This is a genomic window from Streptomyces sp. NPDC045846, from assembly GCF_056431605.1.
In genome coordinates, this window is the sequence record NZ_JBWKKJ010000002.1 from 284079 (window position 1) to 399421 (window position 115343).

Sequence of the window (115343 nt, forward strand, 5' to 3'; positions counted from 1 at the left end):
GCCGGCGCGGCTCGCACAAGGACGTCCCGGCCTGGCGGATGCCGCTGTGGCCCGCGGTGCCGGTCCTCCTCATCGCCGTCCTCGCCTACATCCTGACCCAGCAGGAGACCGAGTACCTCCTGTGGACCGGCGGCATCACCGCGGTCGCCACCCTGTACTGGGCGCTGTACCTGCGGCCGCGCCGCGAGACCCGCTGGCTCGTGAGCATCCCCGAGGACGCCCAGGCCTGAGGCGTTGCCTAGGGTGGGCGCATGACTCTTGATCATGCGCAGTACTGCGACGAACTCGTCCGCCAGACCACCGAGTTGAGGTCCCACCTGAGCGGTGCGGACCTCTCGGCGAAGGTGCCGACCTGTCCCGACTGGACCCTGCGCGACCTCGTGGTGCACGTGGGCGGAGCACACCGCTGGGTCCACCACATCGTGAGCACCCGGTCCCTCGAACCCGTCTCGTCGGAGCAGGTGCCAGGGAAGGGCGGACCCGCGGGCGAGGACGCGGCCGCCCTGGACGCCTGGCTGGCCGAGGGCGCCGAACTCTGCGCCGCGGCGCTGCGGGACGCCGGGGCCGACACGCGGGTCTGGTCCTGGGTGGGGGAGACGACCACCGCGTTCTGGTCGCGCCGGATGACCCACGAGACCCTGGTGCACCGCGCGGACGCGGCCGGGACGGTGGGCGCCGCGTACACGCTGCCCGCCGACGTGGCGGCCGACTCACTCGACGAATGGCTCGACATAGTCACCCTCTTCATCCAGCGGGTCCGGCCCGACGACGAGGGCTCCCTCGGCGAGCCCGGCCAGTCCCTGCACCTGCACGCGACGGACGCGCCCGGCGCCGAGTGGCTGATCGAGATCGGCGAGCAGGGCTTCGCCTGGCGCCGCGCCCACGACAAGGCGACGGTCGCCGTGCGCGGCCCCCTCGCGGACGTCCTGCGCGTCTTCTACCGCCGCCTGCCCACCGACACCCCGGGCATCGAAGTCCTCGGCGACGCGGCCGTGCTTGACCGCTGGCTGAGCGCCGCGTCCTTCGGCTGACCCGACGCCCCGCGCGCCTCGCCCGCGACGGCGCGTACTCCCGCCGCGGTAGGGGACGGTGCCGCCGTACTCCCCGGGTACAGCAGGCACTTCCACCCAGGGGCAGCTTCGGTTGTCGGTGCGGGCGCATACCGTGGGGGGATGGAGATCAGCATGCGCAGACGCCGATGGCGGGTGGCCGCGGGGGCGGCCGCCCTCGTCGCCCTGGCCGGGGCCGGCGTCTGGAGCGCCGCAGGCGCCTCGGGCGCCCCCGCCGTGCACCGGCAGGACCAGGTGCTCGACGTGCCCGGAGCGAAGATCGACACCTCGTTCTTCACGGCGGGCGGCGCCCAGGACAAGCGGCCCGCCGTGCTGATCGGGCACGGCTTCGGCGGCAGCAAGGACGAGGTGAAGGGCCAGGCCGAACAGCTCGCGCGCGACGGGTACGCCGTCATGACCTGGTCCGCGCGCGGCTTCGGCGCCTCCACCGGCCAGATCGGGCTCAACGACCCGCAGTTCGAGGTCAAGGACGTCTCGCGGCTCATCGACTGGCTCGCCAAGCGCCCCGAGGTGCGGCTCGACGGGCCGGGCGACCCGCGCGTCGGCGTGACCGGGGTGTCCTACGGCGGCGCGATCTCGCTGCTCGCCGCCGGGTACGACAAGAGGGTCGACGCCATCGCCCCGGAGATGACGTACTGGAACCTGGCGGACGTCTTCTTCCCGCAGGGGGTCTACAAGAAGCTCTGGGCCGGGATCTTCGTCTCCACGGCGGGCGGCTGCCAGAAGTTCGAGCCGCGGCTGTGCGCGATGTACAACCGGGTCGCGACCGCCGGGAAGCCGGACGAGGAGGCACGGAAGCTCCTGGAGTCCAAGAGCCCCTCCGCGGTGGGCGACCGGATCAAGGTGCCCGCGCTGATCATGCAGGGCCAGACCGACTCGCTGTTCCCGCTCGACCAGGCCGACGCCATGGCGAAGCGGATCTCCGCCAACGGGGCCCCGGTCTCCGTCGACTGGGTCGCGGGCGGCCACGACGGCGGCGACCGCGAGACGAGCCGCACCCAGGCCCGCGTCACCCAGTGGTTCGACCGGTACCTGAAGGGCGACAAGGGCGCCGACACCGGACCCGCCTTCCGCGTCACCCGCACCGGAGGCCTCAACACCACCGACGGCGCCGCCCAGTTGAGGGGAGCGAGCAGCGGCAGCTACCCCGGCCTGGAGAGCGGGCGGCAGACGATCGGGCTCACCGGCCGCGAGCAGAGCTTCGACAACCCGCCGGGCGGCGCCCCGCCCGCGATCTCGGCGGTGCCCGGCCTCGGCGGCGCGGGCCTGTCGGGCCTGTCCTCGCTCGGCGTCGGCCTCTCCCTCGACTTCCCCGGCCAGTACGCGCGGTTCGACTCGGCCCCGCTGGGCACCGGCGTCCACGTCACCGGCTCACCCACCGTCAAGCTCAAGGTCAGGTCGAGCGGCGACGACGCGGTGCTCTTCGGGAAGGTCTACGACGTCGGCCCCGACGGCAAGCAGCAGGTGCTGCCCGCCCAGCTCGTCGCCCCGGTCCGGGTCGACGGCGCGAAGGACGGCAGGACCGTCGAGCTGACGCTGCCCGCCGTCGACCACAACGTCGAGGCGGGGCACCGGCTGCGCCTGGTGGTGGCCGCCACCGACCTCGGCTTCGCCTCCCCGGCCGCGCCCGCCACGTACACCGTCTCGCTGGCGGGCGGCGGGCTGAGCGTGCCCACCGTGCCCGCCGCGCGCACCGCGTCGGCGGGGCTGGCCTGGTGGGTGTGGGGCCTTCCGCTGGCCGGCGCGCTCATCGGCGGCGCGCTGCTCGTCACCCGCCGCACCCACACCCCGGACCCGGACCCGGAGCTGGCCGAAGTGCCGCTCCAGATCACCGACTTGACGAAGAGATACGCCAGGTCCAGCGAGCGATACGCGGTCCGCGAGCTCTCCTTCCGGGTGGAGAAGGGCCAGGTGCTCGGCCTGCTCGGGCCCAACGGCGCGGGCAAGACCACCACCCTGCGCATGCTCATGGGCCTCATCCGGCCCGACGGCGGCGAGATCCGCGTGTTCGGCCACGCCATCAGGCCGGGCTCGCCCGTCCTGTCACGGGTCGGCGCGTTCGTCGAGGGCGCGGGGTTCCTGCCGCACCTGTCGGGCCGCGAGAACCTGGAGCTGTACTGGGCGGCGACCGGCCGCCCCGCCGGGGACTCCCGCATCGAGGAGGCCCTGGAGATCGCGGGCCTGGGCGACGCGCTGCACCGCGCGGTGCGCACCTACTCGCAGGGCATGCGCCAGCGGCTCGCCATCGCCCAGGCCATGCTCGGCATGCCGGACCTGCTGATCCTCGACGAGCCGACCAACGGGCTCGACCCGCCCCAGATCCGCGAGATGCGGGACGTGATGATCCGGTACGCGGAGGGCGGCCGCACCGTGATCGTCTCCAGCCACCTCCTGTCGGAGGTCGAGCAGTCCTGCACGCACCTGGTGGTGATGGACCGGGGCCGGCTCGTCCAGGCGGGCCCCGTCGCCGAGATCACCGGGGCGAGCGACACCCTGCTCGTCACGACCGCCGAACCGGTCGCCGACGCCGTCGTCGACAAGGTGTCCGCGCTGCCCGGCATCGGCTCGGCGCTGCGCACCGACGAAGGTCTCCTGATCCGTCTCGAAGGGGCGGGCACCACCGCGCTCCTGACCGAACTGCTGCGCCTGGACGTGCAGGTGACGGGCGTCGGCCCGCACCGCCGCCTGGAGGACGCGTTCCTCACCCTCATCGGAGGTTCCGCATGACCACGCTGATGGAGCCGTCGGCGGGCGGGACGGCGCCGGGCTACCGGGCCCGGCGCACGCTGCCGCTGCGCGTCGAGGCCGTACGGCAGCTGAAGCGCCGGCGCACCCTGGTCATGGGGGCGGTGCTCGGCGCGCTGCCGTTCGTGCTGATCGTCGCCTTCGCCATCGGCGGTAGCCCGAGCAGTCGCAACGGCCGCATCACCCTGATGGACACGGCGACGGCCTCCGGCGCCAACTTCGCCGCGACCTGCCTGTTCGTGTCGGCGGGCTTCCTGCTCGTGGTGCCCGTCGCGCTGTTCTGCGGGGACACCGTGGCCTCCGAGGCGAGCTGGTCCTCGCTGCGCTATCTGCTCGCGGCGCCGGTGCCCCGGGCGCGGCTGCTGTGGTCCAAGCTGGCCGTGGCGCTGGCCTTCAGCGCGGCGGCGATCGTGCTGCTGCCCGTGGTGGCCCTCGCGGCGGGCACGGCGGTGTACGGCTGGGGGCCGCTCCAGATCCCGACCGGCGGCTCGCTCGGCGCGGGCGAGGCCATACCCCGGCTGGCCGTCGCGGTGGCCTTCGTCTTCGTGTCCCAACTGGTCACCGCGGCGCTCGCGTTCTGGCTCTCCACACGGACGGACGCGCCGCTCGGCGCGGTCGGCGGCGCCGTGGGCCTGACCATCGTGGGCAACGTCCTGGACGCGGTGACGGCGCTCGGCGGCTGGCGGGACTTCCTGCCCGCGCACTGGCAGTTCGCCTGGGCCGACGCGCTCCAGCCGCACCTGGAGTGGAGCGGCATGGTGAAGGGCGCGGCGGTCTCGGTCGCCTACGCGCTGGTGCTGTTCGCGCTGGCCTTCCGCGGGTTCGCCCGCAAGGACATCGTGTCGTAGCGCCCCGATCAGGGGCATACGGGAAGTGGCCGCCTTCGGCCCCCGGACACGGGAGGTTCGAAGGCGGCCACCGCCATGCGGGGCGAGGCCCTGATCAGGCCGCGAGGAGCTTCTCGTACCCGACCAGGCGCACACAGGCCGTCAGGCCGAGGATCGCCTGCTCCAGCTCGGCAGGGCTCGGGTAGCTGGGCGCGATCCGGATGGTGGCGTCCTTGGGGTCGTTGCCGTACGGGTGCGTCGCACCGGCAGGGGTCAGCACGACGCCCGCCTGGCCGGCCCGCGCCACGACCTCCTTCGCGCAGCCCTCCGGCACTTCGAGGGTGATGAAGTAGCCGCCCTTGGGGGCCGTCCAGCTCGCGAGGCCGGTGCCGCCGAGCTCGCTCTCCAGGATCCGCTGGACGGTCTCGAACTTCGGCTGGAGCAGGGCGCGCTGGCGCTCCATGTGGGCCGCGACGCCCTCCGCGTCCCGCAGGAACAGCACGTGGCGCAGCTGGTTGACCTTGTCGGGGCCGATCGAGCGCTTGGAGTTGTTGGCGAGCAGCCACTGCACGTTGGCGGGCGACGAGCCGAAGAAGGCGACGCCCGCACCCGCGGCCGTGATCTTGGAGGTGGAGCCGAAGACGAAGGCGCGGTCCGCGTGACCGGCCGCCGCGCAGGCGCCGAGCAGGTCGGCGATCTCGACGGGCTCGTCGGTCAGGTGGTGGGCCGCGTACGCGTTGTCCCAGAAGATCCGGAAGTCGGGGGCCGCGGTCTCCATCCGGGCGAGGCGCGCCACCGTCTCGTCGCTGTAGCTGACGCCGCTCGGGTTGCTGTACTTCGGCACGCACCAGATGCCCTTGATGCCCGCGTCCTCGGCGACCAGGCGCTCCACCACGTCCATGTCCGGACCGGCGTCGGTCATCGGCACCGGGATCATCTCGATGCCGAACCGCTCGCACAGCGAGAAGTGCCGGTCGTAGCCGGGCACCGGGCACAGGAACGCGAGGCGCTCCTGGTCGACCCAGTGGGACTCGGCGCCCGGGACGACGCTCAGCATCGCGTGCACCAGGCAGTCGTGCATGAGCTCCAGGCTGGAGTTGCCCGCGGCGAGCAGCTGCCCGGCGGGGACCTGGAGCACCTCGGCGAAGATCTCACGGAGTTCGAGCAGGCCCTGGAGGCCGCCGTAGTTGCGGACGTCCGTGCCGTCGGCGGAGGTGTAGCGGCCGCCGGGCAGGCTGAGCAGGTCCTCGGAGAGGTCGAGCTGCTCGGGTGCGGGCTTGCCCCGGGTGAGGTCGAGCTTGAGGCCGCGAGCCGCCAGCGCCGCGTAGTCCTGCCGGGCCTGGTCGAGCAGCCCGGCCAGGGCGTCGGAGCTCAACTCGGTGGTCATGGTGTTTCCTCTCGCGGGGCCGCGCGTGTCTGGAACGGCATGGGTGGGTGCGCCCTGTCGAGCTTACAAAGACGCCCCTGAGGACCGGACGACCGGCTTCCCCGCCCGGGAGGAGGGCGCGTGGTCCGGCGGTACCGGAGGGGGCGCGCCTAACTGGGGAGTACTCCCCAGTTAGTATGCGGAGGTCGGCAGGGGAGCGGTTCCTCCGCTGCCGTTCCGACGCGCGCGCCGCCCCGACGGCGCGCTCAAGCGAGGGGGTCTGCGGTGGCAGGGCGTGGAGAGCGGGTCGCCGACTGGGCGGACGGGCGGGTGGGCCTCTACCGGCTCGCCAAGAGCAACATGCGGAAGATCTTTCCGGACCACTGGTCGTTCATGCTGGGCGAGATCTGCCTGTACAGCTTCGTGATCATCATCCTGACCGGCGTCTATCTGACGCTGTTCTTCAAACCGAGCATGGCCGAGATCGTCTACGACGGCTCGTACGTCCCGCTCAACGGCCAGAAGGTCTCCGAGGCCTTCGACTCCACGATGCACATCAGCTTCGAGGTGCGCGGCGGACTGCTGATCCGGCAGATCCACCACTGGGCCGCGCTGATCTTCCTCGCGGCGATGTTCGTGCACATGATGCGGGTGTTCTTCACCGGCGCCTTCCGCAAGCCCCGCGAGGTCAATTGGCTGTTCGGCTTCTGCCTGCTGTTCCTCGGCATGCTGGACGGCTTCTTCGGCTACTCGCTCCCCGACGACCTGCTCTCGGGCACCGGCATCCGCTTCCTGGAAGGCGTCCTCCTGTCCGTGCCCGTGGTCGGGGCGTACCTCCAGATGTTCCTGTTCGGCGGCGAGTTCCCGGGCACGGACATCATCCCGCGCTTCTACAGCCTCCATGTGCTGCTCATCCCGGGCGTCATGCTGGGCCTGCTCGTGGCCCATCTGATCCTGGTGTTCTTCCACAAGCACACCCAGTTCGCGGGCCCGGGGCGTACGAACGAGAACGTCGTCGGCATGCCGCTCCTGCCGGTCTACCTGGCGAAGGCGGGCGGGTTCTTCTTCCTGGTCTTCGGGGTCACGGCGGTCCTCGCCGCGGTCGCCTCGATCAACCCGATCTGGGCCTTCGGCCCGTACCGGCCCGACCACGTCTCCACCGGCGCCCAGCCCGACTGGTACATGGGCTTCGCCGAGGGCCTGGTCCGGGTGATGCCCGGCTGGGAGATCAACGTCTGGGGCCACACCCTGGTCCTCGGCGTGCTCATCCCGATCCTGCTCTTCCCCACCATCCTCGGGCTGATCGCGCTCTACCCGTTCGTCGAGGGGTGGATCACCAGGGACCGGCGCGAACACCACCTCCTGGACCGGCCGCGCAACGCCCCCATACGCACCGCCCTCGGCACCGCCTGGATCAGCCTGTACCTGACCAGCCTGGCGGGCGGCGGCAACGACCTGATCGCCACCCACTTCCACCTCTCGCTCAACGCGATCACCTGGGCGGTGCGGATCGGCCTCTTCGTGGTGCCGGTGCTCGTCTTCGAGATCACCCGGCGCTGGTGCCTGGGCCTCCAGCGGCGCGACCGCGACCTGGTGCTGCACGGCAGGGAGACCGGCCGCATCAAGAAGCTGCCGCACGGGGAGTACGTCGAGGTGCACGAGCCGCTGCCCGCGGAGCGGCTGCACACCCTCACCGCGCACGAGCAGCCCCTGCCGACCGCCGAGGGCACCTCGCTGCGGGCCCGGCTCTCTCGCGCTTACTTCGGCGAGGGCGGGCAGGTCCGCAAGGCGACGGCCGAGGAGCGCGAGAGCCTCGCCGCCGGGCACGGAAGCGCCGGGCATTGAACGGGGTACGCAGGCAGCCGCGCACCCGCGCGGGCCAACTCGCGGCCGCCAGGCGCCTGTTGATCACCACGTACGCGGTCGACGGCGCCGCGCTCACCGACCGGACCTGGGTGATCCAGGACGGCCCCGCGCTCGGCCTCCTGCTGCCGACCGCCTCGCCGCTCGCGGCCCGGTTGCGCGCGGGGTCCCGGATCGAGATCGCGGACGGTTCGGGGGCCGCCCCGCTGACGGCGAGGGCGGCGTTCCTCGACGCGGAGGGCAGCGTGCGCTACCGGACCGCCCTCATCGACAAGTACGGCATGGCCGCGGTGCTCCGGCTGGCCCGCAGCCGCCTGCGGCACGGTCTCGCGGGCACGGTGGGCGTACGCCTGGTGACCGGCGCCGGCGACCGGGGCCTGTTCGGCCCGGCCTGGCAGCCGAGTTGGACGTACTGCGTGAACTAGGGGGGCGGGCCGAGCCGGGCGCGGAGGCGTTCTGGCTGGTCGCACCGCCTTTTCCGGGCAGGGAGGGGGTCTTGTCCGCTGTTGTAGGGTCTGGGCCCATGGTCCCGCCGGAGAGCAAGAAGAACCCCCCGCAGCTGCGGCGCGACGCCCTGCGCAACCGGGACCTGCTCGTCGCCGCGGCGCGGGAGCTCTTCGCCGAGCAGGGACTCAACGTCCCGCTCGACGAGATCGCCAAGCGTGCCGGGGTGGGCAACGCCACGCTCTACCGGCGCTTCCCCGCCCGGGGTGACCTGGTCGAGGCGGTCTTCCACGACGACCTGACCGCGGTGATGGCGTCCGGCGAGCGGGCGCGCCCGGCCGAGGACGCGTGGGGCGCGCTCACCACGTACCTGGAGGGCGTCTGCGCGCTGCTCGCCCGGGACCGGGGCGTCGGCGACCTGATGACCACGGCCATCGAGGGCGTCCCCACCCTGGACGCGATCCACGTCCACAACCACACGACGCTGAGCCACCTGATGCGGCGGGCCGCCGCCGACGGGGAACTGCGCACCGACGTCGTCCCGGAGGACCTCCTCTTCGCCCTCAGCGCGCTCGGCACCTCACTGCCCGCGGTCGAACGGGTCCGCCCCGGCTCCTGGCGCCGCCACCTGGCCCTCCTCCTTGACGGCTTCCGCGCCCCCGCCCAACGCCCGCTGCCCGAGCGGCCCCTGACGGCCGAGGAGACGGACCGGGTCTACCGCGAAATGGGCGGCGAAGCCCCCTGCCCCTGACCAGCCGCTCGCTAGCTCCGACCAGCAAAAAGGCCCTCCCGAAGGAGGGCCGGACCAGCATGGCGCGGATGCGCCCCCGGCAGGACTCGAACCTGCGGCCAAGCGCTTAGAAGGCGCCTGCTCTATCCACTGAGCTACGGGGGCCGGATGGGGCCTCGGTGGCCTGGAGCCCCGGGCTGGCAAGGGTGTCGTCCGGGACGGGTCCCGGGCCGATGACCTTGCCGGGGACAAGGATAGGGCTCCTGTCACCTCGTCCCGGTTGCTTCACCTGCGTGGCACGATGTGGAGGTTCGGTGAAGCGAACCGATAATCGCAGGCAGGTGCGAATCATGCAGCGCTTTTGACGCTCGCGGCGCAGGGTGTTGTGCACTCGTTATGCCTGCGTCCCACTCGTCCCATCTGTCCCTTGTGTCCGTTCGGCCCGTCTCGGCTGCGTACGGACGCGCGCGGAAGTGGCCATACGCTTCAAAAAGCCGCCAAAGTTGGGCATTCTTCGCATGTGGTGACCTTGGACGTACGGCCTCAGCTCATCGACGCACTCTCCGCCCTGCGCGACAGTGTCGCCGCCGTGCGTCTCCCGCTGCCCCTGCCGGGGGCGCCCCGCGCCCGGCAGACGCGCAGCGAGCTGCTCGCACAGCTCGACGACTATCTGCTGCCCCGGCTGCGAGATCCCGAAGCGCCGCTGCTCGCCGTCATCGGCGGCTCCACCGGCGCGGGGAAGTCCACGCTCGTCAACTCCCTTGTGGGGCGCAGGGTCAGCGAGGCGGGGGTGCTGCGCCCCACCACCCGTACGCCCGTGCTCGTGTGCCACCCCGACGACAAGGAGTGGTTCGCCGGGGTGCGGGTGCTGCCCGAACTCACCCGCGTCTGGCTGCCGCAGCAGCACGAGGACGCCGAGGGCGACGAGCTGCCCGGCGGGGGCGACGAGGGATCGGTACGCGTCGAGACCGCCACCACGCTGCCGCGCGGGCTCGCGCTCCTGGACGCGCCGGACATCGACTCACTGGTCGTCAGCAACCGCATCCTGGCGGCCGAACTCATCTGCGCCGCCGACGTGTGGGTCATGGTCACCACCGCCTCCCGGTACGCCGACGCGGTGCCGTGGCACCTGCTGCGTACGGCGAAGGAGTACGACGCCACCCTCGTCACGGTGCTCGACCGGGTGCCGCACCAGGTGCTCGCCGAAGTGTCGCGGCAGTACGGGGCGTTGCTCACCAAGGCCGGGCTCGGGGACGTGCCGCGGTTCACCGTGCCCGAACTGCCCGAGTCCGCCGGGGCCTCGCACGGACTGCTGCCCTCCACCGCGGTGGCCGCGCTGCGGGCCTGGCTCACCCACCGCAGCCAGGACCCGGCCGCCCGGCAGCAGGCCGTGGCCCGTACCGCGTCGGGCGCCATCGAATCGCTCAACGCCCGGATGCCGGAGCTCGCTTCGGCCGTCGCCGCCCAGTACGCCGCCGCCGTCCGCCTCACCGGCGCCGTCGAGGACGCGTACGCCAAGGAGGGCGCCCGGGTGCGGCGGCGGCTGCGGGCCGGTGAGGTGCTCGCCGGGGACGCGCTCACCCGCTGGCGCGCCCACCCCGGCGGGGCCACCTCCGCCGAACTCCTCGACGCGCTCGTGGACAGCCTCGCCGAACTGCTGCGGTGCGCGGCCGCCGCCGCCGACGAGCGGGTCAGGGAGGCGTGGGCGCGCGAGCCGGCGGCGGGGCGGTTCGCCGGCGAGGTGCGCCACGAGGACCCGGAGGACCGGATCGGCCTCGCGGTGCGGCGCTGGCGCCGGGTGCTCGAAGAGCTGGCCGAGGAGGAGGTGCGGGAGATGGAACGCTCCCTCGCGCCCGACCCCGAGACCGTGGCGGCGCTGCTCGCCGCCGCGCTGCTCGGGGGGCGGCGGGCCCGCCGGGCGGGCGAGCGGCTCGCCGAGCGCATCGGAGCCCACGGCGCGCTGCGGCTGCGGGACAAGGGCGGCGAGCTCGTCGCCACCTACATCGACCAGGTGCTCGGCGCCGAACGCGAGCGCCGGCTCGCTCCGTTGGACGCGCTGGAGGTGACGCCCGAGCCGCAGGCCGGGCTGATCGCCGCGCTGTCCGTAGTGCAGAAGGAGAGGAAAGCGGCATGACGCAGGAGGCCGACGACCGCTGGGACGACGGGCTGATCGCGCGGCGCGCCGCCGAGCCCGGCGAGATGACCGCCGTCCTTGAGGAGGGCGAGGAGAGCGAGGAGGACGTCGCGTTCGAGCCCATCGGCGGGCCGTACGTCGGCGCGGTGCGCGGGCGCCTGGACGCGCTGCGCGAACTGGTCGGGCTCTCCCGCACCCGGCTCGAGACCCAGGCGCTCGCCGAGGCCGGGCGGGTGCTCGACGAGGCGTCCGCGCGCCAGCGCCTGTCCGCGCGGCACACCGTCGTCGCCGTCGCGGGCGCCACCGGAAGCGGCAAGTCCACCCTGTTCAACTCCCTTGCCGGGAGCCAGATCTCGGACACCGGGCTGCGCCGCCCGACCACCGGGGCGCCCATCGCGTGCAGCTGGACCGACGGCGCCGCCGGGCTGCTCGACCGGCTCTGCATCCCGGGGAGGCTGCGCCGTCGGCCGCTCGACGGCGGGGGCGGCGACCTGGAGGGCCTCGTCCTCGTCGACCTGCCCGACCTGGACTCGGCGGTCGTCTCGCACCGCCACGCGGCCGACCGGGTGCTCGCCCTGGTGGACGCGATCGTGTGGGTCGTGGACCCCGAGAAGTACGCCGACGCCGTGCTCCACGAGCGCTATCTGCGGCCCCTGGCCGGGCACGCCGAGGTCAGCTTCGTGGTGCTCAACCAGGTGGACCGGCTGCCCGGCGAGGCCGCCGACCAGGTGCTCGACGACCTGCGCCGACTGCTCGACGAGGACGGCATGGCGCTCGGCGAACACGGCGAGCCCGGCGCCTCGGTGCTCGCCGTGTCCGCGCTGACCGGCCAGGGCGTGGCAGAACTGCGCGAGCAGCTCGGAAAGTTCGTGCGGGAACGCGGGGCGGCCGCGCGCCGGCTCGGCGCCGACGTGGACGCGGCCGCCGCCGAACTGCGCCCGCTGTATGTGGCGGACGGTCGGCCCGGGCTCGGCGAGCGGGCCCGTCAGGACTTCGCGGACCGGCTCGCCGCGGCGGTCGGGGCCGCGGCCGCGGGCGAGGCCGCCGAACGCGAGTGGCAGCGCAACGCCCAGCGCGCGTGCGGCACTCCGTGGCTGCGGCTGTGGCGCTGGTACGACCGGATCCGCGTCCCGGCCCTGCAACGGCCGCGCTCCGACACGCCGGTCGAGGAGCAGGTCACCGCCCGCCAGCGAGTGGAGCAGGCGGTCCGCACGGTCGCCGACGAGGCCGCGGCGGGGCTGCCCGCACCCTGGGCGCAGGCGGTGCGCGAGGCCGCGGTGCGCGGCGCCGAGGGGCTGCCCGAGGCGCTGGACGAACTCGCGGTACGGGAGGAGCTGGAGCGCGGTGCCTCGCCGCGGCCCCCGTGGTGGCCGGCGGCCGTGCTGGCCCAGATGGTGATGACGGGCATTCAGATCGTGGGCGGGCTCTGGCTGCTCGGCCAGATCGTCGGAGTGCTGCGGCCGGGGCTCATCGTCCCGGCGCTCGTGATGCTGGGCGGCGTGGTCGGCGGGCCCCTCATCGAGTGGGCCTGCGCGGTCGCGGCCCGCGGCCCCGGCCGACGCTACGGCCAGGAGGCCGAACGCAGGCTCCGGGAGGCCGCGGCTGCCTGCGGCCGGGCCAAGGTCCTGGATCCGGTGGCCGCGGAGCTGCTGCGCTACCGCGAGGTGCGCGAGCAGTACGCGGCGGTGGTGGGGGCCGGGGCGGGGCGGTAGGCACGGGGGCTCGCCGCGCGGCCCCGGGGCGGGGTGCCTCGTCCGGGTGAGCGGGTTTTCCACAGGGGGGCGGTGGTCCACAGGCCCCGGCACGGGCTCCCCGTCCGGTCCAGCATGGAGATCGACAGCGCAAGGGTTCGATCGAGTGCCGGGCCGGGCGGGGCTTTTCCTCGTCCGCCCCGCGTTCCGCGCCGATCGGGTCCCACGGGTTCTACGCGGTACGGGGGTTGAGGGCAGTGAACGAGACGATGGTGACGCTGGTCGGGAATGTGGCCACGCAGGTGGAGTGGCGGGAATCGGCGACGGGCGGGGCGGCCAGGTTCCGGCTCGCGGTGACCGCCCGCCGATTCGACCGGGAGAAGCAGTCCTGGGTCGACGGGGCCACCAGTTTCTACACGGTGTGGGCGGCGCGGGCGCTCGGGATGAATCTGACAGGCTCGGTCGCCATCGGCGAACCGTTGGTGGTGCACGGCCGGTTGAAGGTGCGCGACGAGGAGCGGGGCGACGGGCCGCGCTGGTTCTCGGCGGACGTGGACGCGGTGGCGATCGGGCACGACATGTCGCGCGGGACCACGGCGTTCCGGCGGGTGTTCAAGGGCGAGGCCGGGCCGGTCGAACGGGCGGCCGTCCAGGGGGCGGAGGGCGGTCCGGCGCCGGGGCGCGAGGCGGCCTCGCCGGGCGCGGGTCGGCCGGTTTCGGCCAAGGAAGTGCCAGCAGTGGTATGGGAATCGGCCAAGGTCACGACGTAGGCGGCCGCGCCGACAGGCCTGCGAGCGCCCGCACTTGAGGAATGCCTTGAGGAATGGAGGAGGGGGAGCCGAGAGATGGTTGAGCACGCAAGGTGTCCCGAAACTCCCCTTCTGTTCCGGGGATTTGTCGATAAGGCCAGGTGGCACACGTGTTTTGGGATAACGATTTCGAATCGGAATGGTTATCTGATGTCATCGCTGCGGATCGTCGACTTCCGTATCCCTAGGATTCCCGCGTACTCACGGGGCACTTGAGTCTGCCGGCGAGGCACTTCCCCCACGCGCACCTCTCGTGCACGCGCACCACATGCGAAAGAGCCTCGCCCGAAGGGGAATTCTGTGTTTTCAGCCGTTCACGGGCGTAGCGCCCGCAAGCGGGGTGCTCTGCGCCTCGCCACCGCCACAGCCGTCACGGGACTCGTCGCGGCCGGTGCGATAGCCGGCGCGGGTGCGGCCGTCGCGGACACGCCTGACCAGCAGGGCCAGGGCGGCGCGACCGCCACCATCCAGGGCCTGGAGCCCGGTTCGTTCGCCGGCGCCGTCATCACCGGCGACAACGGCCGCACGGAGAAGGTCGAAGCCGGCCTGTTCCGGATGAACGTCGACGGCGGCGGCACGCTGCGCACGTACTGCATCGACATCCACAACCCGACGCAGCGCGAGGCGCAGTACCGCGAGACGCCGTGGAGCGGCACCTCGCTGGCCAACAACAAGGACGCCGGGAAGATCCGCTGGATCCTCGAGCACTCCTACCCGCAGAAGAACGACCTCGGCCAGCTGGCCACGGACGCGGGTGTCTCCGGCAAGCTCACCAACGGTGAGGCCGCCGCGGCGACCCAGGTCGCGATCTGGCGCTACTCGGACCACGTCAAGGTCGACGCGGTCGACAAGGACGCCCAGACCCTGGCGGACTGGCTGTTCAAGAACGCCGAGGCCAAGGCGGAGCCCGCGGCCTCGCTGACGCTGGACAACGCCTCGGTGGCGGGCAAGGCCGGCCAGAAGCTCGGCCCGGTCACGGTGCACACCAACGCCGGCAAGGTGACGGTCACCCCGTCCGCGGAGCTCACCTCCGCCGGGGTCAAGATCGTCGACAAGGCGGGGAAGGCCGTAACCTCCGCCGCCAACAACAGCCAGCTCTTCTTCGACGTGCCCGCGGGCGCGCAGCCGGGCGCCGGCTCGGTGCGCCTGTCGGCCACCACCCAGGTGCCGGTCGGCCGCGCGTTCGCCAGCGACTCCAAGAGCCAGACGCAGATCCTGGCCGGCTCCAGCGACTCGACGGTCAACGCCGAGGCCAAGGCGGTCTGGGCCAAGCAGGGCGCCATCCCGGCCGTGACGGTCAAGAAGGACTGCGCCAAGGGCGGCGTGGACATCACCGTCACCAACAAGGGCGACGAGGCCTTCCCGGTGGCCGTGGGCGGCAAGACCCTCGCGTCGGTCAAGCCGGGTGAGTCGAAGACCGTGCTGTTCCCGGTCGCCGAGGACCAGAAGTACGACTTCACCATCGCGGGCCAGCACTTCTCCGGCGTCCTGGACTGCAAGACCGCCGGCAGCGGTACGCCTGCTCCGTCCTCGGCGCCCAGCCCGGCCTCGGCCGGTGGCAGCTCCACCGGGACCACCGGTGGCACCAACCTGGCCGAGACCGGCAGCTCCAGCGCCACCCCGATGATCGCCGGTGCGGCGGTCGTCCTGGTGCTGCTCGGCGGCGGCGCGGTGTTCTTCCTCCGCAAGAAGAAGACCGCCGGTCAGTAAGCGAACAAGCGGTGAGCTCAGAGTGAGCGCCCGGTGACGGGCAGCGGCCCCGGTACGCATCGCGTACCGGGGCCGTTTCCGTCCGGGGGTGGACCACTGGCAAGATGGGGTGTATCTGCCCACCCATCGATCTGCCGGACGGTTTCTCTTGGCTGAGTTCATCTACACCATGCGCAAGACGCGCAAGGCGCACGGCGACAAGGTGATCCTTGATGACGTCACCCTGAACTTCCTTCCCGGCGCGAAGATCGGTGTGGTCGGCCCGAACGGTGCCGGTAAGTCCACCGTTCTCAAGATCATGGCTGGGCTCGAGCAGCCCTCCAACGGTGACGCCTTCCTGTCGCCCGGGTACAGCGTCGGCATCCTCATGCAGGAGCCCCAGCTCGACGAGTCCAAGACCGTCCTGGAGAACGTGCAGGACGGCGCGGCCGAGCTCATGGGCAAGCTGAAGCGCTTCAACGAGGTCGCCGAGCTCATGGCGACCGACTACTCGGACGCGCTCATGGAGGAGATGGGCAAGCTCCAGGAGGACCTGGACCACGCCAACGCCTGGGACCTCGACGCCCAGCTGGAGCAGGCCATGGACGCCCTGGGCTGCCCGCCCGGCGACTGGCCGGTCACCAACCTCTCCGGTGGCGAGAAGCGCCGCGTGGCGCTCTGCAAGCTCCTCATCGAGGCCCCGGACCTGCTCCTCCTCGACGAGCCCACCAACCACCTCGACGCCGAGTCGGTGAACTGGCTGGAGCAGCACCTCTCGAAGTACGCGGGCGCCGTGGTGGCCGTCACCCACGACCGGTACTTCCTGAACAACGTCGCCGAGTGGATCCTGGAGCTCGACCGCGGCCGCGCCCTGCCGTACGAGGGCAACTACTCCACGTACCTGGACAAGAAGGCCGCGCGCCTGAAGGTCGAGGGCCGCAAGGACGAGAAGCGCGCCAAGCGCCTCAAGGAAGAGCTGGAGTGGGTGCGGTCGAACGCCAAGGGGCGCCAGACCAAGTCCAAGGCCCGTCTCGCCCGTTACGAGGAGATGGCGGCCGAGGCCGACAAGATGCGGAAGCTGGACTTCGAGGAGATCCAGATCCCGCCGGGCCCGCGTCTGGGCTCCATCGTCGTCGAGGTCAACAACCTCTCGAAGGCCTTCGGCGACAAGGTCCTCATCGACGACCTCAGCTTCACCCTGCCGCGCAACGGCATCGTGGGCGTCATCGGCCCCAACGGCGCCGGCAAGACCACGCTCTTCAAGATGATCCAGGGCCTGGAGACGCCGGACAACGGCTCGATCAAGGTCGGCGAGACCGTCAAGATCTCGTACGTCGACCAGAGCCGCGCCAACATCGACCCCAAGAAGACGCTGTGGGCCGTCGTCTCCGACGAGCTCGACTACATCAACGTCGGCCAGGTCGAGATGCCGTCCCGCGCCTACGTCAGCGCCTTCGGCTTCAAGGGCCCGGACCAGCAGAAGCCCGCGGGCGTGCTGTCCGGTGGTGAGCGCAACCGCCTCAACCTGGCGCTCACGCTCAAGGAGGGCGGCAACCTGCTGCTCCTCGACGAGCCCACCAACGACCTCGACGTCGAGACGCTCTCCTCGCTGGAGAACGCGCTCCTGGAGTTCCCCGGTGCCGCCGTCGTGATCTCCCACGACCGCTGGTTCCTGGACCGGGTGGCCACGCACATCCTCGCCTACGAGGGCGAGTCCAAGTGGTACTGGTTCGAGGGCAACTTCGAGTCGTACGAGAAGAACAAGGTCGAGCGCCTGGGTGCGGACGCGGCCCGCCCGCACCGCGCCACGTACAAGAAGCTCACCCGGGGCTGATCGTCGGTGAGCCGTCACATCTACCGCTGCCCGCTGCGCTGGTCGGACATGGATGCCTTCGGGCACGTCAACAACGCGGTCTTCGTCCGGTACCTGGAGGAAGCCCGCATCGACTTCATGTTCCGGCTGGCGCCGGGCGACGGGTCGCCGTCGTTCCAGGGCGGGTCCGTCGTGGCCCGGCACGAGATCGACTACAAGCGGCCCCTGGTGCACCGGCACGAGCCGGTCATCATCGAGTCGTGGGTGACGAAGATCGGCGCGGCGTCCCTGACCATCGGCTACGAGATCAAGGAGCCGGGCGAGGGCGGCCAGGTGTACGTCGCGGCGTCCACCGTCGTCGTGCCCTACGACCTGGCGGCGGGCCGGCCGCGGCGGATCACTCCTGAGGAGAAGGCCTTCCTGCGGGAGTACCTCGACGACGGCTCGCTGGCCGACGGGCAGGAGCGGGCCGCGGCATGAGCGCCGTGCTGCGGTTCGACGACGCCCGGGAGGCGGCGGATCTCGCCGCCTTCCTCGGCCGCCTGATCCACTACGACCGGGCCGCCGCGGTCCGCCTCCAGGCGGGCGGCGGCGCGCTGGCCGTCTTCGGGCGGCCGCCCTCCTTCGAGGTGCTCGCGATCCGCACGGCCCGGCTCGCGGACGACACCGTCACGCTCGACGTGACCGTCTCGGCGGGTGAACTCCTCGAATCCCTCGACGAGTTGGCCGCCACGACGAACGTTCCCCAGGCCGTCACCGGGCCGCCGTGGGCCGGGGTGCTGCCGCCGCGCGGCGGCTGGCAGCCGGTCGAGGGCCTGCCCGCGGCCGAGCGGATGCGGGGCGCGGTCGCGGCCGCCGTCGCCGAGTTCCGCTCGCGGGACGAGGCGCTGCCCGAGGAGCTGCGTACGCGCGCCGAGCGGGAGCGGATCGGGCGCGAGATCTGGTCCCGCACGCTCGGCTCGACGGAGCTTCCGCTGCGTGCCGTGCACGCGGCCCAGTCGCTCGGCTTCCTGCGGCCCGTGCGCGCGCTCGCCTCGGCGGGCGCGCCGTCCGTGCCCGAGCCGGTGTCGCTGTTCGCCTCCGGCCCGTGGCTGCGGCTGCGCACGCCGTACGGGTCCGTCGCGGTCCGCAGGGCCGGGACGGGTGGGCTGAGCGTCACGCCGGCCTGAGCGGTTTGCCCGGGCGGGCGGGTTCGTTCCGGCGTCACGGGTGCCCCCGCATTGGGCTGCGGGCCGTTCGGGGCTGGTTGCGCAGTTCCCCGCGCCCCTTTGGCGGGGTTGCTTGGCTCCGGGGCCTCTTGGCGCCCCCCTGCTCGCTTTCGGCTGCGGGCCGTTCGGGGCTGGTCGCGCAGTTCCTCGCGCCCCTTGGCGGGGTTGTTCGGGCCGGGGTCAACTGGTGCCCTCCTTGACCGACTTCGGCTGCGGGCCGTGGGGGCTGGTTGCGCAGTTCCCCGCGCCCCTTCGCGGGTTGCTCTGCCCGGGGCCAACTTGCGTTCTCCGAAGCCGACTTCGGCTGGGGGCGGCCGGGTTGCTTGGGTGGGCTTCGGGGTTACTGTTCGTCGGGCCAGATCTGGATGTGGTCCGGTTCCAGTTCCAGGGCCACCCTGTGCTCCATGTTCAGGGCTCGGGTGTACTCGGCGGGGAGTTGCAGGCGCCCGGCCCGGTCGAGCATCGCGTACTCCCGGGCCACCAGGGACTCCTCGCCGGTCGCCGCGTCCACGTGCGTGCGGCGCAGGACCTCCGTCGAGGTGCGGCCGTCGCGGATGGCCACCGTGCGGCGGACCTCGCTCGCCACGGCCTGGTCGTGGGTGACGATCACGATGGTCGTGCCCAGCTCCTCGTTGGCGGTGCGGAACGCCTGGAAGATCTGCTCGCCCGTCGCCGAGTCCAGCTCGCCGGTCGGTTCGTCGGCGAGCAGCACGGACGGGCTGTTGGCCAGCGCCACCGCGATCGCCACGCGCTGCTGCTCGCCGCCCGACATCTGGTGCGGGCGCCGGTCGCGGCAGTGCGCGACCTCCAGCATCGTCAGGAGCGCGTCGGCCCGCTCGGCCTTGCGGCGCTTGGACTGCCCGCCCTTGAGCTGCATCGGCAGGGCCACGTTCTGGACCGCCGTCAGATACGGCAGCAGATTGCGGGCGGTCTGCTGCCAGACGAAGCCCACCACGTCGCGGCGGTAGCCGAGCCGGGCCCGGGAATCCATCGCGAGCAGGTCGCGGCCCGCCACCCGGGCGGCTCCGGCCGTCGGCACGTCCAGGCCCGCCAGGATGTTCATCAGCGTCGACTTGCCGCTGCCCGACGCCCCGACCAGGGCCATCAACTCGCCCTCGGTGACCAGGAGATCGAGCCCCTGGAGGGCCTGCACCTCCACGCCGTCCGTCGTGAAGACCCTGACGAGCCGGTCGCAGGCGATCAGCGCGTCGTGGCCGTAGGCGGGGCGGTCGCGGTGGGCGGTCGCCCGGCGCTCCAGGTCTTCGAGCGATGTGGTCATCGAGCGTCTCCTGCCCTGAGTTCGGTAATGGATCCGCGGCGCCCGCTCCACCAGGCCTGCGCCGTCGCCACGCCGGTCGCGAGCAGCACCACGCACCCGGCGGGCAGCAGCAGCGACACCGGGTCGGCGCGCAGTTCGGAGCTGACCGGGGCCAGGCCGCTGGTGGTGGCGAGCGCCAGGCCCGCGAGGTCGATGCCCGGGGCGAGCAGCACGATCGACGCCCAGCCGGTGAGCGCGCCGCCCACCGCCGCGAGCAGCGCCGACGGCAGCGCCTCCAGGATCAGCAGGGTGCGGCCCTGGCGGCGGGTGAGGCCCATGGTGCGCAGCCGGGCGAGCAGCGCGGAGCGTTCGGGGGCGCCGCGCAGGAGCGAGAGGAACAGCGCGAGCGCGGCCAGGCCCGCACCCGCCGCCACGGCCGCGCCGTAGATGCGTCCGGCGCCGGTCTGCAAGGGGGAGTCGGCGAACTCCTGCCGCGCCTCGGAGCGCAGCCGCACGGTCGCGTGGCCGCTCTCGGCGCTCCGGCGCAGCGCCTTCGCGTCGACGGAGGCACCGCCGACGAGCAGCGCGGTCGGGTCCTTGGCGCCGAGGCCCGCGGTGTCCACCAGGATGAAGTCGCTCTGCGGCACGGCCGCCGAGCGCTCTCGGGCGGCGACCACCCTGATCGTCAGGTCGTAGCCCGCCACGCGCAGCTTCACCGGCTGCTTGCCGAGGCGTTCGGCCACCGAGGGGGAGGCCACGGCGGGCAGGACCGCCCGGCCCGGCGCTCCGGCCGGTGCCTTGAGGCGGCCTGCCGGGAGGCTGAGCGTCGTTCCGGCGGTCAGGTCGGCGTACGAGGCGGGGTCCACGCCCGCGACCACGGTCGTGTCGGCGTCCGGCAGCCGGACCGCGTACTCGATGCGGACCGGTGAGACCCCCCGCACCCCGGGGAGCCCGGCCACCCGGCCCGGCAGGTCCTTGGGCAGGGGCAGGTCGCTGTCGACGCGGGCGTCGGTGCCGGTCGCGTACAGCGCGGCCCGGTCGCGCGCGTCGTCGGAGCCCGCGAGGACGGAGCCGCCGAACGCGGCCGTGGTCAGCGCGGTGAGCAGGGCGAGCAGCGGCAGCGCGCCGCCGCCCGAGGCGCGTCCGGCGCGGGCCAGCGACAGGAAACCCACCGTGCTGCGCAGCCGGGCGGCCGGGCGGGCGGCCCAGCGCAGCGGCAGCGGGTACAGCCGGACCAGGACCAGCGCCGCGATCACCCCGACGAGCACCGGGGCCGCGCTGATCAGCGAGTCGGCGGAGCCGCCCGTGGTGCCGCGGCGGCGCAGCGCGAACACCGCGCCCACCGCGAGCACGAGCAGCGTCAGCTCGGCCACCGTGCGCCGCGCGGAGGGCTTCTCCCGTACCAGGTCGGTGCGTTCGGCGGCGGAGCGGACCGTGCGGTGGGTCAGCGCCGCGCGCACCGGCAGGGCGAGGCAGCCGAGCGCCGCGACCGCGCCCGCCGCCGCGAGCGCGGGGCCGAGCCGGCCGTGCGGGACCGCGAGCACGGCGAGCAGCAGGCCGAGGGCCGCGGCCGGGACCACGACGACCGCGCTCTCCGCGCACAGCCGGCCCGCGATCTGGAGCAGCGAGCCGCCGCGGGCGCGCAGCAGGGCGAGTTCGGCGGTGCGGCGGGCCGCCGCGAGGCCGCCCGCCATGAGGAGCACCACGGCCGCCACGGTCGCGGTGCCGAAGCCCGCGACCGCGACCACCGGGGAGATCGAGTCGCGCACCGTCGCGTAGGACAGGAACACCTTGTCCAGCTCGGTGTAGGCGCTGGTCGTGACGGAGAAGGAGGTACGGATCTTCGTGAGCGCGGGGCCGTTCTGCACGGCCGCGACGGCCGACTTCAGGCCGTCGAACTGACGGGCATTCAGGGTGCTTGATTCGGGGGAGAGTTGGGCGTACATCTGCGGTTTGCCGGGCGTCGCGAGCAGGGCCGGGGCGGCGTCGGGGGCGAGCAGCAGACCGCCGTGCCAGTACTTCGGGCGCTCGGGGTCGGTTCCCGGCACCTGGAGCAGCTGCGGGGTGCGCAGGACCGGCAGGACCGACCAGTAGCCCGCCCGCGGGAGCAGCGGCTCGACGATGCCGGTCACCGTGAGGGCCAGTCGCGGGCGGCCGAGGCCGTCCACGTGCAGCACCGAGCCGGTGGTGATGTTCAGGGTCCTGGCGGTGGCCGCGGTGACGGCGGCCTCGGCCCCGGCCGACTTCTGGTCGGCGCGCTGGGCGGGCAGCCGGCCGGACACCAGGCGGACGTGGGAGGCCAGGCCGGAGGGGGTGGCCAGGGTGAACCGCGGCGGCACCTTCTCGGGCCGCGGCAGGAACGGCTCGTCGGACTCCAGCTGCTGGGTGGTGCGCAGCCCGTACGCCGACTGGGACAGGTCCGCCCTCAGCGGGGCGGGCACGTCCTTGACGACCGAGTCGAAGCGGACCTTCATCGCCGCGGGCGAGACCAGCGCGGCCCGCTGCTCGTCGCCCAGGTCGAGCCCCGGCGCGCCCGCGCTGAACTGGAGCGCGGTGCGCCCGGGCGTGGCCGCGGCCACGGCGCGGCGCAGTCCGTCGTCCTCGTACGTGTCGATCCCGCGCGGGTAGGCCGCGGCCAGCCACGCGGTCAGCAGGATCAGGAGGGCGAGCGCGCCCGCGGCGCCCGGCGCGGTCCGCAGCCGGGTGCGCACCCAGGGCGCAACAGCCTTGCCGGACATGTCAGTTGCCCCCTTGGTGCCGCAGCGTGACGGCCGGATCGGTGCGGCGCAGCGCGATCGCCGCGACGATGAGCAGCGGCACCGCGGCGACCCCGGCGAGCAGCAGCGCCACCCGCCCGGCCGGCAGCTCCACCAGGACGGCCGGGACCGGCTGCGCGGCCTGGTCGGTCAGCACGATCAGCGGCACCACCGCCCGGGTGAGCACCTCGCCGAGGCCGAGTCCGGCGAGCAGCGCGATCCCGATCAGGACGCCCTGTTCGGCCGCGATCAGGCGGGCGAGCTGGCGGCGCGGGGTGCCGAGCGCGCGCAGCACCCCGAACTCCTGGCCGCGTTCGCGCAGCGACCCGGCCGCGCTCACCGAGAAGCCCACCGCCGCGAGCGCCGCCGCCACGATCGACACGGCCGCGAGCGCGGACTGCGGTCCCGCGCCCAGCGGATCGTCGCCGAGCTGCTGGGCGATCTCGGCGCGGGACACGATCTGCGCGGGGTCGGTGTCGGGGCGGGCCTTCAGCGCCGCCATGGCGTCGGCGGAGCGGCCCGGCGCGGTGGTCAGCCACCACTCGGTGGCGGCCAGACCGCCCGCGGGGGTCTCCTGGAGCACCCGGTTGACGGCGCGCAGATCGAGCAGCAGGGCGCCGCCGTCGATGTCCTTCGCGGTCGCGGCGGTCCCGCCCGGGCCGACCGCCGAGCTGCCCGTGGTGGGCAGTTGCTTCAGCCGGTCGATGATCTTCACCTTGACGCTCTGGCCCCCGAGCGGCACCTCGATGACCTGGCCGACCTTGCTGCCGCTGGACGCGAGGAAGCGGTCGTCGGCGATGGCGGCGGGCATCGGGGGAGCGGTGTGCGCCCCGGTGAGCCGCACGGTGCGGGTGGGGGCGTCGTCCAGCCACTCGGCGGGCGCCGCCACTCCCGTCTCGTACGCCACGGACAGCGCCCTGCCCCGGGCCGCCGGGGTCAGGCTCTGCCCGGTCTCGGAGCGGCCGTTGCGGGCCGAGGCGGTCCACCGGTCGGCGGCGGGTACGGCGACGGCGCTCTCCTTGCCGTCCTGACCGGCCGCGTGCACCCCCTCCAGGGCGAGCCGCTGCTGTTCGCCGGTCGTGGTGGGCGTCGGGAACCGCAGGTCGAGCCCGGTCAGGAGCAGCGGCCCGGCCGAGTGGCCGGTGGGCGCGCCCGCGGCGGCGGCCAGATCGACGGCGAGCGGGTGGCTCCGCCCGTCCGCGGGCAGCCTGCCGAGCCCGATCCGGAACTGCATGCCGAAGCGGTCCTCCAGGGTCGCCGTCACCTCGCCGGTCAGCCCGCTGGGCGAGGCGCCGCCGGGGGAGGCGTCACTGCCGAGCCGCAGATCGAGGCGGATCCGCTCGGTGCCCTTGGGCAGTACGGCACCGGCCGGGGCGTCCTGCTTCGGGGTGAGCGCGGCGAGCACCTGCCCGCCCGAGCGGCCCGCGAGGTCCTCGCGCAGCAGGAAGCCGTCCGCGTGCGCGGTGTCCAGGGCGAGCAGGGTGCCCGAGCGCCCGGCGCTCATCGACATCGAGCCGCGGGCGGCGGGGGCGACCGTGCGGACCCCGGGGACGGCGTCGTACGAACCGGCCTGGCCGAAGGGGCTGACGGTGGAGCCGAGCACCCGGATGTCGGTGCCCGCGCGGAAGTCGGCCTGGTCGCTCTGCGAACGGTTCCAGGTCGCCGACTGGCCGAGGGTGAGCAGGCCCATCGCGACCGCGAGGACCAGGAGCAGCACCGGTCCCGCGCCGCGCAGCGGGCGGCGGCTGAACTGCCAGCCCGCCAGCGCGGCCGGCAGCCCCCGCCCGCCGGCCGCCCGTCGCTCGGCGAGCCGGGCGGCGGGCGGCATCAGCCGCAGCACCAGGACGGTCCCGGCGAGCAGGGCGAGCGCGGGGGCCGCCACGAGCAGCGGGTCGATGCCGAGCCCGCCCGAGGCGTCGGCACTGATCGCGCCGGACCCCGAGGTCTGCCGGTCCAGCTGCCAGTAGGCCACCCCGGCGATCACCAGGAGCCCGATGTCGGCGCCCGCCCGGACCGGCGCGGGCAGCGCTCCGGCGCGGCCGCCGCGGCGCGGCGAGCCCGCCGGGAGCGCGGGCGCCACCACCGCGAGCGCGCAGCCGAGCGCCACCAGCGCGGCGACCAGCCACACGGTGGCGGTGGTGGAGGTGTCCAGGTGCAGCCCGGCCCGGGAGAGCGCGCCCTGCCCGGCGATCAGACGGGTCAGCGGGCCCGCGAGCAGCGGGGCGACCAGCGCGGCCGGCCCCGCGAGCAGCAGCGCCTCGGCGGCCGCGAGCCAGGTGATCTGGCGCCGCGATCCGCCCCGGGCGCGCAGGAGTTCGGTCTCGCCGGACCGCTCGCTGCTCAGCAGCCGGGCGACCAGGAGCAGCGCGTACCCGGCGAGCAGCACCAGCTGGAGCGCCACGATCAGCAGGGTCGAACGGGACACGAGCAGGGAGCGGTCGGCCCGGTCGAGGATCTCGGGCAGCGAGGTGACCGCGGTCGCGTTGCCGCCGAACACGGGCTGTTTCACCAGGGACTTGGGGCCGTCGGTGGCGGCCGAGCGGAGGCCGCCGATCCGGTCGACGTCGACGGTGGAGAAGTCGGCGGAGGCCAGCCAGGCGCTCCGGCCCGCGCTGACCCGGCCGCCCGCGAGCACCGACGGGTCGGCGAGCAGCGGGCCGTAGGTGGTGAAGTCGAGCTTGCGCACGCCCCGGCCGCCGAGGTCGTCGAGGCGCCAGTACGCGTCGGAGACGTCAACGGCCCGGTAGACACCGGTGATCCGGACGGAGACGGCCGGGCCGTCGAGCCGGTCGGCGAGCGCGAGCGTGGCTCCCGGGCGCAGGCCAAGCCGTCCGGCTGCGGACTCGGGCAGGGCGACCTGGATCTCGGAGCCGGAGGCCGCCGCGGGCCAGCCGCCCGCGGTGAGGCGGACGCGCGAGCGGTCCATCGCGGCGAACAGGGTGAGGTCGGGGTCGCCGCCCCGGGCGTCCGCCGGTTGCAGGGAGCGCGGCAGGGCGTACGACCCGGACTGCGTCAACTCCCTTGTGGTGACCGGGAGTCCGTCGAACACCCCACCGGCTCCGGCGCGTACGGCGGCCGCCGCGGCCTGCCGGTGGTCCGGCTTGACGTCGGCCTTGACGACGAGGGCCGCGGGCGCGGCGGAGCGGGTGGCCAGCAGGTGGCGCAGGGCCGCGTCCGAGACCGATCCGGAGAACGCGGCGAGCGAGGCGAGGACCGAGGTCGTGAGCAGGACGGCGAGCAGGGCCGCGGCGAGCAGCAGTCGGTGTGCGCGAACGCGCAGAAAGACGAACCCCGGCACACGGCCCCCCTCGGCTTTTTCTGGCCATCCCCCTGAAATGTGTCCAGATGTTTTCAGAGGGCCGGGACCATGGAAACCGCTTGCCAACCGTTCTTGCCCGATCGTGATCGGAATGCGACCACGGACGACCGGATTCCGGTCGGGAGGGCAGACTTCGGGGTTCCTTCGGGCAGCCGGGGGTGTCCCGGGAGGCTCAGCCCTCGGAGTTGACCATCGAGGCGGCCGCGTACGTCAGGTAGTTCCAGAGCGTCTGCTCGTGCTCGGGGGACAGGCCGAGTCCGTCGACGGCGGTGCGCATGTGGCGCAGCCAGGCGTCGTGCGCGGCGCGGTCGACCGTGAACGGCGCGTGCCGCATCCGTAGCCGCGGGTGCCCCCGGCCGTCGCTGTAGGTGCGCGGGCCGCCCCAGTACTGCATCAGGAACAGGGCGAGCCGCTCTTCGGCCGGGCCCAGGTCCTCCTCCGGGTACATCGGCCGCAGCAGCGGGTCCTCGGCCACGCCCTCGTAGAAGAGGTGGACGAGCCGCCGGAAGGTCTGCTCGCCGCCGACCTGCTCGTAGAAGGTCTGCTCCTGCAGCGTGCCGCGCGGAATCTCGGTCACGTTGAACACCCTCGCAATGTCATTCGGGCCTGCCCCAGGGCGCCGCCGGGGGTCCAGGGGCCGTCCCCCGGGAAAGCGGCACGCTTCCATGGTCTCAGACCCGGTGGCCGAGGACCGGGGGCGTAGGACCACTCGCCTCCCGGCCCCCGGCGCAGCACAGTGGACGTATGAGCGCGGAGGTGGCACTGAGGCGGGCCCTGGTGCGCGGGATCGCGGCCGGCGGGGCGCTCGCCGACCCGGCCTGGCGGGCCGCGTTCGAGGACGTGCCGCGCCACCTCTTCGTGCCGTACTACTACGAGGCCGGGCCCGGCGGGCCGGTCCGGCTCTGGGGCGAGGACCCCGACCCGGACCGCCGCGAGCGCTGGCTGACCGGGGTCTACGCGGACGCCCCGCTGGCCACCCGGATGCACGACGGCGACCTCGTCTCCTCCAGCAGCCAGCCCTCGCTGATGGCGGGCATGCTGGAGGCCCTGGAGATCCGGGACGGCGACCGGGTCCTGGAGATCGGGGCGGGCACGGGATACAACGCGGCGCTGCTGTGCCACCGGCTCGGCGAAACCAACGTGACCACCGTCGACCTCGACCCCGAGATCACCGACTCCGCCCGGGCGCACCTGGCCGCGGCCGGGTACCACCCCGCGGTGATCACCGGGGACGGCGCGCGCGGCGCTCCCGCCCGGGCCCCCTTCGACAAGATCGTGGCGACCTGCACGGTCGCCTCGGTGCCGCTCGACTGGCCCGCCCAGTGCCGCACCGGCGCGCTGATCCTGGCCCCGCTGGCCACCGGCCTCATCCTGCTGCGGGTGACCGGCCCGGACCACGCCGAGGGACGCTTCCTGCACACCCCGGCCTACTTCGTGCCGCTGCGCGGAACGGGCTCGGGCGACCGGCCCGCCCCGTACGCGGGCGGGCTGCCGCGCGAGGCCGTGTCGAACGAGTTGTTCCGCTTCCTGCTCGAACTGACCGCGGGGAGCCTCGACCCGTACGAGGCGTACGCGCTGTGGCGGCGCGAGCGGCGGCCGAGGCGGGAGCGGTTCGGGGTGACGGTGGACGCCGGTGCCCAGTGGGCGTGGCTGGACGATCCGCAGGGGCCCCACGCCTGGCCCCTGCGGACGTGGCCGGTCAGCCCCGGCGCACCGTGATCGTCGTCCAGGCACCCACGTGCACCCGGTCGCCGTCCTGGAGCGGCACCGGCACGTACGGCTGGATCGGCTCGCTGGCGCCGTTGACCGTGGTGCCGTTCGTCGAGTTCTGGTCGACGACCGCCCAGGTGCCGTCCGGCTGCTGCACGAGGACCGCGTGCTGGTGCGAGACGCCCGGGTCCTCCGGCGGCACCGACAGGTCGATGTCGGGCGCCTCGCCGGTGGAGTGGCGGCGGCGGCCGATGGTGATCTGGTTGCCGGACAGCGGGCGCTGCTGCTCGGGCGAGTAGGCGGGCAGATTGAGCCCGGCTGCCTCGGGGCCGCTGCGCTGCATCATCGCCAGGAAGTAGTCCCGGTCCGGCCCGATCGTGATGGACCAGGCGGCGGGCGCGGGCGGCGGCACCGCCTGTGGCCAGTCGTCGCCCCGGTCCGGAGCGGGCTGCGGCCAGTCGTCACCGCGGTCGGGCGTGGGCTGCGGCCAGTCGTCGTCGCCGCGGGCGGGGCCGGACTGGCGGCCCGTGCCCTGGGGCTGGGAGGGCGGCGGCAGCATCCAGTCGTCGTCGGCCTGCGGCTGCTGGACCTGCGGCGGCGCCGGCGGTGCCGCCTGCTGCGGGAACGCGGGCGGCGGCGGGGGCGGCCCGCCCTGCGCGCCGTTGAAGGCCGGCGGAGGCGGCTGCTGCTGGAACGGGTTCGGCGGCAGTTGCCGCGCGGAGCGCTCCGAGGGCTCGGCGGCCAGCGGCTCGGCGGGCCGGTTCACCTGCGAGGGCCGCGAGCTCTGGTACTCGTACGGGTCGCGCGGCGCGGGCGGCGGGCCCTGCTGGAAGGCGGGCGGCAGATTCAGGCCGGGACCGGGACCGGCACCGGGACCCGGACCGGGGCCCTGCTTCGGGCCGGGGCCCTGCGGGGGCATCGGCTGCTGCGGGGCCAGCGGGGTGTACGAGGTGGCCGTGTTCGTGAGGAAGTTCCAGCGGCACTCCTCGCAGAAGGGCGCACCGGGCTCGCGCGGGGTGCGGCACTGCGGGCAGAGCTCGGCCTGGGCGGTGGCGTTCGGATCCCCGGGGCCCGGGAAGCCGTACGCGGGCGGAGGCGGGGGAGGCGGCGGCACGGCACCCATGCGATGGCCGCAGATCTCGCACCAGTCGTCGGAACCCGACTGGTGTCCGTTCGGGCAGGTCGGCATGGAGTCGCTTCCCCCTCTCGTCGTCCGGCCCGATGGGCCGCGGCATTTCGGTGGTTCTGTACGTGTTGCTGCTTGCTGGTACTCGGTGATGCGCGGTGGTACTCGGCGCGTGTCGGGCGTGGCCGCGTGGTGCTCGAATGCGGCCGGTCCTTGTGCGCTTCCTGCTACTTCTTGACGCGAACGGTCTTGGTCGAGCGCGTTTCGAGGGTCATCTCGTCCGCTTCCGCGACCTTCGCCTTCAGTCGCACAGTACCCGTCGCCTCGTCGACGACGTCCACCACCTTCGCGAGCAGTTTCGCAGTATCGGCGTTCCCCGAGGCCGCGGCCAACTGCACCGCCCGGCCCAGCTTCGCGGTCGCGCCGTCGACATCGCCCGACTTGCGCGCATCGAGGCCCTGTTGGATGACTTGTGCCAGTTCGGCCTGGCCCGTGTAGTGCGCGACCTGGGGGTTGATGGAGGTGGAGGCTGCCATGTCGTCGGTCCACACCGCGCGCACCAGACCCTGCGACAGCACCTGGGGCGCGCCGCCCTCGCGGTCGGGCACGATCAGCGAGACGCGGGCGGCGAGCATCTCCTGGCCCACGCCGGCCTCGGGCACCTGCACGCACACGTGGTAGTCGCGGGACTCGTCGCCCCAGGAGCCGGTCGGATAGTCCCCGGCGCGCGGCCCCGCCTCGGTGCGCCGTCCCGTCAACTCCTCGACGGTGGGCGCGACTTGCTTGACGAACTTGATCTCCACGCCCACCGGGGTCCACAGGCGCAGGGCCACGTCCGCGACCTCCTTGCCCATCGCGTTCTCCATCATCTGCGTGAAGTCCGCGGCCAGGTTGGCCGGATCGGCGACGATGTCGGCGGTGCCGAGCAGGGCGGAGGCGATCGAGGTGACCTCCTTGACCTCCCAGTCGGTCCCCACGCCCCGGGCGTCGCAGGTGAACCGCCCCGCGCAGGCCGTCAGGGCGGAGCGCAGGTCCTCCGGGCTCTCGTGCTCGTTGCGCCCGTCGGTCAGCAGGATGCCGTGCCGGATAGGCGCGTCGGCGGCGGCGAGCAGCCGGTCGGCGAGCCGCAGCCAGGTGCCGATCGCGGTGCCGCCGCCCGCGCTCAGCTTGCGCAGCGCCTCCTTCGCCTGGGCGCGGGTCCCGCTGTCGGCGGTGGCCAGGCGGCCCTTGCCCGGGTAGACCTCACGGGCGATGTGCGTGCCGGCGACGACCGCGAAGGCGACCCCGTCGCGCAGGGTGTCGATGGCGGCGGCCGTGGCGTCGCGGGCGTTGCGCATCTTGGTCGGCGGGTAGTCCATCGAACCCGAGCAGTCCACCATGATCACCACGGCGGCGGCCGGCGGCTGCCCGGGTATGCGGCCCGGCGAGGCCGTGGCCGCCGAGAAGGGGGCGCCGCCCAGGGTGCCGCCGCCGGTGGAGGCCACGGTGACGATCGCGTTGACCTCGCGCCCGCCCTCCGGAAGGAACTCGTTCTGGTACACCTCGACGGAGAACTGCGGCACGTTCGACTTGGAGAAGTTGGCCATCGGACAAGGCTCCTTGAGGCTCCATGGACCTGAAGTGAAAGAAGTGAACCAAGTGGCGCAATAGGGGCGGAGGCCTAGTGGTAGGCGGATCCTGCCCCTTGCTGCTCCACCGCGAACGGGAGCACCGCCACTGTTACGTTGTCGTGGCCGCCGCCGTCGAGGGCGTGGCCGACGAGCACCTGGGCGCTGTGCAGAGGCCGCTCGGCGGCGTCCGCCGGGATGACGCGGGCCATCTCCTCGGCGGCCTCTGCGTAGTTCCACAGTCCGTCCGTGCAGACCACCACCACGCCGGAGCGGTCCGGCTTGAACGAGGCGGTGTGCGGGTCCAGTTCGTACGCGTCGGCCCCCAGCCACCCCGTGATGGCGTGCGCCCGCTCGTCGGCGTAGGCGTCGGCCTCGCTCATCAGCCGGGCCGCCACCATCTGCGCGGCCCAGGAGTCGTCCTCGGTCAGCCGCGCCGGAGCGGTCCCGCGGTCGTCGGGCACCCAGTACGCACGGCTGTCGCCGACCCAGCCCACCACCAGGAGGCCGCCCGCCGAGACGGCCCCCACCAGGGTGCAGGCCGGGGCGTTCTGGTGCCGGTGCGGATCGTGCGGCGGGGCCTGGCCGGGCTCGGTGGCCAGGGAGTTGACGGCCTCGGCGGCCGCGAGGATCGCGTCGTGCATGGCCTGCTGGGGGTGCGTGCCCTGGGGCAGCGCCGCGAGCAGCGACTCGTTGGCGGCGGTGGCCGCGGCCGCGGAGGCCTCGTCGGGGCGGGTCGCCGACGACACCCCGTCGCAGACGATCGCCACCACGGCGGGCGAGCCGTCGGGCAGCGCGGTCGAGGACACCGCGAAGGAGTCCTCGTTGCGGTGGTGGCGAAGCCCGCGGTCGCTCACCGCGGAGACCGCTTCGAGCTCCTCCTCCATGTGGTCGCGCTCGCGCGGCTGGGCGTGCCCGCAGTTCTCGCAGTAGCCGTCGTCGTCGACCCGCCCGGCCCGGCACGCCACGCACACCTTGGCGCCGGGGAGCGGGGGCCGTGCGACATGGGTGGCGGGGTCGGGCTCGGCGGCACGGGGGTCGGGCGCCGGGATCAGGTACTCCTCCGCGTCGGCCCCCTCGTCCGCTTGCCCGTCCGCCCCCGCGGGGCCGGGGAGTTGGGGCCCGCGGTCGGCGGCGGGGGAGGCCAGCTCGACCGTCGGATGGTCGAGCGGCGGCTCGGGCACGGCCGACAGGTCGTACCCGCAGGCACCGCAGAAACGGTCCCCCGTCTCCAGCGGCTCTTCGCAGCCGGGGCAGGCGGCGAGCTGATGCGTCTGCGACATCGTCACACCCAGGTCCGGGGGCGGAATCGGTTGGCCCGTTCCACCAGGTCGATCCTTTCCTCGCCACGCTGTGCGAGCCGGGCGAGCACCCGGTACGAACGTTCCAGACCGAAGCGCAGGCCCCGCTCGTCGACTTCGCTGCCGAGCAGTGCGGTCTTCGCCTGCCCGCCGGTGCCCCTCGACAGTACCCAGTCCAGGGCGGTGCCCAGGACCTCGGTCGCCAGCTGTTCACGGCGTACCGCGTCGAGACCGAACGCGTCGAGCGCCTCGACCTGGGCCGCGGCCGCCGTCAGGTCCGCGATCGACAGGTCCTGCGGGGCCCGGCTGCGCAACCGCGCCCGGACCGCCGCGACCCGGGCCGCCGTGTAGTGGATGGAGGCCTCGGGCACCGACTCCAGGGTCCGTACGGCGCTGGTGCGGTCCCCGGCGGCGAGCTGCACCCGGGCCAGCCCGAACGCGGCGCTCACGTAGCTCGGATCGGTCGTCCACACCAGGCGGTAGTACTCCGCGGCGTTGTCGAGCTGGCCGAGCACCTCCGCGCACACGCCGAGCGCCAGCTTGGGGGCGGGCTCGCCGGGGAAGGCGTCGTAGATCGCGTCGAAGGACAGCGCCGCGTTCTCGTTGTCGCCCGCCGCGAGCGAGGCCAGGCCCCGGTACCAGACCACCCGCCAGTCGTCCGGATGGTCGGCCTCCAGCGCGTCCAGCGCCTTGGCCGCGGACACCTGCTCGTTCATGTCGAGCCGGGCCCGCAGCTCGCGCAGTCTGCGCTCGATGGAGTCGGCCGGGGCCGAGTGCAGCGCGGTGATCAGCTCGGCGGGCGCCGCCGCCATCAGGCCCGCCAGGAAGCCCGCGTTGGGGTCGCCCGGGTCCACGTGCGGCACGGGCAGCGCGAGGGCGGTGCCCCGCGGGTCGAGCGGTGCGAGCGGTGGCGCGCCGTAGGGGGCGCCGCCGGTGGTGCCCTCGGCGCGCGGCACCGGGATGGCGCCCTGCGTCGCCGGGTGCGGCGGGTTCCCGGTGCTCGGCGCGAGCGCGGGCACGGGCGGCGCGCCCACCGGAAGGGCGGCCGGGGCCGGGGCGGCCGCGAGCGCCTTGCGGGCCCGTCTGCCGACCGGCGCCACCCGCGCCCCGAGCCGCGAGACGTCCCCGCTCAGCTCGGCGAACAACTTCGTGTCCGTGACGCGCAGTTCGGTGCCGAACAGCGTCGAAAGGGCGGGCCGTGGCCGGCCCGTCTGGAGCGCCACGACCTCGCGCAGCACCCCCGTCAGCTGCTCCGCCATCTCCTGCGCGGAGGCGAACCGGCGCGCCGGATCCGGGTCGGTGGCCCGCACCAGGAACCGGTAGAACGACTCGTACTTGCGGAACACCTCGATTTTGTCGGGGTCCGGCAGGCTGTCCACGTAGACGTTCGTGTAGCCCTGGAAGTCGAAGGTGAGGACGGCCAGGGTGCGCGCCACCGTGTACAGGTCGGAGGCGACCGAGGGGCCGAGCTCGGCGACCTCGGGCGCCTGGTAGCCGACCGTGCCGTAGATCGCCGACTCGTCGTCGTCCATGCGGCGCACCGCGCCCATGTCGATCAGCTTCAGCTGGTCCTCGGTCTGGATCGCGTTGTCCACCTTGAAGTCGCAGTACAGCAGGTTGCGGCTGTGCAGATGACCGAGCGCCTCCAGCGCCTCGATGCCGTACGCGCAGGCCTGCTCGACGGGCAGCGGGTCGCGCTTGCCCGCCGTCGTGCGGCGCTCGTTGGCTATCTCCTTCAGCGACTTGCCGCCGACGTACTCCATGACGATGTAGCCGTCGAGCGAACCGGTCCGCTGGTCCAGGTGCTCCACGAAGTTGTAGATCCGCACGATGTTGGAGTGCTCGATCTCGGCGAGGAAGCGCCGCTCCGAGATCGCCGCCGCCATCGCGTCCTGGTCGCCGGTGTCCAGCAGGCCCTTGAGGACCACCCAGCGGTCGGAGACCGCGCGGTCGACGGCGAGGTAGACCCAGCCCAGGCCGCCGTGGGCCAGGCAGCCCACCACCTCGTACTGGCCGTGCACGATGTCGCCCGCGTGCAGCTTGGGCACGAAGGAGTACGGGTGGCCGCACTTGGTGCAGAAGCCCTCGGTACGCCCGGGCCGGTCGCCGCGCGAACGGCCCACCTGCGCCCCGCAGTCCGAACGCGAGCAGAACCGCTTCCGCTCGGGGACCTCGGGTCGCTCCATCACCGCCGAGCGCGGATCGGGGCGCGGCACCCCGGGCACCAACACCAGACCCGCGCCCAGCCGGCTGCGCGCCGACGAACCGGCCGACGAGCCCGAGCTGCGCACCGAGACCGAACGCGAGGTGGAGGCGCCGCTCAGCGACGACAGCCGCCCGGAGACCGAGCGCCGCGAGGTCGAGGACCGCGAGGAGCGCGACGAACCGCGCGAGGACGAGCGCGAGGACTGCGACGCGGAGCGGTGGCCGCCGCCGGTGATCCCGGTCGGCGGCGAGGACACCATCCCCGTCGGCGAGACGACGGGCGCGAGCCCGCACGTGTCGCAGTACAGCTCGCCGCCGCCCATGTCCTCGTACGAACCCGCGCAACCGGGGCGCTGGCACTGGGTGTTCTCGCTCACGATTCCCCCCTCTGGTCGACGGGCCCGGGATGTCTCGGGACCAGGACGTCCGCCGCCGCCCGCTGGTAGCGGAGCACGGCCTCCTCGGCGACGCGCAGGTCGCAGGGCGCCGACCACAGCATCCGGCGGGCCGCGTCGTACCGCTCGATCAGGAGCGGGTCCTCGGCCATGCCGTGCCGGGCGACCTTCGCCTTGTACGCGTCGAGCCGGCCGCGCAGCTCCGCGCGGACCGCGAGCGGCGCGGTGACCGCCGTCAACGACTCGCGGGCGCGCAGCAGTTCGTCCTCCGCCTCCCGCTCAAGGGATTCGAGCAGCGGCGAGAGCCGGTGCCACTGCGCGTGCCTGCGGTACTCGGCGGCGGTGGCCAGCTGCTCCTGGAGCGCGATCGAGGGGCCGCTCACGGCGGGCACCTCGCTCGCGGCGATCTTCGCGAGGACCTCGCCGCGCGCGGAGCGGGCCTCGGCCAGCGTGCGGTCGGCGCGCGACAGCACGTCACGCAGCCGCACGAGCCGCTGCTCGGCATCCTGACGGACCGTCAGCACCGCGTCGATCTCGCGGCGCACGTCCTCCAGGGCGCGGGCCGCCCGGTCGTAGCGCGCGGTGTCGGGGCGGCCGCCGCCCGGCGCCGAGCTGCCCGGCGCGGGCACCCAGAACGCGAGCGGGTCGGACACCACCTGGGCGCGCAGCTCGGTCAGCTCGGCCGTGATCGACTCCAGGTCGTCGCCCGAGGGATGCTCGCCGGGGCGCACGCCCACCGAGTGCGCGAGCTGCCGGGTGCGGTGCAGCTCGGCGGCCAGGAGGTCTATCCGGGCGGGCAGCGCCGACCACACCGCGTCGGCCGCCACCACCACGTCGAGCGCGTGCGCGTACAGCTCGTTCATCCGGTTCACCAGCTCGCCCAGGGTGAACCGCTCGGTCAGCCTGGCCGGGCCGCCCAGCGTCGGGGCGGCGTGCAGCGCGGCGCCCGAGAGCGTCACGGACTCGCCGCGCAGCCGGTCGGTCAGCTCCACCAGGTCGTCCCGCCCGGGCCAGCGCCGCCTGGCGCGCAGCTCGCGCGCGGACTCCAGGGCCGCCGCGTACGCGTCGAAGTACGCCCAGAGCAGCGAGATCGACTGCTCGGTGGCCGCCCAGCGCTCCTTGGTGACGCCGGTCAGGCCCGCGCCTTCGAGGAGCCGGCGCCCGGCATGGTCCTGGAGGGCGAGCAGCGAGGTCTCGACGGCCTCGTGCTCGGCGCCGAGGCGTGCCAGGGCACGGTCCACCTCGTCCCGGTCCATGACCGGCCCGACCGGCTCAGGGGGCCTTCCGGTGGAGCTGGGGGAGGGTCCCGCGCCCATCGATCACCTCTCCGCTCTGTGGTACGACTCCGCCGTCAACGCGCTCATCCTGTCCGGTACTTGGGTGCGGGGGGCCCGGATATGCCGGGCAGGTCGGCGGCGAGCCACTTGCGGTACGCCGTCATCCACGGGCTGCCGCTGCCGCCGTTGCGGTAGTCCACCAGGACCTGGTTGATGCGCTGCACCAGGTCGGTGTTGCCGAGCTTCACCGCGACGCCGTAGTACTCGGTGGTGAACGGGCTGCCCTTCAGCTGGACCGCCGGGTCCTGGGCGGCCTGTCCGGCGGCGAGCGCGTTGTCGGTGACGACCGCGTCCACCACGTTCTGCTGGAGGCGGACCAGGCAGTCCAGCTGGTTGGGGACCGTGAAGTCCTGGTAGTCCGCGCCGTGCGGGTCGGCCTTGAGCGCGTCGAAGGCGGTGGAGCCCGCCGCCACGCAGACCCGCTTGCCCTTCAGCGAGTCGTCGAAGCCCGTGATGGCGGAGGCCTTGGGGGCGAGCACCTGCTGGCCCGCCTCGAAGTAGGCGGTCGAGAAGGAGGCCTGCTTGATCCGGGTGCAGTTGACGGTCATGGTCCGCACGACCACGTCGACCGTGCCGTTCTGGAGGGCGGGGATGCGCTGGCTGGTGGGGATGGCACGGTAGATGACCGCGTTCTCGTCGCCCAGGATGTTCTTCGCGATCGCCTTCACCAGGTCGATGTCGAAGCCTTCGAGGGTACGCGTCGTCGGGTTGCGGTAGCCCCAGCGGAAGCTGTTCTGGTCGACGCCCGCGATCAGCTTGCCGCGCTGCTTGATGACGTCGATGTCGGGCCCGCCCGCCGCGGACGCGGGCAGGCTCGCCTCCGGGTCCTTGCAGTCGTCGGCCCTGGCCTGCACGCCCCGCGCGGTCCCGGGGCCCACCACGCTCGCCGCGTCACCGGTGGTGTGCCCGCTCAGCGGGATCAGCGCGCCCGCGGCGAGGGCGAGGGCCAGTCCCATGCCGGCCACCCCGCCCCAGCCGCGCAGCCGTCCCGCCGTGCGCCGGACCGGGCCCCGGGCCCGGCCGGGCAGGCCGGTGCCGGGGGCGGCCGGGTGTGCCGGGTCCGCCGGGCTCTTCGCGCCGCTCATCTCGACCCCTCTCGCCCGTCCGCCGTCGGCGCGTCCGTTGCCGCTGTCCACGCCGCTCACCTGTACTCCGCGAGCCGGCGGCTGATGCCGACGCCCGCGCCCGCCGCCGCGAGCACCGCGAGGACCGCCGCGCCCACCGGGAGCCCGGTCAGGGCGCCCCTGCCGTCGGAGGCGGCCGTGGTGAACTCGTCCTGCTCGTGCGCGATCGCCGTGTCGAGGGCCTTGTCCACCTGGTCGAAGCACTCGCCGGTCGAGCCCTTCGCGCCGATGACCTGCGTCAGGGCGCCGTCGTAGTCACCACTGTCGTCCGTCTTGCGGGCCGCGGCGTGGCGCTTTTGCCACTCGGCCATGTCGCCCTGGGCGCTTCGCACCGGCGTCCTGCCCGTGCCGTCGTCCGCGAGCTTCACCGCCGCGTCGAGCCTGCCCGACAGCGAGGACATCTCCTTGGTGAACTCCGCCTCGTACAGGTCCTTGCCGTCCGCGGTGAGCACCGCGCCCCGGGCCACCAGCGTCAGGTTCTCGTTGGCGCGCGCCTGGAGCGAGCTGATCCGGGCGTCGTTGAGGACCTTCAGCGACTCCTGGCCGTGCGTGCGCGAGGTGGCCAGGTCGGACGAGGCCACCGCGTGCCCCACCACCAGCCACAGCAGGACCACCGTGGAGGCGGCGGTCGCGGCGAGCAGGCCGTGGTTGAACACCCGGTTGGTGCGCAGGTAGTTGCGCCGCTGGACCCACACGAGGCCGCCGAGCGCGACCAGGCCCACGACGGTCGCCGCGTACGGCCACGCGTCGGCCTGGTCGTAGTCGTCGTAGAGCCGGCCCGTCTCGGCCTCGTACAGCTTCTGCGCCGCGGGCAGCAGGCTGGTGCTCATCTTCTGGTTGGCGAAGCGCAGATAGGCGCCGCCGACCGGGAAGCCCTGCCGGTTGTTGGCGCGCGCCTGCTCGACCAGCCCGTTGTAGAGCGGGAGCTGCTCGTTGAGGGTGGCGATCTGCTGCGTCGACTCGGCCGAACCCGACGTGTTCGCGGCCGCCTTGACCAGCAGCCGCGAGGCGGTCGCGATGTCCGTGTCGTACCGCCGGCGTACGTCGAGGGGCTCCTGGCCGCCCGCGAGGAACCCGCTCGCGGCAGCCGTGTCGGCGTCGGCGAGCGAGCGGTAGATGGAGGCGGCGTCGGCGCTCAGCGGCTGGCTGCGGCTGACCACGTCGTCGGCGGCGGCCGAGCGGTCCGAGATCTCCCAGGCGGTGGCGGAGCCGAAGGCCACCACCAGCACCGCCACGACCGTACCGATGATCCACAGGCGGCCGGGCTCGGTCGAGGCGGCGGCGCGCAGCCTTGCCCAGGGCCTCGGCTCAGCGAGGCCGGGGGTCGCCCCCTCCCGGGACCCGGCCCGGCCCCGGCGCGTGCCGGGTCGCTGCGCCGCGGCCCGGGCCGCGGACTCCCGCGCCTCCGGTTCGCGCACGTTCGGCGGATTCGCCACCTGACCTCCCCCTCGGTCGCTGCCTAGGCAGTATGGCCGCAGGGACCGACAACCATCCAGGGGTGTCTGGATCTTGTTACCTGCGGATGCGTGCCCCTGGCGGTGCCCGCCGGAAACCCCCTTGCCCCCTGCCCCACGTCCCCACCATGTATACGCGGTCCCGGACCATTCGGTTCCCCGGGACCCCGCACCGGCCCGGCTACGCGTACTGGGCGCGCAGCCGCGTGTGGGCCGCCTCGGGCGCGGACACGTGGTCCAGGCCCAGCAGCCCCGCGCCGAGCACGGGCGAGGTGGTCACCACCCGCGGCACCGCCTTGGGGGCCCGCACGGCCAGCAACTCCCGTACGCCGTCGTCCAGTTGGGGATGGCGGGCGGCGAGCACGCTGCCGCCGAGCAGCACGGGCGTCTCCACGCCGAGCAGGCCGAGCCGGTCCAGGGCGACCGCCGCCAGGGCCACGATCTCCTCGGCCTGCCGGTCCACGAGGGAGCGGGCCACCGGGTCCCCGGCCGCCGCGACCTCGAACAGGACCGGACTCAGCTCGTGCCGCCGCGCGACCGGGATCTTCTCGAGGTGCAGCGCCTCGATCAGGTCGTACATCGAGGCGAGCCCGAAGTGGGCGGGCAGCGCGGCCGCGAGCGCGGTCGGCTCGCCGCGGCCGTCCTCGGCGCGCGCCGCGAAGTACAGGGCCTCCTCGGCGAGGCCGCCGCCCCCGCCCCAGTCGCCGGAGATCTTCCCGATCGCGGGGAAGCGGGCGGTGCGCCCGTCCGGGGTCATCCCGACGCAGTTGATGCCCGCGCCGCACACCACCGCCACCCCGCACGGCTCGGCGCCGCCGGGCAGCCCGGCGCGCAGGATCGCGAAGGTGTCGTTGTACACCCGCACCGACTCCCCCCAGCCGCGCGCCTCAAGGGCCGCCGCCAACTCCTTCTCCTCGACCGGCAGATCGGCGTTGGCCAGGCACGCCGAGACGTGCCCGACCCGCAGCGGGCCGGGGTCGCGGGAGGCGAGGTGGGCCTCCTCCACCGTGGTGGCCAGCATGTGCATGGCCACCTCCACCCCCACCGCCGGCGGCCTGAAGCCGCCGCCCCTGGCGGTGCCGAGCACCGTGCCGTCCGCCCCGATCAGTGCCACATCGGTCTTGCTGTTGCCGGCGTCGATCGCCAGCACACTCATGCCCACGCGAGGTGCTCCCGGTTGTGCGCGATCAGCCGGTCGGTGAGCCCGTCGGCCTGGTCGTACTGCCCGACCAGCGGGTGGGCGAGCAGGGCCCGGAACACCCGGTCGCGCCCGCCGCGCAGGGCGGCCTCCAGCGCGAGGTCCTCGTACGCGGTGACGTGCGCGATCAGTCCCGCGTACAGCGGGTCGAGTGCGGGCACCGCCAGCGGGACCGCGCCCGTGGCGTCCACCCGGGCCGGGACCTCGATCACCGCGTCGTCGGCGAGGAAGGGCAGGGTGCCGTTGTTGTACGTGTTGACGACCTGGAAGGGGCTGCCCCCGTTGCCGAGCAGTGAGGCCGCCAGGTCGACGGCCGCCTCCGAGTAGAAGGCGCCGCCGCGCTTGGCGAGCAGCGCGGGCTTCTCGTCGAGCGCCGGGTCGCCGTACATCGCGAGCAACTCCCGTTCCATCGCCGCGACTTCGGCGGCCCGGGACGGCTTGGTGGCGAGCTCGCGCACCACCTCGTCGTGCGCGTAGAAGTACCGCAGGTAGTACGAGGGGACCACGCCGAGCCGGTCGAGCACCTGGCGGGGCAGCCGCAGGTCGTCGGCGATGGCGTCGCCGTGCTCGGCGAGCAGTTTCGGCAGCACGTCGTCGCCCCGCGGTCCGCCGAGCCGCACCCCGAGTTCCCAGGTCAGGTGGTTGAGGCCGACGTGGTCGAGGTGGACCTCCGCGGGTGCCACCCCGAGCAGGGCGGCGAACTTGCGCTGGAGGCCGATGGCCACGTTGCACAGGCCCACCGCCTTGTGCCCGGCCTGGAGCAGGGCGCGGGTCACGATGCCCACCGGGTTGGTGAAGTCGATGATCCAGGCGTCGGGGTTGGTCCGGCGGACGCGCTCGGCGATGTCGAGGACGACCGGCACGGTCCGCAGGGCCTTGGCGAGGCCGCCCGCGCCGGTGGTCTCCTGGCCCACGCAGCCGCATTCGAGCGGCCACGTCTCGTCCTCCTGGCGGGCGGCCTGGCCGCCGACGCGCAGCTGGAGCAGCACCGCGTCCGCGCCCTCGACGCCCGCGTCCAGGTCGGAGGTGGTGACGATCTTCCCCGGGTGGCCCTGCCGGGCGAAGATGCGCCGGGCGAGGCCGCCCACCAGTGCGAGGCGGTCGGCGGCCGGGTCGACCAGGACGAGCTCACTGATCGGCAGCGTGTCCCGCAACCGGGCGAAGCCGTCGATGAGTTCGGGGGTGTAGGTGGACCCGCCCCCCACTACTGCGAGCTTCAATGCGATCAGCCCTTCACTCCGGTCAGCGTGACGCCCTCGACGAAAGCCTTCTGTGCGAAGAAGAAGACGAGGATCACGGGGGCCATGACCAGTACGGTCGCGGCCATGGTCAGGTTCCAGTCGGTATGGTGCGCGCCCTTGAAGGACTCCAGGCCGTAGCTCAGCGTCCAGGAGGCGGGCGTGTCGGACGCGTAGATCTGCGGTCCGAAGTAGTCGTTCCAGGCGTAGAAGAACTGGAAGAGCGCGACGGCGGCGATGCCGGGGCGCGCCATCGGCAGCACCACCTTGATCAGCGTCCTGAGCTCCCCGCACCCGTCGACCTTCGCCGCGTCCAGGTACTCGTTGGGGATGGTCATCAGGAACTGGCGCAGCAGGAAGATGGAGAACGCGTCGCCGAACGCCAGCGGGATGATCAGCGGCCAGAGCGTGCCCGCCATGTCGAGCTGCTTCGCCCAGAACAGGTACATCGGGATGATGATCACCTGGGGCGGCAGCATCATCATCGAGATGACCAGCACCAGCGACAGGTTGCGGCCGCGGAAGCGGAACTTGGCGAGCGCGTAGGCCACCGGCACCGACGACACGACGCTGAGCACGGTGCCGAGCCCGGCGTAGAGCAGGGTGTTCTTCCACCAGGTCAGAAAGCCCGGGGTGTCGAACACCTTGCGGTAGTTGGACCACGCCCAGTGGTGCGGGACCAGGTCCCGGGTCAGGGTCTGCTGGTCGTCCATCAGCGAGGTGAGCAGCAGGAAGACGAAGGGCAGCACGAAGAACAGCGCGGCCGCGACGCCGAGCGAGTGCACCGCGATCCACTGGAGCAGGGCCTTGCGGCGGGCCACCCTGGCCGCCGGGGTGGCGGCCGCGGCCTTCGGTGCCTCCCACACGTACGTCATCTCACTCACCTGCCTGGATCAGTCCGCCGCGCCGCTTGATGAGGAGCGCGGTGAAGACCATGGAGAGGGCGAACAGGACCAGCGCGACCACACAGGCGGAGCCGTAGTCGAAGCGCTGGAAGCCCAGGTTGTAGATGACCTGGGGCAGGGTCAGCGTCGACTTGTCGGGGTAGCCGGGCTCGAACTGCTGGCCCGAGTTGCCGACGTGGCCGGAGGCGACCTTGCCCGCCACCAGCGGCTGGGTGTAGCTCTGCATCGCCTGGATGACGCCGGTGACCACGGCGAACATCACGATGGGCGAGATGTTCGGCAGCGTGACGTAGCGGAACCGCTGCCACGCGGACGCGCCGTCCAACTCGGCCGCCTCGTACTGCTCCTTGGGCACGTCGAGCAGCGCGGCCATGAAGATGACCATGAGGTCGCCGACGCCCCACACCGCGAGCAGGGTCAGCGCGGGCTTGGACCAGGACGGGTCGGTGAACCAGTCGGGCGCCGGGATGCCCACGTCGCCCAGGAGCGAATTGACCGGCCCCGTACCGGGGTTGAGCAGGAAGACGAAGCCGAGCGTCGCCGCGACCGGCGGGGCGAGGTAGGGCAGGTAGAACAGGGTGCGGAAGACGCCCACACCCGTCTTGATCCTGGTGATGAGCATGCCGACGCCGAGCCCGAACACCACCCGGCAGGCGACCATCACGACCACCAGCCACAGGGTGTTGCGCAGCGCGGGCCAGAACAGCGGGTAGTCGCCGAAGACGTACGACCAGTTCTTGAGGCCGTCGAAGGTGGCCGCGCCGAAGCCGTCGTAGTGGGTGAAGGAGAAGTAGACCGTGGAGATCAGCGGGTAGGCGAAGAAGAGGCCGAAGCCGATCAGCCAGGGCGACAGGAACGCCAGGGTGCGCAGCGCCGAGCGGCGGTGCTTGGCGCGCAGTGTGTACGTGCTGCTCATGGCCGGGCTACTTCGCCTGCGCGATCGCGGCGTCGATCTCCTGGGCGGTTGCGGCGAGCCCCGCCTTGATGTCGCTCCGCTTGCCGCTCTCCACCTCGTAGCCGAGGTTCTGCAGCGACACCAGGTACTGGCCGCCGTTGACGGAGGCGGGGCTGGTGGTGGAGTTCGGGTTCTGCGCGATGTCCAGGAAGGTCTTGAAGCGCGGATCCAGCTGGAGCCTGGGCGACTTGAGGGCGTCGAGGGTGGAGGGCACGTTGTGGATGGCGTTGGCGAAGTTGACCACCGCGTCGGTGTTGGTGGTCATGAACTTGACCAGTTCCCAGGCCGCGTTCTGCTTCTTCGAGGTGGCCGCGATGCCCGCGATGGTGCCGGTCAGATAGCCCTTGCCCCAGGTGGCCACCTGGTCGTCCGGGACGGGCAGCGGTGCCACCCCGATGTCGAACTTCGGCTTGCTGTCCAGCGCCATGCCCAGGCGCCACTCGCCGTCCATCGCCATCGCCAACTGGCCCGTGTTGAACGGGTTCTTGTCGCCGTACTCCTCGCCGAAGGAGGAGCGGTACTTCTCCAGCTTGGTGAAGCCGCCGAGGTCGTCGACGAGCTGCTTCTGGAAGGCGAGGCCCTTCTCGAAGGCCGGGTCCTTGGCGATGTTCGACTTGCCGTTCGCGTCGAAGTAGGTCGGCGACCACTGCGCGAGGTAGTGCTCGGTCGTCGTCTCGTAGGCGTGGTAGTTCGGCATGAAGCCGAGCTGCTCGAAGGTGTCGCCCGTGGGCTTGGTCAGCTTCTTGGCGTCCTCGGCGAACTGCGACCACGTCTTGGGCGGCTCGGTGATCCCGGCCGCCTTGAAGGCGTCCTTGTTGTAGTAGAGGGCGTACGAGTCGCCCAGGAGCGGCAGGGTGCAGCGCTTGCCCTGGAACTGGGTGTACTCGTTCATGGTCTTGGGGAACGTCTTCGCCGGGTCGATGCCGTCCTTCTTCAGGAACGGGGCGAGGTCGACGAAGGCGTTGGACGAGCAGAACTTGCCCACGTTGTTCGTGGTGAACGACGACACCACGTCCGGAGCGTTCGAACCGCCCGCGCGCAGTGCCTGGTTGATCTTGTCGTCGTTGATGTCGCCGACGACCTTGACGTGGATGTTGGGGTGCGCCTGCTGGAAGGCGTCCACGCTGGCCTGGATGGCCTTGACCTCGTTGGGGGCGTTCCAGCCGTGCCAGAACGTGATCGTCGTGTCCTTGGACGCGTCGTCGCTCGCGCTGGTGCCGCTCTGGCCCGTACAGGCGGAGGCGAGCAGGGCTATGGAGGCGGTCGCGGCCAGGGCGACGGCCGGGGTCCGGCGGATTCTGGGCATGGCGGGGTCTCCCGACGGGGGTGGTGTGAGGGGGATCGGGTGGGTGTTCAGCGAGTGGTGTCGAAGACTTCGTCGCGCGTGGTGGCCAGCGCCGCCTCCAACGTGCCGCGCAGCACGGGCAGTTGGGCAACTTCCCCGATCACGAGCCGGGGCCGGGAGGCGGCCAGCTCGGCCAGTTCGTGCTGGACGAGCGCGCGCAGCGGCTCGCCCCCGGCGGCGATCAGGCCGCCCGACAGCACGACGAGCTCCGGGTCGAGCACGGCGACCATCGAGGCGAGGCCGGTGGCGAGCCCGGTCGCGAACGCCTGGAGGAGCTCCTTCTCGGGGCCGCGCTCGGCCTCGGCGCCTCGGGAGATCAGGGCGGCGGCCACCTCGTTCTCGCTTCCGCTCGGGAGGTCGTGGACGCCGAGTGCGCGGGCGAGGCGGGGCAGTGCCTGCCCGCCGGCCAGCTCCTGGAAGCCGCCGGAGTTCGCCTTGGTGACATGGCGGACGAGCGGGGCACCGGGCACCGGCAGGAAGCCGACCTCGCCCGCGCCGCCGGTGAACCCGCGGTGCAGCCGTCCGCCGATGACGAGCGCGGCGCCGAGCCCGCCCTCGTTCCACAGCAGCACGAAGTCGTCGTGGCCGCGGGCCGCGCCCAGGCGCTGCTCGGCGATGGCGGCGAGGTTGACGTCGTTCTCGTACTCGACGGGCATCGGCAGGGCCGCCGCCAGCTCGTCGAGCAGGGTGGGGGAGTGCCAGCCCGGCAGGTGCGAGGCGTAGCGCAGCCGGCCGGTGCCGGGGTCGAAGGCGCCCGGGGTGCCGATCACGACCCGGTGCACATCGGCCCGCGCGAGTCCGGCGGCCTTCACCGCGCCGTCCAGGGCGTCGGTCACCTGCCGCACCACGGACTCGGCGCGCCGGCCGGGCGTGGCGACCTCGGACTCCCCGACGACACCGCCCGCCACGTCGGCGACGGCGGCGCGGATCCGCTCGGGCGTGACGTCGAGCCCCGCCACGTGGGCGGCCGTCGCGTTCACCGCGTACAGCTGGGCGTTGGGGCCGGGGCGCCCCGCGGTGGTGCCGGTGGCGACGACGAGGCCCGCCGCTTCGAGGCGGGCGAGCAGCTGGGAGGCGGTCGGCTTGGAGAGGCCGGTGAGCTTGCCGATCCGGGTGCGCGAGAGCGGCCCGTGCTCCAGGAGCAGGTCGAGCGCGGCCCGGTCGTTCATGGCGCGGAGTACGCGCGGGGTTCCCGGGGTAGTACCGGCCACGACGAATCCACCTCCCCCTTCGCCGTTCCCACATCACTGTTAGGAAAGTTTCCTATTCGATGAGAGGAACGTAGGGCGCACGTCAGCGGCGCGTCAATGGCCCGGAGCGCCGCGGCTACCAAAGCGTTACCTGATGCGGGCGGGGGCGTGTGGCGGGGACCGGCCGCGCCGCCTCCCGGCGGCCCCGGCCCAAGCGGGCCCGTTCTCCGGGGAGTTGCCGCCGCGGGCATCGGCGTGGGGTGAAGGTCCGTCAGGAGATAGCGTGGGCACCACCATTGTTCCCTCTCACGGCCTGTGGTCCGCCCTTCGGGGGCGTTCCCGCGGCGACGCCCGGGCCGTGGTGCGAGGCAGCCGCCGGCCGTTGGAAAGGTGATCGTGTGACTCCCAGGCAAGCTCATGGCGAACCGGTGCGGAAGGCCGACGGCCCCGTGCGGGCGCCCTCCCGGCAGCCCGCCGCCTCGCAGCGGCCGGCCGGTCTGACGGGGATGCACGCCACCGTGGGCAACGCGGCGGTGGTGCAGATGCTCCGTCAGGCCGGGCACTCCTGGGCGCAGGAGCAGCACCAGCACGGGGCCGGGTGCGGTCACCGGGAGGCCGAGCCGCCGCAGGTGCAGCGGTCCGCCGTCCACGACGTCCTGCGCAGCCCGGGGCGCCCCCTGGACGAGGCCACCCGTTCCGACATGGAGAGCCGGCTCGGCGCGGACTTCTCCGACGTGCGCATCCACAACGACAGTGCCGCCAAGGCGTCCGCCGCCGAGGTGGGGGCGCACGCCTACACCTCCGGCAACCACGTGGTGGTGGGCGAGGGCGGCGCGGACCCGCACACCCTCGCCCACGAACTCACCCACGTCATCCAGCAGCGCCAGGGCCCGGTGGCCGGGACCGACAACGGCGGCGGCCTCAAGGTGTCCGACCCCTCCGACCGCTTCGAGCGCGAGGCGGAGGCCAACGCCACGCGCGTGATGCGCTCGGCGGTGCGGCCCACGGCACAGGATGCGGCGCGCGGGCAGGAGAACACGCGGGGGACGGGAAGCGAAACCGCCCCCGTGGTGCAGCGGTACACCGAGGTGAAGGCCGGCTCGGTCGCCTGGCGCCTCTCGCAGACCGGGATGTACGCGCTGCGCGGCACCAAGGGAAGCGACCAGTACGTGCTGTACGCGCGCGGCGACGTCCCCGCGCCCCGCTACTGCGAGGTGGCCGAGGGCAAGCGGAAGGCGACGATCGGCTCGGACCAGTACATCCCGTACGTGCCGCTGCACTCCTTCCTTGAGGACTGCTCGCACTCCGCCGAGGAGGTCATGCACGCCAAGGCCCTGGAGATGGGGCAGGACGCCAGCAGCTTCCGCGGCGGCGGGCTGTTCGGCGAGAGCGACAAGAAGAACATCGACCGGGCCCGCCAGTACGCCCAGAACCGCGAGGGCGACGATCACACCGAGGCCCCGGACGCCGGGGAGGCCTTCTCCATCATCGAGACGCAGTGGAAGGGCAAGACCCCGCAGAACTCGTCCAAGTGGCCCTACCACGTCGCCGGCGTCATCGCGCAGGACGGCAGCGACCGGATCACCGTCGAGCAGACGGCGGGCTCCACGGACGCCGACCCCACCGTCGGTGTCGCGGGCATCTTCGACATCTACCACTCGGCGAGCGAGATCGGCCAGAACCTCCCGGAGAGCTTCCACGGGCGGCACAGCGTCTCCTTCTCCACCGGTGCGATCACGGTGACCCTCGTGCCGGTCAACGTGGGCACCCTGGACGCGGACATGGGCCGCACCTCGGGCAACGACGCGCTCAGGAACCGCTAGGGCCCGCGACGGCCGAGGGGCGCCCCGCCGCGGTGTGCGGCGGGGCGCCCCTCGGCGCGCACGGCTACTTCGCCAGGTTCGGATTCGGGTTCGGGATCGGCGTCGTGGCCAGGGACTGCGGGGACGTCGGGTTGCCCAGCGCGGACGGGGCGGCCACGGCGGCCGACGGGTCGGCGGCGGACGGCTCCTCCGCCAGCGGCAGGCCGCCGACGATGCGGATGCCCGCCGCGTCAAGCGCGACCTTGATCCGCCAGCGCAGCTCGCGCTCCACGCTCAGCGCCTTGCCCGGCATGGTCTTCGCCGAGACGCGCACCACCATCGAGTCGAGCAGCACCTCGTCGAGACCGAGGATCTCCACCGGGCCCCACAGGCGCTCGTTCCACGGCTCGTCCTTCGCCATGGACTCGGTCGCCTCGTTGATCACCGTACGCAGCCGCTCCAGGTCCTCGGACGCGCGGACCCGGACGTCCACCCCGGCCGTCGCCCAGCCCTGGGACAGGTTGCCGATGCGCTTGATCTCGCCGTTGCGCACGTACCAGATCTCGCCGTCCGCGCCGCGCAGCTTCGTCACGCGCAGGCCGACCTCGATCACCTCGCCCGAGGCCACGCCCGCGTCGATCGAGTCGCCGACGCCGTACTGGTCCTCAAGGATCATGAACACGCCGGACAGGAAGTCCGTGACCAGGTTGCGCGCGCCGAAACCGATCGCCACGCCCGCCACACCCGCGGAGGCGAGCAGCGGGGCCAGGTCGATGTTGAGGACGCCCAGCACCATCAGGGCGGCCGTGCCCATGATCAGGAACGACGCCACCGAGCGCAGCACCGAGCCGATGGCCTCCGAGCGCTGGCGGCGCCGCTCCGCGTTGACGAGCAGCCCGCCCAGCGCCGTGCCCTCGACCGCCTGGGCGCTGCGGTTCATCCGCTCTATGAGCTTGGTCAGCGCCCTGCGGACGAGCACTCTCAGGACCGAGGCGATCACGATGATCAGGAGGATGCGGAATCCGACGTACAACCACGTCGACCAGTTCTGCTCCACCCAGCCCGCGGCCTCCGTGGCCGACTTCTGGGCGTCCTCGAGCGTCGCGGGCGTGGGCGGTGGCGATCCGTCGGCCAGGACGGCGGACCAGTTCACGGCAGGAACCTCCAGCGTTGCGGTGCCGCGAAGACTGCGGCAGACCCACCACACTATCGGGGCAAGGGCTGTGCTCCGTTGACGTGTTCGAGGGAGGAAGGCGCGGCGCGCGGGAAAGCAGGGGGTGTGGTCGAAAACACTTCGAGCCCGTTACCTGGACGTGGTGGCGCTTCGACCAGCCATGAGGAGAGACTGGAGAGCAGATCGTCCCGGCGCGAGCCACGCGCCGCCGGCGTAATAGGAGGCACCCGTGCCGCATGTCCTGGTCCTCAATGCGTCGTACGAGCCCCTCGGCGTCGTACCGCTCCGCCGCGCGCTCGTCCTCGTCCTCGAAAACAAGGCCGTCAGCCTTGAGGAGTCCGGCGCCTTCATGCATAGCGCGACCCGTGCCGTCGCGGCGCCCAGCGTCGTGCGGCTCAAGAGATTCGTGCGGGTCCCCTACCGGGGGCCCGTTCCGTTGACCCGCCGTGCCCTGTTCGCCCGGGACGGCGGCCGTTGCATGTACTGCGGTGGCGTCGCAACCAGCGTCGACCACGTCATCCCGCGCAGCCGCGGCGGCCAGCACGCCTGGGAGAACGTCGTCGCCGCCTGCCGGCGCTGCAACCACGTCAAGGCGGACCGCCACCTCCTGGAGCTCGGCTGGCGCCTTCGCCACCAGCCCGCCCCGCCCACCGGCCTCGCCTGGCGCATCATCGGCACGGGGCACCGCGACCCGCGCTGGCTGCCCTACCTCCAACCCTTCGGCGCGGACGACGCCCTGGCCCGGATCGACGGCATCTCCGCCTGACGCGATCCGGGCCCTGTCGTTCCCGGGGTCACGGCGTCACGGCGTACGCCTCGACCGACCACAGGGAGCACCCCGCGGCGGACGCCTGCTTCACCACCTGGACCCGGATGAAGCGGGCGTCCCGTGCGTCCATCCGCACCGACTCGCGCCCGCCCTTCCCCGCGTCCACGGTCCCCGCCGTACTCCAGCTACGCCCGTCGGACGACACCCGCACCTCGTAGCGCGCGGCACCGGGCCCCCGCCACTGGAGCACCACCAGGCCGACCCGCGCGGGCCCGGCGAGCTCGGCCTGCCACCAGGCCCCGTCGTCCGGGAGCGAGGCCCAGCGCGTCGCCGGGTCGCCGTCGGCCGCGGCCCGGGCCGGGAACCCGGGGTCCGCGTCACCGGAGGAGGTCGCCCGGGAGCCCGCGATCAGATCGGGGCCGCCGGTGCGCGGGTAGGCCCGCACGGTCAGGGTGGCCTCCTGGCCCGCGAAGGCCAGCGGCACCCGGTACTCGCCCGCGGGCGTGCCCGGCGCCACGCTCACCTCGACCGGCACGCCGGTGCGGGTGCCGCGGGCCACCGTCGTCTCCGGGGGGAGGCGCACCGTGATGCCCCGCGGGGGCCGCGCGGTGAGCGCGCCCCGCACGTCCGCGGGCCCCATCGCCGCCACCGAGGCCGTGATCCGCCGCGGGGCCCCGCCGATGTCGGCGTCGGCCGTGGCGCTGTCCAGGGCCAGCAGGGCCTGCGGGGCGTCCGCGTACCAGGGCACCAGGCGCCGCACCCCCGACGCGTCGCCCGACACCCGCACCGCGTCGGCCCGCACCCCGTTCGCCGCGATCTGCGTCCACCCGGACGCGTCGAGCCGGCCCAGGGTGCGCCAGTCGTCGCCCGGGATGTACGCCTGGACCTCGCCGGTCGTGCCCGGCCGCGCCATCACGGTCAGCGCCCGCACCGGGCGGCCGCCGCCGAGCCCGACCGTGTAGGCGTCCGGCGCCGCGGTGACGTCGGTGCGCGGGTGGTCCGCGCCCGTCCACGCGTCGGCCTCCCGCGCCGTCCGGTCCAGGAACGCGCCGAGGACGCCCTTGCCGACGACGACCGGAGCGGCGGCCGCCGCCTCGCGCAGCGGGGCCAGCGCGAGCGAGGCCCGCCAGGCCGCCGCGCCGTCCCCCGCCGACTGGGCCTGGAGCAGGTCGACGGCGAGCTCCCCGGCCTGCCCGTAGCGGGCCAACTGGTCCAGCCAGGGCGCCAGTTCACCGCCCACCGCCGCGTTCGAGAGGCGCTGCGGGGCCTGCCGCATCACCGTGAACGCGGCCCGCAGCGCGGTGGCCGCGCGATCGCGCGCCGCCGCGTCCGGGCCGGTGCGGGCCTGCCAGAAGGCGTCCATGAGCGGGCGCAGATACGCCGACTCGGAGCCGTCGAGCACCGACGAGGAGTCGTTGCCCGCCAGCGCCGTCAGCGCCTCGCGCACCCGCGGGTCGCCGCCCGCCAGGTCGTCGACGGCGGCCCGCCAGGACGCCTGCGGCTGGTAGGCGCGCGGGTTCCAGGCGAAGTCGGCGGCGGTGAACAGCGGGATGCGGGAGGCGGCGGGCTGCTCCATCGCGTTGGCGAGCAGCGCCGCCGAGCCCGCCGCGACCGCGGGCTCGCGGCCGGTGTACGGGCCGAGGAAGATGCGGCCCGGCGCGTAGTCGTTGACCGGGTAGTTGTCCATCGTGACGAGCGGATGGCCCAACGCGGCCCGCGCGTCGGTCAGTTGGGACCCGGTGATGGTGCCCGGCACGACCCCGACCCCGGTCCAGGCCACCTGGACGCCCGGGTCGAGCGCGGCCGCCAGCGCGTCGCGGTAGGTGGTCGAGCCGTTCTGGTAGTACTCGGTCGGCAGCAGCGACAGCGGCTCGGACCCCGGGTGGGCCGCGGCGAGGTGCGCGGCGACCGCGTCGGCCACCCGGGCGTGCGCCCTGGCCGCGGCCGCCGGGCCCGAGCCGAACGTTTCCGCGTCCGCGTCGCAGTGCCACTCGCTGTACGAGACGTCCTGGAACTGCAACTGGAACGCCCGCACCCCGAGCGCCCACATCGCGTCGACCTTGCGGTTCAGCTTCGCCACGTCGGCGTCCGAGGACAGGCACAGCTCCTGGCCGGGCGCCACCGCCCACGCCAGCGTCACGTGGTTGCGGGCCGCCCGCTCGGCGAGCGCCCGGAAGGCGTCCCGCTGTTCCGCGGGGTACGGGTCGCGCCACTGGGCCTGGCGGTAGGGGTCGTCGCCCGGCGCGTACAGGTAGCGGTTCTGCTTGGTGCGGCCCATGAAGTCCAGCTGGTCCAGGCGCTGTTCGAGACTCCAGGACCGGCCGTAGAACCCCTCGGTGGTGCCCCGCACGGCCGTGCCCGGCCAGTCGCGCACCGCCACGCCCGGAATCCTCCCGTCCCCGTGCCGGTCCCTGCCGATCAGCTGGCGCAGCGTCTGCGCGGCGTGGAACAGGCCGTCGTCGCCGACCCCGTCGAGCGCCACCGTGTCCCGGCCGCCGACCCGGCCGGACCCGATGCGGTAGCCGCCGGAGGGCAGGTCGCCCCGCGCGGGCACCCGCAGGGCGCGCAGTGCGTCGTCGGCGCCGGGCCCGCCGAGCCGGAACACCGGCCCACCGCCCGGCAGTTGACGGTGCAGGGTGCGCACCCCGGCCGCCTTCAGGAGGTCCGCGACGGCCTGTACGGCGTACGGATCGGCGCCCGGGTCCGCGAGCAGCACCGCCTCGCTCCCGAACACGACCGGCGACCCGGCGGGCGTCAGGGACTGGGGGCGGGGCCACACCTCGGGCAGCGGGCCGGTGTCCAGGGCCGGGTCCAGGGCGGTGAGGGCGGGCCCGGCCGGTGCGGCGAGGGCACCGGGCGCGGCCCCGATCAGGCCGCCGATCACGGCGATGGCAAGGGCCGTCGCCCTCTTCCCGCGGCCGAGCTGCACGGGCCACTCCTCACCTGACACTGCGTGAGCCACGAGCCCACCACCCGTCTGCCGAGGGTGTCAATGCGAGTGGCCGATGTGTCTGATATGCCTGGTGTGATGGACCCGGTACGAGCTTGTGTGCGGCGGAACGTCTGGCGGGCCGTCCGCTGGGTAGGGCACCTCTGTCCCTGCCGTCCACCGAACCTGGAGGCCCCCGTGGTCGCCCCCGTCCCCGAGCAGCCGCTGACCAGTGAGCCCCCCATGGCCGACGCCGAGCCCCTGATCAGCGAACCCCCGATGGCCGAGATCGCCCCGCTGACCAGCGAGCCCACGCCGGTGGCCGCTGCCGCGGGCTTCTGACGCCATGACCCTGGCCCGGCTCGCCGCCCGGCACGGCGTGGCCACGTCCTACTCCCCGTCGGCGGGCGTCACCGTCGACGTGCCGGACGCCACGGTCGTCGCCGTCCTCGCCGCGCTCGGCGTCGACGCGTCGACGCCCGCCGCGGTGCGCCGCGCCCTGGCCGAGGCCGAGGCCGCCGAGGCGGAGCGGCTGCTGCCCCCGACGCTGGTGCGCTGGGGCGACGGCCCGGTGCCGGGCCTGTCCGACGACCTGACGGTGACCGGCACCCCGGTCGCCCAACTCCCGCTCGGCGTGCACCGGTTGGACGTACGCCACCGGGACGGGCGCACCGCGTCCGCCACGCTCGTCGTCGCGCCGCGCGCCCTGCCGCAGCCCGCGGCCCGCACGCACGGCTTCCTCGTCCAGCTCTACTCGCTGCTGTCCGCCCGCTCCTGGGGCATGGGCGACCTCGGCGACCTCGCGGAGCTCGCGGGCTGGTCGGGGCGCACCATCGGCTCGGGATTCGTGCAGGTCAACCCCTTGCACGCGGCCGTGCCCGGCGCCCCCACCGACCCGTCCCCCTACCGCCCCTCCTCGCGCCGCTTCCCCGACCCGGTGCACCTGCGCGTCGAGGACGTCCCCGAGTACGCGTACGCCACCGGGCGCGCCGCGCTCGACGAGCTGGCCGGGCGCGCCGCCGCGCTGCGCCAACGGGTGCTCGCCAAGGGCGAGCTGATCGACCGGGACGCCGTGTGGGACCTCAAGCGCGAGGCCCTCGGCATCCTGCACCGGGTGCCGCTCGCGCCCGGGCGCCGGGCCGCCTACTGCGACTTCCTCGCCGAGCAGGGCCAGGCGCTGGAGGACCACGCCACCTGGTGCGCGCTCGCCGAGCGGTACGGGCCGCACTGGCGGCGCTGGCCCGAGCCGCTGCGCGACCCCAGGTCGGCCGCGACCGCCCGCGCGCGGCGCGAGCTCATCGACCGCGTCGACTTCCACTGCTGGCTCGCCTGGCTCACCGACACCCAGCTCGCCGCGGCCCAGCGCGCGGCCCGCGAGGCGGGCATGCCGGTGGGCCTCGTGCACGACCTCGCGGTCGGCGTGCACCCCGAGGGCGCCGACGCCTGGGCCCAGCAGGACGCCTTCGCGCCCGGCATGTCCATCGGGGCGCCCCCGGACGCCTTCAACGCGCGCGGCCAGGACTGGGGCCTGCCGCCCTGGCGCCCCGACGTGCTGGCCGCGCGCGGGTACGCCCCCTACCGTGGGCTGCTCCAGGGCCTGCTGCGACACGCGGGCGCCCTGCGCATCGACCATGTGATGGGCCTGTTCCGGCTCTGGTGGGTGCCCGAGGGGCGGCCGCCCACCGACGGCACGTACGTCCACTACGACGCCGAGGCGATGCTCGCCGTCCTCGCCCTGGAGGCGCACCGGGCGGGCGCCGTCGTCATAGGGGAGGACCTCGGCACGGTCGAGCCCGGCGTACGCGAGACCCTCGCCGAGCGGGGGGTGCTCGGCACCTCGGTGCTCTGGTTCGAGCGGGACTGGGCGGGTGACGGGCGCCCGCTGGCCCCCGAGGCCTGGCGGCCCGGCTGTGTGGCCACCGCCACCACCCACGACCTCCCCTCCACCGCGGCCCGGCTCACCGGCGAACACGTCCAGCTCCGCCACCGCCTCGGCCTGCTCACGAGCCCGCTCGCCCAGGAGCAGGGAGCCGCCCGCGCGGAGGTGGCCGAATGGCTCGGCTACCTGGAGCGCCTGGGCCTGCTCCCCGACGCCCCCGGCGACGAGGAGGCCGAGATCCGCGCGGTCTACCAGTTCCTGCTGAGCACCCCGGCCCGGATGGTCGGGGTGTGGCTCCCCGACGCCGTCGGCGACCGCAGACCGCAGAACCTGCCGGGCACGTGGGACCAGTACCCCAACTGGCGCCTGCCGGTGGCGGGCCCCGACGGCCAACCGCTGCCCTTCGAGGCCATCGCGGCGTCGCCCCGGCTGCACGAACTGATGCGGGTGTTCCCGCGGGCGGAGCGGCCCGGGCGCACCCCCTGAGGTGGGGCTTCCCGCCCCGGGGGCCCCGTACGGCACCCCCGGGCGCGCGGCCTGCTCGGGCGTTCGCTAACTTTGCACCGTGGACAAGAAGAACGCCCTGCGCGCCGGCGCCGTAGCAGCCGGTACGACGCTGATGATGCTGCTCATGTCGTCCCCCGCGCTCGCGCTCACGCGCGATGACGGTGATGACCCGGGCCCCGGTCTGAGCGTGATCGACACGATCGGTCTGTTCGTGGTCGCGCCCATCGCGCTGTTCGCGATCATCGCCGGTCTGGTGATGGTGCTGGACAAGTCCCGCAAGGCCCCGAAGAAGGCGTAGCCCTCCGGGTTTCTCCCCACCCGCCCGCCCGTTCCGGCCCCCCGCGAGGGCCGAGCCGGCGGGCGCGCGCGGTTGTATCCGCGCCGGATCCTCCCCCACCCCGCCCCTCCCCGAGACCCTCCGGGGGTGAAGGGCGTTCCTGGGGCTCCGCCCCAGACCCCGTTCGCGCCTTAAGGGCGCTCGTCCTCAATCGCCGGACGGGCTAAAGATGCCCATGCTGACCGGCATCGATGCTGTTAGGGGCGCGGGGAACTGCGCGAGCAACCCCGCACGGTCCGCGCGCGACAGGGGGTTGGGGGCGCGGGGTGCCGTGAGCAGCGCCGTATGGTTCGCGGGCGTGCCGGGCCCTCCGGCGGTTGAGGAGCGGGCCAGGGACCGGGACGCTCAGTGGGCGGCCAGTAGCTTCCTCAGCAGGGCCGACAGTTCGTCGGCCTCGGTGGGGGAGAGGGCCGAGGCCAGAACCGAGGTCTGGGCGGCGAGACCCGCCGTCACGGACGCGTCCACCAGGCTCAGCCCCTTCTCCGTGAGGGTGACCCGCAGCCCCCGCCGATCGTGCGGATCGGGGCTGCGGCGCAGCAGACCCGCCTTCTCCAGCTTGTCCAGCCGCCCCGTCATCCCCCCCGTCGTGAGCATCAGCGTCGCCGAGAGCTGACGCGGGGACAGCGTGTACGGATCGCCCGAGCGCCGCAGCGTGGCGAGGACGTCGAACTCCCCCCGCCCGATGCCGAACGTCGCGTACTCCTTCTCCATCCGGTCGCCCATCGCGCGCGCGATCCGGTAGATCCGCCCGTACACCGCCATGGGGACCGTGTCGAGGTCCGGGCGGACCGCCGCCCACTGGGCGGTGATGGCGTCCACCGCGTCCGAGGGCGCGTCCGGCGGGGTCGGGGGTGTCGTCTTCGCGGAGGTCATGCCTCCAGTATCCGAACCGAGTCGGTAGGACGCAAGAAAGTTGCTTGACGAAAAGTAGCTTACGAGTAAGCTACTTTTCAGCAAGGCAACGCCCGTCCCCCTCCTCGTCCCGGAGTCCTCATGCGTACGTTCCGCAGTCGTACCCGCACCCCGCGCATAGCCGGGGAACGCCGGATGCTCGTCGCCATGGCGGTCGACGCGACCGGCTCCGGGATGTACGTACCGTTCAGCCTGGTCTTCTTCCACCACGTCACCGGGCTCCCGTTCGCCACCGTCGGCCTCGTGCTCACCGTCGTCGGACTGCTCGGGCTCGGCGCGCTTCCGCTCGCCGGGGCGGCGGTCGACCGGTACGGCGCCCAGCGCGTCCAGCTCCTGCTGTACGGGGTGCGCGGCACGGGCTTCCTGCTCTACCCCTTCGCCCACGCGCTGCCCGCCTTCGCCGCCGTCGCCCTGGCCACCGCCTTCGGCGACCGGGCCTTCCCCGCCGTCCAGCAGTCGCTGCTCGGCGAGGTCGCCCAGGGCGCCGACCGGGACCGGCTCCAGGCCTCCTCGCGCGCCCTGCGCAACGGCGGGCTCGGCGCGGGCTCGCTGCTCGCCTCGCTCGTGGTCGGGTTCGCGGGGGACGCCGGGTTCACCGTCGCGGCCTGGCTCAACGCGGCCAGCTTCGCGCTCGCCGCCGTCCTGATGCGCGGCGTGCGGGCCGAACGGCGGGCACCCGCGGACGCCGCGGCGAGGCCGTCCGCGGGCTACCGGCAGGTCTTCGCCGACCGGCCCTTCCTCGGCCTGACGGCGGTCAACTTCCTGAACGCGCTGGGTTATTCGGCCCTGTCGGTCCTCTTCCCGCTGTACATCACCACCTGGCTGCGCGGCCCCCAGGCCATCACCGGCACCGCGTTCACGCTCAACACCGTGATGTGCGCGGGGGGCGGGGTCGTGATCGCCGCCCGGGTCCGCTCCCGCGGTGCCCGCCGCACCCGCTCGGCGGCACTGGGCTCGCTCCTGTTCGCCGCCGCCTTCGCCGCGCAGATCGTGCTCGGTACGTTCCGGCCCGGCTCGGGGATCGTGCTCGGCGGGGCGCTCCTGCTCATCGTCGCCCTGTACACCCTGGGCGAGCTCGTCCACAGCCCGTCGGCCGGCGCGCTCTCGGTGGCGGCCGCGCCCGAGGCCCTGCGGGGGCGCTACCTCGCGGCGTACCAGCTGTCCTGGTCGCTCTCCGCGGCCGTCGCGCCCTCGCTCTTCACGGCGCTGATGGCGGCCGACGGCCGGCTGCCGTGGCTCCTGCTCGTCGTCACGTCGCTGGTGGCGGCGGGAGGCCTGCTGCGCCTGGAGCGGGTGCTGCCGCAGAGCGCCGTCCAGGTCACCCCCGTCACCCCGGTCGCCTCCGTCGCGCCGATCGCGGCGGTGCCCACGGCCGTCGCCGCCCGCTGAGCCGTCCCCGTCCCGACCCCACTCTTCCCAGGGAGCCCCTCATGAACCGGAACCATCTCGTCACCGTCGCCCTCACCGCGCTCGCGCCCGCCTCCTGGGGGTCCACCTACTTCGTCACGACCCAGTTCCTGCCCGCCGACCGGCCGCTGTTCACCGGCATGATGCGGGCGCTGCCCGCGGGACTCGCCCTGCTGGCGCTCACCAGACGGCTGCCGAGAGGGGACTGGTGGTGGAAGGCGGTGGTGCTCGGGGCGCTGAACATCGGGGCGTTCTTCCCGCTGCTCTTCCTCTCCGCCTACCGGCTGCCCGGCGGCATGGCCGCGGTGATCGGCTCGGTCGGACCGCTCTGGGTGGCCGGGCTCGCCGCCCTCTTCCTCGGCGAGAAGCCCACCCTGCGCACCCTGCTCACCGGCATCGCGGCCGCCCTCGGGGTCAGCCTCGTGGTCCTGAAGGCGGCCGGTTCCTTCGACGCGATCGGCGTCCTCGCCACGCTCGGCTCGTCCGCCTCGATGTCGGCCGGGACCGTGTTCACCAAGCGGTGGGGGCGGCCCGAAGGGGCCGGGCCGCTGGTGCTGACCGGCTGGCAACTCACCGCGGGCGGACTCCTGATCGCGCCGGTCGCCTTCTTCGTGGAGGGCGCGCCGCCCGCGCTCGACGGACGCAACATCGCCGGATACGTCTACCTCGCCCTGGTGAACACGGCCATCGCGTACTGGCTCTGGTTCCGCGGCATCGGCCGGATGACCGCGACCTCCGTCACCTTCCTCGGGCCGCTCTCGCCGCTCACCGCCGCCGTCATCGGCTGGGCGGCCCTCGGCCAGGCGCTCGCCCCCGTCCAGCTGCTCGGCATGGCGATCGCCTTCGGCGCCACCCTCGCCGGGCAGGCGACCCCCAGGAAGCGGCAGGCCGAGGCGGTCCAATCGTTCAGTTCTCCTGAAGTTGTCGAGCAGAAACTTTCGATGGACCTGACCGGTCCGACGGTGCGACGGTAGGGGCCTGTCGGGCCCGGGGGACACCAACCCGCCCGGGCCCACCCCACCACCGGGCGCACCCACCCGCCGCATGAAACGGAGTCATCGTGACCGTCCTGGACCGAGTCCACAGCACACCGCGCGCCACCGCGGCCCAGAAGGCGGGGCAGGCCTCCGGGCTCGGGCTCGTGTTCGCGGCCGTCGCGACGGTCGTCTGGTCCGGGAGTTTCGTCGCCTCCCGGGCGCTGCACGACTCGGTCCCGCCCGTGCAGGCCGCGTTCTGGCGCTGGCTGATCGCCATCGCCGCGGTCGCCCCGTTCGCCGCCCGGGAGGCCTGGCGCCAACGCGCCCTGATCCGGCGCCACCTGGGATATCTGACGGCGGCCTCGCTGCTCGGCATCACGGTCTACAACACCCTGGTCAACCAGGCCGGGACCTCCACCTCGGCCGGCAACATGGGCATGATCATGGCCGCTTCGCCGGTCCTGATGGCCGTCCACGAGCGGCTCACCGGCGGCCGGCTCGGCGCCCGGCGCACGACCGGGCTGCTCGTCGCGGTGGCCGGGGTGCTCCTCCTGGTCACCAAGGGCTCGCTCGCCCTCGACCTCGCCCCGGGCGACCTCTGGATGGTCGCCGCCGCCCTCAGCTTCGCCTCGTACAGCGTGCTGCTGCGGCGCCGCCCGGCCGAACTCGGCGCCCTCGCCTTCCTGTTGACCACCTTCGTGCTCGGCGCGCTCATGCTGGCTCCCGCGTACGGGATCAGCCTCGCCGTCCAGGGCGGCTTCGCCGCGACGCCCGGCACCGTCGGCCCGCTCCTCTATGTCGGCGTCCTCTCCTCCGCCGTCGCCTTCTTCGCCTGGAACAAGGCGATCGCCCTGATCGGCGCAGCCCGGGCCGGGGTCGTCTACTACCTCCAGCCGGTCTGCGTGGCCCTGCTCTCCTACCCCCTGCTCGGCGAGGCGATGGGCCCGGCGCAGCTGGTCTCCATGGCGCTCATCCTCGGCGGGGTCGTCCTCGGATCCCGACGGTAGGGGCCGCCGGTATGTTGCGTCCCATGAGCGAGTGGGACATCAAGAAGCTGCACATCCTGCGGACCCTGCGCGAGCAGGGCACCGTGACCGCGACCGCCGAGGTGCTCATGATGACGCCCTCGGCGGTCTCGCAGCAGCTCTCCAACCTCGCCAAACAGCTCGGCGTGACCCTGCTCGAAGCGCACGGACGCCGGGTGCGGCTCACCGACGCCGCCCATCTCGTGCTGCGCCACGCAGAGGCGGTCTTCGCCCAACTGGAGCGCGCGGACGCCGAGTTGGCGGGCTACTTGCAGGGCGAGGCGGGCGAGGTGCGGATCGGGGCGTTCTCGACCGCCGTGCCCGCCCTCGTCGTACCGGCCGTACAGCAGCTGCGCCGCAGTCATCCGGCCCTGGAGGTGCGGGTGCGGGAGGCCGAGGCCGCGGAGGCGTACGAACTGCTCTCGGCCGGGGCCGTTGACCTCGCCCTCTCCCTCGCCGCGCACGCGCCGAGCGCCCGCGACCCGAAGTTCGCGCTGCTGCCCCTGCTGACCGACCCGCTCGACGTGGCGCTGCCCGCCGGACACCCGCTCGCCGCCGAGCCGGGGCTCAGGCTCGCCGACCTCGCGCACGAGCCGTGGATCTTCGGCGGCAGCGGGCCCTGGTCCGAGATCACCACGGCGGCCTGCGAGGCGGCCGGGTTCGTGCCGGAACAGGCGCACAGCGCGGCCGGCTGGACCGCGATCCTGGCCATGGTGGAGGCCGGGATGGGGGTCGCCCTGGTGCCTCGGATGGCCGCCGCCGACCGCCGCGCGGGCGTCGTCATGCGGATACTCAGCGCGGACCAGCCGCGGCGGCACGTCGTGGCGGCGGTGCGGCGCGGCGCGGAGGAGGGGCCCGCGGTGGCCCGGGTCCTCGCCGCCCTGCGCGAGGTCGCGAACACCCGGCCCGCCGGATAGCGCCCGCCCTAGGCGCCGGCGTGGACCGCGTCCAGACGGGCCAGTTCGTCCGCGGTGAGGCGCAGCGCGCCCGCCGCCACGTTGTCGACGAGGTGCCCCGGGTCGCCGGTGCCGGGGATGGCGAGCACATGCGGGCCGCGGTGCAGCGTCCACGCCAGGCGGACCCGCGCCGCGCTCACCCCGTGGGCGCGCGCGACGGCCAGCACCTCCTCGTTCTCCGGGCCGCCCGCGCCCGTCTCGCGCCCGGCCCCGGCGATCGCGTAGAACGGCACGAACGCGATGCCCCGCTCGCCGCACAGCCGCAGCATCTCCTCCTGCTCCGCGGACGCCCCGATGCCGTACGGGTTCTGGACGCACACGACCGGCGCGATGGCCAGCGCCTCGTCGAGGTGGGCGGGGCGCACGTTGGACAGGCCCAGGTGCCGGATCAGCCCCGCCTCGCGCAGCTCGGCCAGCGCGCCGAAGCGCTCGGCGATCGGATCGGTGCCGACGATGCGCAGGTTCACCACGTCCAGGTGGTCACGGCCGAGCTGGCGCAGGTTCTCCTCGACCTGCCCGCGCAGCGCCCCGGGCGTCCTGGCGTGCTCGCCCCACTCGCCCGACGGGACGCGGGTGGGCCCGACCTTGGTGGTGATGACGAGGTCGTCGGCGTACGGGGCGAGCGCCCGGTTGATCAGCTCGTTCGCGGAACGGAGCGGCGAGAAGTAGAACGCGGCGGTGTCGATGTGGTTGACGCCGAGCTCGACCGCCCTGCGCAGCACGCCGATCGACCGCTCCCGGTCGCTCGGCACGGCGTCGGCGCGCAGCGCCGGGCCCTGCTGCGGAAGGCGCATCGCGCCGAAGCCGATCCGGTTGACGGCCAGGTCGCCGAGCTTCCAGGTGCCCGCGGCCGCCGCGGTGATCTTCTCTGAGGTCGTGGTCATGGCGGGAGTCTGGCAGCGGGCGGGCGGGCGGCGGGGAGATGGCAGCAAGCTGCCAAACTGTTCAGCTGTGCTGAATGGACTGTGCGGAAACTTTCGATGGACGTGAGCTGTGGGGGCGGGCGAGAGTCGGGGCATGACTTCCGCCAGCGAGAACACCGCCGCCGCATCCGCAGAGGACCCGCACGCCAACGACGCCGCCCCGTACGGAGGCGGCGACCCGTACGCCGACTACCGCTCCGGTGACTTCGCCTTCACCGAGCTCGTCGACCTCGCGGACCGACGGCTCGGCGCGGGAGTCATCGCCGCCAACGACGAGTTCTTCGCCGAGCGCGAGAACCTGCTCGTGCGCGAGCGGGCCGTGTTCGACCCCGAGCACTTCGGGCACAAGGGCAAGATCATGGACGGCTGGGAGACCCGCCGCCGTCGCGGAGTTGACGCCGATCACGTCTTCCCCGCGCCCGAGGACCACGACTGGGCGCTCGTCCGTCTCGGCGCGCCCGGCGTGATCAAGGGGATCGTCGTCGACACGGCGCACTTCCGGGGCAACTACCCGCAGCGGGTCTCGGTCCAGGCCACCTCGGTCGAGGGCTCGCCGAGCCCCGAGCGGCTCCTCGCCGACGACGTGAAGTGGGACGAGATCGTCCCGCCCACGCCGGTGCGCGGCCACGCCGAGAACGGCTTCGAGATCACCACCGGCCGCCGCTACACCCACGTCCGGCTCTGCCAGCACCCCGACGGCGGTGTCGCCCGTCTGCGCGTGCACGGCGAGGTCGTGCCGGACCCGGAGTGGCTCGACACGCTCGGCACGATCGACCTCGTGGCGGTCGTCAACGGCGGTGCGTACGAGGACGCGTCCGACAAGTTCTACTCCTCGCCGACGCAGATCATCCTGCCCGGTACGTCGCGGAAGATGGACGACGGCTGGGAGAACCGCCGTCGCCGCGTCCGCGACACCAACGACTGGGTACGGTTCCGGCTGGTCGCACAGGGGGCGATCAGGGCGGTCGAGATCGACACGGCGTACCTGTTGGGGAACGCGGCGGGGTGGGTCGCGCTGAGCGGGCGCAACGGTGAGACGGGGGAGTGGTTCGAGATCATCCCGCGTACGCGTCTTGAGCCCGACACGCTGCACCGGTTCCGCCTGCCCGCACAGGCGGTGGCGACGCATGTCCGTCTCGACGCGTTTCCCGACGGTGGGGTGGCGCGGATGCGGCTGCATGGGGCGCTGACGGCCGAGGGGTCGGCCGAACTCGGCCGCCGCTACACGGAGTTGACCGGCTGACCCGGTCTCGTCCTCTTCCGCCCGGCGGCACGGTTGCGCGTACGACGCCCGTCCGTCGGGCGGTCTTCATTCCCCACCCCGCCCCTTCCCGAAAGCCTCCGGCGGGGAGGGGCGGGGGAGGGGGAGGGGAGGCCAGCTTCCCGGGGGCTCCGCCCCCGGACCCCCAGCGGGGGCTTCGCCCCCTGCACCCCTGCGGGGGCTTCGCCCCGAAAAGTGCTGCCCGCCCCCCAGGCCGCGGGGCGAATTCAGCACCTCCGGCGTTTGAGGAGCGGGGTTCTGGGCGGAGCCCCGAGGGGGTGTGGGGTGGGGAGGGCCCGCAGGGCGTCCCCACCCCGGCCTTCGCTACGCGGACTCTGCGTCGGCCGTCCGGGCCCGGAGCGCTCGCTCCACACCCGCCCGGGACTCCGAGATCAGGCGGCGGAGCGACGCGTTCGGCTGGGCCGAGTCGAGCCAGGCGTCCGTCGCGTCCAGGGTGTCCTGGGAGACCAGCAGCGACGGGTACAGGCCCACCGCGATCTGCTGGGCGATCTCGTGCGAGCGGGACTCCCACACGTCCTTGACCGCGGCGAAGAACTTCGAGGAGTACGGCGCGAGCAGCTCGCGCTGGTCGGTCTGCACGAAGCCGCCGATCACCGCTTCCTGCACCGCGTTCGGCAGTGTGTCGCCCTCCACGACCGACGCCCACGCCTCGGCCTTGGCCTCCGGCGTCGGCCGCGCGGCCCGCGCGGTCGCCGCGTGGCGCTCGCCCGCCGCCGTCCGGTCGCGCTCCAGCTCCGCCGCGATCTCCGGCTCGTCGAAGACGCCGGTCGCGGCGAGCCGCTCCACGAACGCCCAGCGCAGCTCGGTGTCCACGGCGAGCCCCTCGATGACCTCCGCGCCCGTCAACAGAGCCTGGAGCAGGTCGAGTTGCTGCGGCGTCCGGGCCGTCGCGGCGAACGCGCGGGCCCAGGCCAGCTGGTGGTCGCTGCCCGGCTCGGCGGTGCGCAGGTGCGCCAGCGTCGCGTCGGTCCACTGGGTCAGACCCGCGTCGCGCCACTCGGGCGCCGCGTACAGGTCGATGGCCAGCTTGACCTGCCGGTGCAGGGACTGGACCACGCCGATGTCGGACTCCTTGGCGATGCCGGAGAGCACCAGCGCCAGGTAGTCGCGCGTGGCGAGTTCGCCGTCGCGGGTCATGTCCCAGGCCGAGGCCCAGCACAGGGCGCGCGGCAGGGACTCGGTGAAGTCGCCCAGGTGCTCGGTGACGACCCGCAGGGACTCCTCGTCCAGGCGGACCTTCGCGTACGAGAGGTCGTCGTCGTTGAGCAGCACGACCGCCGGGCGGCGGGTGCCCGCGGGCAGCTCGACCGCGGTGCGCTCGGCGGCCTCGATGTCCAGCTCGAACCGGTTCGTGCGGACCAGCTTGCCCGCCCCGTCCAGGTCGTAGAAGCCGATCGCGATGCGGTGCGGCCGCAGCGTCGGCTCGCCCTGCGCGCCGGCGGGCAGCGCCGGGGCCTCCTGGAGGACGGTGAAGGAGGTGATGGTGCCCGAGTCGTCCACGACGAGCTCGGGACGCAGCACGTTGATGCCGGCCGTCTCCAGCCACGCCCGCGACCAGGCCTTCAGATCGCGGCCGCTCGTCTTCTCCAGCGCCCCGAGCAGGTCGGACAGGCGGGTGTTGCCGAACGCGTGCGCCTTGAAGTAGGCCTGCACGCCCTGGAAGAACTCGTCCATGCCGACGTACGCCACGAGCTGCTTGAGCACGGAGGCGCCCTTGGCGTACGTGATGCCGTCGAAGTTGACCAGGACGTCGTCCAGGTCGCGGATGTCGGCCATGATCGGGTGCGTCGAGGGAAGCTGGTCCTGGCGGTAGGCCCAGGTCTTCATCGAGTTGGCGAACGTGGTCCAGGAGTGCGGCCACTTCGAGCCCTCGGCGTACGCCTGGCAGGCGATCGAGGTGTAGGTGGCGAACGACTCGTTCAGCCAGAGGTCGTTCCACCACTCCATCGTCACCAGGTCGCCGAACCACATGTGGGCGAGCTCGTGCAGGATGGTCTCGGCGCGCACCTCGTAGGCGGCGTCCGTCACCTTCGAGCGGAACACGTACTGGTCGCGGATGGTGACCGCGCCCGCGTTCTCCATCGCGCCCGCGTTGAACTCCGGAACGAAGAGCTGGTCGTACTTGGCGAACGGGTAGGCGTAGTCGAACTTCTCCTGGAACCAGTCGAAGCCCTGCCGGGTCACCGCGAAGATCTCGTCCGCGTCGAGGAACTCGGCGAGCGAGGGACGGCAGTAGATGCCCAGCGGCACGGACTGCCCGGCCGGGCCCTCGTACGAGGAGTGCACCGAGTGGTACGGGCCCACGATCAGCGCGGTGATGTACGAGGAGATGCGCGGCGTCGGCTCGAAGACCCAGACGTCGTCCTTGGGCTCCGGCGTCGGCGAGTTGGAGATCACCGTCCAGCCGCTCGGTGCCTTCACGGTGAACTGGAAGGTCGCCTTCAGGTCGGGCTGCTCGAACGAGGCGAACACCCGGCGCGCGTCCGGGACCTCGAACTGCGTGTAGAGGTAGGCCTGTTGGTCCACCGGGTCCACGAAGCGGTGCAGACCTTCGCCGGTGTTGGTGTACGCGCAGTCCGCGACGACCTTCAGCTCGTTCGGGCCCGCTTCGAGCCCGGCCAGCGCGATCCGGCTGTCGGCGAACACGGCGGCCGCGTCCAGCGCGGTCCCGTTCAGGACGACCTCGTGCACGCTCGGCGCGACCAGGTCGATGAAGGTCTCCGCCCCGGCCTCGGCAGAATCGAAGCGCACGGTGGTCACGGACCGATACGTGCCGCCCTCCTGCGCGCCGCTCAGGTCGAGCTCGATCTCGTACGAGTCAACGGTGAGCAGGGCGGCCCGCCGCTGCGCCTCTTCACGGGTCAGATTCGTGCCAGGCACCCGGTCATCTCCTTCAGATGCTTCAGTTCCATCAGATCGTGATGTTTCCGGCCATCCTTGCACGCACGACGCGGGCAGCGCGATGTCCGTTTTCCGCCGGTGAACAGGGGCCCGCGCGACCACGCTTGTGGCATGACGATCCACACCGCACGCCCCGTCGATCCCGCCGTCCTCAAGCAGCTCCGCGACACCGACGACGCCGGGCGGCCGTGCGTCCCCTACACCGACCACGAGGGCGGCTCCCCGCTGCGCTGCTGCCTGCGCCCGATCCGGCCCGGCGAGCGGGTGGCCCTCGTCTCGTACGCCCCGCTGCGCCGCTGGGCCGCCGAGACCTCGGCCGCCCCGGGTGCCTACGACGAGCAGGGCCCGGTCTTCATCCACGCCGAGGAGTGCGAAGGACCCACCGCGGCCGACCACCCCTTCACGCGGCCCGGGGCGCTGCGGGTCCTGCGGCGCTACAGCCGGGACGGGCACATCCTGGGAGGGCGGCTCCTGGCGTTCCCCGCGGACGCGGCCCCCGCCTTCGACGCGGCCCTCGACGAGGCGTTCGCCGACCCGGAGGTCGCCCTGGTGCACGTCCGCGCCGTCGAGTACGGCTGCTTCCAGTTCGAGGTGCGCCGGCCCTAACCGGCCTCGTCGAGCGCCTTCGCGAACTCCCGCACCCGCGCGCTGTCCCCGCCCCGGCGCCACACCAGGCCGAGCGCGGACCTCGGCACCCCGCCGACCGGCACGAACACCACGTCGTCCCGGCGGTGGTAGTCGGCGGTCGGCCGGCACACGAGCATCGTGCCGACGCCCGCCGCGACCAGCGTCAGGCCCTCCTGGAGAGTGCCCACCCACGGCCCGCCCGCAGCTGGTGCCTGGGCCTCGCGCCAGTACGCGGGGGCCGGGTCCGCCGGGGCGATCAGGCGGGCCCCGGCGAGGTCGGCGGCGGTGAGCGAGGCCCGCGAGGCGTACGGGTGGCGCACCGACACCGCGAGGGTCTGCGGACGCACCGAGAACACCGGGCCGAGTTCGAGATCGGGCTCGGCCACCGGCAGCAGCACCACGGCCGTGTCCACCTCCCCGCGCCGCACCGCCCCGAAGGGGTCGGCGAGCGGCAGCTCGGTGATGCTGGTCGCCACCTCGGGGCAGCGGTCGCGGAACGCGGCGATCGCGCGCGTGGTGCGGCCGTCGGCGGCGCCCTGGAAGCCGATCCGCAGGGTCGCGCCGAGCCCGCGCGCCGACGCCCGCGCCTCGTCCACCGTGGTCGCCAACGCCTCGTAGGCGGGCCGGAGTTCGTCCGCGAAGCGCTCGCCGAACGGGGTCAGCCGTACGCTCCTGCTGGTCCGGTCCACCAGCCGTGCCCCCAGCCTGCGCTCCAGGGCGGCGAGCAGCTGGCTGACCCGGCTCTGCGAGACGTACAGCCGCTCTCCCGTCCGGCCGAAGTGCAGCTCCCGCGCCAGCACCAGGAAGCACTCCAGCTCGCGTATCTCCAGACCCGCCACGGCCCACCCCGTCGATCGATGCGTGTGGCTCATAGAAGGATGAGCGCTTCGCCGTTGTTCCCCGCGGCCGGGCGCCGAAAGGTGGGGGCATGGACACCGCCACCGAACCGAGCGCCCCCGCCGGGGTGTTGAGCCCGGCGCGCGGCCGGGCCGCCGTGCTCGCCGTCGCCGCCACCACCTTCAGCGTCGTCACCACCGAGATGCTGCCCGTCGGGCTGCTCAGCCCGATCGCCGCCGCCCTCCGCGTCTCCGAGGGGACCGCCGGGCTCGCCGTCACCCTGCCCGGCCTGGTCGCCGCCCTCACCGCGCCCCTGCTGCCCGCCCTCGCGGGCCGCGCCGACCGGCGCTCGCTCCTGGTCGGCCTGACCCTGCTGCTCGCCCTCGCCGACCTGGCCTCCGCGCTGGCCCCCGCCTTCGCGGTGCTGCTCGCGGCCCGGCTGGTCGTCGGGGTGTGCATCGGCGGGATCTGGGCCGTCGCGGCCGGGCTCGGGCACCGGCTCGTGCCCCCGCGGGCGGTCGGCCGGGCCACCGCCGTCATCTTCAGCGGGATCGCGGTGGCCTCCGTCGTCGGCGTCCCCGCGGGCGCCCTGGCGGGTCAACTCGCGGGCTGGCGCTGGGGGTTCGCGCTCGTCGGCCTCCTCGCGGCGATCGTCGCCGGGCTGCTCGCGGCCCTCCTGCCGCCGCTGCCCGCCGAGTCCGCGGTGCGCCCGGCCGCCTTCCGCGCCGTCCTGCGGCTCGCGCCGATCAGGACCGGACTGCTGCTCCTGGCCCTCCTGGTCACCGGCCACTTCGCCGCGTACACCTACGTCCGGCCGGTCCTGGAGCGGGCCCACGGGATCGGCGGCGGCGCCATCAGCGCGCTGCTCCTGCTGTACGGCGTGGCGGGCGTCGCCGGGAACTTCCTCGGCGGCACCGTTTCGGCCCGCTCCCCGGGGCGGGCGCTGCGCACCATGGCGGCGGCCCTCGCGGCCACCCTGTTCCTCCTGGCCGCCCTCGGCGACGGCGCGGCCGTGGCCGTCGTCCTGCTCGTGGTGTGGGGGCTCGCCTACGGCGGCGTCTCGGTCGCCGGCCAGAACTGGTTCTCGGCCGCCGCGCCCCGGGCCAGGGAGGCCGTGACGGCGCTGTTCGCTGGGGTGTTCAACGCGGCGATCGCGCTGGGCGCGGCGGCCGGGGGCCTGGCCGTGGACCGCGCGGGCGAGCCGGGCGTGCTGTGGCTGGGCGGCGCTCTCGCGGCGCTGGCCCTCGCGGTTGCGGCCCGTGCCCGGCTCGCGGGCGGGTGAGCGCGGGCGAGGGGGCGGCCGCCGTCGAAAGCGCCTGCCCCCTCGCCGTCCGGCACCCTCGGCCGGCCGCGCTGCTCAGCCCCTGAGCTCGGCCGCCACCAGCTCGGCGATCTGCACGGCGTTCAGCGCCGCGCCCTTGCGGAGGTTGTCGTTGGAGAGGAACAGCGCGAGGCCGTGCTCGACGGTCTCGTCGACGCGGATGCGGCCCACGTACGAGGCGTCCTTGCCCGCCGCCTGGAGCGGGGTCGGGATCTCGGACAGCTCGACGCCGGGGGCGTCCTTCAGGAGCTCGTACGCGCGCTCCACGCTGATCGGGCGCTCGAAGCGGGCGTTCACCTGGAGCGAGTGGCCGGAGAAGACCGGCACGCGGACGCAGGTGCCGGAGACCTTCAGGCCGGGGATCTCCAGGATCTTGCGGGACTCGTTGCGGAGCTTCTGCTCCTCGTCGGTCTCGAAGGAGCCGTCGTCGACGATGCTGCCCGCCAGGGGGAGCACGTTGAAGGCGATGGGGCGCTTGTAGACGCCCGGCTCGGGGAACTCGACCGCGTCGCCGTCGAAGGTCAGCCGGTCGGCCGCCTCGGCGACCTGGCGGGCCTGGGTGTGCAGCTCGGCCACGCCCGCCAGACCGGAGCCGGAGACGGCCTGGTAGGTGGTGGCGACCATGGCGGTCAGGCCGGCCTCGCCGTGCAGCGGGCGCAGCACCGGCATCGCGGCCATCGTGGTGCAGTTCGGGTTGGCGATGATGCCCTTGGGGCGGTCCTTGACCGCGTGCGGGTTGACCTCGGAGACCACGAGGGGGACCTCGGGGTGGCCGCGCCAGGCGGAGGAGTTGTCGATCACGACGGCGCCCTGGGAGGCGACCTTCTCGGCCAGGGCGCGCGAGGTGGCGCCGCCCGCCGAGAACAGCACGATGTCCAGGCCCGTGTAGTCGGCGGTGGCCGCGTCCTCGACCGTCACGCCGTCCAGGACGGTGCCCGCGGAGCGCGCGGAGGCGAACAGGCGCAGCTCGTCGACCGGGAAGTCCCGCTCCACGAGGATCTTGCGCATGACCGACCCGACCTGCCCGGTGGCTCCGACGATTCCGACCCTCACGGTGACTCCCTTGATGCTCACGTGCTTCACGTGCTCCTGTACGGCTCCGGCGCACCCATGATGCGTCGGGTCCCGGCGGACTTGTCCAATCCATTGTCCGGGGTGTGGGACACCTGCCCACTTGTGACAAGTCCATGGCATCCGTGTTGCATCCGCCCCGAAATGCCCCGCGGAGCCGTTTTTGCTGGCTACGGTCCTGGCAGGCCGGTCGATCATCGGCCGCACCGCACCGCATTCCGGAGGATTTCCCGTGCCCGTATCCCGCCGCAGCCGGGCCATAGCCGCCCTTGCCGCCGCCCCGGTGATCCTGTCCCTGGCGACGCCCGCCGTCGCCCGAGGGGGCTCCGACCAGCACCTCGCCAGGAAGCTGGTCAAGGAGGCGTCGGGAGAGAGCGCCTACCGCCACCTGGAGGCCTTCCAGAAGATCGCCGACGCCAACGGCGGCAACCGGGCCGCCGGCACCCCCGGCTACGACGCCTCGGCCGCCTACGTGTACGGACAGCTGGAGCGGGCCGGGTACGACGTCTCGTACCAGGACTTCACGTTCTACGAGTCGAAGACCCTGCGCCAGAAGCTGACCGCGGGCGGGCGCGAACTGCCCACCGCCGCCTACCAGTTCAGCAAGTCGACCCCGGCGGGCGGGCTGACCGCCGAGGTGAAGGCGGCCCGGGTCGACGACACCCCCGGCTGCTCGCTCGACGACTACGCCTCCGGCACCTTCACCGGGAAGATCGCGCTGGTGAAGCGCGGCAGCTGCACCTTCCAGGAGAAGGAGGCCGTCGCGGCCAAGGCGGGCGCGGCCGGGCTCATCGTCTACAACCACTCCGGCACCGACCCGGTGCACGGCACGGTCGGGGCGCCCGAGAACGCCCACGTCCCGGCCGCCGGGATCTCCCTCGCGGACGGCGAGGCGCTCGCCGCCCAGCTCGCCAGGGGCCCGGTCGAGGTCACCCTGGACGTGGCCACCGAGGCCCTCGCCAAAAAGACCCGCAACGTGATCGCCGAGACCCGCACCGGCAGCCCGGACAGCGTGGTCGCGCTCGGCAGCCACCTCGACTCGGTGCCCGCGGGGCCCGGCATCAACGACAACGGCTCCGGCTCGGCGGGCCTGCTCGAAGTCGCGCTCAAGCTGGCCAAGGAGACCAAGCAGACCCGCAAGCACCCCAAGCAGCTCCCCAACAAGGTGCGGTTCGCCTGGTGGTCCGGCGAGGAGCTCGGGCTGCTCGGCTCCGAGCACTACGTGAAGAACCTCACCGAGCGGCAGAAGCAGCAGATCAAGCTGTATCTGAACTTCGACATGATCGGCTCGCCCAACGCGGCGGAGCTCGTCTACGACGGCGACGACTCCGACAAGAAGGGCGCGGGCCCCGGGCCCGCCGGATCGGCGCAGATCGAGAACCTGATCAACACCTACCTCGACCAGCGGCACGTCCCGCACGAGGGCTACGACTTCGACGGGCGCTCCGACTACGGCCCCTTCATCGCGGTCGGCATCCCGGCCGGCGGCACCTACACCGGCGCCGAGGAGATCAAGACGCCCGAGCAGGCGAAGAAGTGGGGCGGCCGGGCCGGTGAGGCCTTCGACCCCAACTACCACGCCAAGGGCGACACGCTGCGGAACATCGACAAGCGGTACTTCGACCTCAACATCGACGTCATCGCGCAGGCGGTCGGCACGTACGCGGTCGACCTGAGCTCGCTCAAGGGCTGAGCGCACACGACGAAGCGGGGCGGGTGCTCGTGAAGAGCGCCCGCCCCGCCGTGTGCGGACCACCCGTTACGGGGTGACCTTCTGGATGAGCACGCTGCCGCTGCCCGCCGCGGTGCCGCGCTCGTTCACCAGCTGCACGGTGCCGAAGAACTGACGGCCCTCGGGAGCCGCGCCCGCCGCGACGACATCCGCCGTCACCTGGGCGGACGCGCCGCCCACCAGCTTGACGGTCTTGCTCTCGTCGACCTTGACGGCGCCGAGCGAGGGCGCGAAGTACACGTCCTTGTAGGCGTACGTCGTCGACCCGGACGGGACCGCGTAGCCCGCGACCTGGATCGTGTACGTGCCCGGGGCCGGCTTGACCAGGCTGACCGACTCGTCCGAGCTGCTGGTCGTGGACTTGCCGACGGTCCTGCCGTCCTGGTCCAGGACGTACAGGTCGAGGTCGGCGCCCTTGTCGGAGGTGCCGCCGATGGACACGTCCAGGTGCTCGACACCCGCTCCGACGGTGACGGTGCTGGTCTGCGTCTCACCGGCCTTGATGGTGGGCGTGGCGACCTTCGCGGAGCCGAGCGAGCCGCCCTTCAGCCTGCCGTCGAGCGCGGCGAAGCCGTTGGTGACCTTCCACTGCACGGGGGCCGGGGTGCCCACCTTGGCCTCGGGCACCGTCTGGGTGGCCGGGTCGAAGGAGACGCCGAGGACCGAGGCGTCCAGCTTGAAGGAGTTGTCCAGGTACGGCGACGTACGGCGCGCCTCGACCTCGATCTCCCACACGCCGGGCTGCGGGTTCGCGTACGAACGCAGGTCCGGGCGGCAGGTGTTGGCCGGGTTGTCGTAGTTCGGGTAGCAGTTCGGCGTCCCCGTGGGGTCGACGGCCACACCGTAGGGGTGGATGGAGATGAAGCGGGTCTGGCTGCCCGAGCGCAGCGCGCCCATGCGGACCTCCAGGTTCTTCGCGCCCGCCGGGACGGTCAGGAAGTACGACTTGGTGGAGTTGCGCTGCACCGTCGAGGAGGCCGTGAAGGTGTAGCCGGGGCCCGCGACCGGGGTCGCCACGATGACCGTGGCCATGATCTGCTGGTCGACGCCGACCGTCTTCGGGTCGTCGACCTGGAGGATCGCGCTGTGTACGCCGCCGGACCTCGGGTGCGCCTGCACCTTGACGGTGACGGGCTTGCCGAGCGGCAGGTTCACCTCGTCGTCGCCGAGCACCCGGAACGTGCCGTCGTCGTTCTTGAACGACAGCTTGTGCCGGACGTTCTTGTCCGGGCCGGTGGTGCGGGTGACCGTGACGTCGTACGTCTTCTTCTGCCCGGCCTTCAGGCCGCTCTCGCGGTCGTAGATGCCGGTGCCGGTGTTCGGGGTCTTGAGCGCCGGGCTGAGCACGCTGGAGACCGGGGCGGTGACGGTGTACTCGTGGGCCGGGGCCTTCTTCTTCGCGGTCTGCTTGATCGCGTCCCAGGCGCCCACGATGTTGATGAGGCCGGAGCCCTCCTGGTAGGCCTGAACGCCCTTGATGTGCTTGGCCGTCGAGGTCAGCGCGGTGCGCAGGTCGGCCGGCGGCAGGTCGATGCCCTGCTGCTTGGCGGCGGACAGGAGCAGCGCCGAGGCGCCCGCGGCCTGCGGGGAGGCCATCGAGGTGCCCTGGAGCATCGAGTAACCGGCCGGCAGGCTGTAGCCCGACTCCTTGACCGGGCTGCCGGGCAGCCAGGTCTGGGTGGAGTTGATGGCCGCGCCGGGGGCCGTGAGGGTGGGCGTGAAGCCGCCGTCCTCACGCGGGCCGCGCGAGGAGAACGGCATCATCTGGTAGTCCGTGGACACCCCGGAGCCGTAGTTGGCGGCCCAGGTCTCCTTGGAGATGCTCGCGCCGACGGAGATGACGTGGTCGGCGAGGCCGGGGTCACCGATGGTGTTCACGCCCGGGCCGTCGTTGCCGGCCGAGATGACCAGCTGCACGCCGTAGGAGTCGATGAGGCGCTTGTAGAGCTCGGCGCGCGCGGTGTTGCCGTCGTTGAGCGCCGGCAGACCGCCGATCGACATGTTGACGATGTCGACGTGGCGGTTGGTGACGAGGTCGATCATGCCCTCGGTCAGCGCGATGTTGGTGCAGCCGCCGTTCCAGTTGCAGGCGCGCGAGGAGACGATCTTCGCGCCGGGCGCGGCCCCGCTCATCTTGCCGCCGAACAGCCCGTTCGCGGAGGTGATGCCCGCGACGTGGGTGCCGTGCTCGGACTCGATGACGCCGATGTTGACGTAGTCCGAGGTGTGCCCGGCCTTGTCGTAGACGACGTTCTTGCGGATCTCCACGGTGAACGGCACCCGCTCGACGACGTCGGTCGCCGGGTTGTCGGTACCGAAGTAGCCGACCTGGTAGCCGTCCTTGTACGGCTTCATCGGCACGTCGTCCGTGAAGTCGTTGTTGTTGTTCAGGTCCACGCGGACCGTGCCGGCGACCGGGTCGTAGAGCACGCCCCAGGTGTCGGTGGTGTCCCCGTCCCGGTTCAGGTCACCGGCCTCGTCGCCGCCCGCGGTCGCCTTCTCGGCGAACGTGGAGAAGTCGTAGGAGCCCGCCGGGGCCTTCCACGTCTTGCCGCCCGCGGTGAACGTCGGCCCGGACACAGCCGTGTTGGCGCGCAGCCAGGTGCCGTCGTTGTCCTGCACCGGGTCGGTGGAGGTGACCCAGTCGACGATCTTGCGCTCGCCGGTGGTGGTCTTCTGGAGCGCCGGGTGGCCGAGGTCGACGCCCGAGTCCAGGATGCCGATGGTGACCCCGCGGCCGTCCGCCTCGGGGTGCTGCTTCACGAAGTCGACCGCACCCGTCTCGAAGTTCGGGTTGTACGGGTTCTTCGCGGGCGTGTCCTTGCCCGGCGCCGGGTAGCTGCCCGAGGTGCGCAGCTGCTGGGCGGACTTCGTGGTGTCGCCCGAGGGGGTCGGGTCGTCCAGCTGGATGTCCTGCTTGAGGTCGATGCCGTGCACCGAGGGCAGCTTCGCGGCCGCCTTCAGGGCCGCCTCGGCCTGCGCCATCGGCAGGGTCGCGCGGACGTAGCCGAGCTTGTCGTCCTGCTTGCCCACGGTCGCCCCCGCGACCGCGTGCAGCTGCTTGCTCACGTCGGAGGTGGCGCCCGGGGCGGTGGCCAGCATGACGGTGACGCTCTTCTCGCCCTTGGCCTGCGCCTCGGCGAGCCGCTGCTCGTCGGCCTTGCCGAGCTTGTCCTCGGGGGTCTTGGCCGGGGCGGTCTTCACCGAGGGTGCGGGCGTGGCCGGCGGGGCGTCGGTGCCGCTCGCGGCGAAGGCCGGTGCGGCGCCCGCCGCGACGAGCGCGGCCACCAGGCCGGCCGCCGCCGATATGCGGGCGGTGCGTCTCGCCCCGGGTATGGAGCGCGGGGATTCAGTGGTCATTCAGCATCCCTGTGAGGTGGGTGAGGGACCGGACCGAAACGGTTCGAATTTCGGTGCCGGGTGACCGCTGAGCATTGCGTATAGGACTGTTGTTTGTGGAGAGTTGACCGTTACGTGATGTGAACATGGCGTGTTTCCGCCACTGGCCGCGGACCGCCAGCCCGATCCGGGCGGCTCGCTCCGCCGGTCGGGGGCGCCCGCGCACGCCGACCCGTAACCTCACCCAATGAACACGGAGTTGCGGGTGGCGGCCTACGCCGTATGCGTACGGGAAACCGGTGGCGTCCAGGAGATCCTGCTCGCGCGCTGGGTGGCCCGGGACGGCGGCAAGCGGTGGACGCTGCCGGGCGGCGGCATGGACCACGGCGAGGACCCCCTCGACACCGTGGTGCGCGAGGTCGACGAGGAGACGGGCTACGCGGTCGAGCCGGTCCGGCTGCTCGGCATCGACTCGATCAACCGGCGCTACCCGCGCAAGCTCGGCAGGTTCGCGGACTTCCAGGGACTGCGCATCGTCTACGAGGGCCGGATCACCGGCGGCGAGCTGTGCCACGAGACCAACGGCTCCACCGACCTCGCCGCCTGGCACCCCCTGGCCGCGGTGACCGAGCTGGACCGGGTCGAACTCGTCGACGTGGGCGTCGAGTTGTGGCGCACCCGGCCGCCCACGGGCAGGGCGTCCCTGACCGTGGGCTGAACCACGCGGTCCGGTCGCGGGCGGCGGGCCCTTCCCCTCCGAAGGTCCGCCGCCCGCGCCGGAGTTCAGCGGGGGAGCACCACCACATAGGCGGCGGGCTCCCGCTCGGAGGACGCCATCAGCGCGGTGCGCACCACGGTCGCCTGCTGCTCCAGCGACTCACGCAGCTTCCTCGGCGTGACGTGCACGACGGTGATCCCGAGCCGCTCCAGCGCCTCGCGCTTGCGGCTGTACTCCGACCACAGCTCGTCGTCCTCCTGCCGGGGCGCCCGGGTGTCCAGCTCCAGGGCCACCGCGTGCTCGGGCCAGTACGCGTCCAGGCCGCCCAGGTGCGGGCCGCCCGGCAGGCGCAGGTCCACGTTCCACAGCGGGTCCGGGAGCCCGAACCCGCGCACCATCGCGTACAGCCGCTCCTCGGCGATCGAGCGCCCCTCGGCGAGCAGGGCGTCCACCGCGTCCACGACATGGGCCCGGGTCAGCAGCCTGGCCTGGGTCAACTCCCTTACGATCGCGGCCGGTTCGGTGTGGCCGCAGCGCACCGCCTCGGTGAGCAGCCGGCGAACCGCCTGGGCGTCGTCGAGGACGGCGACGGCGTCCGCGAGCGCCCGCGGCACCGGCGCCACCGGCACCCCCGCGACCAGCTCCGCGCCGGGCATCACGTGCGCCCGCACCAGCTGGACGAACCCCGTCGAACGCAGCCGCCGGGTGCGCGGCACCAGCACCTCGATCCGGTCCAGCGAGAGCAGCGGGGGAGCCGAGGAGAACCGGTGCATCGCGAGCGCCGCGAGGCCGGTGACGATGGCCTGCGGCGCCTCGGTGTGGGCCTGGCCCTGCGCCGGGATGACCTTGGCGCGCCCGGCGGCCGGCCACCCCGCGTAGAGCAGCGCGGCGTGCAGCCGCTCCTCGCTGGTGGCAGGGCCCGGGTGCAGCACGTACACCCCGGGGAGCAGCTGCTGCCAGGGGCCGCCGGGACGGCACTGGGCGGCGGTGCGCGCGGCCGAAACGCCGTGCGCGCGCAGCTGGTTGGCGGAGAGCACGCGCCGCTGCACGTCGGTGAGGTGGCTCAGGGGGCGGGGGGAGAGCGGGGTGTTGTGGTTCATGCCGCAGGGTTTTCCGCAGCCGGACCGCCCACTAACCGCTGTTACACGCCCGTCGACAAATCCGGACAACCCCGTCCTAAAGTACGGGCGTTCGACTGCCGATCAGGGGGGCCCGTCCGTGGGCCCCCCGAACGGGCGTCAGCGTGCGGCCACCGCCGCGTCGCAGGCCTGGCCGCGCAGGGTGCGCGCCAGGTCGTCACGGGCTTCGAGGACCAGGCGGCGCAGCGCCGGAGCCGCACCCTCGTGCGAGGCGAGCCAGGCGTCGGTCGCCGCCAGCGTCGCCTCGTCGCCCTGGAGCGCCGGGAAGAGGCCCTTGACGATGTCCATCCCGATCTGGATGGAGCGCTCGGCCCACAGCCGCTCGATCGCCTCGAAGTACTTCGGGGCGTACGGCGCGGTCAGCTCCCGCTGCGAGGGCTGGTTGAAGCCCGAGATGGTGGCCTCCACCAGCGCGTTGGACAGCGCGTCCGACTCCACGACCTGCGCCCAGGCCTGCGCCTTGACCGCCTCGGACGGGCGCGCGGCCAGGCAGCGCACGTGGTGGCGCTTGCCGGACGCGGTGTCGTCGCGGGCCAGCTCCGCGTCGACGGCCGACTCGTCCACGACGCCGTGCGCGGCCAGCGGTTCGAGCAGCGCCCAGCGCAGCTCCTGGTCCACGTCGAGGCCGTCGATCTTGGCCGAGCCCGCGAGCAGCCCCTGAAGGAGCTGGAAGTCGGCGTCGGTGGTGGCCGTCGCCGCGAAGAAGCGGGCCCAGGTGAGCTGGTGCTGGCTGCCCGGCTCGGCCAGCCGCAGCTCGTGCAGGGCGCCCTCGGCGAGCAGTCGCCCGCCCTCCTCGCGCCAGGCGGGCGCCGCGTAGTGCGTGACCGCGGACCGCGCCCAGGCGTGCAGCATCTGGAGCACGCCGATGTCCGACTCGCGGCCCGCGTGCGCGAGGACGAGGGCGACGAAGTCGCGGGCGGGCATCAGCGCGTCCCGCGTCAGGTTCCACAGCGCCGACCAGCACAGGGCGCGCGCCAGCGGGTCGGTGATGTCGCCGAGGTGGGCACGCAGGGTGGCGAGCGAGCCCTCGTCGAAGCGGATCTTGCAGTAGGTCAGGTCGTCGTCGTTGACCAGGATCAGGTCGGGCCGCTCGGACCCGGCGAGCTCCGCCACGACGGTGCGCGGGCCCTCGACGTCGACCTCGGCGCGGGCGTAGCGCACCAGCGCGCCCGCCTCGTTGCGGTACAGGCCCACCGCGACCCGGTGCGGACGCAGCTGGGGGTGCGAGTCCGCCACCTCCTGGACCACCGCGAGCTCGGTGAGGCGGTCCCCGGCGTCGTAAGTGGCCACGGGGGTCAGGGAGTTGACGCCCGCCGTCTGGAGCCAGGAGCGCGACCAGGCCGCCATGTCGCGCCCGGAGACCTCCCCGAGCACCGACAGCAGGTCGGCCAGGCGCGTGTTCCCGTACGCGTGCCGCTTGAAGTACCGCCGGGCCCCTTCGAGGAAGGCGTCTCGGCCGACGTAGGCGACGAGCTGCTTGAGCACCGAGGCGCCCTTGGCGTACGTGATCCCGTCGAAGTTGAGCTTGGCGTCCTCCAGGTCACGGATGTCGGCCGTGATCGGATGGGTGGACGGCAGCTGGTCGGCCCGGTAGGCCCACGCCTTGCGGTTGTTGGCGAAGGTCACCCAGCTGTTGGTGAAGCGGGTGGCCTCCGCCTGCGAGAAGGAGCCCATGAAGTCGGCGAAGGACTCCTTGAGCCACAGGTCGTCCCACCACACCATGGTGACCAGGTCGCCGAACCACATGTGCGCCATCTCGTGCAGGATGACGTTGGCCCGGCGCTCGTAGGCGGCCTGTGTCACCTTGCCGCGGTAGATGTACTCCTCGCGGAAGGTCACCAGGCCCGGGTTCTCCATCGCGCCCAGGTTGTACTCCGGCACGAACGCCTGGTCGTACTTCCCGAACGGGTAGGGGAAGTCGAAGTTGTCGTGGAAGAAGTCCAGGCCCTGCTTGGTGACCAGGAAGACGTCGTCGGCGTCGAAGTGCCGGGCGAGCCCCTTGCGGCACATCGCGCCCAGCGGGATCTCCAGCTTGGAGCCGTCGTCGAAGGTGCGCGTGTAGGAGTCGGTGACGTAGTGGTACGGGCCCGCCACCACACAGGTGATGTACGTCGAGATCGGCTCGGTCGCGGCGAAGCGCCACACCCCGTCCGCCTCCTGGCCGCCCGCGCCGTTGGACCACACCGTCCAGCCCTCGGGGGCCTGCGCCTCGAAGACGAAGCGGGCCTTGAGGTCGGGCTGCTCGAAGTTGGCGAACACGCGGCGCGCGTCGGCGGGCTCGTACTGCGTGTACAGGTAGACCTCGCCGTCCTCCGGGTCGACGAAGCGGTGCATGCCCTCGCCGGTCCTGCTGTAGGCGCACTGCGCGTCGACCTCCAGGACGTTGTCCTCGGCGAGGTCGTCGAGCGCGATGCGGCTGCCGTCGAACACCTCGGCGGGGTCGAGCGCGCGGCCGTTCAGCGTCACCGAGGTCACCGACGGGGCGATGAGGTCGGCGAAGGTGGCGGCGCCCGGCCGGGACGCGCGGAAGCGGATGGTCGTCAGGGACCGGAACGTGCGGGGCCCGTCCGGGGCGTCCCCGACCGCGGACCGCAGGTCGAGAGAGACGTCGTAGCCCTCGACGGACAGCAGCTCGGCCCGCTCGCGGGCCTCGTCGCGGGACAGATTCTCACCGGGCACGGGCACTCCTTCGTGTCTCGTTCGAACGGCCTCGATCCTCCCATGCCGCCCGGGCGGCCAGGGCGCGGGAATGGGATCGGCCCGAGCGGATGTTGGACGGAGTACTTTCGGCCGGTGCCGGTGTTCGGCCGTAGAGATGCTCGCTTTTGAACGATGTCGCACGATGCTGCCCGATGTTGCCCGAGGAGAGACATGTCCGAGTCCCCCAAGACCCCCGTCGACTTCTGGTTCGACCCCATCTGCCCGTGGGCCTGGATGACCTCGCGCTGGATGCTGGAGGTCGAGAAGGTCCGCGACGTGGAGGTCCGCTGGCACGTGATGAGTCTCGCGGTCCTGAACGAGGACCGGCTCGACGAGCTGCCCGAGCAGTACGCCGAGAACATGCGGCCCGGCGGCAAGTCCTGGGGCCCGGTGCGCGTCGTGGCCGCCGCCCGGGAGCTGCACGGCGACGAGGTCGTCGGCCGGCTGTACACCGCGCTCGGCACCCGCTTCCACAACGAGGGCCTCGGCGTGACCCGGGACTCCATCGCCGCGGCGCTCAAGGACGCGGGCCTGCCCGCCGAGCTCATCGACTACGCCGACCAGGACACCTACGACGTCCAGCTGCGCGCCTCCCACAAGGAGGGCATCGAGAAGGTCGGCCAGGACGTCGGCACCCCGGTCATCGCGGTGCCGGGCGCCGACGGCGAGCAGATCGCCTTCTTCGGCCCGGTCGTCACGCCCGCCCCGCAGGGCGAGGCCGCCGCCAGGCTGTGGGACGGCACCCTGCTGGTCGCCGGCACCCCCGGCTTCTACGAGATCAAGCGCAGCCGCACCGTCGGCCCGGACTTCAGCAACCTCTGACCTCCGGCCCGGGTTGCCCCCACCCCCCTGGGGCTCCGCCCCAGACCCCGTATCGCGCCTCAAGGGCGCTCGTCCTCAATCTCCCCCAAGGCCTTAAGGGCCAGGGGGGACCCCCATGACGGGCTGAGGATGCTCATGCCGACCAGCATCGGTGCTGGTCGGGGGCGCGGGGAACGGCGCGAGACGCGACACGGTCCGCGGACGAGGACCGGACTGGGGCCGCCGCCCAGGCTGTCGGTGCCGCCCAGCACCAGGTGGTTAGGGGCGCGGGGAACGGCGCGAGGAGCGGGCACGGTCCGCGGACGAGGGCCGGGCTGGGGCGCCGCCCAGGCTGTCGGTGCTGCCCGGCACCGGGTGGTTGGGGGCGCGGGGAACTGCGCGAGACGCGGGCACGGTCCGCGGACGAGGGCCGGGCTGGGGCGCCGCCCAGGCTGTCGGTGCCGCCCGGCACCGGGTGGTTGGGGGCGCGGTCCGCGACCGGGGTTGCTGGGGCCGCGCCCCGGCCGCCGTCCGCGGACGCCGGACCGGTCGGCATGCGAACGGCCCCGCGAGTCACGTCCTCGCGGGGCCGTTCGTTCCATCCGCCCGCACGTGAAGGTTGAGAAGACGATCACGAGCAGGACGCTCACACGCCCCTGGGGCGCTCCAGGGGGCCTACGGGGCCAGGATCAGGTTGTTGCCGGCCTGCTTGGCGGCGGCGTAACGCCGGGCCACGTCCTGCCAGTTGACGACCCGCCACATGGCCTCGATGAAGTCGACCTTCTGGTTCTTGTACTGGAGGTAGAAGGCGTGCTCCCAGGCGTCGAAGACCAGGATCGGGGTCGAGCCCTGGCCGACGTTGCCCTGGTGGTCGTAGATCTGCTCGACCACGAGGCGGCCGCTGATCGGCTCGTAGGCGAGGACGCCCCAGCCCGAACCCTGCGTCGTCGCCGAGGCCTTGGTCAGCTGGGCCTTGAACTTGGCGAAGGAGCCGAAGGACTCGGCGATGGCGTCGGCCAGCTCGCCGGTGCCGTCCTTGTCCAGGGGCTCGCCGCCGCCGTCGCCCGTCATGTTGTGCCAGTAGATCGAGTGCAGGATGTGGCCGGAGAGGTGGAACGCGAGGTTCTTCTCCAGGCCGTTGATCGAGCCCCAGGCATCCTTGTCGCGCGCCTCCGCGAGCTGCTCCAGGGTGTCGTTCGCGCCCTTCACATACGCCGCGTGGTGCTTGTCGTGGTGCAGCTCGATGATCTCCGGGCTGATGACCGGTTCGAGCGCGGCGTAGTCGTACGGAAGTTCAGGAAGGGTGTAAATGGCCATGTCCGAGCCCTCCGACTGCTCACTGCGAATGCTTATTGCAATTGATGTGCAAGTGCACGCTACCAGCAGCAATACGCCCGCGCAGCCAAGGGTGACCTCAGCAAAAAGTCCTGCGTCCCGAGGCCTAGGGCCAAGGGACGCAGGACAGTTGGGAGAGGGGCGCGGCCGTCCGGTCAGGCGTCGAGCGGGGTGCGGGCCGAGGTGCGCTGGCGGACGTAACCGATGATCGCGAGCACCAGGGTGAGCCCGCCGGTGTAGTAGAGCTGCACCCGCGTGCCGTCCTCGCGGGCCATCAGGACGAAGACGACCGCCATGCCGAGCAGCGCGAGCCAGGTGAGCCACGGGTAGAGCCACATCTTCACGACCAGCTTCTCCGGCGCCTCGCGCTCCAGGCGGCGGCGCAGCAGCAACTGCGAGGCGGCGATGAAGAACCAGACGACCAGGATGATCGCGCCGATGGTGTTCAGGAGCCACTGGAAGATGTCGTTCGGACGCCAGTAACTGAGCAGCACGCACACGAAGCCGAAGGCGGAGGAGACGAGGACCGCGATGCGCGGCACCCCGCCGGAGATCTTCCCGAGCACCTTCGGGCCCTGGCCGCGCGAGACCAGCGAACCGGCCATGCGGGAGGCGCCGTAGATGTTCGCGTTCATCGCCGAGAGCAGGGCGACCAGGATCACGACGTTCATGATGTCGCCGGCGTGCGGGATGCCGAGGTGGTCCAGCGTGGCGACGTAGGGGCCCTTGGTGGCGATGTCCTTGGCGGTCCACGGCAGCAGCGTGACGACGACCGTCATCGAGCCGACGTAGAAGATCGCGATCCGCCACATCGCGGTGCGCACGGCCTTCGCGACGCCCTGGACGGGGTGCTCGGACTCGGCCGCGGCGATGGTGACCGTCTCCAGGCCGCCGTACGCGAAGACGGAGGCGAGCAGCCCGACGATGAGGCCCTCGCTGCCGTTGGGCATGAAGCCGCCCTGGCCGCTGAGGTTGGTCAGGCCCGGGGCGCTGGTGTCCGGCAGCACTCCGATGATCGCGAGCAGTCCGAGCGCCAGGAACGCGACGATGGCGAAGATCTTCAGGGCGGCGAACCAGAACTCGAACTCGCCGAAGTTCTTCACGGCCGCGAGGTTGGTGCCGCAGAACAGCAGCATGAAGACGGCCACCAGGGCCCACTCCGGGACGCCCGGCAGCCAGCCGTGGACGATGCCCGCCGCGCCGATGCCCTCCAGGCCGACGGCCACGCAGAGCAGGAACCAGAAGGCCCAGCCCGCGGTGAACCCGGCCCACGGCCCCATCGCCCGCTCGGCGTGGACCGAGAAGGAGCCCGAGGCGGGGTTGGCGGCCGACATCTCGCCCAGCATGCGCATGACGAGCATGACCAGGGCGCCGGATATCGCATAGGCGAGGATGATCGAGGGTCCGGCCGCGGCGATCGCGGTGCCGGACCCGACGAAGAGCCCGGCGCCGATGACCCCGCCGAGGGCGATCATCGAGAGATGGCGCTGCTTGAGACCGTGCGTGAGCGGCGCGTCGGTCGTCGGCCGGCTGTCGTTCGGCGCGGGCGTGGTGGTCCGAGACATGGGCATGCCCTGTTCAGTAGCTGATCCACCGGGTCGGCGGCACGGAGCCCACAGTCTTAGGGCGGCCCCGCTCAGAGGGAACACCCGACCGCTATGCGGACACCCGACTCACACAGCGTGAAGGATCGGGTGCGGTTTGTTCACGTGGACTTCACACGCGCCGCGTGCGCAACTCCCGTACCGCCGCCACCAGAAGGACCACCGCCGTCGCCCCCGCCGACCACAGCACCTGCGGCCGGGCGGTGTCGTCGAGGAGCATCAGGACCAGGACCGCCGCCATCGCCGCGAGCGCCGCCCAGGTGAGGTAGGGGAAGGCCCACATCTTCAGGGTGAGGGTCTCGGGCGCCTCGCGCTCGATCCGGCGGCGCAGGCGCAGCTGCGACAGGGCGATCAGCGCCCACACGAACAGGAGCACCGCGCCGACCGCGTTGAGCATGTAGAGGAACACCGAGTCGGGCCACTTCAGGTTCAGCAGCACCGAGACGAACCCGAAGGCCACCGACGCCAGCACCGCCCGGCGCGGCACCCCGCCGCCCGACACCTTCAGCAGCCCCTGGGGCGCCTCGCCCCGCTCGGCGAGCGAGAAGACCATCCGCGAGGACCCGTACAGGTTGGCGTTCAGGGCCGAGAGCAGCGCCACGAACACCACGATGTTCATGACCTGGCCGGCCGACGGGATGCCGATCGAGTCGAGGACCGCGACGTACGGGCTCTGGCCCGGCTTCATCGACGTCCACGGCAGCAGCGTCACGATGACCAGCATCGAGCCCACGTAGAAGAAGAGGATCCGCCACACCGCGCTGCGCACCGCCCGGCCGACCGCGCGCACCGGGTCGTCGGACTCGGCGGCGGCGATCGTGACGACCTCGAGGCCACCGAACGCGAAGATCACCGCGAGCACCCCGGAGACCACCCCGCTCCACCCGGCGGGCAGGAAGCCGCCCTGCCCGGTCAGGTTGGACAGGCCCACCGCGGAGGTGTCGGGCAGCAGGCCGAAGACCGCGAGCAGCCCGAGCGCCAGGAACGCGACGATGGCGAAGATCTTCAGGGCGGCGAACCAGAACTCGAACTCGCCGAAGTTCTTCACCGCGGCCAGGTTGGCGCCGGTGAACACCACCATGAAGATCAGCACCCAGGCCCACTGCGGAACCCCCGGCGCCCACCCGTTCGCGATCTTCGCGGCCCCGGTCGCCTCCACGGCGAGGACGACGACGAGCAGGAACCAGTACAGCCAGCCGACGCTGAACCCGGCCCAGCGCCCCAGCGCCCGCTCGGCGTGCACCGAGAACGAGCCCGACGCGGGCATCGCGGCCGACATCTCGCCCAGCATCCGCATCACCAGCATCGCGATCGCGCCCGCGATCAGATACGAGACGACGATGCCGGGACCCGCCACCGCGATCCCGGCGCCCGACCCCACGAAGAGCCCCGCGCCGATCACCCCGCCGAGGCCGAGCATGGTCAGATGGCGCTGCTTCAGCCCGTGCGAGAGGGGCTCCGCGGGCAAGGAGTCGTGCATGGCGCTCGTAACTTTCGATTTATGGGGAACCTACAGTCTCGCCGAGGCACGACCCCGGGCGCAAAAGGGATACCCGAGACCATCACCGCAGTGACGAGGGTCACGCCCCGGCGGCCATGAATCCCGGCCTTTGTGCAGACCCCACCAAGCCTTCAACGCCCGCTTTGTGGGCGGCTGCTGGTGATCCAGCGAGATTCAGTGGGCTAACGTCACGGTGTCCCCAGCACGTCCCGCTGACCCAACACCCGCCGGAGTCCCGATGAGCACTGCGTCCGCCGCCGCCCCCCGCACCGGATCGGTCCTCGCCGACCTGCTGCCCGCCTCCCGCGCCAAGGACATCGCGCTCGTCGTCGGCGGCGCGGCGCTGACCGGACTCGCCGCCCAGATCGCCGTGCCGGTCCCCGGCTCTCCCGTCCCGGTCACCGGCCAGACCTTCGCCGCGCTGCTCGTCGGCGCGGGCCTCGGCGCCGGCCGCGGCTTCCTCTCGCTCGCGCTGTACGCCCTGGTCGGCATGGCCGGAATGCCCTGGTTCGCGAACGGCACGTCCGGCGCGGGCGGCGCCTCGTTCGGCTACGTGCTCGGCATGCTGCTCGCCTCCACCGTCGTCGGCGCGCTCGCCCGCCGGGGCGCCGACCGCACCGCGGCGCGCACCGCGGGCACGATGGTGCTCGGCTCGGTGATCATCTACGCGGTGGGCGTGCCCTACCTCGCCGCCTCGACCGGCATGTCGCTGACCGCGGCGGTCGCCGCCGGACTCACCCCCTTCCTGCTCGGCGACGCGCTCAAGGCCGCGCTCGCGATGGGGTTGCTGCCCGCCGCGTGGAAGCTCGTCGGCCGCCGCGGCTAACGCGGTTCGATCGTGTAGTTGTTCCTGAAGAGGTTCGCCGGGTCGTACGAGGCCTTCAAAGCGGCGAGCCTCTTCTCGTTCTCGCCGTACAGCCCCTCGATGCCGGTGAACCGCGCGCCGCCGAAGGCGAAGTTGAGGGCCCGGCCGAGCGTCCACGGCCGCAGCCGCGCGAACGCCTCGGTGTGGACGGCGCGCACCGCGTCGAGGCCGCCCTCCTCGAACGGGGTCAGCACACGCAGCAGGAAGTCCGCCTCGCGGTGCGGCACCGCGTTCGGCGCGGGCCTGGACAGGGCGCCGCCCAGGTGGTTGAGCTGCACCACGCACATGGTCGGCGCCTCGGGGCCGGTCAGCCGCAGCGCCTCGGCGAGCGCCGCCGGGTCCGGCCGGCCCAGCATCGCGTTGTCGCCGTAATAGGCGTGCGCGTGCTCCGGGTCGCGGTGGATGGACGGCGACTCGGCGTACGCCATCTCCCGCAGGTCGTCGGCGAGGGCGGGCCCGATCGCCCGCAGCGGCGCCACCAGGCGCTCGCCCTCCTCGGCGCTGCCGGTGAAGGCGAGGCGCACGGTCACCACATAGCGTCCGCGCACCGCGGGCGGCGCCCACGCGGCGTCGGGCCACTGGATGGTCTGGAGCGAGGAGGTCACCGTGTCCGGGACCGTCGCCGTCCAGCGCAGATACTCCGCGAGGACGCGCTCGCCGAACTCCGTCCCGTCGAAGCCCAGCTGGCCCCCGTACAGCCGGGCCACCGGGACCAGGCCGATCTCCAGGGCGGTCACCACGCCCAGGTTGGCGCCGCCGCCGAGCAGTCCCCAGTACAGCTCGGGGTCGCTCTCGGCGCTCACCTCGCGCAGCGCGCCGTCGGCGGTGACGACCTCCAGGGCCCGCACGTGGTCCGCCGCGTACCCGAACTCCCTTGCCAGGATGCCGAGTCCGCCGCCCAGCGTGTAGCCGACCGCCCCGACGCTGGGCGCCGAGCCGTTCAGCGGGGCGAGCCCGTGCGGGGCCGCGGCCGCGGTGACCTTGGCCCAGGCCGTGCCCGCGCCGACCCGGACCGTGCGGCGCTCGGCGTCGACGGTGACCGCGTCCATCCGGCGGGTCGTGATGAGGACCCCGCCCTCGGTGGCGCCCGCCAGACCGTGCCCGGTGGCGTGCACCCCCACGGCGAGGCCGCGCTCGGCCGCGTACCGCACGGCCTTCTGGACGTCCTTAGGGCCCTCGGCCGCGAAGACGACGGCGGGGCGCTGGGTGAACCCCAGCTGATATCCGGCCAGTTCGCTCTCGTAGCCGCTGTCGCCGGGGTGGAACGTGTGCACGGGAAGCCCTCCGTCTGCCGGCCCACCGGAGGTGGGCTGTTCGCTGGACACGAGGAGAGCTTCCCGTGAAAAGCTGACATCCGCCGTCAGGTTTTCCCGACCGGCGTTTCGGTCAGTGCTTCGCCGTCCACCCGCGGCCCCGGGTCGTCCACCACAGGCCCGTGCCCCCGGCGATCAGGAACAGCGCGCCGGCCGCGAGGAGCGGCAGCACCCCGTCGTTGACCCCGGTCTTGGGGAGCTGGGGCGGTGCGGTGGGAGAGGACGGCGCCGGACCCGTCGGCGTGCTGCTCGCCGGGGGAGAGGCCGTGCCCGAGGGCGGTGCGGCCGGCACGTTGTCGGTGCCGAGCAGCAGCGGGGTGTCCGGCGCGTTCGGCGACGGGTGCGTCGTGCCGAACGGCACCGGGCCCTGCTGCCACAGCACCTTGTCGCCGCTTCCCTCCATCACGGGCAGGCAGATCTTGCCGGTCTTCGACAGGTCGTATGTCGCCGAGACCGCGTACGCCCTCGACTGGCCGGGCGCCAGGTTCGAGATGGCGCAGCCGAAGCCGCTGTTGGTGCCCTTGGGCAGCTTGTTCTTCGCGACCGGCACACAGCCCTTGACGCCGGTGATCCGCATACCGTCCAGGCCGAGGACGGTCAGGGTGACCGGCCCGGTGGCCTTGCCGCCGTGGTTGGCGACCCTGGCCGTCAGCGTGGTGCGGCCCGTGGCGTTGTTCACCTTGATCGTCGACGGCAGCTCGGTGGAGATCCCGAGGTCCGCCGGGGCGCTCGGCCCGGGCGTGCCGCCCTGGCTGCTGCCCGGCGTCGGATCGGCCGCGAACGCCGCCCCCGCTCCGAACGGAACCATCAACAGGGCCGCGAATAGAGAAGCAATTAGAGATCCTTTTTCTTTTCGAACACGCATGTCCCATCCCCCTCACCCGCGTTGGGTGCATCTGTGCACAGAAGGGTCCCACAAGATTTCCAGGAATTATGCTGTGATGGTGTCACCGTAGTGAATCAGTACTGGTCAAAGCGGTTGCTGAGGGGGTGGGTGGTCATGCCGGGAACGCGGGGGCTATTGGTCGCTGGGCGTTACCGCCTGGGTGAAACAATTGGCCAGGGGGGAATGGGGCGGGTGTGGCGGGCGGCGGACGAGATACTCGACCGCCAGGTCGCCGTAAAGGAAATGCGCATCAATGAACTCGATGCAGAGGACAGTCGAATTCGCCGCGAGCGCACCCTGCGCGAGGCCCGCGCCACCGCCCGCATCGACCACCCCAACGTGGTGCGGGTCTACGACGTGGTGGCCGAGGAGAGCGACCGGCTGTGGATCGTGATGGAGCTCGTCGAGTCCCGCTCCCTGGAGAAGCTCCTCCTGGAGGACGGACCCGTCTCCCCGCGCGAGGCCGCCCGCATCGGAGTCGGCCTCGCGGCAGCCCTCGTCGAGGTGCACGCGGTGGGCGTCCTGCACCGCGACATCAAGCCCGGCAACGTCCTGCTCGGCCCGGGCGGCCGGGTCGTCCTCACCGACTTCGGCATCGCCGCCATCCAGGACGCGGCCGCGCTCACCGTGGTCGGCATGCTGGTCGGCTCCCCGGACTACATGGCGCCCGAGCGGGTGGCCGGAAAGCCGCAGGGCCCGGCGTCCGACGTGTGGTCGCTCGGCGCCACCCTGTGCGCGGCGGTCGGCGGGCGCTCCCCCTTCTCCCGTCCCTCCACGCTCGCCACCCTGCACGCCGTGCTCTACGAGGAGCCCGAACTCCCGGAATCGGCGGGCCCGTTGGACCCGCTCCTCGCGCAGCTCCTGGTCAAGGATCCGGAGCTGCGGCCGGGTCTGGCCGAGATCGCCACCCGGCTGATGCCGATCGCGGCGCCTCCCACGGTGCTCGCCGCGGGGCCGCCAGGCGTCCCGCACCCGCCCACCCTCCAGGTGTTCGGCGATCCGCCGCCCTGGCCGGGCGCCGTGCGCGAGCAACCACCGCCGCCGCCCGGGGAAGCACCCCCGGCGCCGGTGCCCGTACCCGAGGAGCCGCGGCCCACGCCGCGCCGCCGCGGGTGGACCCGGGCCCGGATCGCGGTGGTGGCCGCCCTCGTGGTGGCGGCCGCCGTGACCGCCGTCCTGATCGCCACCACGGCCGACCAGCACCTCGGGGGCGGCGGTTCGGGCGGCTCCAGTTCGGCGGCCCCGCCCACCGTGGCGGGCACCGCGCGCCCGCCCTCGGCGACCCCGCCGCCCGGCTCGATCAACGAGACCGGGTTCGCCTGGATCCCCCCGAAGGACTGGACCCGTACCGCCAAGAGCCCCTCGAACGTCCACTACCACGCGCCGGACGGAAAACAGGAGATCGCCGCCTCGTACGCACTCGCACGCGGCGGCGATCTGATGACCCAGTGGCAGGAGGCCGAAGCGGGCTCCCACGACGTGCCCGGCTACCACAAGATCCGGCTCGACCGGACGACCTTCCACGGGCAGCCCGCCATCATCTGGGACTACGACTTCACCCAGAACGGCGTCCCCTGGAAGGCCCGCCAGGTCGGCTTCGACGAGGGCGGCAAGTCGTACCAGATCAACACCTGGTACGAGGCCGACGCGGAGTCGGCCGCCCTTGCCGACTACGACGCGGTGACGTCCTCCTTCACGCCGCTGTAGGAAGAGGAGCGCGAGGCGAGCACCTTCTCCTTGACCACGGAGATCACGATCACGATCGCCGCCACGAGCAGCGACAGGAGCACCTGCTCGCGGCCGGACTTGTCGAACAGCATGTAGACCAGGACGAAGGAGATCATCCCGATCGTCAGCCAGGTGAGATAGGGGAAGCCCCACATCTTCACGGTCAGCTTCTCCGGCTGCTCGCGCAGGATGATCCCGCGCATCCGCAGCTGGGTGAAGCAGATCACCAGCCACACGAACAGGGCGACCGCGCCCGAGGAGTTCAGGAGGAACGCGAAGACGGTGTCCGGCCACTTGTAGTTGAAGAAGACCGCCACGAAGCCGAAGACGACCGAGGACAGGATCGCGACCTGCGGCACGCCCCGCTTGTTCGTGCGGGCGAAGGACTTCGGCGCGTCCCCGCGCTCACCCAGCGAGAACGCCATCCGGGACGCCGTGTACAGACCGGAGTTGAGGCAGGACAGGACCGCCGTCAGAACGATCACGTTCATGATCTGGTCGGCGTGCGGGATGCCGATCGTCTTCAGGGCCGCCACGTACGAGCCGTCCGCGACGATCGAGGGGTCGCTCCACTTGAGCAGCGTGAGGACCACGAGGATCGAACCGAGGTAGAAGACCGCGATCCGCCAGATCACGCTGTTGGTGGCCTTGGTCACGGCGCGCCGCGGGTCCTCGGACTCACCGGCGGCGAGCGTGACGATCTCGGAGCCCATGAAGGAGAACACGACCATCAGCACACCGGTCAGGATCGCGCCGTAGCCCTTGGGGAAGAACCCGCCCGCGTCCGTGAGGTGGGCGAAGCCCGCGCCCGGGTTGTCGGAGCCCGGCAGCACGCCGAACACCGCGAGCAGACCGATGACCACGAAGGCGCCGATGGCGACGACCTTGATCCCGGCGAACCAGAACTCGAACTCGCCGTACGAGGAGACCGAGGCCAGGTTGCTGGCGGTCAGGACCAGCATCACTATGAGCGCCCAGCCCCACTGCGGGACCCCCGGCACCCAGTCGTGCAGGATCTTCGCGCCGGCCGTTCCCTCGACCGCGAGCACCACGACCCAGAAGAACCAGTAGAGCCAGCCGATCGAGAACCCGGCCCAGCGGCCGAGCGCGCGGTCCGCGTACGCCGAGAACGAGCCCGACGACGGGCGGGCGGCGGCCATCTCGCCCAGCATGCGCATCACGAAGACGACCATCACGCCGACGAGCGCGTACGAGAGCAGGATGGCGGGCCCGGCCGCGGCGATGCCGGAGCCGGAGCCCACGAACAGGCCGGCGCCGATCACGCCACCGATGGCGATCATGGACAGATGGCGGTTCTTGAGACCAGCCTTGAGGCCGGTGTCGGGCACCTGTGAATCCCCGGGTCCACCGGGCAGGTGATCTTCCTTCGCAAGGGACGGCTGCGAGGTCATGGACGCTTCCTTACGTCTTCGGAGCACTCGGGTTACGAGCCCGGGTATTCAAACCTGGTCCGCTTCGGGACGGAAGGCCTGAATCCGGATCGTTAGACGGGACCAAGTGCGGGGACCGAAGTCCTCACCCCGCTAAGCCCTGCCCTGCCCCGCGCATGCCACACTCGGGTACATGCGCGTGTACCTCGGCTCCGACCATGCCGGCTTCGAACTCAAGAACCACCTCGTCGAGTGGCTCACCGCCCACGGGCACGAGCCCGTGGACTGCGGTCCGCACATCTACGACGCCCAGGACGACTACCCGCCGTTCTGCCTGCGTGCCGCCGAGAAGACGGCCGCCGACCCGGACTCGCTCGGCATCGTGATCGGCGGCTCCGGCAACGGCGAGCAGATCGCCGCCAACAAGGTCAAGGGCGTCCGCGCCGCACTGGCCTGGAGCGAGCAGACCGCGGCGCTGGGCCGCGAGCACAACGACGCCAACGTGATCTCCATCGGCGGCCGGATGCACACCGAGGAGGAGGCGACCAAGTTCGTCGAGATCTTCCTCGCCACCCCGTACTCGGGTGAGGCGCGTCACACCCGCCGCATCGAGATGCTCACCGAGTACGAGACCACCGGCAAGCTCCCCGAGATCCCGGCCCACCACCCGCAGCAGGGCTGAGCACGGCCCATGCCCGAGGGCCACACCATCCACCGCCTGGCCGCCGACCACGACCTGAGGTTCGGCGGCCGGCCGCTGCGCGCGTCCAGCCCGCAGGGCAAGTTCTCGGACGGCGCGGCCCTGGTCGACGGCCAGGTCCTGGAGAGCGCCGAAGCCCACGGGAAGCACCTCTTCCTCGGCTTCGGCCCCTCGGGCTGGGTCCACATCCACCTCGGCCTGTTCGGCAAGTACGGCTTCGGCGACGCCCCGGCCCCGCCGGCCACCGACACCGTGCGGCTGCGGCTCCTGAACGACACCGCGTACGCCGACCTGCGCGGGCCCACCACCTGCGCGCTGATCACCGACGGCGAGAAGCGCGCGATACACGACCGGCTCGGGCCCGACCCGCTGCGCCCCGCCGACACCGGCGAGAAGGCCTGGCAGCGGATCTCCCGCAGCCGCACCACCATCGCCGCCCTGCTCATGGACCAGAAGGTCATCGCGGGCGTCGGCAACGTCTACCGGGCCGAGGTCCTCTTCCGGCACGGCGTCGACCCCTACCGGCTCGGCAAGGACATCCGCCGCGCCGAATGGGACGCGATCTGGGCGGACCTGGTGGAGCTGATGCGCGAAGGCGTCCGGCTCAACCGGATCGACACCGTCCGCCCCGAGCACACCCCCGAGGCCATGGGCCGCCCGCCGCGCGTGGACGACCACGGCGGCGAGGTGTACGTCTACCGCCGGGCCCGGCAGGCCTGCCACATCTGTGGCGGCGAGATCCGCACCGCCGATCTCGCCGCCCGCAATCTGTTCTGGTGCCCCGGCTGTCAGAAGCCGTGAGGCAGCCACGGGGCGAGCTCGCTGCCGAACGCCGTCGAGGCCTCGGCCAGCGCGCCCGGCCGCAGCTCGCGCACCCGGCCCGCGCCCGCCAGTGAGGCGAGCGTGAACCCGCCGAGATAGGCGGCGCCCAACTCCCGCACGGACAGCGCCAGTTCGGCCGGGTCCTCGGTGCGGACACAGGACGCGCCCTTCGCGTCGCCGGTCAACCGCCAGCGGCCCGCGTTCCACGGACAGAACGCGTCCTCGACCTCCAGGACCACGTCGACGGGCGCCGCGTACGTACGCGCCTCCAGGGCCGCGCCCACCTCCACCAGGCGAACGTGCAGCGCGTCCCTGAGCCGGAGCCCGCACCGGCGCACATCCGAGACCAGATGCTGGAAGGGGTCGTCGATGGGCCGGCTCTTCACCTTCAGGGTGTTCGTCAGATCGATGTCGAACAGGTAGCGCCACAGCGTCGCCGACACCGCCGGGTCCACCGCCTCCAGATCGATCAGCGTCACCGTGCCGCTCACGCCCTCGGGCTCCGAGTTCATGGACACCCGGTAGCGCGCGTACCCGACGAGCTCCCCTGCGCGCTCGGCGAGCACGCACTGCGCCGCCGAGGCACCGTCGCGGTAGGACTCCGGGTCGACCGTGGTGAGCCGGTCCCAGCCCGGCTGCCTGGCCAGCATGCCGGGCCGGCGCGGCACCTGGCGCGCGTACAGCGCCTCGCACGCCGCCAGCGAATCCGTCACCTTCGCGTACCGCAGCCGCACCTCGTCGCTGCCGGGCGGAAGATCGAGCCGGACCCGGGTGGTGTCGATCTCCGCGGACAGCGCCATCGTGCCGATGCCGTAGCCGAACCGCCCGTAGATGGCCGGCTCGGACGCGGTCAGGACGGCGAGCGCCTCGCCCCGCTCCCGCAGGTCGTCCAGCTGGCGCCGCATCATCGAGGTGAGGACGCCGCGGCGGCGGTGAGTGCCCATGACGCCGACCCCGGTCACTCCCGCGGCCGGTACCACGGCCCCGCCGGGCACGCTCAGACGGAACGGGAAGGTGCTGGTGGCGGCCACACACTGGGCGCCGTCCCAGACCGCGATCGAGCGCGCGGGATCGATCAGCTCACGCCACAGCTCCACTTCCTCGGGCGCGTCCGGGATCCCCCCGAAGGCCACCACCAGGGCCCCGTACCACTCGTCCCACTCGGCCGGATCCAGAACCCGCAGCTGTGTCGTCATATGCCATGCCTAGCAGGGGCGGTACGGGCGGAGCGAACGCATTTCCGGCGGCCGTCCCCCGCCCGGCCGCCGGGAGCCGGTGTCCGTGCCGGGCGGGACGGGAGGGTGAGGGGACCGGTCGCCGTGTCCGGCGCGGAGTACGCCGCCCGAGCTACCGGTTTTCCACCGGGCCGCCCCCCGCGCCCGCCGGGGGCCATCTGCACGGGGAGCCATCCGCTGGATAGGGTCCTGGGCAATGGCACGTGCGATGAGAGCGGACTCGTTCACCGCCCGGTGGCGCAAGGCGCTGCACCGGGTCCGCATCGCCGTGCGCCGCTCCGGCGTCGACTACTTCCGCGGCGACGGCTCCGACTGGATCGCCCTGGCCGGGCTGCTCATCACCGTCCCCGCGATCACCTGCGCCACGCTCATGGCCCCCGCGTGGTGCGCCCCCGACGCCCTGGTCCTGCCGATCGTGGCGGGCGGGCTCCTGCTGCGCCCGGCCAACCTCCTCGTCCTGTACGCGGCCGCCGCCACCGCCCTGATCGTGGAGTCGGTGCGGCTCGGCCCGTACACCTCGGGTCCCTCCAGGGTCACCCCGGGCATCGTCCTGGTGGTGGCCGCCTGCGGGCTCTTCGGGCTGCTCATCGCCCAGTTCCGGGCCCGCGTGGGCGTGCCCTGGCGGCGCGGCGGCACCATGCTCTTCGACCTGCGCGAACGCATCCGGGTCCAGAGCGCGCTGCCCCGCCTTCCGCAGGGCTGGCACCGCGAGATGGCGCTGCGCCCGGCGGGCGGCCAGTCCTTCTCCGGCGACTTCGTCGTCGCCGCCCGCACCGGCGGCGGCCGCACCCTGGAGGTCGTCCTCACCGACGTCTCCGGCAAGGGCATGGACGCCGGGTCCCGCGCGCTGCTCCTGTCCGGAGCCTTCGGCGGTCTGCTCGGCTCGCTCCCGCCGCACGCCTTCCTGCCCGCGGCCAACGGCTACCTGCTGCGCCAGGACTGGGACGAGGGCTTCGCCACCGCCATCCACCTGGTCCTCGACCTGGACTCCGGGGACTACGAACTCCTCTCGGCCGGCCACCCCCCGGCCCTCCAGCTCCACGCGGGCTCGGGCCGCTGGCAGGAGCAGTCCGCCGAAGGCCCCCTCCTCGGCGTCTACGACGGCGCGGAATTCCATTCCGCCAAGGGGTCGTTGGCGCCCGGCGACGTCCTGCTGCTGTTCACCGACGGCCTGGTGGAGACCTCCGAACGGGACATCGGCGAAGGCATCGACCGCCTGACCGGCGAGGCCGACCGGTACGTCTCGACGGGCTTCGGCGGGGCGGCGTGGCACCTGATCGAAGCGGTCGCGAAGGACGTCAACGACGACCGCGCGCTCCTGCTGATCAGGCGGGACGCCTGACTCCGCGCCGGCCCGCCGCCGCGCCTCGGGGTGGGGTCAGCCCCACCCTTGATCCACCGGCGACCGCCATGGCTGGCGTCCGTCCCGGTCCGTAGGTTCGAAGGGTCGGCGCGAGCGCGTCGGCCACGACGAGCGGAGGGCAGCGGCCATGGCACTGCGACGGGCCAAGACCACACGGCGGGTGGCCGCGGACGCGGCGCCCGCCCACGACTGGGCCGTCGAACTGCGCGGGGTGCGGCGGCAGTACGGCCGCGGCGCGTCCGCCGTGCACGCCCTGCGCGGCATCGACCTCGCCCTGCCCCGGGGCAGCTTCACCGCGGTGATGGGCCCGTCGGGCTCCGGCAAGTCGACGTTCCTGCAGTGTGCGGCGGGCCTCGACCGGCCCACCGACGGCTCGGTCCGGCTGGGCGGCACCGAGATCACCGGCATGAGCGAGAACAAGCTCACCGAGCTGCGCCGCTCCCGCCTCGGCTTCGTCTTCCAGGCCTTCAACCTGCTGCCCTCGCTGACGGTCGAGCAGAACGTGGTCCTGCCGATGCGGCTCGCGGGGGACCGGCCCGACCGGCGCCGCGCGGCCCAACTCCTCGCGCGGGTCGGCCTGGACGGGAAGGGCGGCCGCCACCTCGGTGAGCTCTCGGGCGGCCAGCAGCAGCGCGTCGCGATCGCCCGGGCCCTGGTCACCGACCCCGACGTGATCTTCGCCGACGAGCCGACGGGCGCGCTGGACACGACCACCGCGGCCGAGGTCCTCGCCCTGCTCCGGGGCGCGGTCGACACGCTCGGCGCGACGGTGGTGATGGTGACCCACGACCCGACCGCCGCCGCCCACGCCGACCAGGTCCTGTTCCTGGCCGACGGCGCCCTGGCCGACGCCCTCCGCGCGGCCTCCCCGACCCAGATCGCGTCCCGCATGACCACCCTGACGGCGCGGCCCTCCGTCGCGGGAGCGGCAGCGGCCTGACCCCGGCCCGGCCGCCCACCTCGACCCGATGATCGTCTCCGCCTGCGGCCTCCTGCTCGCCACCAAAATCACCGCCCCCGCCCCGCCCCAGCGTTACGCGGCCGCCCCGTCGTGGCTGCCGCCGACCACCGCGTGCACTACACGATCGGCTCCGGTGAACCGCCCCGCGCCCGTAGAGTCGCCGGCATGTCTGCAAAGCCGATGACCCTGAGCGAGGTCGAGACCCTCGCCCGAGCCGCCCACGAGGGCCAGACCGACAAGGCGGGCCGCCCCTACGCCGAGCACCTGGCCGCGGTGGCCGAGGGCGTACGGGCACGTGGCGGCACCGAGGACCAGATCAAGGCGGCCTGGCTGCACGACGCGATCGAGGACGACGCGCTGTCCCTCCAGTGGCTGGAATCCGCCCAACTCCCGCACGCGGTGAAGGAGTTGGTGCTGGCCCTCACCAAACGCCCGGGCGAGCCGGTCGAGTCGTACACCGGGCGGATCCTCGCGACCGAGGGCGCCCTCCTGATCAAGGCGGCCGACCTCGCACACAACGCCGATCCGGCCCGCCTCGCCGTCCTGGACGAGACGACCCGTACCCGCCTCGCGGCCAAGTACACCGAGGTACGCCGCCTGCTGGGCCTCCCGCAACCCCTTGAGCCGAACTCGCGGTTGGCCTGATCCTTACCTTGGCGATCCGTCACCCGGGAACCACCACTGGGGTGTTGGTGGCACGATAGTCATCGCGGGGGTGTGCGCGGCATGTTCCCGGGCCGGCAAGGCGGACCGACCAAGGGTGTGTGATCAGTTGTGGCCATTTCACTGTCAGTGGTGCTGCTGTTGGCGGTCGTCCTCGTGGTGCTCATCCGCGGTGGCTCCATCAAGGCCGGGCCGGCCATCGTGGCGATACTTTTCGGCTTCTTCCTGGCCTCGACGGGCATGGCCCCCTCGATCCAGCGCTTCCTGACCTCGATAGCGGACACGATCAACCAGATCAAGTTCTGACCTCCGCGAAGAGGCAGGTCCCGTCCCCCGCGGACGGAGCGCGTACGCGTGCGCGGGCAGTGGTGATCCGCGTACGCGGGAACGGACGGCGGGCGGCGCCCCGCGTCCCGCCCGGGAGCGGCCCCCGCCGTCGCGCCCGGCACCCTTGAGCACGCCGAAGGGCCCGGCAGCCGAGCTGCCGGGCCCTTCGGTCCTTCAAGAGCGGGCGACGGGAATCGAACCCGCGTAGCTAGTTTGGAAGACTAGGGCTCTACCATTGAGCTACGCCCGCGAGCGCCGCAGGTCATCGCGACCGCGGCTCGTAGAGCATCGTAGCGGGTCGCACCCCGGGCGTGCACACCGCGTTCCGGGGCAGTCGTCCGCGCCGCTCGCGGCCGGGCGGTCGGGACCCGCGGCCGCGCGGCAAACCGGCCGACGCGGGCCCGCCGGGCATGTACCCTACGTGTCGCACCGACGGGGTGTGGCGCAGCTTGGTAGCGCGTCCGCTTTGGGAGCGGAAGGCCGTGGGTTCAAATCCCGCCACCCCGACCAGCGTCACCGACGTCTCGCGCGACGGGGCTCCGCGTTCTCCGCGTATCAAGATCACATTGTGGGAGGCATCCCGCTAGCGGTTACTATGCAAGCTGCGTGCCCGTGTGTCTGATGAATCCGATGTACCGGGCCCCATCCGCTCCAGACCGTCGGTCTGCGGCAGAACCCCAAAGAAGTCAGCCACAAGGAGACCGAACCGTGAAGAGCGCCGTGGAGACCCTGAACCCGACTCGGGTTCGGCTCACTGTCGAGGTGCCCTTCGAGGAGCTCAAGGACAGCCTCGACGCGGCGTACAAGAAGATCAACCAGCAGGTCACGGTCAAGGGCTTCCGCAAGGGCAAGATCCCGGCCCGCGTGATCGACCAGCGGTTCGGTCGTGGCGCCGTGCTCGAAGAGGCCGTCAATGACGCGCTTCCGAAGTTCTACACCGAGGCGATCAACGAGGCGGAGCTCAACCCGCTGGGTCAGCCCGAGGTCGACATCACCGAGCTGAAGGACGGCGAGACGCTGAACTTCACCGCCGAGGTCGACATCCGCCCGACCATCGAGATCCCGGACTACTCCGGCATCGAGGTCACCGTTGACGCCGTCGAGGTCACCGACGAGGACGTCGAGAAGTCCGTGGAGCAGCTCCGCGAGCGCTTCGCCTCGACCTCCCCCGTCGAGCGTGCCGCCGAGGACGGCGACGTCGTGACGATCGACCTGCAGGCCAAGGTCGACGGCGAGGTCCTGGAGGACGGCGTGGCCGAGGGTGTCTCGTACACCATCGGTTCCGGCGAGCTCCTCGAAGGCATCGACGACGCCGTCAAGGGCCTGGAGGCCGGTGGCGAGGCCACCTTCACCTCCGAGCTCAAGGGCGGCTCGGCCGAGGGCAAGGAGGCCGAGGTCACCGTCAAGGTCACCCAGGTCGCCGCCCGTGAACTGCCCGCCCTGGACGACGACTTCGCGCAGCTCGCGTCGGAGTTCGACACCCTGGACGAGCTCAAGGCCGACAGCCGCAAGCGCCTCGAGAACATGAAGCAGTACGACCAGGCCACCCAGGCCCAGGAGCGCGTCCTGGACGAGCTCCTGAAGCTGGCCGAGGTCCCGATCCCCGAGAAGCTCCTCGCGGACGAGATCCAGACCCGCAAGCACAACCTCGAGCACCACCAGCTCGGCCAGATGGGCATCGACCTCGCCAAGTACCTGGAGATCCAGGGCAAGACCGAGGAAGAGTTCACCGCCGAGACCGAGGAGCAGGCGGTCAAGGGCATCAAGACGCAGTTCATCCTGGACGAGCTCGTCAACAAGGAGAAGCTGAACGTCAACCAGGAGGAGCTCACCGAGCACCTCATGCGGCGTGCGGCCTCCTCCGGCATGAGCCCGGACCAGTTCGCCCAGGCCGTCGTCGAGGGTGGCCAGGTGCCGATGCTCGTCGGCGAGGTCGCCCGCGGCAAGGCGCTGGCCGTGGTCGTCGAGGCCGCCAAGGTCACCGACACCAACGGTGAGGTCGTCGACCTCGAGGACGACGAGGACGAGCTCGCCGAGGCCGTCGTCGCGGCCGCCGAGGGCGAGTCCGCCGACGCCTCCGACGAGGAGAAGACCGAGGCCTGAGCCTCGGCCTGATGTCTGGGAAGGGCCCGTGCGCACCGCGTACGGGCCCTTCTTCGTACGTGATTCCGCTTCAACCACCTTGCGCTCCGAGCGAACAGTTCGGGAACCGGGATGGCGTTGTCCCACCTGCGCGTTAGGGTCCATGAATACGAGGGTGGTGGAGTCTGGCGAGCCGGAGTCCGCACCCCCGGAACGAAGACGCTGAGACGGCCGGAGCCGTCAGAGACGAGCAGGTGGATACGTGACGAATCTGATGCCTTACGCCGCCGGTGAGCCGTCCCTCGGTGGTGGCCTCGGCGACCAGGTCTACAGCCGACTGCTCAACGACCGCATCATCTTCCTCGGCCAGCAGGTCGACGACGAGATCGCCAACAAGATCACTGCCCAGATGCTCCTGCTGGCCGCTGCCGACCAGGACAAGGACATCTACCTGTACATCAACAGCCCCGGTGGCTCGGTGACGGCGGGCATGGCGGTCTACGACACCATGCAGTACATCCAGAACGACGTCGTCACCATCGGCATGGGAATGGCGGCCTCGATGGGCCAGTTCCTGCTGACCGGCGGCACCGCGGGCAAGCGCTTCGCGCTCCCCAACACCGACATCCTGATGCACCAGGGCTCCGCCGGCATCGGTGGCACCGCCTCCGACATCAAGATCCAGGCCGAGTACCTGATCCGTACGAAGAAGCGCATGGCGGAGATCACTGCCGCGCACTCCGGCCAGACCGTCGAGACGATCATCCGCGACGGCGACCGCGACCGCTGGTACACGGCGGAGGAGGCCAAGGAGTACGGCCTCATCGACGAGATCATCTCCGCTGCCTCGGGCGTTCCGGGCGGCGGCGGCACCGGGGCCTGAGCCCCGACCCGCACCGCTTTCCCCGCCCACTGAACGCCACCAGGATGGTGAACACCCCAATGAGCAACTTCTCCGGCCCTTCGGCCAACGCGAGCGGCCTCTACACCGGCCCGCAGGTCGACAACCGCTACATCGTCCCGCGCTTCGTCGAGCGCACCTCGCAGGGCGTGCGTGAGTACGACCCGTACGCGAAGCTCTTCGAGGAGCGCGTGATCTTCCTCGGCGTGCAGATCGACGACGCGTCCGCCAACGACGTGATGGCGCAGCTGCTGTGCCTGGAGTCGATGGACCCGGACCGCGACATCTCCATCTACATCAACAGCCCGGGTGGTTCCTTCACCGCCCTCACGGCGATCTACGACACCATGCAGTTCGTGAAGCCCGACATCCAGACGGTCTGCATGGGCCAGGCGGCCTCCGCCGCCGCCGTCCTGCTCGCCGCCGGCACGCCGGGCAAGCGCATGGCGCTGCCGAACGCCCGCGTCCTGATCCACCAGCCCTCGGGCGGCACCGGCCGCGAGCAGCTCTCCGACCTGGAGATCGCGGCCAACGAGATCCTCCGGATGCGTTCGCAGCTGGAGGAGATGCTGGCCAAGCACTCGACGACGCCGATCGAGAAGATCCGCGACGACATCGAGCGCGACAAGATCCTCACGGCCGAGGACGCGCTGTCCTACGGTCTGGTCGACCAGATCGTTTCCACGCGCAAGACGACGACCTCCGCCGCGGCCTGAGCCGTTCCGGCGCACTTGGCGCGGTCCACGTCAAAGTGAACCGCGCCAAGGGGGGCCCGAACGAGGGGCTCGGCAAGGTACCGTCGGTAGGGGGTCTGGGGGTGTCCCCCCGGAACACGCAGTAGGCACCAGGAGGCGGCGCACATGGCGCCTCCCAGGCGAAGGGGAAGCACCTCGTGGCACGCATCGGTGACGGCGGCGACCTGCTCAAGTGCTCGTTCTGCGGAAAGAGCCAGAAGCAGGTGAAGAAGCTCATCGCAGGCCCCGGGGTGTACATCTGCGACGAGTGCATCGACCTCTGCAACGAGATCATCGAGGAGGAGCTCGCCGAGTCCTCCGAGGTGCGGTGGGAGGAACTCCCCAAGCCGCGCGAGATCTACGAGTTCCTCGAGGGGTACGTCGTCGGGCAGGAGCCCGCCAAGAAGGCCCTCTCGGTGGCGGTCTACAACCACTACAAGCGCGTGCAGGCCGGCGAGAACGGCGGCGCGCAGGGCCGCGACGACGCGATCGAGCTCGCCAAGTCCAACATCCTGCTGCTCGGCCCCACCGGCTCCGGCAAGACACTGCTCGCCCAGACGCTGGCACGCATGCTCAACGTGCCGTTCGCCATCGCCGACGCCACCGCGCTCACCGAGGCGGGGTACGTGGGCGAGGACGTCGAGAACATCCTGCTCAAGCTGATCCAGGCGGCCGACTACGACGTCAAGAAGGCCGAGACCGGGATCATCTACATCGACGAGATCGACAAGGTCGCCCGCAAGAGCGAGAACCCGTCGATCACGCGCGACGTATCGGGCGAAGGCGTCCAGCAGGCCCTGCTGAAGATCCTGGAGGGCACCACCGCCTCGGTCCCGCCCCAGGGCGGCCGCAAGCACCCGCACCAGGAGTTCATCCAGATCGACACGACGAACGTGCTGTTCATCGTGGGCGGCGCCTTCGCGGGCCTGGAGAAGATCATCGAGTCCCGGGCCGGCGCCAAGGGCATCGGCTTCGGCGCGACGATCCGCTCCAAGCGCGAGATCGAGGCCAGCGACCAGTTCCAGGAGGTCATGCCGGAGGACCTGGTGAAGTTCGGGATGATCCCCGAGTTCATCGGCCGCCTCCCCGTCCTGACCTCGGTCCACAACCTCGACCGCGAAGCGCTCCTCCAGATCCTCGTCGAGCCGCGCAACGCGCTGGTCAAGCAGTACCAGCGGCTCTTCGAACTCGACGGCGTGGAGCTGGACTTCGACCGCCCGGCCCTGGAGGCCATCGCCGACCAGGCCATCCTGCGCGGCACCGGCGCGCGCGGCCTGCGCGCCATCATGGAGGAGGTCCTCCAGTCGGTGATGTACGAGGTCCCGTCCCGCAAGGACGTCGCCCGCGTCGTCATCACGGCGGACGTGGTCCGCAACAACGTGAACCCGACCCTGGTCCCGCGCGAGCCGCGCATCGTCAAGAACGACGGCCGCCACGAGAAGAGCGCGTAGCGCCCACCCCCGTACGACAAAGGGGCGCCCGGTCAACTTCCTTGACCGGGCGCCCCTTTGGGCTGTCGTCAGGCCTTCTGGCGGGCCGTGTTGTACAGCGTGGCCGTCTCCTTGGCCACGTCGTCCAGCGACGGGCCGCCACCGGTGGCGGCCTTGGCCATGTCCACCATGGTCACCACGCCATAGGTGCTGTAGTCGGCCCACACGCACGCGGGGACCATGATGTTCTTGGGGGTCGCCGCACCCGAGCTGCCGCTGGCGGTGGTGTTGAACTTGAGGTTCTGGCACTTCATCAGCGCGCCGGAGAACCCGGCGGGCTTGTACGGCTTGGCCTCGCCGACGAGCTCGATCGTGACGCTCGGGTCCTTGCTGTTCTTGACGTTCTGGAACGACGAGTCGACCACCTTCGCCGGGTCACCGATCTCGCCCCAGAACCCCTGCAGGTTGAGCCCCTTGACGGCCAGCGGGTTGTCCCCGGCCTTGTAGGCCGCGGAGACCTGCTGCGGGTTCTTGACGGAGACCGCCTCGGCCTTCGCCTTCTCGTCGTCCGTCATGGGCAGCGTCTTGTCGGAGCCGTTCTTCTTGTACTCGTCGACCGAGGCCGGCGGCACGACCTTGTACCCCTTGGTGCTCGCCGACACGTCGCTGTTGCTCGCGCCGCCGCCCTTCGTCAGGAACCACACGCCGCCGCCGATGACCGCGACCGCCACGACGACCGCCGTGATGATGACGCCGGTCTTCTTCTTCGGCGGGGCCGGGGGCATGGGCTGCATCGGGGCGCCGTACGGCGGCTGCTGGCCGTACGGGGGCTGCTGGGGCGGCTGGCCGTACGGCTGCTGCTGCGGGTATCCGTAGGGCTGCTGCGGCGGAACGCCCTGCGGGGCCTGCTGCGGGTAGCCGTAGCCGGGCTGCTGCGGACCGGGCTGCCCGTACGGCTGCTGCGGAGGCTGCTGGCCGTACGGGCCGGGCTGCTGTGGCTGGCCGCCGTACGGGCCCGGCTGGTTGTAGCTCATTGCTGGGTTCCCCCTAGGAATGCTTATCCGATCCAGACATCCTGGCCGAAGGGCCGCCGAGGCGGTGCATCGGGGGGCTCACCGTTACCAAACATTCCCGTTTCAGTACCGGCCCGTGACACCCCTAAACTGGGCCCGTGACCGAGAACACTCAGCAGCAGAATCCAGCGCCCATCACCGAACTGCCGACCCAGTACGCGCCGGCCGAGGTAGAGGGGAAGCTGTACGAGCGCTGGGTAGAGCGCGGTTACTTCACCGCTGACGCCGGGTCCGAGAAGGACCCGTACACCATCGTCATCCCGCCGCCGAACGTCACGGGCGCGCTGCACCTGGGGCACGCCTTCCAGGTCACGCTCATGGACGCCCTCACCCGCCGCAAGCGGATGCAGGGGTACGAGACGCTGTGGCTGCCCGGCATGGACCACGCGGGCATCGCCACGCAGAACAAGGTCGAGCAGCAGCTCGCCGAGGAGGGCAAGTCCCGGCACGACCTGGGGCGCGAGGCCTTCACCGAGCGCGTCTGGCAGTGGAAGGGCGAGTACGGCGGCCGGATCCTGGGCCAGCTCAAGCGGCTGGGTGCCGGGCTCGACTGGACGCGTGAGCGGTTCACCATGGACGAGGGCCTGTCCAAGGCCGTCCAGACCATCTTCAAGAACCTCTACGACGACGAGCTGATCTACCGGGCCGAGCGCATCATCAACTGGTGCCCGCGCTGCCTGACCGCCATCTCCGACATCGAGGTGGAGTACCAGGAGGACCCGGGCGAGCTGGTCTCGCTGAAGTACGGCGAGGGGGACGACACCCTGGTCGTCGCCACCACCCGCGCCGAGACGATGCTGGGTGACACCGCCATCGCCGTCCACCCGGACGACGAGCGCTACCAGCACCTCATCGGCAGGCTCATCAAGCTGCCGCTCACCGACCGCTCCATCCCGGTGGTCGCGGACGCGCACGTCGACCCCGAGTTCGGCACGGGCTGCGTCAAGGTGACCCCGGCGCACGACCCGAACGACTTCGCCATCGGGCAGCGGCACGACCTCGACTCCATCACCGTCATGGACGAGCGCGGCGTCATCACCGTCCCGGGCCCCTTCCAGGGCCTGGACCGCTACGAGGCGCGTTCGGCGATCGTCGGGGCGCTCAAGGAGCAGGGCCGCATCGTCGCCGAGAAGCGGCCGTACATGCACTCCGTCGGCCACTGCTCGCGCTGCAAGACGACCGTCGAGCCGCGCCTGTCCATGCAGTGGTGGGTCAAGGTCGGCCCGCTCGCGCAGGCCGCCGGTGACGCGGTCCGCGACGGCCGGGTCAAGATCCACCCCGAGGACATGTCGAAGCGGTACTTCGACTGGGTCGACAACATGCACGACTGGTGCATCTCGCGCCAGCTGTGGTGGGGCCACCGCATCCCGATCTGGTACGGCCCGGAGGGCCAGGTCGTCTGCGTCGGACCCGACGACGAGGTGCCGAGCGGTGACGGCTGGCACCAGGACCCCGACGTCCTGGACACCTGGTTCTCCTCCGGTCTGTGGCCGTTCTCCACGCTGGGCTGGCCGGAGAAGACCCCGGACCTGGAGAAGTTCTACTCGACCGACGTCCTGCTCACCGGCCACGACATCATCTTCTTCTGGGTCGCCCGGATGATGATGTTCGGCCTGTACGCGATGGACGGCGAAGTCCCGTTCAAGACGGTCGCGTTGACCGGTCTGGTGCGTGACGAGTTCGGCAAGAAGATGTCGAAGTCCAACCCGAACGCGGTCGACCCGATCGACTGGATGGACGCCTACGGTTCGGACGCCGTCCGGTTCACCCTGGCCAAGGGCGCCAACCCCGGCGCGGACGTGCCGATCGGCGAGGACTGGGTCCAGGCGTCCCGCAACTTCGCCAACAAGATCTGGAACGCGACGCGGTTCGCGCTCATGAACGGCGCCACCGTCGAGGGCGAACTCCCGCCCGTGGAGCAGCTGTCGGCGGTCGACCGCTGGATCCTGTCCCGGCTGAACAAGACCGTGGCCGAGGTCGACGCGTACTACGAGGACTACCAGTTCGCGAAGCTCAGCGAGTCGCTCTACCACTTCGCGTGGGACGAGGTCTTCGACTGGTACGTCGAGCTGTCCAAGACGACGTTCTTCGCGGGCGGCGAGCAGGCCAAGGTCTCGGGCCGGGTCCTGGGCGAGGTGCTCGACGTGATGCTGCGGGTCCTGCACCCCATCGTCCCGTTCGTCACCGACACCCTGTGGACGACGCTGACGGGCGGCGAGTCCCTCGTCGTCGCCGACTGGCCCCGTGACAGCGGTTTCCGCGACGAGGCCGCCGAGCGCGAGATCGAGCTGGTCCAGCAGGTCGTCACCGAGGTCCGGCGCTTCCGTTCCGACCAGGGTCTCCAGCCCGGCCAGAAGGTCCCGGCCGAGCTCACCCTGACCGGCACCGCGCTGGCCCCGCACGAGGCCGCCATCCGTCAGCTCCTGCGCCTCCAGCCGGCCGGGGAGGGCTTCCACGCCACGGCCTCGCTGCCGGTCGCGGGTGCCACGGTCGCGCTCGACCTGTCGGGCACCATCGACGTCGAGGCCGAGCGCAAGCGTCTGACCAAGGACCTCGGCGCGGCCGAGAAGGAGAAGGCCGACGCGAACAAGAAGCTCGGCAACGAGGCCTTCCTCGCGAAGGCCCCGGACAACGTGGTCGACAAGATCCGTACGCGGCTCGCCAAGGCCGAGGCCGACATCGAGCGCATCACCCGCCAGATCGCCGGCCTGCCCCAGGGCTGATCCGGACGCCCCTACGGGCATACGCACATGAGGAAGGCCCCCGGGAATCGACCCCGGGGGCCTTCCTCATGCGTACGGAAGGACGAGGCGCTCAGAACAGGCGGTCGCCGAACTCCGCCCACACCAGCGCCGCCACCACCGCGTACATCGCGAGCGGGACCAGCCAGTGCGGTGCCACCCGGCGCACCCAGGAGCGGGGCCCGGCGACGTGGCGGGTGACGTACCAGAACAGCGGGATCATCACCGCCCACACCAGCAGGCACCAAGGGCAGAGCGCCCCGATGACGTACAGGCACTGGCCGATCAGCCAGACCGTGAAGGCGAAGCCCGCGGCGACACCCGCCCAGATGCCGAGCCACAGCCACCGCGGGAAGGCGGCGCCCGCCACCAGGGCGAGCCCCAGCGCGGCCAGGGCCGCGAACGCGCCGACGCCGAGCAGCATGTTGGGGAAGCCGAGCAGGTTGCCCTGCCAGGTGTCCATGACGTCGCCGCAGCTCAGCACCGCGTTGATGGAGCAGCCGGGGGAGAAGGCCGGGTCCTCCAGCACATGGACGCGGTCGGCGGTCAGGGCGGCCGAGGCGAGGGTGCCGAGCAGTCCGCCGATCAGCAGGAGCAGGGCGGTGCCGCGCGCCGGACGGCGGGAGGTGGAGGCTGGCATGGCCTCAACGCTAAGCAGGCGGACGGCCATCGGGGGAGGGCCGAACGGGCAGAAGCCGCGTGCGACATATCACTAAATTTGGGCCGTTCGGCTTAGGCGTTCGGGCCCAAAGACCTTGGATGATGGAAGGCATGCACACCCCGCCCGCCTCCTCCGCGCCCCAGCGCGCGCTGGCGGCGGCGCGTGCCGCGAGCGCGCGCTGGGTGGGCGAGGAGCGCGCCCTGGACGTGCTGATCGCGCTGAGCTGCTTCGGCCTGATGGTCCTGGACGTGCCCGGCCTCGCCAAGGCGGACAACTCCCTCAACAGCTACACCGCGCCCCCCGTCCTCGCGCTGGGCGCGGCCACCCTGCTCTTCCGGCGCCGCTGGCCGTGGCTGCCGTATCTGGTCGCGCTGGTCTTCCTGGGCTGGCTGCACCAGTTGAACCTCGTGCAGTTCGCGCTGTACTCGCTCGGCCGCTTCCGGGGCCGGCGCGCGAGCATCCTCGCCACCTGCGGGTACATCGCGGTGGCGTACGCCCTGTTCAACCTGCCGGGCTGGCCCGACAGCCGGGGCGAGACGCTGAGTTCGTTCCTGGCGATCGTGGTGCCGGTGGGCGTGCTCGCCTCCGGCGTCGGGATCTCCGCCTACCGGCACGACCTGGTGCGGGAGCTGGAGGCCCAGCGCGCCGAGACCGCGGCCCTGCACGCCGTGCAGGCCGAGCGGGTCTCGGTGGCCCGCGACGTGCACGACATGGTGGGCCGGGAGCTGACGATGCTCGCGGTGCGCTCCGAGGTGCTCGCGATGCGGGCCAGGAACGAGCCGCACCACAAGGACTTCGAGGAGCTCGCGGACACCGCGCGCCGGGCCCATCTGATGCTGAACGAGATCATCGTGCGGCGCGCCGACGAGCGCACCGCCACGCCCGGGCTCGACGGGCTGCTCGCTCTGGCCGAGGAGAGCCACGCCGCGGGCACGCCGGTCGGGCTCGACATCGAACCGGCCGCCCACCGGCTGTCCCCGCTGCGCCAGGCGGCGGTGTACCGGGTGGTCCAGGAGTGCCTGACGAACTCGGTCAAGCACGCGCGGGGCGAGCCGGTCGCGGTGACCATCCGGCTCGCGGACGGGGACCTGGTGGTCACCGTCCAGAACCCGCTGCCCCGCTCGGCGCCCGTGAAGGCCCCGGTCTCCACCGGCACCGGGACCTTCTCGATGCGGGAGCGGGTGGAGAGCATGGGCGGCTCGCTCGCCACGACCCGTACCGACACCACGTACGAGGTCCGGGCGACCCTTCCGGCCGGTACGGTCGGCTGACCGGCCGGGCAGGGCGCGCCGCGGGTCAGGCGCTCGCCAGGAGCCTCTGCAACTGGTCGAAGTCCTCCACGCACCTGCCCGAGCCGAGCACCACGCAGTCCAGCGGGTCGTCCGCCACGAACACCGGGATGCCGGTCGCCGACGCCATCCGCAGGTCGAGGCCCGGCAGCAGCGCGCCGCCGCCGGTCAGCACGATGCCGTGCTCCATCACGTCGCCCGACAGCTCCGGCGGGCACTCCTCCAGGGTGACCCGCACCGCCGCGATGATCGACTCGACCGGTTCGTCGAGCGCGGCCCGCACCTCGCGCGCGGTGAGCCGGAGCGTCTTGGGCAGGCCCCGCACCTTCTCGCGGCCCCGGACCGTGAAGACCCGCTCCTCCAGCTCCTCGTCGCCCGGCACCGGCCACGCCGACCCGATCGCGCACTTGACGTCCTCGGCGGTGCGCTCGCCGATGAGCAGCGAGTGCTCCTTGCGGACGTAGTCGGTGATCGCGGTGTCCAGGCGGTCGCCGCCCACCCGCAGGGACTGCGAGGTGACGATGCCGCCCAGCGAGATCACCGCGACCTCGGTGGTGCCGCCGCCGATGTCCACCACCATCGAGCCGCGCGGCTCGGCCACCGGGAGCCCGGCCCCGATCGCCGCCGCCATGGGCTCCTCGATGAGGTGCACGGCCTTGGCGCCGGCCCGCTGCGAGGCGTGCACGATCGCGCGCCGCTCCACCGGGGTCACCCCGCTCGGCACGCACACCACCATGCGGGTGCGCGGGCGGCGGCCGGGCACCGCCTTCTTCACGAAGTGGCGGATCATCTCCTCCGCCGCCTCGTAGTCGCTGATCACGCCGTCGCGCAGCGGCCGGATCGCGGTGATCGAGCCGGGGGTGCGGCCGATGGTCTCCTTGGCCTCCGTGCCGACCGCGAGGGCCGTGCGCCCGCCCTCCTTCATCGCCACCACGGACGGCTCGTTGAGCACGATGCCCTGCCCCCGGGCGTAGAGAAGCGTGTTGGCGGTGCCGAGGTCGATCCCTATGTCCATGATCGCCAAGTTTGCCGGGGCGGGCCGGGGGACCCGGGGGCCGAAGGTCCCGAAAGGGGCGGGTCCAAGGTCCTGTCGGTGGTCGTCCGTAGACTGGCCTCGTGACCGAGCAGCCCGACCGCAGTGAAGCCGATGACTTCGACGGAATCGTCGAAGCCGAGACCGACAGAGACCCCGACCTGGCGGTGATCGAGGCCGGCAGCCGCACCTTGCGCACCCACGGCGGCCCGCCCCAGGGCGAGGCCGTGCCCGCCCGCCCCGCCGACCCCGAGGTGGACGCGGCGCTGCGCGCGGTGGAGACGGAGCTCGCGGGCCGCTGGGGCGAGACCAAGCTGGAGCCGTCCGTGCGCCGCATCGCCGCGCTGATGGACGTCCTGGGCGAGCCGCAGCGCGCCTACCCGACGATCCACATCACCGGCACCAACGGCAAGACCTCCACCGCCCGCATGATCGAGGCCCTGCTCGGCGCCTTCGAGCTGCGCACCGGCCGCTACACCTCGCCGCACATCCAGTCGATCACCGAGCGGATCAGCCTGGACGGCCTCCCGATCCCCGCCGAGCGCTTCATCGAGACGTACGAGGACATCAAGCCGTACGTCGAGATGGTGGACGCCAGGGAGGAGTTCCGGCTCTCCTTCTTCGAGGTCCTCACCGGCATGGCGTACGCGGCCTTCGCGGACGCCCCGGTGGACGTGGCCGTCGTCGAGGTCGGCATGGGCGGCTCCTGGGACGCGACGAACGTGATCGACGCGGGCGTCGCGGTCGTCACCCCCATCGACCTCGACCACACCGACCGGCTGGGCAACACGCCGGCCGAGATCGCCGTCGAGAAGTCCGGGATCATCAAGCAGGGCGCGACCGTCATCCTGGCCCAGCAGCCGGTGGACGCGGCGCAGGTCATGCTGAAGAAGGCCGTCGAGACGGACGCCACGGTGGCCCGCGAGGGCATGGAGTTCGGCATCGTGGGCCGCGAGGTCGCCGTCGGCGGCCAGCTCCTGACGCTGCGCGGCCTCGGCGGCGAGTACGAGGAGGTCTTCCTCCCGCTGTACGGAGCCCACCAGGCGCACAACGCGGCGGTGGCGCTCGCCGCGGTCGAGGCGTTCTTCGGCGTCGGCTCGCAGCAGGCGGGGCCGCTCGACATCGACACCGTCCGCAAGGCGTTCGCCTCCGTCGTCTCGCCGGGCCGCCTGGAGGTCGTGCGCCGCTCGCCGACCGTGGTCCTGGACGCCGCGCACAACCCGGCGGGCGCCCGCGCCACCGCGGACGGCCTGACCGAGGCGTTCGGCTTCTCGCGCCTGATCGGCGTGGTCGCCGCCAGCGCCGACAAGGACGTGAAGGGGCTGCTCGAAGCGTTCGAGCCGGTCCTCGCCGAGGTCGTCGTCACCGCCAACACCTCCATGCGCTCCATGGACGTGGACGAGCTGGCCGCGCTCGCCGTCGAGGTCTTCGGCGACGAGCGGGTCGTGGTCGAGCCGCGCCTGGACGACGCCATCGAGGCCGCCATCACCCTGGCCGAGGAGGAGGACGAGTACGCGGGCGCGGGCGTCCTCGTCACCGGCTCCGTGTTCACGGTCGGCGATGCCCGGCTGCTGCTGAAGAGGGGCTGAGCCGATGCGTACGCTCTGCGCGTCCACCCTGATCGGTGAATTCTTCGTGATCGCCTTCGCGGGCCTGGTCGCGATGAAGGACCCGGACCTCGCGACCACCACCGTGTGGACGGTCTGCGGCATCGGCATGCTGCTCTCGGTCCTGCTCTGCGGGACGCTGGGCCGGCGCGGCGGTGTGGAGCTCGGCTGGGCGCTCCAGATCGCCCTGATCGCGAGCGGTTTCGCGGTCCCGCTGATGTTCTTCATGGGCGCCCTCTTCGCGGCGCTGTGGTGGGCCTCGGTCCACTACGGCCGCAAGATCGACGAGGCGAAGGCCCGCTTCGCGGCGCAGGCGGAGGCCCAGCCCCAGGGCTGAGGCGCGGCGGTGGTACCGGGTGACGGCGGTTCAGCTACACCCGGTAATCTCGGCGGACCGCACACGTTTGCCAAGGAGCCGTACACCATGACGCAGCGCACCCTCGTCCTCCTCAAGCCGGACGCCGTCCGTCGCTCGCTGGTCGGCGAGATCATCGGCCGCATCGAGCGCAAGGCCGGCTGGCAGATCACCGCTCTGGAGCTGCGCACCCTGGATCAGGACACGTTGGAGCAGCACTACGGCGAGCACAAGGGCAAGCCTTTCTACGAGCCGCTCGTGGAGTTCATGTCCTCGGGTCCGGTCGTCGCCCTGGTGGTCGAGGGGGAGCGCGTCATCGAGGGCGTACGCCAGTTGGCGGGTCCCACCGATCCGATCGCGGCGGCCCCCGGTTCGATCCGTGGCGACTTCGGGACCATCGTCCGGGAGAACCTCATCCACGCCTCGGACTCCGAGGAGTCCGCGGAGCGAGAACTGAAGATCTTCTTCCCGGGCCGCGCCTGATCATTTCCTGACGGAATGTCAGCCATATAGCGCTCATGACCTGGGGCGACCGAAGGAATTTCGGTCGCCCCCCGGCATATGCGGGCCGACTTCGGGAACGCATCGCCCCGACACGACGTCACCCATACTGAGGTGGACCACCGCGCCGTGTCCGCGCAGGCCGGACTACGATGGGGCCTCACGCTCAACGCAGCCACCTCGCCGACCTGAGAAGCCGTCAACGCTCGATTAGGGAAGGCCGGACGCATCCTCATGGGGAGCAACAAAATGTCGTTCATCGGCCGTGACATGGCTGTCGACCTCGGGACCGCCAACACGCTGGTGTACGTCAGGGGCCGCGGAATCGTCCTGAACGAGCCGTCCGTCGTCGCCATCAACACCAACACCGGCGGCATCCTGGCGGTCGGCGCGGAAGCCAAGAAGATGATCGGCCGTACGCCGGGCAACATCGTGGCCGTACGACCGCTGAAGGACGGCGTGATCGCCGACTTCGAGATCACCGAGCGGATGCTCCGCTACTTCATCCTGAAGATCCACAAGCGCCGGTACCTGGCCCGCCCGCGCGTCGTGGTCTGCGTGCCCTCGGGCATCACGGGAGTCGAGCGCCGCGCCGTCATCGAGGCCTCCACGCAGGCCGGCGCCCGCCAGGTGCACATCATCGAGGAGCCCATGGCCGCGGCCATCGGCTCGGGCCTGCCGGTCCACGAGGCCACCGGCAACATGGTCGTCGACATCGGCGGCGGCACCACCGAGGTCGCCGTGATCTCGCTCGGCGGAATCGTCACGGCGCAGTCGATCCGGGTCGCCGGCGACGAGCTCGACAACGCGATCATCCAGCACATCAAGAAGGAGTACTCCCTCCTCCTCGGTGAGCGGACCGCCGAGCAGATCAAGATCACCATCGGTTCGGCGTACGACCTCGACAAGGACGAGCACACCGAGATCCGCGGCCGCGACCTCGTCTCCGGCCTGCCGAAGACCGTCGTGATCTCCGCCGCCGAGGTGCGCAAGGCGATCGAGGAGCCCGTCAACGCGATCGTCGACGCCGTGAAGACCACCCTCGACAAGTGCCCGCCGGAGCTCTCCGGCGACATCATGGACCGCGGCATCGTGCTGACCGGCGGCGGCGCCCTGCTGCGCGGCCTGGACGAGCGGCTGCGCCGCGAGACCGGCATGCCGATCCACATCGCCGAGGACCCGCTGGACTCGGTCGCCCTCGGGTCCGGCAAGTGCGTCGAGGAGTTCGAGGCGCTCCAGCAGGTGCTCGACGCGCAGCCCCGCAGATAGCTCCCGGGGCCTGCTGTCCGCCGTATGGGTCACTGCCAACCCGTACGGCGGATCGTTGATATACAGATCGAAGAGATCTTGTAGATCACCCACATTCCTACGAGGAAGGCACGGCCGCCGCACGTGAGGGACACACGAGAGAGCCGGCTGCTCCTGGTGCTGCTGATCGCCGTAGCGTTCGCGCTGATCACGGTCGATATCAGAGGCGGGGCGAATTCACCGGTGGACGGCGCCCGGCAGGCCGCCGCCGCCGTCTTCGGGCCGGTGGAGAACGGGGTCGCGGCCGCCGTCGACCCGGTCGGCAACGCGATCGGCGCGGTGCGCGACTCCGGCAGGCGCCACGACAAGATCTCCGCCCTTCAGGCCGAGAACGAGGCGCTCAAGCAGAAGCTCGGCAGCGACTCCCGCAACCGCAGCCGTCTGAACCAGCTCGACTCGATGCTGAAGACCGCCGGCGAGGGTCAGTACGGCATCAAGGCCGCCCAGGTCGTCGCCATAGGAGCGGCCCAGGGCTTCTCCTGGACGGTCACCATCGACGCCGGGTCCCGCGACGGCATCCAGCGCGACATGACGGTGCTCAACGGCGAGGGCCTGGTCGGCCGGGTCACCACCGTCGGCCCCTCCACCTCCACCGTGCTGCTCGCCAACGACCCCGACTTCACCGTCGGCACCCGGATGGAGAACAGTGACGAACTGGGCTTCGCCACCGGCCACGGCGACCGGCCGCTGTCCGTGCAGCTGCTCAACGGCAAGGCCAAGGTCAACCCGGGCGACCGCCTGGTGACCTTCGGCTCGCAGGCCGACAAGCCGTTCGTGCCGGGCGTCCCGGTCGGCGAGGTCGTCAAGGTCGACCCCTCGGGCGGCGACCTCACGCGCACCATCTACGTACGCCCCTACGTCGGCTTCACCAAGCTCGACATCGTCGGCGTCGTCGTCCAGGCCCCGCGCACCGACCCGCGCGACCAGGTGCTGCCCGCCAAGCCCCAGCCGACCCCGACCCCGACGGTCACCGTCACGGCCTCCCCGCCCGCGACCCCCAACGGCCAGGGCAACACCCCGATCGCCAACGAGAACGCGGTCGCCAACCCCGACCCGAACGCGAACGCCAACCGCCCCAACGGCAACGCCAACCCCTCGCCGGGCCAGGCCAACCCCCCGGCCGGGAACGCGAATCCGCCCAACCCCAACGGTGAGCCGAACGGCAACGCGAACGCCGACGGCGAGCAGTAGGAGCTGATCCAGATGCGTGTCAACAGGGTCATCCTCTCCGCCGCCCTGATCGTCGTCGCCCTCGTGGTCCAGGTGAGCGTGCTCGCCCGCCTCCAACTCCCGGGCGCCGTACCGGACTTGGTGCTCCTGACCGTGCTCGGCCTGGCGCTGGTCTACGGCCACGTCGGCGGCGCCTTCGTCGGCTTCGGCGCCGGGCTGCTCGCCGACCTCGCACCCCCCGCCGATCACGCGGCCGGGCGCTACGCCCTGGTGCTCTGCGTGATCGGCTACCTCGCGGGCCTCGCCAAGCCCGACCACGGACGGCTGCGCACGGCCGTCGGGCCGATGCTGGTGGTGGTCGGCGCGGCCATCGGGTCGACGCTGCTCTACGCCCTGGTCGGCGCGCTCGTCGGGGACACCGCGGCCCGCCACGTCGGCCTGCCCAGCCTGCTGTTCACGGCCGCGGTCTACGACCTGCTGCTCGCGCCGTTCACCGTGCCGCTGATCATGGCCATCGCCCGGCGGGCCGAGAACGACCCGCTCGCCGACACCACCGGCAACGGCGGCCCCAAGAGCAACATCACCTCCGGCTGGCTCTCCGGCGGCACCGGCCTGCGCATCGGCAACCAGCGCGGCGGTCTGCGGATCAAGGCCGCCAGGAACAGAGCGGCCCGCGCGGGCCGCATCAAGGGCGTCAAGCGACTGTGAACCAGGGGGTCGTCACGGCATGAGCAACATCCCTGAGACCGGCCGCACCCCCCGGGTGCGGATCCGGCTCATCATCATCCAGGTCCTGGTCTTCTCGCTCCTGCTGACGCTGGGCGGACGCCTGTGGTACCTCCAGATCCGCAACGGCCAGGAGTACGAGGACGAGGCCAAGAACAACCACGTCCAGCAGGTCGTCCAGCCCGCCGTGCGCGGCTCGATCCTCGACGCCCGCGGCGTGCCGCTCGCCGACAACGAGACGCGTCTGGTGGTCTCCGCCTCGCGCACCGACCTGTCGAAGATGCCCGACCGCGGCAAGGCCGTCCTGACCCGGCTCGCCGCGGTGCTCGGCATGAAGCCGCAGGACGTCATGGACAAGGTCAGGCTCTGCGACGCCAAGACCCCCAAGCCCTGCTGGAACGGCTCCCCGTACCAGCCGATCCCGGTCACCGACAAGGCCACCACCCAGCAGGCCCTCCAGATCCGCGAACGCTCCGAGGACTTCCCCGGCATCACCGCCGACCCCACCGCCGTACGCCGCTACCCCGCGCCCGGCAAGGCCAACACCGCCCAGGTGCTCGGCTACCTCTCGCCCGTCACCGACGACGAGATCACCAAGGCGAAGAACAGCGACTCGCCCTACCTGCGCTCCGACCAGGTCGGCCGCTCCGGCCTCGAGCGCACGTACGACAAGCAGCTGCGCGGCAAGGCGGGCATCACCCGGTACGAGGTGGACAACCTCGGGCGGGTCATCGGGCAGGCGCAGAGCGACAAGGCGCAGCCCGGCTCCAACGTCGTCACGTCGATAGACGCACGCGTGCAGGCCGTCGCCGAGTACGAGCTGAACAACGCGATGGTCGAGGCCCGCAAGCAGTTCGACAAGATCACCAACGAGAACTACAAGGCGGACTCCGGCGCCGTCGTCGTGATGGAGGCCAAGACGGGCCGCATCGTGGCCATGGCCTCGGCCCCCACCTACGACCCGAACGTCTGGGTCGGCGGCATCTCCGGCAAGGACTACCAGGCCCTCACCGGCAAGGACAGCGACTATCCGCTGCTGAACCGCGCCATACAGGGTCAGGCGGCGCCCGGCTCGACGTTCAAGGTGGTCTCCACGGCCGCCGCGGTCGAGGCGGGCTACAAGTGGGACGGCGGCTACCCCTGCACCAGCTCGTACTCCGTGGGCGGCCAGGTCTTCAAGAACTTCGAGGGGGAGAACTTCGGCCCCATCTCGCTCGGCCGCGCCCTGGAGGTCTCCTGCGACACCGTCTTCTACGGGCTCGCCGACAACGAGTGGAAGCGGGACGGCGGCATCAACCCGAAGAAGGGCCAGCCCAAGGACTACTTCTACAAGGCGGCCCACCAGTTCGGCCTCGGCAAGCCCACCGGCGTGGACCTGCCCAACGAGGTCACCGGCCGCGTCCCGGACCGCCAGTGGAAGGAGAACTACTGGGCGGCCAACAAGGACAGCTGGTGCAAGACCGGCAAGAAGGACGGCAGTTACGTCGAGAAGATCTCGTACGAGAACTGCCTCGAAGGCAACAAGATGCGCGAGGGCGACTCGATCAACTACTCCATCGGCCAGGGCGACACCCTCGTCACGCCGATCCAGGAGGCCATGATCTACGGGGCGCTCGCCAACGGCGGCACCATGCACGCCCCGACCATCGGCAAGGCGATCGTCAGCGCCGACGGCAAGAACGTCCAGGAGATCCAGCCGAAGGTCAACGGCAGGCTGCCGATCACCCAGGCCACCCTCGACGGCATGAACAAGGCCCTCGCGGGCGTCATCACCGGCGGCACCGCCGCCTGGAAGTTCCAGGGCTGGCCGCAGGACAAGATCGAACTGCACGCCAAGACCGGCACCGCCGAGGTCTACGGCAAGCAGACCACCTCGTGGCTCGCCACGTACTCCAAGGACTACACGGTCGTCATGACCATCGCCCAGGCCGGTACGGGTTCCGGCGCCTCCGGTGAGGCCGTGCGCAAGATCTACGAGGCGATGTACGGCGTCGACGACTCCGGCAAGCAGGACCTCAAGCGCGCCCTGCTGCCGCAGCCCGAGCAGTCCCTGCCCAAGATCCAGGCCGACGGTTCCATCGACGCCCCGACGGTCGCCGCCTACGACCCGGACGCCGGCAAGACCAAGGGCAAGGACCCCAAGCAGCCCGACGGTCAGCCG

The 115343-nt window shown here is 72.4% G+C and carries 89 protein-coding genes and 3 tRNA genes (2 of these 92 cut by a window edge); 52 read left to right on the forward strand and 40 right to left on the reverse strand.

The features are described 5' to 3' along the window. The 4 genes from AC07F3_RS06295 to AC07F3_RS06310 form a co-directional block, all read left to right on the forward strand. Positions 1-230: the final stretch of an APC family permease gene (locus AC07F3_RS06295; RefSeq protein WP_479111014.1), read on the forward strand. The gene continues 1168 nt to the left of window position 1, outside the view; 230 of the gene's 1398 nt are visible here — the last part of the coding sequence; the start codon falls outside the window, past its left edge; the stop codon is at positions 228-230. A gap of 21 nt (positions 231-251) precedes the next feature. Then, a complete protein-coding gene (locus AC07F3_RS06300; protein ID WP_479111016.1) occupies positions 252-1031 on the forward strand; it encodes a maleylpyruvate isomerase family mycothiol-dependent enzyme in 780 nt (259 codons plus the stop codon). A gap of 153 nt (positions 1032-1184) precedes the next feature. Then, positions 1185-3797, forward strand: coding sequence for an alpha/beta fold hydrolase (locus AC07F3_RS06305; RefSeq protein WP_479111018.1), 2613 nt, complete (start codon positions 1185-1187; stop codon positions 3795-3797). After that, entirely contained in the window at positions 3794-4663 is an 870-nt protein-coding gene (locus tag AC07F3_RS06310; protein WP_479111020.1) for an ABC transporter permease, read from the forward strand. The genes AC07F3_RS06305 and AC07F3_RS06310 overlap by 4 nt, the downstream gene beginning before the upstream one ends. Before the next feature lie 94 nt (positions 4664-4757). Here AC07F3_RS06310 and AC07F3_RS06315 read toward each other — a convergent pair whose 3' ends face one another. After that, positions 4758-6029, reverse strand: a complete 1272-nt coding sequence (locus AC07F3_RS06315; RefSeq protein ID WP_479111022.1) for an aspartate aminotransferase type Ic — start codon at positions 6027-6029, stop codon at positions 4758-4760. 264 nt (positions 6030-6293) lie between these two features. On the opposite strand from AC07F3_RS06315, the gene qcrB reads away from it, so the two are divergent. From qcrB to AC07F3_RS06330, 3 genes are all read left to right on the forward strand, one after another. Next, positions 6294-7853 carry a cytochrome bc1 complex cytochrome b subunit gene (gene qcrB / locus AC07F3_RS06320; RefSeq protein WP_479111024.1) on the forward strand — a complete coding sequence of 520 codons (1560 nt, stop codon included), beginning with the start codon at positions 6294-6296 and terminating at the stop codon, positions 7851-7853. Next, on the forward strand, positions 7850-8296 hold the full coding sequence (locus AC07F3_RS06325; RefSeq protein ID WP_479111026.1) for a PNPOx family protein: 447 nt from the start codon (positions 7850-7852) through the stop codon (positions 8294-8296). The genes qcrB and AC07F3_RS06325 overlap by 4 nt, the downstream gene beginning before the upstream one ends. A gap of 98 nt (positions 8297-8394) precedes the next feature. Further along, the gene (locus AC07F3_RS06330) at positions 8395-9066 is read left to right on the forward strand and encodes a TetR/AcrR family transcriptional regulator (protein WP_479111028.1); all 672 of its coding nucleotides are present in this window, start codon (positions 8395-8397) and stop codon (positions 9064-9066) included. A gap of 71 nt (positions 9067-9137) precedes the next feature. On the opposite strand, the gene AC07F3_RS06335 is transcribed toward AC07F3_RS06330, so the two are convergent. After that, positions 9138-9210 (reverse strand) — tRNA-Arg (locus AC07F3_RS06335). A 364-nt stretch (positions 9211-9574) separates the two neighbouring features. Between AC07F3_RS06335 and AC07F3_RS06340 the strand changes: the two genes are divergently transcribed. The 7 genes from AC07F3_RS06340 (at position 9575) to AC07F3_RS06370 (ending at position 18350) form a co-directional block, all read left to right on the forward strand. Continuing rightward, positions 9575-11179: a dynamin family protein gene (locus AC07F3_RS06340; RefSeq protein WP_479111893.1), complete on the forward strand. Its 1605-nt coding sequence runs from the start codon at positions 9575-9577 to the stop codon at positions 11177-11179. Continuing rightward, positions 11176-12891, forward strand: coding sequence for a GTPase (locus AC07F3_RS06345; RefSeq protein WP_479111030.1), 1716 nt, complete (start codon positions 11176-11178; stop codon positions 12889-12891). Before AC07F3_RS06340 ends, AC07F3_RS06345 begins: the two co-directional genes overlap by 4 nt. A gap of 236 nt (positions 12892-13127) precedes the next feature. Then, entirely contained in the window at positions 13128-13640 is a 513-nt protein-coding gene (locus AC07F3_RS06350; RefSeq protein WP_479111032.1) for a single-stranded DNA-binding protein, read from the forward strand. A gap of 339 nt (positions 13641-13979) precedes the next feature. Then, a complete protein-coding gene (locus AC07F3_RS06355) occupies positions 13980-15389 on the forward strand; it encodes a Cys-Gln thioester bond-forming surface protein (RefSeq protein ID WP_479111034.1) in 1410 nt (469 codons plus the stop codon). 148 nt (positions 15390-15537) lie between these two features. Beyond that, entirely contained in the window at positions 15538-17202 is a 1665-nt protein-coding gene (ettA, locus tag AC07F3_RS06360; RefSeq protein WP_479111036.1) for an energy-dependent translational throttle protein EttA, read from the forward strand. Between the two features lie 6 nt (positions 17203-17208). Then, the gene (locus tag AC07F3_RS06365; protein ID WP_479111038.1) at positions 17209-17661 is read left to right on the forward strand and encodes an acyl-CoA thioesterase; all 453 of its coding nucleotides are present in this window, start codon (positions 17209-17211) and stop codon (positions 17659-17661) included. Continuing rightward, positions 17658-18350, forward strand: a complete 693-nt coding sequence (locus AC07F3_RS06370) for a DUF8185 domain-containing protein (RefSeq protein WP_479111040.1) — start codon at positions 17658-17660, stop codon at positions 18348-18350. Before AC07F3_RS06365 ends, AC07F3_RS06370 begins: the two co-directional genes overlap by 4 nt. Before the next feature lie 379 nt (positions 18351-18729). On the opposite strand, the gene AC07F3_RS06375 is transcribed toward AC07F3_RS06370, so the two are convergent. The 4 genes from AC07F3_RS06375 to AC07F3_RS06390 all read right to left on the reverse strand — a co-directional run bounded on the left by AC07F3_RS06375 (position 18730) and on the right by AC07F3_RS06390 (position 26299). Beyond that, positions 18730-19668, reverse strand: a complete 939-nt coding sequence (locus AC07F3_RS06375; protein ID WP_479111042.1) for an ABC transporter ATP-binding protein — start codon at positions 19666-19668, stop codon at positions 18730-18732. Then, positions 19665-22385 carry an ABC transporter permease gene (locus AC07F3_RS06380; RefSeq protein WP_479111044.1) on the reverse strand — a complete coding sequence of 907 codons (2721 nt, stop codon included), beginning with the start codon at positions 22383-22385 and terminating at the stop codon, positions 19665-19667. The genes AC07F3_RS06375 and AC07F3_RS06380 overlap by 4 nt, the downstream gene beginning before the upstream one ends. 1 nt (position 22386) lies before the next feature. Next, positions 22387-25701: an ABC transporter permease gene (locus AC07F3_RS06385; protein ID WP_479111046.1), complete on the reverse strand. Its 3315-nt coding sequence runs from the start codon at positions 25699-25701 to the stop codon at positions 22387-22389. 193 nt (positions 25702-25894) lie between these two features. Continuing rightward, a complete protein-coding gene (locus tag AC07F3_RS06390) occupies positions 25895-26299 on the reverse strand; it encodes a globin (RefSeq protein ID WP_114036921.1) in 405 nt (134 codons plus the stop codon). Between the two features lie 167 nt (positions 26300-26466). Between AC07F3_RS06390 and AC07F3_RS06395 the strand changes: the two genes are divergently transcribed. Further along, the gene (locus AC07F3_RS06395) at positions 26467-27441 is read left to right on the forward strand and encodes a methyltransferase domain-containing protein (RefSeq protein WP_479111048.1); all 975 of its coding nucleotides are present in this window, start codon (positions 26467-26469) and stop codon (positions 27439-27441) included. Here AC07F3_RS06395 and AC07F3_RS06400 read toward each other — a convergent pair. The 13 genes from AC07F3_RS06400 to AC07F3_RS06460 form a co-directional block, all read right to left on the reverse strand. Next, complete coding sequence (locus tag AC07F3_RS06400; protein WP_479111050.1) at positions 27422-28621, reverse strand: FHA domain-containing protein; 1200 nt, start codon at positions 28619-28621, stop codon at positions 27422-27424. The genes AC07F3_RS06395 and AC07F3_RS06400 overlap by 20 nt on opposite strands. Positions 28622-28785: 164 nt before the next feature. Then, the gene (locus tag AC07F3_RS06405) at positions 28786-30144 is read right to left on the reverse strand and encodes a vWA domain-containing protein (RefSeq protein ID WP_479111052.1); all 1359 of its coding nucleotides are present in this window, start codon (positions 30142-30144) and stop codon (positions 28786-28788) included. 74 nt (positions 30145-30218) lie between these two features. Beyond that, on the reverse strand, positions 30219-31448 hold the full coding sequence (locus AC07F3_RS06410) for a protein phosphatase 2C domain-containing protein (RefSeq protein ID WP_479111054.1): 1230 nt from the start codon (positions 31446-31448) through the stop codon (positions 30219-30221). Between the two features lie 2 nt (positions 31449-31450). Next, the gene (locus AC07F3_RS06415; protein ID WP_479111895.1) at positions 31451-33994 is read right to left on the reverse strand and encodes a serine/threonine-protein kinase; all 2544 of its coding nucleotides are present in this window, start codon (positions 33992-33994) and stop codon (positions 31451-31453) included. A 50-nt stretch (positions 33995-34044) separates the two neighbouring features. Beyond that, positions 34045-35382, reverse strand: coding sequence for a coiled-coil domain-containing protein (locus AC07F3_RS06420; RefSeq protein WP_479111056.1), 1338 nt, complete (start codon positions 35380-35382; stop codon positions 34045-34047). Between the two features lie 44 nt (positions 35383-35426). Continuing rightward, the gene (locus AC07F3_RS06425) at positions 35427-36359 is read right to left on the reverse strand and encodes a glutamate ABC transporter substrate-binding protein (protein WP_479111897.1); all 933 of its coding nucleotides are present in this window, start codon (positions 36357-36359) and stop codon (positions 35427-35429) included. A gap of 185 nt (positions 36360-36544) precedes the next feature. Further along, positions 36545-37963 (reverse strand): hypothetical protein, encoded by a 1419-nt coding sequence (locus AC07F3_RS06430; RefSeq protein ID WP_479111058.1) that lies wholly within the window; start codon positions 37961-37963, stop codon positions 36545-36547. A 199-nt stretch (positions 37964-38162) separates the two neighbouring features. Next, positions 38163-39137 (reverse strand): N-acetylglucosamine kinase, encoded by a 975-nt coding sequence (locus AC07F3_RS06435; protein WP_479111060.1) that lies wholly within the window; start codon positions 39135-39137, stop codon positions 38163-38165. Beyond that, a complete protein-coding gene (locus tag AC07F3_RS06440; protein WP_479111062.1) occupies positions 39134-40399 on the reverse strand; it encodes a 6-phospho-beta-glucosidase in 1266 nt (421 codons plus the stop codon). Before AC07F3_RS06440 ends, AC07F3_RS06435 begins: the two co-directional genes overlap by 4 nt. A 5-nt stretch (positions 40400-40404) precedes the next feature. Next, entirely contained in the window at positions 40405-41292 is an 888-nt protein-coding gene (locus AC07F3_RS06445; RefSeq protein WP_479111064.1) for a carbohydrate ABC transporter permease, read from the reverse strand. A 1-nt stretch (position 41293) separates the two neighbouring features. Further along, complete coding sequence (locus AC07F3_RS06450) at positions 41294-42238, reverse strand: carbohydrate ABC transporter permease (protein ID WP_479111065.1); 945 nt, start codon at positions 42236-42238, stop codon at positions 41294-41296. A 7-nt stretch (positions 42239-42245) separates the two neighbouring features. Then, positions 42246-43583 carry an ABC transporter substrate-binding protein gene (locus AC07F3_RS06455; protein WP_479111067.1) on the reverse strand — a complete coding sequence of 446 codons (1338 nt, stop codon included), beginning with the start codon at positions 43581-43583 and terminating at the stop codon, positions 42246-42248. Between the two features lie 47 nt (positions 43584-43630). Continuing rightward, positions 43631-44833, reverse strand: coding sequence for an ROK family transcriptional regulator (locus AC07F3_RS06460; RefSeq protein ID WP_479111069.1), 1203 nt, complete (start codon positions 44831-44833; stop codon positions 43631-43633). A gap of 485 nt (positions 44834-45318) precedes the next feature. On the opposite strand from AC07F3_RS06460, the gene AC07F3_RS06465 reads away from it, so the two are divergent. Continuing rightward, positions 45319-46635: an eCIS core domain-containing protein gene (locus AC07F3_RS06465; RefSeq protein WP_479111899.1), complete on the forward strand. Its 1317-nt coding sequence runs from the start codon at positions 45319-45321 to the stop codon at positions 46633-46635. A 64-nt stretch (positions 46636-46699) separates the two neighbouring features. Here AC07F3_RS06465 and AC07F3_RS06470 read toward each other — a convergent pair whose 3' ends face one another. Next, on the reverse strand, positions 46700-47767 hold the full coding sequence (locus AC07F3_RS06470) for a mechanosensitive ion channel family protein (protein ID WP_479111071.1): 1068 nt from the start codon (positions 47765-47767) through the stop codon (positions 46700-46702). Positions 47768-48017: 250 nt separating this feature from the next. Here AC07F3_RS06470 and AC07F3_RS06475 point away from each other — a divergent pair, with 250 nt between their 5' ends. Continuing rightward, positions 48018-48554 carry an HNH endonuclease gene (locus tag AC07F3_RS06475; protein WP_114036812.1) on the forward strand — a complete coding sequence of 179 codons (537 nt, stop codon included), beginning with the start codon at positions 48018-48020 and terminating at the stop codon, positions 48552-48554. A 28-nt stretch (positions 48555-48582) separates the two neighbouring features. Here the strand turns inward: AC07F3_RS06475 and AC07F3_RS06480 are convergent, their stop codons facing one another. Next, positions 48583-51486, reverse strand: a complete 2904-nt coding sequence (locus AC07F3_RS06480; RefSeq protein ID WP_479111073.1) for a beta-N-acetylglucosaminidase domain-containing protein — start codon at positions 51484-51486, stop codon at positions 48583-48585. 120 nt (positions 51487-51606) lie between these two features. On the opposite strand from AC07F3_RS06480, the gene AC07F3_RS06485 reads away from it, so the two are divergent. The 3 genes from AC07F3_RS06485 to AC07F3_RS06495 all read left to right on the forward strand — a co-directional run bounded on the left by AC07F3_RS06485 (position 51607) and on the right by AC07F3_RS06495 (position 54170). Continuing rightward, positions 51607-51828, forward strand: a complete 222-nt coding sequence (locus AC07F3_RS06485) for a hypothetical protein (protein WP_479111901.1) — start codon at positions 51607-51609, stop codon at positions 51826-51828. A gap of 4 nt (positions 51829-51832) precedes the next feature. Then, the gene (gene malQ / locus AC07F3_RS06490) at positions 51833-53851 is read left to right on the forward strand and encodes a 4-alpha-glucanotransferase (protein WP_479111075.1); all 2019 of its coding nucleotides are present in this window, start codon (positions 51833-51835) and stop codon (positions 53849-53851) included. Between the two features lie 79 nt (positions 53852-53930). Further along, positions 53931-54170: a hypothetical protein gene (locus AC07F3_RS06495; RefSeq protein ID WP_078966529.1), complete on the forward strand. Its 240-nt coding sequence runs from the start codon at positions 53931-53933 to the stop codon at positions 54168-54170. 384 nt (positions 54171-54554) lie between these two features. Here the strand turns inward: AC07F3_RS06495 and AC07F3_RS06500 are convergent, their stop codons facing one another. Next, a complete protein-coding gene (locus AC07F3_RS06500) occupies positions 54555-55082 on the reverse strand; it encodes a MarR family winged helix-turn-helix transcriptional regulator (RefSeq protein ID WP_479111077.1) in 528 nt (175 codons plus the stop codon). 120 nt (positions 55083-55202) lie between these two features. Between AC07F3_RS06500 and AC07F3_RS06505 the strand changes: the two genes are divergently transcribed. From AC07F3_RS06505 to AC07F3_RS06520, 4 genes are all read left to right on the forward strand, one after another. Then, positions 55203-56510 carry an MFS transporter gene (locus tag AC07F3_RS06505; protein WP_479111079.1) on the forward strand — a complete coding sequence of 436 codons (1308 nt, stop codon included), beginning with the start codon at positions 55203-55205 and terminating at the stop codon, positions 56508-56510. Between the two features lie 41 nt (positions 56511-56551). Next, positions 56552-57502: an EamA family transporter gene (locus AC07F3_RS06510; protein WP_479111081.1), complete on the forward strand. Its 951-nt coding sequence runs from the start codon at positions 56552-56554 to the stop codon at positions 57500-57502. Between the two features lie 86 nt (positions 57503-57588). Further along, the gene (locus AC07F3_RS06515; protein ID WP_479111083.1) at positions 57589-58512 is read left to right on the forward strand and encodes a DMT family transporter; all 924 of its coding nucleotides are present in this window, start codon (positions 57589-57591) and stop codon (positions 58510-58512) included. Positions 58513-58535: 23 nt separating this feature from the next. Next, positions 58536-59447 carry a LysR substrate-binding domain-containing protein gene (locus tag AC07F3_RS06520; RefSeq protein WP_479111085.1) on the forward strand — a complete coding sequence of 304 codons (912 nt, stop codon included), beginning with the start codon at positions 58536-58538 and terminating at the stop codon, positions 59445-59447. An 8-nt stretch (positions 59448-59455) separates the two neighbouring features. Here the strand turns inward: AC07F3_RS06520 and AC07F3_RS06525 are convergent, their stop codons facing one another. Beyond that, a complete protein-coding gene (locus tag AC07F3_RS06525) occupies positions 59456-60370 on the reverse strand; it encodes an aldo/keto reductase (RefSeq protein ID WP_479111087.1) in 915 nt (304 codons plus the stop codon). A gap of 133 nt (positions 60371-60503) precedes the next feature. Between AC07F3_RS06525 and alc the strand changes: the two genes are divergently transcribed. Next, a complete protein-coding gene (gene alc, locus AC07F3_RS06530) occupies positions 60504-61652 on the forward strand; it encodes an allantoicase (protein ID WP_479111089.1) in 1149 nt (382 codons plus the stop codon). A gap of 342 nt (positions 61653-61994) precedes the next feature. Here the strand turns inward: alc and pepN (AC07F3_RS06535) are convergent, their stop codons facing one another. Beyond that, positions 61995-64571, reverse strand: coding sequence for an aminopeptidase N (gene pepN / locus AC07F3_RS06535; RefSeq protein WP_479111091.1), 2577 nt, complete (start codon positions 64569-64571; stop codon positions 61995-61997). A 132-nt stretch (positions 64572-64703) separates the two neighbouring features. On the opposite strand from pepN (AC07F3_RS06535), the gene AC07F3_RS06540 reads away from it, so the two are divergent. Next, on the forward strand, positions 64704-65198 hold the full coding sequence (locus tag AC07F3_RS06540) for a DUF1203 domain-containing protein (RefSeq protein ID WP_479111093.1): 495 nt from the start codon (positions 64704-64706) through the stop codon (positions 65196-65198). Here AC07F3_RS06540 and AC07F3_RS06545 read toward each other — a convergent pair. Beyond that, positions 65195-66091, reverse strand: coding sequence for a LysR family transcriptional regulator (locus tag AC07F3_RS06545; protein ID WP_479111095.1), 897 nt, complete (start codon positions 66089-66091; stop codon positions 65195-65197). The two genes, AC07F3_RS06540 and AC07F3_RS06545, sit on opposite strands and share 4 nt — an antisense overlap. A gap of 56 nt (positions 66092-66147) precedes the next feature. On the opposite strand from AC07F3_RS06545, the gene AC07F3_RS06550 reads away from it, so the two are divergent. Next, the gene (locus tag AC07F3_RS06550; protein WP_479111097.1) at positions 66148-67338 is read left to right on the forward strand and encodes an MFS transporter; all 1191 of its coding nucleotides are present in this window, start codon (positions 66148-66150) and stop codon (positions 67336-67338) included. Positions 67339-67413: 75 nt separating this feature from the next. On the opposite strand, the gene AC07F3_RS06555 is transcribed toward AC07F3_RS06550, so the two are convergent. After that, entirely contained in the window at positions 67414-68430 is a 1017-nt protein-coding gene (locus AC07F3_RS06555) for an aspartate-semialdehyde dehydrogenase (RefSeq protein ID WP_479111903.1), read from the reverse strand. A 250-nt stretch (positions 68431-68680) separates the two neighbouring features. Between AC07F3_RS06555 and AC07F3_RS06560 the strand changes: the two genes are divergently transcribed. Beyond that, positions 68681-70141, forward strand: a complete 1461-nt coding sequence (locus AC07F3_RS06560) for a M28 family metallopeptidase (RefSeq protein WP_479111099.1) — start codon at positions 68681-68683, stop codon at positions 70139-70141. 66 nt (positions 70142-70207) lie between these two features. Here the strand turns inward: AC07F3_RS06560 and AC07F3_RS06565 are convergent, their stop codons facing one another. After that, a complete protein-coding gene (locus AC07F3_RS06565; RefSeq protein ID WP_479111101.1) occupies positions 70208-73540 on the reverse strand; it encodes a S8 family serine peptidase in 3333 nt (1110 codons plus the stop codon). Between the two features lie 226 nt (positions 73541-73766). On the opposite strand from AC07F3_RS06565, the gene AC07F3_RS06570 reads away from it, so the two are divergent. Continuing rightward, positions 73767-74237, forward strand: coding sequence for an NUDIX hydrolase (locus AC07F3_RS06570; RefSeq protein WP_479111103.1), 471 nt, complete (start codon positions 73767-73769; stop codon positions 74235-74237). Positions 74238-74302: 65 nt separating this feature from the next. Here AC07F3_RS06570 and AC07F3_RS06575 read toward each other — a convergent pair whose 3' ends face one another. Both AC07F3_RS06575 and pepN (AC07F3_RS06580) read right to left on the reverse strand, forming a co-directional pair. Beyond that, a complete protein-coding gene (locus tag AC07F3_RS06575) occupies positions 74303-75337 on the reverse strand; it encodes a hypothetical protein (protein ID WP_479111105.1) in 1035 nt (344 codons plus the stop codon). 138 nt (positions 75338-75475) lie between these two features. Then, the gene (gene pepN, locus AC07F3_RS06580) at positions 75476-78055 is read right to left on the reverse strand and encodes an aminopeptidase N (protein ID WP_479111107.1); all 2580 of its coding nucleotides are present in this window, start codon (positions 78053-78055) and stop codon (positions 75476-75478) included. Positions 78056-78247: 192 nt separating this feature from the next. On the opposite strand from pepN (AC07F3_RS06580), the gene AC07F3_RS06585 reads away from it, so the two are divergent. Then, entirely contained in the window at positions 78248-78898 is a 651-nt protein-coding gene (locus tag AC07F3_RS06585) for a mycothiol-dependent nitroreductase Rv2466c family protein (RefSeq protein WP_479111109.1), read from the forward strand. A 654-nt stretch (positions 78899-79552) separates the two neighbouring features. On the opposite strand, the gene AC07F3_RS06590 is transcribed toward AC07F3_RS06585, so the two are convergent. The 3 genes from AC07F3_RS06590 to AC07F3_RS06600 form a co-directional block, all read right to left on the reverse strand. Then, positions 79553-80194 carry a superoxide dismutase gene (locus AC07F3_RS06590; RefSeq protein WP_479111111.1) on the reverse strand — a complete coding sequence of 214 codons (642 nt, stop codon included), beginning with the start codon at positions 80192-80194 and terminating at the stop codon, positions 79553-79555. Between the two features lie 173 nt (positions 80195-80367). Next, the gene (locus AC07F3_RS06595; RefSeq protein WP_479111905.1) at positions 80368-81777 is read right to left on the reverse strand and encodes an amino acid permease; all 1410 of its coding nucleotides are present in this window, start codon (positions 81775-81777) and stop codon (positions 80368-80370) included. Between the two features lie 151 nt (positions 81778-81928). After that, positions 81929-83296, reverse strand: a complete 1368-nt coding sequence (locus AC07F3_RS06600; RefSeq protein ID WP_479111113.1) for an amino acid permease — start codon at positions 83294-83296, stop codon at positions 81929-81931. A gap of 259 nt (positions 83297-83555) precedes the next feature. Here AC07F3_RS06600 and AC07F3_RS06605 point away from each other — a divergent pair, with 259 nt between their 5' ends. After that, the gene (locus AC07F3_RS06605) at positions 83556-84143 is read left to right on the forward strand and encodes a biotin transporter BioY (protein WP_479111115.1); all 588 of its coding nucleotides are present in this window, start codon (positions 83556-83558) and stop codon (positions 84141-84143) included. Here AC07F3_RS06605 and AC07F3_RS06610 read toward each other — a convergent pair. Further along, the gene (locus tag AC07F3_RS06610; protein ID WP_479111117.1) at positions 84140-85456 is read right to left on the reverse strand and encodes an FAD-binding oxidoreductase; all 1317 of its coding nucleotides are present in this window, start codon (positions 85454-85456) and stop codon (positions 84140-84142) included. The two genes, AC07F3_RS06605 and AC07F3_RS06610, sit on opposite strands and share 4 nt — an antisense overlap. Before the next feature lie 112 nt (positions 85457-85568). Continuing rightward, positions 85569-86303, reverse strand: a complete 735-nt coding sequence (locus AC07F3_RS06615) for an LPXTG cell wall anchor domain-containing protein (RefSeq protein ID WP_479111119.1) — start codon at positions 86301-86303, stop codon at positions 85569-85571. Between the two features lie 261 nt (positions 86304-86564). Here AC07F3_RS06615 and AC07F3_RS06620 point away from each other — a divergent pair, with 261 nt between their 5' ends. Then, positions 86565-88088 carry a protein kinase domain-containing protein gene (locus tag AC07F3_RS06620; RefSeq protein ID WP_479111121.1) on the forward strand — a complete coding sequence of 508 codons (1524 nt, stop codon included), beginning with the start codon at positions 86565-86567 and terminating at the stop codon, positions 88086-88088. On the opposite strand, the gene AC07F3_RS06625 is transcribed toward AC07F3_RS06620, so the two are convergent. Continuing rightward, a complete protein-coding gene (locus tag AC07F3_RS06625) occupies positions 88052-89521 on the reverse strand; it encodes an amino acid permease (protein ID WP_479111123.1) in 1470 nt (489 codons plus the stop codon). The genes AC07F3_RS06620 and AC07F3_RS06625 overlap by 37 nt on opposite strands. Positions 89522-89693: 172 nt before the next feature. On the opposite strand from AC07F3_RS06625, the gene AC07F3_RS06630 reads away from it, so the two are divergent. Both AC07F3_RS06630 and AC07F3_RS06635 read left to right on the forward strand, forming a co-directional pair. Beyond that, the gene (locus AC07F3_RS06630) at positions 89694-90182 is read left to right on the forward strand and encodes a ribose-5-phosphate isomerase (RefSeq protein ID WP_189964417.1); all 489 of its coding nucleotides are present in this window, start codon (positions 89694-89696) and stop codon (positions 90180-90182) included. Between the two features lie 9 nt (positions 90183-90191). Then, positions 90192-91001 (forward strand): Fpg/Nei family DNA glycosylase, encoded by an 810-nt coding sequence (locus AC07F3_RS06635; protein WP_479111125.1) that lies wholly within the window; start codon positions 90192-90194, stop codon positions 90999-91001. Here AC07F3_RS06635 and AC07F3_RS06640 read toward each other — a convergent pair. After that, complete coding sequence (locus AC07F3_RS06640; protein WP_479111127.1) at positions 90989-92218, reverse strand: GNAT family N-acetyltransferase; 1230 nt, start codon at positions 92216-92218, stop codon at positions 90989-90991. The two genes, AC07F3_RS06635 and AC07F3_RS06640, sit on opposite strands and share 13 nt — an antisense overlap. A 235-nt stretch (positions 92219-92453) precedes the next feature. Between AC07F3_RS06640 and AC07F3_RS06645 the strand changes: the two genes are divergently transcribed. From AC07F3_RS06645 to AC07F3_RS06660, 4 genes are all read left to right on the forward strand, one after another. Continuing rightward, positions 92454-93599 carry a SpoIIE family protein phosphatase gene (locus tag AC07F3_RS06645; protein ID WP_479111129.1) on the forward strand — a complete coding sequence of 382 codons (1146 nt, stop codon included), beginning with the start codon at positions 92454-92456 and terminating at the stop codon, positions 93597-93599. Between the two features lie 148 nt (positions 93600-93747). Next, entirely contained in the window at positions 93748-94560 is an 813-nt protein-coding gene (locus AC07F3_RS06650; RefSeq protein ID WP_479111131.1) for an ABC transporter ATP-binding protein, read from the forward strand. Between the two features lie 186 nt (positions 94561-94746). Then, positions 94747-95226: an HD domain-containing protein gene (locus tag AC07F3_RS06655; protein ID WP_479111133.1), complete on the forward strand. Its 480-nt coding sequence runs from the start codon at positions 94747-94749 to the stop codon at positions 95224-95226. Positions 95227-95355: 129 nt separating this feature from the next. After that, the gene (locus tag AC07F3_RS06660) at positions 95356-95550 is read left to right on the forward strand and encodes a hypothetical protein (protein WP_479111135.1); all 195 of its coding nucleotides are present in this window, start codon (positions 95356-95358) and stop codon (positions 95548-95550) included. 200 nt (positions 95551-95750) lie between these two features. On the opposite strand, the gene AC07F3_RS06665 is transcribed toward AC07F3_RS06660, so the two are convergent. Further along, positions 95751-95821, reverse strand: a tRNA-Gly gene (locus AC07F3_RS06665). Positions 95822-96004: 183 nt separating this feature from the next. Between AC07F3_RS06665 and AC07F3_RS06670 the strand changes: the two genes are divergently transcribed. The 5 genes from AC07F3_RS06670 to clpX all read left to right on the forward strand — a co-directional run bounded on the left by AC07F3_RS06670 (position 96005) and on the right by clpX (position 100739). After that, positions 96005-96081, forward strand: a tRNA-Pro gene (locus AC07F3_RS06670). Between the two features lie 198 nt (positions 96082-96279). Further along, positions 96280-97674, forward strand: coding sequence for a trigger factor (tig, locus tag AC07F3_RS06675; RefSeq protein ID WP_469834237.1), 1395 nt, complete (start codon positions 96280-96282; stop codon positions 97672-97674). Between the two features lie 253 nt (positions 97675-97927). Next, positions 97928-98536 (forward strand): ATP-dependent Clp protease proteolytic subunit, encoded by a 609-nt coding sequence (locus AC07F3_RS06680; RefSeq protein ID WP_114036843.1) that lies wholly within the window; start codon positions 97928-97930, stop codon positions 98534-98536. A gap of 44 nt (positions 98537-98580) precedes the next feature. Beyond that, the gene (locus AC07F3_RS06685) at positions 98581-99270 is read left to right on the forward strand and encodes an ATP-dependent Clp protease proteolytic subunit (protein ID WP_114036844.1); all 690 of its coding nucleotides are present in this window, start codon (positions 98581-98583) and stop codon (positions 99268-99270) included. A 176-nt stretch (positions 99271-99446) separates the two neighbouring features. Further along, positions 99447-100739: an ATP-dependent Clp protease ATP-binding subunit ClpX gene (clpX, locus tag AC07F3_RS06690; RefSeq protein ID WP_053727404.1), complete on the forward strand. Its 1293-nt coding sequence runs from the start codon at positions 99447-99449 to the stop codon at positions 100737-100739. 68 nt (positions 100740-100807) lie between these two features. Here clpX and AC07F3_RS06695 read toward each other — a convergent pair whose 3' ends face one another. After that, entirely contained in the window at positions 100808-101752 is a 945-nt protein-coding gene (locus tag AC07F3_RS06695; protein ID WP_479111137.1) for a hypothetical protein, read from the reverse strand. A 137-nt stretch (positions 101753-101889) separates the two neighbouring features. On the opposite strand from AC07F3_RS06695, the gene AC07F3_RS06700 reads away from it, so the two are divergent. Beyond that, the gene (locus AC07F3_RS06700) at positions 101890-104514 is read left to right on the forward strand and encodes a valine--tRNA ligase (protein WP_479111139.1); all 2625 of its coding nucleotides are present in this window, start codon (positions 101890-101892) and stop codon (positions 104512-104514) included. A gap of 91 nt (positions 104515-104605) precedes the next feature. On the opposite strand, the gene AC07F3_RS06705 is transcribed toward AC07F3_RS06700, so the two are convergent. After that, positions 104606-105172: a vitamin K epoxide reductase family protein gene (locus tag AC07F3_RS06705; protein WP_479111141.1), complete on the reverse strand. Its 567-nt coding sequence runs from the start codon at positions 105170-105172 to the stop codon at positions 104606-104608. 131 nt (positions 105173-105303) lie between these two features. On the opposite strand from AC07F3_RS06705, the gene AC07F3_RS06710 reads away from it, so the two are divergent. Beyond that, the gene (locus AC07F3_RS06710; protein WP_479111143.1) at positions 105304-106464 is read left to right on the forward strand and encodes a sensor histidine kinase; all 1161 of its coding nucleotides are present in this window, start codon (positions 105304-105306) and stop codon (positions 106462-106464) included. A gap of 25 nt (positions 106465-106489) precedes the next feature. On the opposite strand, the gene AC07F3_RS06715 is transcribed toward AC07F3_RS06710, so the two are convergent. Continuing rightward, positions 106490-107497, reverse strand: coding sequence for a rod shape-determining protein (locus AC07F3_RS06715; RefSeq protein ID WP_479111145.1), 1008 nt, complete (start codon positions 107495-107497; stop codon positions 106490-106492). A 101-nt stretch (positions 107498-107598) separates the two neighbouring features. Between AC07F3_RS06715 and folC the strand changes: the two genes are divergently transcribed. From folC to mrdA, 7 genes are all read left to right on the forward strand, one after another. After that, positions 107599-109104, forward strand: a complete 1506-nt coding sequence (gene folC, locus AC07F3_RS06720) for a bifunctional tetrahydrofolate synthase/dihydrofolate synthase (protein WP_479111147.1) — start codon at positions 107599-107601, stop codon at positions 109102-109104. 4 nt (positions 109105-109108) lie between these two features. Next, positions 109109-109459, forward strand: coding sequence for a DUF4233 domain-containing protein (locus AC07F3_RS06725; protein WP_479111149.1), 351 nt, complete (start codon positions 109109-109111; stop codon positions 109457-109459). Between the two features lie 87 nt (positions 109460-109546). Further along, positions 109547-109960 (forward strand): nucleoside-diphosphate kinase, encoded by a 414-nt coding sequence (gene ndk, locus AC07F3_RS06730; protein WP_114036852.1) that lies wholly within the window; start codon positions 109547-109549, stop codon positions 109958-109960. Positions 109961-110227: 267 nt separating this feature from the next. Beyond that, on the forward strand, positions 110228-111247 hold the full coding sequence (locus AC07F3_RS06735; protein WP_053727412.1) for a rod shape-determining protein: 1020 nt from the start codon (positions 110228-110230) through the stop codon (positions 111245-111247). 123 nt (positions 111248-111370) lie between these two features. Next, entirely contained in the window at positions 111371-112477 is a 1107-nt protein-coding gene (gene mreC, locus AC07F3_RS06740; protein WP_479111152.1) for a rod shape-determining protein MreC, read from the forward strand. A gap of 12 nt (positions 112478-112489) precedes the next feature. Beyond that, positions 112490-113164: a rod shape-determining protein MreD gene (gene mreD / locus AC07F3_RS06745; protein ID WP_479111154.1), complete on the forward strand. Its 675-nt coding sequence runs from the start codon at positions 112490-112492 to the stop codon at positions 113162-113164. Positions 113165-113183: 19 nt separating this feature from the next. Next, positions 113184-115343: the 5' portion of a penicillin-binding protein 2 gene (gene mrdA / locus AC07F3_RS06750; RefSeq protein ID WP_479111156.1), read on the forward strand. 57 nt of this gene lie beyond the right edge of the window; 2160 of the gene's 2217 nt are visible here — the first part of the coding sequence; it begins with the start codon at positions 113184-113186; its stop codon lies off the right edge, out of view.

What these genes read in the sequence shown, in the direction of transcription:
- AC07F3_RS06510 (WP_479111081.1), top strand. Translation starts at nt 56,552, where the DNA reads ATGAACCGGAACCATCTCGTCACCGTCGCCCTCACCGCGCTCGCGCCC.
- AC07F3_RS06445 (WP_479111064.1), bottom strand. Translation starts at nt 41,292, where the DNA reads ATGACGTACGTGTGGGAGGCACCGAAGGCCGCGGCCGCCACCCCGGCG.
- AC07F3_RS06705 (WP_479111141.1), bottom strand. Translation starts at nt 105,172, where the DNA reads ATGCCAGCCTCCACCTCCCGCCGTCCGGCGCGCGGCACCGCCCTGCTC.
- AC07F3_RS06650 (WP_479111131.1), top strand. Translation starts at nt 93,748, where the DNA reads ATGGCACTGCGACGGGCCAAGACCACACGGCGGGTGGCCGCGGACGCG.
- AC07F3_RS06680 (WP_114036843.1), top strand. Translation starts at nt 97,928, where the DNA reads ATGCCTTACGCCGCCGGTGAGCCGTCCCTCGGTGGTGGCCTCGGCGAC.
- AC07F3_RS06715 (WP_479111145.1), bottom strand. Translation starts at nt 107,497, where the DNA reads ATGGACATAGGGATCGACCTCGGCACCGCCAACACGCTTCTCTACGCC.
- AC07F3_RS06505 (WP_479111079.1), top strand. Translation starts at nt 55,203, where the DNA reads ATGCGTACGTTCCGCAGTCGTACCCGCACCCCGCGCATAGCCGGGGAA.
- AC07F3_RS06455 (WP_479111067.1), bottom strand. Translation starts at nt 43,583, where the DNA reads ATGCCCAGAATCCGCCGGACCCCGGCCGTCGCCCTGGCCGCGACCGCC.
- AC07F3_RS06605 (WP_479111115.1), top strand. Translation starts at nt 83,556, where the DNA reads ATGAGCACTGCGTCCGCCGCCGCCCCCCGCACCGGATCGGTCCTCGCC.
- AC07F3_RS06500 (WP_479111077.1), bottom strand. Translation starts at nt 55,082, where the DNA reads ATGACCTCCGCGAAGACGACACCCCCGACCCCGCCGGACGCGCCCTCG.
- AC07F3_RS06600 (WP_479111113.1), bottom strand. Translation starts at nt 83,296, where the DNA reads ATGCACGACTCCTTGCCCGCGGAGCCCCTCTCGCACGGGCTGAAGCAG.
- AC07F3_RS06415 (WP_479111895.1), bottom strand. Translation starts at nt 33,994, where the DNA reads ATGGGCGGCGGCGAGCTGTACTGCGACACGTGCGGGCTCGCGCCCGTC.
- AC07F3_RS06405 (WP_479111052.1), bottom strand. Translation starts at nt 30,144, where the DNA reads ATGGCCAACTTCTCCAAGTCGAACGTGCCGCAGTTCTCCGTCGAGGTG.
- AC07F3_RS06435 (WP_479111060.1), bottom strand. Translation starts at nt 39,137, where the DNA reads ATGAGTGTGCTGGCGATCGACGCCGGCAACAGCAAGACCGATGTGGCA.
- AC07F3_RS06585 (WP_479111109.1), top strand. Translation starts at nt 78,248, where the DNA reads ATGTCCGAGTCCCCCAAGACCCCCGTCGACTTCTGGTTCGACCCCATC.
- AC07F3_RS06695 (WP_479111137.1), bottom strand. Translation starts at nt 101,752, where the DNA reads ATGAGCTACAACCAGCCGGGCCCGTACGGCGGCCAGCCACAGCAGCCC.
- mreD (WP_479111154.1), top strand. Translation starts at nt 112,490, where the DNA reads ATGCGTGTCAACAGGGTCATCCTCTCCGCCGCCCTGATCGTCGTCGCC.
- AC07F3_RS06625 (WP_479111123.1), bottom strand. Translation starts at nt 89,521, where the DNA reads ATGACCTCGCAGCCGTCCCTTGCGAAGGAAGATCACCTGCCCGGTGGA.
- AC07F3_RS06550 (WP_479111097.1), top strand. Translation starts at nt 66,148, where the DNA reads ATGGACACCGCCACCGAACCGAGCGCCCCCGCCGGGGTGTTGAGCCCG.
- AC07F3_RS06620 (WP_479111121.1), top strand. Translation starts at nt 86,565, where the DNA reads ATGGGGCGGGTGTGGCGGGCGGCGGACGAGATACTCGACCGCCAGGTC.
- AC07F3_RS06380 (WP_479111044.1), bottom strand. Translation starts at nt 22,385, where the DNA reads ATGTCCGGCAAGGCTGTTGCGCCCTGGGTGCGCACCCGGCTGCGGACC.
- AC07F3_RS06645 (WP_479111129.1), top strand. Translation starts at nt 92,454, where the DNA reads ATGGCACGTGCGATGAGAGCGGACTCGTTCACCGCCCGGTGGCGCAAG.
- AC07F3_RS06655 (WP_479111133.1), top strand. Translation starts at nt 94,747, where the DNA reads ATGTCTGCAAAGCCGATGACCCTGAGCGAGGTCGAGACCCTCGCCCGA.
- AC07F3_RS06685 (WP_114036844.1), top strand. Translation starts at nt 98,581, where the DNA reads ATGGTGAACACCCCAATGAGCAACTTCTCCGGCCCTTCGGCCAACGCG.
- AC07F3_RS06635 (WP_479111125.1), top strand. Translation starts at nt 90,192, where the DNA reads ATGCCCGAGGGCCACACCATCCACCGCCTGGCCGCCGACCACGACCTG.
- AC07F3_RS06425 (WP_479111897.1), bottom strand. Translation starts at nt 36,359, where the DNA reads ATGGGACTGGCCCTCGCCCTCGCCGCGGGCGCGCTGATCCCGCTGAGC.
- AC07F3_RS06300 (WP_479111016.1), top strand. Translation starts at nt 252, where the DNA reads ATGACTCTTGATCATGCGCAGTACTGCGACGAACTCGTCCGCCAGACC.
- AC07F3_RS06305 (WP_479111018.1), top strand. Translation starts at nt 1,185, where the DNA reads ATGCGCAGACGCCGATGGCGGGTGGCCGCGGGGGCGGCCGCCCTCGTC.
- AC07F3_RS06410 (WP_479111054.1), bottom strand. Translation starts at nt 31,448, where the DNA reads ATGTCGCAGACGCATCAGCTCGCCGCCTGCCCCGGCTGCGAAGAGCCG.
- AC07F3_RS06570 (WP_479111103.1), top strand. Translation starts at nt 73,767, where the DNA reads ATGAACACGGAGTTGCGGGTGGCGGCCTACGCCGTATGCGTACGGGAA.
- AC07F3_RS06370 (WP_479111040.1), top strand. Translation starts at nt 17,658, where the DNA reads ATGAGCGCCGTGCTGCGGTTCGACGACGCCCGGGAGGCGGCGGATCTC.
- AC07F3_RS06465 (WP_479111899.1), top strand. Translation starts at nt 45,319, where the DNA reads ATGCACGCCACCGTGGGCAACGCGGCGGTGGTGCAGATGCTCCGTCAG.
- AC07F3_RS06640 (WP_479111127.1), bottom strand. Translation starts at nt 92,218, where the DNA reads ATGACGACACAGCTGCGGGTTCTGGATCCGGCCGAGTGGGACGAGTGG.
- AC07F3_RS06725 (WP_479111149.1), top strand. Translation starts at nt 109,109, where the DNA reads ATGCGTACGCTCTGCGCGTCCACCCTGATCGGTGAATTCTTCGTGATC.
- AC07F3_RS06595 (WP_479111905.1), bottom strand. Translation starts at nt 81,777, where the DNA reads ATGTCTCGGACCACCACGCCCGCGCCGAACGACAGCCGGCCGACGACC.
- AC07F3_RS06420 (WP_479111056.1), bottom strand. Translation starts at nt 35,382, where the DNA reads ATGGGCGCGGGACCCTCCCCCAGCTCCACCGGAAGGCCCCCTGAGCCG.
- ndk (WP_114036852.1), top strand. Translation starts at nt 109,547, where the DNA reads ATGACGCAGCGCACCCTCGTCCTCCTCAAGCCGGACGCCGTCCGTCGC.
- AC07F3_RS06710 (WP_479111143.1), top strand. Translation starts at nt 105,304, where the DNA reads ATGCACACCCCGCCCGCCTCCTCCGCGCCCCAGCGCGCGCTGGCGGCG.
- AC07F3_RS06330 (WP_479111028.1), top strand. Translation starts at nt 8,395, where the DNA reads ATGGTCCCGCCGGAGAGCAAGAAGAACCCCCCGCAGCTGCGGCGCGAC.
- AC07F3_RS06540 (WP_479111093.1), top strand. Translation starts at nt 64,704, where the DNA reads ATGACGATCCACACCGCACGCCCCGTCGATCCCGCCGTCCTCAAGCAG.
- AC07F3_RS06345 (WP_479111030.1), top strand. Translation starts at nt 11,176, where the DNA reads ATGACGCAGGAGGCCGACGACCGCTGGGACGACGGGCTGATCGCGCGG.
- AC07F3_RS06310 (WP_479111020.1), top strand. Translation starts at nt 3,794, where the DNA reads ATGACCACGCTGATGGAGCCGTCGGCGGGCGGGACGGCGCCGGGCTAC.
- AC07F3_RS06630 (WP_189964417.1), top strand. Translation starts at nt 89,694, where the DNA reads ATGCGCGTGTACCTCGGCTCCGACCATGCCGGCTTCGAACTCAAGAAC.
- AC07F3_RS06395 (WP_479111048.1), top strand. Translation starts at nt 26,467, where the DNA reads ATGAGCGCGGAGGTGGCACTGAGGCGGGCCCTGGTGCGCGGGATCGCG.
- AC07F3_RS06590 (WP_479111111.1), bottom strand. Translation starts at nt 80,194, where the DNA reads ATGGCCATTTACACCCTTCCTGAACTTCCGTACGACTACGCCGCGCTC.
- AC07F3_RS06565 (WP_479111101.1), bottom strand. Translation starts at nt 73,540, where the DNA reads ATGACCACTGAATCCCCGCGCTCCATACCCGGGGCGAGACGCACCGCC.
- malQ (WP_479111075.1), top strand. Translation starts at nt 51,833, where the DNA reads ATGACCCTGGCCCGGCTCGCCGCCCGGCACGGCGTGGCCACGTCCTAC.
- AC07F3_RS06615 (WP_479111119.1), bottom strand. Translation starts at nt 86,303, where the DNA reads ATGGTTCCGTTCGGAGCGGGGGCGGCGTTCGCGGCCGATCCGACGCCG.
- alc (WP_479111089.1), top strand. Translation starts at nt 60,504, where the DNA reads ATGACTTCCGCCAGCGAGAACACCGCCGCCGCATCCGCAGAGGACCCG.
- AC07F3_RS06375 (WP_479111042.1), bottom strand. Translation starts at nt 19,668, where the DNA reads ATGACCACATCGCTCGAAGACCTGGAGCGCCGGGCGACCGCCCACCGC.
- AC07F3_RS06575 (WP_479111105.1), bottom strand. Translation starts at nt 75,337, where the DNA reads ATGAACCACAACACCCCGCTCTCCCCCCGCCCCCTGAGCCACCTCACC.
- AC07F3_RS06315 (WP_479111022.1), bottom strand. Translation starts at nt 6,029, where the DNA reads ATGACCACCGAGTTGAGCTCCGACGCCCTGGCCGGGCTGCTCGACCAG.
- AC07F3_RS06400 (WP_479111050.1), bottom strand. Translation starts at nt 28,621, where the DNA reads ATGCCGACCTGCCCGAACGGACACCAGTCGGGTTCCGACGACTGGTGC.
- AC07F3_RS06520 (WP_479111085.1), top strand. Translation starts at nt 58,536, where the DNA reads ATGAGCGAGTGGGACATCAAGAAGCTGCACATCCTGCGGACCCTGCGC.
- AC07F3_RS06450 (WP_479111065.1), bottom strand. Translation starts at nt 42,238, where the DNA reads ATGAGCAGCACGTACACACTGCGCGCCAAGCACCGCCGCTCGGCGCTG.
- AC07F3_RS06525 (WP_479111087.1), bottom strand. Translation starts at nt 60,370, where the DNA reads ATGACCACGACCTCAGAGAAGATCACCGCGGCGGCCGCGGGCACCTGG.
- AC07F3_RS06545 (WP_479111095.1), bottom strand. Translation starts at nt 66,091, where the DNA reads ATGAGCCACACGCATCGATCGACGGGGTGGGCCGTGGCGGGTCTGGAG.
- AC07F3_RS06735 (WP_053727412.1), top strand. Translation starts at nt 110,228, where the DNA reads ATGTCGTTCATCGGCCGTGACATGGCTGTCGACCTCGGGACCGCCAAC.